Here is an 85,119-nt window from a genome sequence, read left to right on the forward strand (position 1 = left end):
TCATGCCCGAGGGCCTGATCGGCAAGTCCATGCCCGCCCAGCACCTGCGCCAGATGATCGCCAAGCTGGCGGCGGCCAACAGCCGTGTGCTGATCGCCGGCCCGCCGGGTTCGGGCAAGGAGACCGTGGCGCGGCTGATCCATTCCGGCAGTCCGCGGGCCAAGGGCGAGTTCGTGGCCATCAGCGCGGCGGGCATGACGCCCGAACGCATGGATGTGGAGCTCTTCGGCGTGGAGGGCGAGGCGGGCCGTCCGGGCAAGATCGGGGTCTTCGAGCGCGCCCATGCCGGCACCCTCTATCTCGACGAGGTGGCCGACATGCCCCGGGAGACGCAGAGTCGCATTCTGCGGGTGCTGGTCGAACAGCGCTTCCGCCGGGTGAACGGCGACACCGATGTGCAGGTCGATGTGCGGGTGATCTCGTCGACCTCGCGCAACCTGCGCGAGGAGATCGCCGAAGGGCGGTTCCGTGAGGACCTGTTCCACCGACTGAATGTGGTGCCCGTGGCCGTGCCTGGCGTCTCGGAACGTCGCGAGGACATTCCCGAACTGGTGGAGAACTTCATCGAGCGCATCTGCGAGGCCAGCGGCATGCCCCGGCGCATCCTGGCCGAAGACGCCATCGCCTCGCTGCAGGTCCGGCCCTGGCCGGGTAATCTGCGGCAGCTGCGCAATGTGGTGGAGCGGATGCTGATCCTCAGCTCCGGCGATCCGGCCGAGCCGATCACCGCCGACATGGTGCCGTCCGACGCGCCGCCCGGCGACGGCGGCGGCCTGATGGGCGCCGACAAGATCATCGCCCTGCCGCTGCGCGAGGCCCGCGAGACCTTTGAGCGGGAATATCTCAGCGCTCAGATGATGCGGTTCTCCGGCAATATCTCGCGGACCGCGGCCTTCATCGGCATGGAGCGCTCGGCCCTTCACCGCAAACTCAAGTCCCTGGGTCTTTCCGGGGCCCGCGCGCTCGAGGAGGGCGTCGAATAGTCATGGGGCGTATCGCCTATGTGAACGGACGCTATGGCCCCCATTCGGAAGCCGCGGTCCACATCGAGGACCGGGGCTATCAGCTGGCGGACGCGGTCTATGAGGTCTGGTCGGTGTTCGGCGGAAAGCTGGCCGACGCCGAGGGCCATTTCGCCCGGTTGAAGCGCAGCCTGGGCGAGCTGCGGATTCCCGAGCCCATGTCGCGGGCGGCCCTGACCATTGTGCTGCGCGAAGTGCTGCGGCGGAACAAGGTCCGCGAGGGCCTGATCTATCTGCAGATCAGCCGGGGCGTCGCGCCCCGCGACCACGCCTTCCCCGATCATCCCCTGCGCCCGGCCGTGGTCATCACCGCCAAGGCCCTGGACCGGGCGGCGACCGAGGCCAAGGCGGCGCTGGGGGTCTCGGTGATCACCACCCCGGAGAACCGCTGGGGCCGTTGCGACATCAAGACGGTCGGCCTGTTGCCCAACGTCCTGGCTCGCCAAGCGGCCCGCGAACAGGGGGCGGCCGAAGCCCTGTTCGTCGACGAGGCCGGCCTCATCACCGAGGGCGCCTCGGCCAACGCCTGGATCCTCGATCAGGCCGGGATCCTGCGCACCCGCGACACCGGGGCCAACATCCTGCGGGGCGTCACCCGCCACACCCTGCTCGACGTAATCGCCCAGGCGCAGTTGAAGGTCGAAGAGCGCCCGTTTACGCCCCAGGAGATGGCCGAGGCCAGGGAAGCCTTCATCACCGGCGCGGGCTCCCTTGTCCTGCCCGTGGTGAAGATCGATGGCCAACCGATCGGCGATGGCGCCCCGGGGCCGGTGGCGAAGCGCCTGCGGAGCCTCTATATCGAACGGGCGAAGCAGACCGCCCTCTGATGGGCCGACCGTGATTGCACGGCGGCGCCGGGTTGGACTAGCTTGCCTTATGTGTGTGGGGGCGCGTGGCCCCTCGATCGGAGAAAAGGGCGAAAAGCCATGAGCGAAAAAAAGCAGAACCTGCAGGACACCTTCCTCAACAGCGTCCGCAAGGCCAAGACCCCCCTGACCATCTTCCTCGTGAACGGCGTCAAGCTGCAGGGCGTGGTCAGCTGGTTCGACAATTTCTGCGTGCTCCTGCGTCGGGATGGCCAGTCCCAGCTGGTCTACAAACACGCCATCTCCACCATTATGCCGGCCCAGCCCGTCCAGCTGTATGAGCCGGCGGAAGACGAGACCGATTGAGTTCCCCACCCATCGACCATGAGACGCCCGTCCAGGGCGCGCTCATCATCCATCCCGAACGTGAAGGCCGCGGCGGCGCCCGGTCCTCTCAGGCGCGTCTCGACGAGGCCGCAGGCCTGGCGCTTGCCCTGGACCTCGAGATCCGCCGCGGGATGGTCGCGCCCCTGCGCAAACGCATGCCCGCCACCCTGTTCGGCAAGGGCAAGGTGGCCGAGATCGGCGAGCTCTGCGAAGAGCTCGAGATCGACGTGGCCGTCGTCGACGACGCTCTGACGCCGGTGCAGCAGCGGAATCTGGAAAAGGCCTGGAAGGTGAAGGTCATCGACCGCACCGGCCTGATCCTGGAAATCTTCGCCCGGCGGGCTCGCACGCGGGAGGGGCGGCTTCAGGTGGAGCTGGCCAGGCTCTCCTATGAGCGCTCGCGTCTGGTCCGCACCTGGACCCACCTGGAGCGCCAGCGCGGCGGCTTCGGCGTCATGGGCGGTCCCGGCGAAACCCAGATCGAGACCGACCGCCGCCTGCTGGCCGAGAAGATCGGCCGGCTGAAAAAGGAGCTGGTGGAGGTTCGCCGCACCCGCACCCTGCAGCGCTCGGCCCGCAAGCGCCGGCCCTATCCGGTGGTGGCCCTGGTCGGCTACACCAATGCCGGCAAGTCGACCCTGTTCAACCGCCTGACCAATTCCGAGGTCATGGCAGAGGACATGCTGTTCGCCACCCTCGATCCGACCCTGCGGATGCTGAACCTGCCCGATGGCCGGCCGGCGATTCTGTCGGACACGGTGGGCTTCATCTCGGACCTGCCGCACGAACTGGTTGAGGCGTTCCGGGCGACCCTGGAAGAGGTGAAGGAAGCCGACGTCATCCTCCATGTCCGTGACATCGCCAGCCCCGAGAGCGCGGCCGAGGCCGCCGATGTTCGTGAGGTGCTCGAACGTCTCGGCGTCGATATGGACGAACGCCGGGTGCTGGAGGTCTGGAACAAGATCGACCTGACCGACGCCGAAGACCGGCCGATGATCGAGGGCGACGCCAGGCGCGCCCATCCGCCGGCCCTGCTGGTCTCGGCGGTGACGGGGGAGGGGGTTACGCCCCTGTTGCTGGCCGTCGCCGACCTCGTCGATGAGTCCCCGGCGGTCGAGGCCCATCTGCCGGCCGGCGAAGGCGCCGCCATCGCCTGGCTCTATCAGAACGGCCGGGTGATCGATCGACACACCGACGACGACGGCGCTGTGCGGATGGCCGTCCGGCTGACGCCGAAGGCCCTGGGCCAGTTCGAGCAGCTGTTCCCCCGGATCGACCTGGGCGCCGTTTCGCTGGGCGACGACGAGCTCTAGACTCCTAGTCTCGGGACGCGCTCTAGGCCCGCTCGGCCGCCTTGGCGGCGTCCCAGAGGGCGTCCATCTCGGCCAGGTCTGACTCCTCAGGCGTTTGGCCGCGCTCGGCCAGCGCAGCTTCGATGAAATGGAAGCGGCGGGCGAACTTGGCGTTGGTGGCGCGCAGGGCGTCCTCGGGCTCGATGTCCAGCTTGCGGGCCAGGTTGGCCATGACGAACAGCACGTCGCCGATCTCGCCGCGCAGGGCGTCCTGGTCGCCGGCCTCGATCTCGGCTTCCATCTCGCCGATCTCCTCGCGCAGCTTCTCCAGCACGAACGAGACCTCAGGCCAGTCGAAGCCCACCCGGGCGGCGCGCTTGGTCAGTTTTACGGCCCGGGTCATGGCCGGCAGACCGGCGGGCACGTCGTCCAGCAGGCTGCGGTCGCGGCCCTTGCCTGCGCGCTCCTGCGCCTTCATCGCCTCCCAGGCTGCGGTCTGCGCCTCGCCGGTGGCGTAGCGCTCCTCGCCGAAGACGTGGGGATGGCGGCGGATCATCTTGTCGTTGATCGCCCGGGCCACGTCGTCGAAGGCGAAGACGCCCTGTTCTTCGGCGATGCGGGCGTGAAACACCACCTGCAGCAGCAGGTCGCCCAGCTCTTCCTTCAGATCGGCCAGATCGTTCCGCTCGATGGCGTCGGCCACCTCATAGGCCTCCTCCACCGTATAGGGGGCGATGGTGGCGAAGCTCTGCGCCAGGTCCCAGGGGCAGCCGTCCTGAGGGTCGCGCAGCCTAGCCATGATGGCCAGCAGACGTTCCAGGGGCGGCAGGTCACTGGGCGGGGCGGGTGACGGCATGGATCTCCTCGGACGTCTTGGGCTCGGCGCCAAACTCCGGGGCGGCCTCGGCCAGATCGCGGGCCTCCAGGGCTGTGCGGATTTCGGCGTGCCGCTCGGCGTTCAGCGGATAGTTCATGATGATCCACCCCGCCAGCAGCGACAGGGCGGCCGGCGCGGCGAGGAACATCACCTGCAGGCCGAGCAGGCCCGAGGTGGAGCCTGCAGCCCGGGCGTCAAAGCCCACCAGGTCCAGGCCCACATAGGTGACCCCGATGGCGGCGGCCGAGCCGATCTTCACCGTGCCGCTCAGCAGCGCATAGAGCAGGCCAGTGCGGTCGGCGCCGGACTGCAGGCGCTCCTCGTCGCCCACATCGGCCATCATCGCCCGCAGCAGGAAGGGGCCGGCCGAGAAGGGCAGGCCGATCAGGAACATCAGGCCCGCGGCGATCAGCCAGGCGCCTGGGGGGATGACCAGGGCTCCGGCGGTGACGATGGCGTAGAACACGGTCGAGACGGCGAGGGCCCGGTGCTTGCCGAGCTTGTAGGAGAGCCGGGTCCAGATGGGCCCGCCCACCAGGCCGCCGATGAAATAGATCAGCAGCAGGCCGCCGGCCTCGGCCTTGTCGAAGGCCTTGATGCGCTCGAAGTAGAAGAAGAACAGGGCGCCGGTGATCGCCGGTCCCGTCCCGATGGCCAGGTCGGCGGCCAGCAGACGGCGCACGCTGTTGCGCTTGAAGAGGCCGAGATACTCCCTCAGGCCAGAGCGCTGCTGGGGCCGCACGATGAACGGTTCGGGCACCTTCCAGAGCGCCAGGAGGCCGGTCAGCGGCAGGAGCAGGATGATGAACCACCCCATGGCCTCCACCCCCAGGGCGTGGCCGGGCACGCCCAGCAGGCCGAGCAGCGGGGGCAGGGTGAGCACCAGGATCATCCCCACCACATTGCCGCCCTGCCACCAGGAATAGATCCGCGATCGCTCGTCATAGCCGGGGGACAGGACCGAGCCCCAGGACAGGTGAGCCAGGGTGGCTATGGAGAAGCCGCCATAGATGACCAGCAGCCAGAGCCACAGATAGCCGGCGCTGACGCCCGGCTTGGCCATGAACAGCATATAGGCCGCCAGCATCAGGATCGGGATGCCGATGCCGAACCACAGCCGGAAGCGGCCGTAACGGGTCCGGGTCTTGTCCATGACCCCGCCGATGAACGGGTCAAAGGCGATGTCGAGAAGTCGCACCCCCATGAAGGCGGCGCCCACAGCCGAGAGGCTCAGGCCGAGCTCATTGGCGTAGAACTCCGGAAGATAGACCACCAGGGGCAGGCCGAGCCCCGCCAATGGCAGGCAGGGAGCGGCCAGAGCCGCGAGGGTCCAGCTCGAGCGACGCTCAGATGACATGACGGAATATCTCGCGGGGGAACTCTACCAAGCCCTGATCAGACACGCCCTGCCCGCGGAGGCAAGCCTGGATCACCGCAGGGCGTAGAGCTGGCCGCGGCTGAGGCGATGGGCGAAGCGGTCGAAGGTCCAATGGGCGTCGCCCCATACCGCCTGGCGCCGGGCATCGGTGATGTCGCTGGCGTACCAGCTGAAGGTGACCGGCATGACCTTGCCGTCGAAGGTGATCATCTGGCCTTTGATCGCCGCGCCACCTAGGGAAAAGCTGCGGAACGAGAGCCCGGGACGGTCGCCCAGCTCCTTGGGCGTCGGCCGGTTGGGCTTGGCGTCGGTGAGCACCAGCTCCACCCGACCGCCCGCCATCACACCGGTGCGGGCGAGCTCGCGGGCGACCTCGTCCCGCAGGCCGTCGGCCAACCGCTCGATCTCCGTCAGGCCATAGGTCTCGAGGGCCTTCTCGCGGAACTCCGGGGCGATCGAAACACTGACCTGAGGCGGCTGAACGAGGTCGATCTGGTCGGCGATCGCCAGGCTTGGCAGGACAAGGCCCGCCACGGCGAGGGCGACCACGGCGCCGAGCGCGGTCCTGAGCATGGGAACAGCCTCCGATTGAGTCCCGAGTGACGATGCGGCGAAACCGTGGCGCCACTGTGACGGTAGGGAAGGTTGGTCGCTATTCGACCGCGTGCAACCCCTTGGCCTCAAGAACTCGCCAGAGATCCTCAGGCGTATCTGCAAACCCGAACAGGTCCAGATCGGCCGGCGCGATCATGCCATGTTCGACCAAGGCGTCGAAATTTATGACCTTTCGCCAATAGGCCTCGTCGAAGAGGGCGATGGGGATCGGCGGGCTCTTGTGGGTCTGGCGCAGGGTCAGAAGCTCGAAAAATTCGTCCAGGGTGCCGAAGCCGCCGGGGAAGATCACCAGCCCGCTGGCCCGCATGGCCAGATGCATCTTGCGCATGGCGAAGTAGTGGAACCGGAAGGTCAGCTCCGGGGTCGAATAGGGGTTCGGCGCCTGCTCATGGGGCAGGGTGATGTTGAAGCCGATGGATGGCGCGCCGATGTCGGAGGCGCCGCGGTTGGCCGCCTCCATGACGCCGGGGCCTCCGCCGGTGGCGATCACATTGCGTCGGCCCGCAGCGCCATTCAGAAGGGCGCCGCCGCGCTCCGAAGCCAGGCGTCCAAAGTCCCGGGCCGCGGCGTACCAGCCGGGCTCTTCGCCTGGCCCGTCAGGGCGAACCCGGGCGCTGCCGAACACCACGATGGTCGACAGGACGCCCCACTTCCGCAGAGCCTCCTCGGCCTTGGCGTATTCCAGCATGAAGCGGACGCCGCGCATGGAATCCCCCAACAGGAAGTCCTGGTCCAGGGCCGCCAGGCGGTAGGACGGGGAGGCCATCTGGCTGGAATTGCCGTCGGGGAAGGGGGCGTCTTCGCTCATGGGCCGATAGTGCCTGGAGTCGGAGGAACGGGTCGAGGCGCCCAATCCGGGTCCAAAAGGGGCGAATGCAACCTCCCGTTCACCTTACTGAACAAAAAATCCCTTGAATTGTAGGTCTTGGGTCCATTTGCTCAGGTGACACCCGCTCAAGGCCTTGGCAGTGTCCAAGGCCGATTCCCAACCTGGAGCCATCCATGAACACCTCCGACATCATCGATCGCGTCGCCGCGGTCGACGACAAGCTGACCAAGGCGCAAGCCAAGCAGATTGTGGACGGCGTTTTCGCCGCCATCCGCGACGCCGCCATCAGCGGTGAGGAAGTGTCCCTGCCGGGCTTTGGCAAGTTCAAGGTGCAGAACAAGCCGGCGCGCACGGGCCGCAACCCCCAGACCGGCGAAGCCGTCCAGATCGCCGCCTCCAAGAAGGTGTCGTTCCAGCCGGCCAAGGCCCTCAAGGACGCCGTCAACGGCTAAGGCCACGGCGACCCGCGACTCTAGCGGCCCCCAGGCGGGGGCCGCCCGACCGCCGCAAACCTGTGGCGATCAAGGCCGGCGTCTCCGCGACGCCGGCCTTTGTCTTGGGCGACGTAGCGTATGGCGGTGTTCAGTGGTTGCAGCGCAAAAGGCCGGAGCGCTCCAATGCACCCATGGCGTGCGCGCAGCCCCATTGCTAAGCTTCGGCCTCAATCAAACAGGGGCTGTATTTTGCTTATCAAGAAAATCATGGTTGTGGCTGCGTCAGCGGCGATGTTCAGCGTGCTGGCTGCCTGCAACACGACGTCTCCCGTATCTGCCTATACGCCGGCGACCGCGAACATCCTTGCGTTCCAATCTGCCTTGAAGCCCAGCGGTGCTACCGTTCGCGTGGGTGAATTCTCTGCAGCGCCGGGGATTGAGGCGCCGGGTTGCCGAATGGTGGGCTCGCTTGATGTGACCGCCGGAAAAAGTCTCGAGCAATACCTGAAGGACGCACTTCAGACGGACCTATTCACGGCGGGCGTATATAGCGTGGAATCACCCGTGATCATCGATGGCAGGATTGATCAGCTCGAGGTGAATACGTTCGGAACTGGGTCATGGACCTTAGGGATGCAAGTGAGCTCCAATCGGGATCCTGAGGGGTACCATGTAACTGCGGTTCGTAATTTTAAGACCAGCTATGTCGCTGAAGCTGCCTGCACCAACGCCACGAACGCTTTCGCGCCGACCGTTCAAGACCTTATGGCTCAGGTGGTGAATAACCCGGGGTTCCTCAAACTAACCCGCTAGAACCAGATAGATGAAGGCCCGGCAACACCTGCGTCGGGCCTTCACGGGTTTTCCAGCCATGAGATGCGTCATCCTGATGCTCGACCTCACAGGTAAGTTTAAGGAAGGGCGTCATGTCGTTCATTGAAACCATCGCCGATCTGGAGGCCCTCTACGGCTCCGCCAACGCCGCCTCGACGGTGAAGGTCGCCGACCATGTGACGGCGCTCTACCGCCCGTTCGTGGAGGCCTCGCCCTTCGTGGCCCTGGCGACCAGCGGGCCGGAGGGGCTGGATTGCTCCCCGCGGGGCGACCAGCCGGGCTTTGTGCGGATCGAGGCGCCGAACCGGCTGGTGATGCCCGACCGCCGCGGCAACAACCGCTGCGACAGCCTCCGCAACATCGTGCGCGATCCGCGCGCCGCCTTCCTGTTCCTGATCCCCGGTTCCGGAACCTGTCTGAGGGTCAATGGGCGAGCCCGCCTGTCGATTGACGGGGATCTCCTGGCCAGCTTCGCGGTGGAGGGAAAACCGCCGCGATGCGCCATCGTACTGGAAACCCAGGCGGTCTATTTCCAATGCGCCCGGGCCATCGTGCGGTCCCGCCTGTGGGACGCCGCCCACCACGTGGCCCCAGACAGCCTGCCCACCCCGGGCGAGATCCTGGCGTCGATGTCCGACCACCAGGAGGGCGGCGAAGACTACGACCGCCAATGGCCCGCGCGGGCCCAGGCCAGCCTCTGGTAGGCGGTTAGCCCGCTGGAGCCAGGAAGGGCAGGGGCTCCAGGTCGAGAGCCTTGCGGAAGGTGTTGTGATAGTGGTGCAGGGGCGGCTCGTTGCGGCCGAACAGGACCTCGGGCAGCAGGCCTGAGGCCAGGGCGCGCTGGGTGGTTTCGGCGGTGGCGTAGTCCTCGGCGGCGACGACCCGGGTGAAGCCTTCCGAGAAGGCGATGGCGAATTCCGGGTTCTCGGCCAGCACCTCGGGCGCAAAATAGTAGCTGATCTTCGAGACCGACTGGCCGGGGTCGTCGGGGTGGGGATAGACCCGCACCACGGCGATGCGATGGGCGCCCACATTGACCACCACATTCGGGAACAGGAAGTAGACCGGGAAGCCGCCGTCCTCGATGCGCCACTCGGCCTCGGGTTTGTCGCGCAGGGCGTCGATGGCCTTCAGGCACAGGATCATCCTGTGGTTCCGCTCATAGCTTCGATAGGACAGCACATCCCCGTGGAAGGTGTTGGCCAGGGTGTCCTTGTGCAGCCGCTTGAAGTGGTAGGTTTCGCCGAAGGTGTCGGTGGCGAGCTTCCAGTTCAGCTTCATGTCCAGGGTCTGTTCCAGGCCGACGACATAGCGGTCCCAGCCCCAGGATTCGAGGTCCTCGGCCACGCCCTGGAACAGGGCCTCGGTGTCGATGACGCCCTTGGGGGCGGGATGGACCAGCAGGAAGCCCAGGTGCTCGACGCAGGGCAGTTCCACCAGGCCCAGGCAGGCGCGGTCGACGGCGCCGAAATGCGCCTCCATCGGCAGGCCCACCAGCGCGCCGGCGGCGTCATAGGTCCAGGCGTGGAACGGGCAGGTGAACAGCGTCTTCCGGCCCTTGGGCGCCTGTTCGACCATCGAGCCCCGGTGGCGGCAGGCGTTGAGGAAGGCGTGGGCCACGCCGTCCCGGTCGCGGGTCACCAGCACGGGGACGCCGAAGTCCTCGGTGGTCATGAAGCTGCCGGGCTCGGGCAGGTCGCCGCTCATGCCGACCACCTGGGGGTGGCCGCGGAAGAACCGCACCCATTCCTTCTTCGCCAAGTCGGGACAGGTATAGGTCTCGGCCGGCGCGGCGCGGACGCCGCCGGCGTCGGCGTTCACGCCCTCATCGAGCTGCTGCAGGAGTTCGCGGAGGACTTCGATCTGGACGGCGTGTTTCATCGGGACTCACCTGGATCGCAAGGGTCAGAGGGCCGCATCAACGATGCGGAAGGCGGTGTGGATCTGGTTGCGCTGCGTTTCCGGGGGCAGGGCGCGCCGGCTGGAGACGCGCAGGCCCTCCAGGAGCAGCATGAGCACGGCCGAGAGGTCGGCGGCCTTCTGTGGCGAACATCCAGTCTTCAGAAGGCTGGCCTCGAAGGCGGCCTGCACCTGCGCCAGATGGGCGCTGGCCCGTTGACTCAGGGCGTCATCCACCCCGGCCATCTCCAGGCTGGTGTTAACCAGGAGGCAGCCCCAGTGGGACTCGCCGTCGCCCATGCGCCCCAGGCCCATCTCGAAGAACCGCTTCAGGCCGTCCAGCGGCGGGCTCGTCTCCAGGGTCCCGTTCAGGAAGTTCAGGGTCCGCTCGGCGAACAGGTCCAGGCATTCCAGGAACAGGCCGCGCTTGTCGCCGAAGGCCGCGTAGAAGCTGCTCCGGCTGATCTCCATGGCGGCCAGCAGGTCTGAGAGCGAGGCGGCCTGGTAGCCCCGGCGCCAGAACAGGAGCAGGGCGCGATCGCGGGCGAGGGTTCGGTCGAATTCCACGGGACGGGCCATGGGAGATAGTTCTGAACCGATCGGTCCGGAATTTCAATGGTCCATCGTGTGGGTGATGTAATGCGCCTAAGATAGATTATCGGAAATTATAGAGGCCGGTTCCGGGCCATCCTTGACTCTGGCGCTCCCGAAGCTGCAAATAGAACAAATGAGGAACGAGGCTCCAGAGCGCGATCAGATCGCCGCCCTTCGAGCGCAGCTGGCGACCCTGGAGGGTCCTGGCGGCGGTCGGGTGCGGACGGCGTCTGAGACTGGGGTTGAGTTCTCGCCGTTCAGCGCGGATTTTCAAGGGCTTCACGACCTCTATGCCGACAGCGTCGCAGACGCCGTGGCCGTTAACGCCTTCAGCCTGGGCCTGGCTTTGCGGACCGCGGCTGGTCGTCCCATCGTCTGGGGGCTGCACGACCAGATGGCCAACGAGGCCGGCCGGCCCCATGGCCCGGGCCTGCAGGAGATGGGGATCGATCCGGCGGGCCTGCTGCTCGTCCGGGGTCGCGACATGAAGGCCCTGCTGGCCGTGGGCGAAGACGCCCTGCGCAGTCCCGCCGTGGGCGCGGTGCTGCTGAGCGCCTGGGGCGAGGCCAAGGCCCTGAGCCTGACGGCCAGCCGGCGCCTGGCCCTGGCGGCCGAGACCGGCGGCGGGGCGCTGTTCCTGGCGCGGGCAGGCGCGGCTCCGGCGCCCAGCGCAGCCGAGACCCGCTGGGCGATCCGGGCTGTCGCCTCACGGCCCCTGGAGGCCGGCGCGCCGGGGCATCCATCCTTTCTGGCCACGCTGCTGCGGCGGCGCAGCGGCGGCGGTGAAACCAAGACCTGGCCCATGGAGTGGGATCGTGACCACCGATCGTTCCGCCCGCCGGCGCCGCTATCTGGCGATCTGGTTCCCCTGGCTGCCCACAGAACGGCGCCTGCGTCAGGCTCAAGCCCAGCCCCAAGACGGGTCGCCTGAGACCCCGCTGCCCCCTGTCGCCCTGCCGATTGTTCTGGTCGAGAAGGTCAAGGGCGCCCTGCGACTGGCGGCGGTGGACCCGGCCGCAGCGAAGGCCGGCCTGTCGCCGGGCCTGACCCTGGCCGACGCCCGGGCGCGGGTCCCGGCCTTGCGCACCCTGCCCCATCGCCCCGACGCCGACGCCGCCCTGCTCGCCCGGGTGCTGGAGGATTTCGACCGCTTCACCCCGATGATCGCGCTGGATCGGCCCCATGGCCTGGTGCTGGACATCACCGGCTGCGCCCACCTGTTCGGCGGCGAGGCGGGTCTGGTCGAGGCGGTGGAGAGCCGCGCCAAGCGTATCGGCCTGCAGATCCACGCCGCTCTGGCCGATACGCCCCAGGCGGCCCGGGCCCTGGCGCGCTTTGGTCCGGCGCGGATCTTCACCGCCCCGGCGGCCCGCGACAGCCTGCGGCGCCTGCCGGTGGCGGCCCTGGAGATGTCGCAGCCTGAAGAAAGCGCCCTGCGACGGGCGGGCCTGAAGCGGCTGGGCGACCTGGATGACCGCCCCAGGGCGCCCCTGGCCGCCCGGTTCGGCGCAGGCTTTCCCGCCCGGCTGGCGCGCATCCTCGGGGACGAGGACATCCGCATCACCCCGCACCGCGCCGCGGCGCCCATTGTCGTGGACCGGGTCTTCTTCGAGCCGATCTCCAATCCCGACTATGTGGAGCAGGTTCTGGCCGACCTGCTGGACGAGGCGTCCGACCGCCTGGATCAGCTGGGCCATGGGGGCCGGGCCTTTGCCGTCGACTTCTATCGGGTCGATGGCGAGGTGCGCCGGGTCGCGGTGCGCACCGGCCGCCCGACCCGGGACCCGCCGAGCCTGGTCCGACTGTTTCGCGAACGGCTGGGCGCCCTGGCCAATCCCCTCGATCCCGGCTTCGGATTCGACCAGATGCGCCTGTCGGTCCTGGTCACCGAAGTCCTGGCGCCGACCCAGCGGGGCCTGGAAGGCGACCGGCCCACCGACGAGGATTTCAGCCGCCTGATCGACCGGCTGACCGCCAGGCTGGGGCCGCAGGCGGTGCTGCGGTTCGAGGCGGTGGGCTCGCATATTCCCGAACGGGCCGGACGCCTTGTTTCGGCTAGCGCAGGCGCCGGCCAGGCGCCGTGGCCGGAGCGGACGCCCGAGGCCCCGCCCCTGCGGCCCCTGCAGATGTTCCATCCGCCCCAGCCGGTGGAGACCCTGGCCGAGGTGCCGGACGGCTCGCCCCTGCGGTTTCGCTGGCGCCGCGTGCTGCATCAGGTGGTGCGCGCCGAGGGGCCGGAGCGGATCGCCGGCGAATGGTGGCGGGCGCCCGACCAGAAGACCCGGGACTATTACCGGGTGGAGGACAGCGAGGGCCGGCGCTTCTGGCTGTTCCGCCAGGGCCTGTACGGCGAGGCGCCGGAGCCGCGTTGGTTCATTCACGGCCTCTTTCCATGACGCCCGCCTCCTCCGTGGCCTATGCCGAGCTGGCGGCCACCAGCAACTTCTCCTTCCTGCAGGGCGCCTCCCACCCCAAGGACCTGGTCCTGACCGCCCTGCTGCGCGGCCAGGCCGGGCTGGGCCTGGCCGATCGCAATACGGTGGCCGGCGTGGTGCGGGCCTGGAGCGCCCTGAACGACCTGCGCCGTGATGGCCTGGCGCCGCCGGAGAAGCTGCGGGATGGCGGATCCCCGGGCGAGGTGGCCTTCCGCGAAGACCCGCTGAACGATCCCAGCCTGTCAGACGAGATCAAGCGCCGGGCCGCAGACTTTCGCCTGATCCTGGGGGCGCGGCTGGTGTTCAATGACGGAACTCCCGACATCCTGGCCTATCCTGAAAGCCGCGAGGGCTGGGGACGGCTGACGCGGCTGCTGAGTCTGGGAAATCGCCGGGCGCGCAAGGGGGCCTGCGAGATCGCCCTGCCCGACCTGCTGAACCACCTGGACGGCCTGCTGCTGGTCGTCATGCCCCCGGACCGGCTGGCGGATCTGGAGATGGTGCTGCCGCGTCTGGCGCAGGCTTCGCCTGGCGCGCTTTGGCTCTCGGCGGCCATGCTGCGGCGCGGCGATGACCGCCGCCGCCTGGCGCGGCTGCAGGACCTGGCCGCCTGGAGCGGGGTCCCGCTGCTGGCGGTCAATGACGTCCTCTACCACTCGGCCGAAGAGCGGGACCTGCAGGATGTGGTGACCTGTATCCGGCACGGCGTGACCATCGAAGCCGCCGGCCGCCTACTGGCGGCCAACGCCGAGCGCTGGCTGAAGCCGCCCGAGGAGATGGCCCGCCTGTTTCGCGACGCGCCACAGGCCGTGGCCGAAACCCTCAGCCTCCTCGACCGCGTCGCCTTCGACCTCTCGGACCTCCGCTATGAATATCCGGAGGAGCCCATCCCCCCTGGCTGGAGCCCGCAGGGCTGGCTGGAGGAACTGGTGCAGCGGCGCACCGAGATCCGCTATCCCAAGGGGGCGCCGAAGAAGGTTCAGGATCTGCTGACCAAGGAACTGGCCTTCATCGGTGAGCGAAGTCTCGCCCCTTACTTCCTGACAATCCAGGATATTGTCCGGGTGGCTGAGGACAAGGGCATCCTCTGCCAGGGGCGGGGCTCGGCGGCCAATTCGGCGGTCTGCTACGTGCTTGGCATCACCTGCGTCGACCCGGCGACCCACGAATTGCTGTTCGAGCGCTTCCTGTCCTCCAACCGCAACGAGCCCCCCGATATCGATGTCGATTTCGAGCATGAGCGGCGCGAGGAGATCATCCAGCACATCTATGAGCGCTATGGCCGCCACCGGGCGGGCATCGCCGCCACGGTCATCCGCTACCGTCCCAAGAGCGCCATCCGCGAGGTGGGCAAGGCCCTGGGCCTGACCGAGGATGTCACCGCCCGCCTGGCCGCCAGCCAGTGGGGCAGCTGGGGGGCGGAGATCGGCGATCGCCATGTGCAGCAGGCGGGCCTCGACCCCGCAAACCCGATGATCGGCCGTGCGGTGGCCATGGCCACGCGGCTGCTGGGCTTTCCCCGTCACCTCTCCCAACATGTGGGTGGCTTCATCCTGACCCGCGGGCGGCTGGACGACCTGGTCCCCATCGGCAATGCGGCCATGGCCGACCGCACCTTCATCGAGTGGGACAAGGACGATATCGACGAGCTGGGCCTGATGAAGGTCGATGTGCTGGCGCTCGGCATGCTGACCTGCATCCGCAAGGCCTTCGACCTGATCCGCGGCCATTCCGGCGAGGACCGCCAGCTCCACACCATCCCGCAGGAGGATCCGGCGGTCTATGACATGCTGTGCCGGGGCGACTCCATCGGGGTCTTCCAGGTGGAGAGCCGGGCCCAGATCAACATGCTGCCGCGGCTGAAGCCCCGACGCCTCTATGACCTGGTGATCCAGGTGGCCATCGTGCGGCCTGGCCCCATCCAGGGGGACATGGTCCATCCCTATCTGCGTCGCCGAAGCGGTCTGGAAACGGTGGAGTATGCCTCCCCAGCGCCGGAGCATGGCGAGAAGGACGAACTGAAGAACGTCCTCGACCGCACCCTCGGCGTGCCGCTGTTCCAGGAACAGGCCATGAGCGTGGCCATGGTGGCGGCGGAGTTCTCCGAAGCCGAGGCCAACGGCCTGCGCAAGGCCATGGGCACCTTCCGCGGCGACGGGACCCTGCACACCTATGAGGGCCGCATGGTCAACCGGATGATCGCCCGGGGCTATGACCCGGAGTTCGCCCGGCGCTGCTTCGAACAGATCAAGGGGTTCGGCTCCTATGGCTTCCCCGAAAGCCATGCCGCGTCCTTCGCCCAGCTCGTCTATGTCTCCTCCTGGATCAAGCGGCGCCATCCGGCGGCCTTCGCCTGCGCCCTCCTCAACAGCCAGCCCATGGGCTTCTACGCGCCCGCCCAGATCGTCCGCGACGCCCAGGAGCACGGAGTGGAGGTGCGGCCCATCGATGTGGCCTTCAGCGGCTGGGACAATCATCTCGAAGGCCCGGCCGACGCGCCGGCCCTCCGGCTTGGCCTGCGCCAGATCGACGGCTTCCGCGAGGACTGGGCCACCGCCCTGGTGGCGGCCCGCGACGGGCCCCTCCCCGATATCGAGGTCCTGGCCCGGCGGGCCAACCTGCCGGCCGGCGCCATGCGCAAGCTGGCCGACGCCGACGCCTTTCGCTCGGCAGGGCTGGATCGACGCCAGGCCCTGTGGGCGGTGCGCCGCCTGCCCGACGACGATCCCCTGCCCCTGTTCGCCGCGGCCCGGGCGCGGGGGGCGCGAGAACTGGGGGCCGAGCCGGACGCCAACCTTCCGCTCATGCCCCTGGGGGAGCATGTGGCCGCCGACTACCAGACCACGCGGCTTTCCCTGAAGGCGCACCCCATGGGGCTGCTGAGGCCGGTCTTCGCGGGCGAAGGGGTGCTGAGCTGCGCGGAAACGACGGCCAGGCGTAGCGGAGCGCCCGCCCGGGTGGCCGGCGTCGTACTGGTGCGCCAGCGACCAGGTAGCGGCAACGCCATCTTCGTCACCCTCGAAGACGAGACCGGCATCGTCAATGTGGTGCTCTGGGCGCGGATGTTCGAACAGTTCCGCCGCGAGGTCATGGCCGCCCGCCTGATGGAGGTCGAAGGCCTGGTGGAGAAGAGCCCAGAAGGCGTCGTCCACCTGGTCGCCCGGCGGGTCATCGATCGGACGGCCGAACTGTCACGGCTTTCGGAAGACCATGAGACCGATATCCAGCTGGCCCGGGCCGATGTGGCGGCCAACCCGCAGCCGCCCCGCCATCCCTCCCATCGCCATCCCAGGGACGTGAGAATCCTGCCGGGTTCCAGAGACTTCCACTGAAACCTTTGTCTGTTACTGAAAGACGCTGGGCGCCAGGGCCGCGGCGGCGCATCTGGCGCTGGGATACCGCGTCCGGAACGCCGACCTGAAGCTGCTGTTGAACGATCCGTCCGCCGATAACCGCGCGATCTGGGCGGCCTTGCCCGTCTCGACCCCTTGGAACTCCGCCAGCAGCAGGACGGGATCACCCCCTTCGACCCGCCCGATGGCGGCGGCCAGGGTATGGGCGCCATTGGCCGGGGCGGCTGAGGGCGGCGCAAAGCCGATGGGCCAGAAGGCCGCCCCCGGATCCTGTTCGAACGGCAGCCAGCAGCCCAGGGTCTCGAACCGCGTGCGGACGAAATCGCCGATGACGGCGTTGCCTTCCAAGGTCTGCTGGACCATCTCGCCCCCCAGGATCCGCCGGCTCGGATCCAGGATGGTGAGGCTTTCCCCAAACGCCGCCTGGCGGGCGAAGGCCGGCACGGTTTCGGCGCCGTAGGCCGCCACGGTGGCCATCGCCTCAAGGGCGTTGATCATCTGATCCGAGGTCGCCGCCACCCGGGTCGGCGGCGGCTGAATCTCGATGGGCGTGGGGATCGTGATCCTCACCCGGGCCAGTTCGACCGCATCCTCCGCCAGGCAATGGGATTTCACCGCCGGCGCCTTGGCGAAGTCGAGTCCGGGCGGCGTCAGAGTAGGATTGGATTGGGCGACCGCCCACATCACGATGGCGGAATCCACCGCCGACAGGCCCGAGCTTTCCCGCAGCCAGTTGCGCAGGATTGGGCACTGGGCGTCGAAGGCCTCCAGGGTCTGGGCCTTGGTCAGGCCCTCATAGTTTGTCCCGGCCACCTCTCGCAGATAGGCCCGCACGGTCTTCCCCCGCCAGAGCACGTCATCCAGGAGCTGGCTGGCGCTGCGACCGGAGAGATCGGGATAGGTGTGGGCCGTGGTGTCGAAGGCCGAGCCCACCGAGATCAGCCGCACCGACATCCGCGGCTCATTCCCGGTGTCCGGCCGCCAGTCGGCCATGGTTCGCGCAGGCGCGCCCAGATAGACATGGACCACCTTGGCGCCGCCGGTCTGCGGATCAGCCGAGCCGACCTCGAAGGTTTCGCTATGGCCTGTCTGGATGTCAAAGGACACATGCTCGAGGAAAACAGTCTGCGCTTTCTCACCAAAGGTCACGGACGCGATACCGGCTGGAACCCCCGCCAGGACGGAAATGGAGCTGGCGGCAGCGAACATCTCCTTCACTCGTGCCGCCTCAAGGGACTTGGTTTTCCAGCTGATCACCTCGACTGAGGGGCTGGCCCCGCCGGTCACGACCCTCAGCAAGGGCGAGCGAACCGGCGAATTGTTCGATTCCGCGCGGCAGTGGCTGGCGCTGGAATACCGCGTGATCTGCAGCGGCAGGACCTCAATCTTGGGCTGTGTATTAAGTACGCCAGGATAGCTGATCCGGACCCCCGCCCCCCAGGTGGTCTTGCGATCGCTGATGTCGCCCCACAGCTGGTGGAGCCGCTGTCGCCAGCCGCGCTTGTCCTGCCCGCAGGAGGCCGCCGCCTGGACATTGGCGGGCTCGACGACAAGCTGCACATAGCCTGCCTCCCGCGGCTTGTAGTCGGCCGCCTCGATCCGCTCGCTGCTGGGGGACAGCTTGATGCGCTCGCCCAGGAAGGGGTACCAGCCCGAGACCTCCTGAGCGCTTGCCGCGCCTCCCAGGCTGGCCGCCGCCAGCACGCCGAGCCAAGCCCGCGACGCAAAAGGTCCACAACGCATATCCACCTCCCCAGATCGACGGAGAGGATTAAGACCCGCGTTATGCGGGCAGTAAAGCCCTAAGCTGCGCCATGGCTGAACCGCACGCTGAGGTAAGTTTCAGAAGAGGTCGAGATCGCCCTCATCTTCGTCGTGCGCGGTCGCCGGATGACCGGTCGCCGCCGTCTGAATCCGCCGCGCGACCTCTCCAAGTGTGAGACCCCGCAGGGCGGCCGACAGGTCCAGGGCGCCATCGGCCTGGGGTTGTGCGCCCAGATGATGGGCCAGGGCGCCCAGGGCCGCCAGGTGCTGGCTGAGCAGATCCACCGCGTGCAGCTCCTGCATCACCTTCATGCGTTCTTCGGGCGCGACAAGGTGGAGCAGGCCGCCCAGGGCCCCGTCCAGGCGCTGGCAGGCCTCGCCGGCATGACCGAGCTCTCCGGCCAGCACAGCCAGGGCCTGGGCGGGGCTCACCCAGCTACGCTCTTCATTCACGGCGGCCATTGCGGTCATGGATCTCTCCCCAGGGTCAGACCCAGGGTCGCCCAAATCCGCTTAAGGCGTGGTGAACGCGAGGCGGGCCAGGCCTGCGACCATCTGTCCGCCTAGGGTGCGGTCGGCAGGACGATCTCGCCGGCGACGATGGCCTTCAGAGTCTCAAGATAGAAGCTCGGCTCCAGGGCCGTGATGCGCAGGCCCAGGGTTTCGGCAGTGTCGCCGGGCTCTACGGGCACGCTCAGGCGAGCGATGGCCGGGCCATGGTCATAGTCGCCGTCGACCACATGGATCACCGCGCCGCTTTCAACCACCCCGGCGGCGATCACCGCCTCATGGACGCGGGCGCCGTACATCCCCGCCCCGCCGAACTGTGGCAGAGGGCCGGGATGGATGTTGAGGATACGGCCCGGAAAGGCCGCCAGCACCCTGGGTCCCAGCCGCCGCAGATAGCCCGACAGGATGACCAGATCGACACGGGCGTCGGTCAGCGCCTGGGCCAGCTGGTCGTCGGCCGCGTCGGGATCATCCCGGGTGGGGATGCAAAGGCTTGTCAGGCCGGCTGTGCGGGCGGCCTCCAGGGCTGGCGCCTGGCGGTTGTTGCTGACGGCGAGCACCCCCTGGGCGGCCAGTTCGCCGGCTGAGATGGCCGCGAGAATGGCGCGCATGCTGCTGCCGTTGCGAGATGCGAGAAAGGCAAGCCTAAGAGGCTGATCAGTCAAGAGACTATGGCGCCTATTTGATGTTGAAAACGAAGTCCGTCAAAGGCCGGCTCGACGCCCGGCGGCAGCCGCGAGGCCAGATCTTCGAAGTCCAGGTCGATGTGCAGATTGGTCAGGATGGCTCGGCGCGGCGCCAGGCGTTCGATCCACGACAGGGCCAGATCCACATGGGCATGGGTCGGGTGAGGCCGCCAGCGCAGGGCGTCGACGATCCAGACATCCAAGCCCTGCAGCGCTTCGAAAGACGCTTCGGGCAGGTCCACCAGGTCGCTGGAATAGGCCACGTCGCCGAACCGGTAGCCCAGTGAGCGCACTGCCCCATGGTCCTGGTCGAAGGTGGCCACGGGGATCGCGCCGCTGGGGCCATCGATCTCGAAATCCTGCCCGAGCGGCGGCAGCATCACCGGATCGCAGATGGCCGGATAGCCGCCTTCGGGCTCGAAGATATAGCCGAACCGCCTCGCCATGGTCTTCCAGGTGGCGGCGTCCATATGGCAGGGGATCCGCCCTCGCTGGCGGATAAAGAAGGCCCGCACATCGTCGATGCCGTGCACCTGGTCGGCATGGTCATGGGTCAGCAGCACGGCGTCCAGACGGGTCACGCCAGCGCCGGCCGTCTGCAGCCGCAGGTCGGGCGAGGTGTCCACCAGCACGGTGGTCATGGGCGCCTCGGCCGCGGCCCCCACCCGCCGCACCAGCATCGAACAGCGGGAGCGGGCGTTGCGGGGATCTGTGGGGTTGCAGGCGCCCCAGTCGCCATCGGCCCGCGGCACGCCGCCGGACGAGCCGCTGCCCAGGATGGTGAACTCCAGAGTCCCGCTCACGGACGGGGGATCCTGTCGAACAGGGCGAAGAAGGCGTCCTCGGTGCGGGCCTCCGCCTCGACCAGGCTCCAGCCGCGGATCTCCGCCAGCTTGGCAAGCACGTGGGGCAGATAGGCCGGCTCGTTGCGCCGCCCGCGCTGGGGAACCGGCGCCAGATAGGGACAGTCGGTCTCGACGATGATGCGCTCAGCCGGCATGTCGGCGATCACGTCCCGGACGTCCTGGGCGGCCTTGAAGGTGGCGATGCCTGACACCGAGAACCAGGCGCCGAGCGCTGCGGCCCGCCGGGCCAGGTCCGCGCCGCTGGTGTAGCAGTGCATCAGCATGCGGAAGGGGCCGGCGGCGTATTCCTCTTCCAGGATCGCGGCCATGACCTCGTCGGCCTCGCGGGTATGGACCACCAGGGGCAGGCCGGTCTCGCGGGCCGCCGCCACATGGGCGCGGAACACCCGCGCCTGGATGTCCCGGGGGCTGAGGTCGTAGTGGAAGTCGAGGCCCGTCTCGCCGATCCCGACCACCTTGGGGTCGGCCGCCAAGTCGATCAGGGTCTGGGCCGAGAGGTCGGGGTCTTCCTTGGCCTCATGGGGATGGGTGCCGACGGTGCACCAGATGTCGGGCGCCTCGGCCACGGCGCGCACGGCGGCGAAGCCCGAGACCTTGTCGCTGATATTGACCATCAGGGCGACGCCAGCGGCCCGGGCGCGTTCGATCACGTCCGCCCGGTCCTCATCGAACTGGGGGGCGTGCAGATTGACGTGGCTGTCGATGAGCATGGATCAGCGGCGATCGGTCAGGCGCGGGCGGCGATCCGCAGCTCGCGAAGCACCGAGAACAGGGCGTCGGCGCGATCGAGGTTCAGGCCCTCGACCTCGCGCGGGAGGACGGTCAGCCTCTCCCATGCCTGCGCCCAGGGATCAAGGCCGCCCTGGCCCGAACGCGCCCGCTCCCGCACCAGGGTGTGGATGCGCTCGCCCAGGCGATCGAGGAACAGGGTGAAGTTGGCCGCCCCCTCCCCGCCCCGGAACCGGTCGGTGAGCGCGAGCGCCGCGGCCTCGTCCAGGTCCGGCAGGCGGCCCAGGATCTCGCGGGCCGCATCGTCCAGGGCGATGGCGGGTCCGGCGGCGAGCGTCAGCGCCCGGCCCGGCGCCTCGCCGGACATCCGCGCCAACCGCAGGGCCTCTTCCGGATTGGCGCTGGTATGATCGCGCACGAAGGCGGCCGTCGCCTCAAGGCCGAGCGGTCGGAACAGCAGCCGCCGGCACCGAGACCGGATGGTGGGCAGCAGCCTTCCCGGCGAATGGGAGACGATGAAGATCACGCCGCGCGGCGGCGGCTCCTCCAGGGTCTTCAGCACCGCGTTGGCGGCGTTGACGTTCAGGTCGTCGGCCGGATCGATGATCGCCACCCGATGGGGGGCTGAGGCCGGCGACTTGGAGAAGAAGTCCGAGAGCTTGCGCGCCTCGTCCACGGGGATCGACTTGCGCAGCTTGCCGTCCTCGCCCATCCGCTCGATGACCAGCAGGTCGGGATGGGAGCGGGCCGACACCTGGCGGGCGATGGGATGGTCGGGGTCGACCCCCAGCACGCCGTGGCCCTTGGCCGGCGGCGCGCCCAGCAGGCGGCGGGCGGCGCGATAGGCGAAGGTCGCCTTGCCCACGCCTTCCGGGCCGGTCAGCAGCCAGGCGTGGTGCAGTCGGCCTCGGGCGCGGGCGTCCTCGAAGGCGGCTTCCGACGCCTCATGGCCGGTCAGGTCGAAGACGTCCCGGGGATGGGGCGGGGCGGCGTCAGCCACGGACCGATCCCCCCAGGCGTTCTTCCAGGGCCAGCCAGATCGACAGGCTGACGGCGTCCAGGCTCTGGGTGGCGTCGATGACGCAGCAGCGCTCCGGCTCGGCCGCGGCGATGTCCAGGAAGGCCTGACGCAGGCGGCTGTGGAAGGCCTCGCCCTTGGACTCAAACCGCGTCTCGGCGCCGGCGCGGCTGGCGGCCCGGGCCAGGCCCGTCTCCGGCGGCAGGTCGAGGATCAGGGTCAGGTCGGGCTGAACCCCGTCCAGCACATGGGTTTCCAGGGCGGCGATGAGGGCCGGGTCGGTCCCGCCGGCGGCGCCCTGATAGGCGCGGGTGGAATCGGCGAATCGGTCGCACAGCACCCAGGCGCCGCGGGCCAGGGCCGGGCCGATCACCCGCTCCACATGGTCGCGGCGGGCGGCGTACATCAGCAGGGTCTCGGTCATGGCCGACCAGCGATCGGCCTCGCCCCGCACCAGCAGGTCGCGGATGGCCTCGGCGCCCGGCGAGCCGCCGGGTTCGCGGGTGGCCACCACCTCGTGGCCGGCGCCGGACAGGCGCTCGGTCAGGCGGCGCAGCTGGGTGGACTTGCCGCCCCCCTCCCCGCCTTCGAATGTGATGAAACGGCCCTGGCTCACGGGCTCCAAATTGGCCGTTTCGCCGCGTAAGTCCAGGGCCGCCCGTTCAGTAGGGGTGGATGACCCGGGCGTCGGTGAAGCCGGCGCGGGCCGCCTGGTCGCGGATCGCCCAGGCCTGGCCCTCGTCGGGGCCGGCCTCCAGGATCACCCGGTAGAAGCCGCCGCCGGTGGGCTCCACCACGGTCTGGCCGGCATGGGCCAGCAGGCCCGCGGCGCGGTCAGCGTTGGCCCGGTCGCCGAAGGCCGCGGCCTGCACCCGGTAATTGGCGAGCGTCGGCGTGGGCTCAGGCGCGGAATAGACCGGCGCAGAATAGACCGGCTCTGGCGCGATGGGCGGCAGGACCGCCGCAGGGGGCGGCGAGTTCTGGGCCAGCTGCGTATAGGGGATGGGCGCGCGCGGCAGGGCGGGCGCGGGCTCGGCCTGGGCGGTGCGCACCCCCAGATCGCCGCCGCCGCCCAGGGGCGCGCGGCCGACGTAGCGGACCCGCACCTTGGCCAGGCCCTTGGACTCAAACCCCAGCTCGCGGGCTGCGGCGCGGGACAGGTCGATGATCCGGTCGCCGACGAAGGGGCCGCGGTCATTGACCCGCACCGTCACCTTGCGGCCGTTCTCCAGATTGGTGACCTCCACCAGGCTCGGCAGCGGCAGGGTGGTGTGGGCCGCGGTCATGGCGTTCATGTCGAAGGTCTCGCCATTGGCCGTGGCCTTGGCGTGGAACTGCGAGCCGTACCAGGAGGCTGTGCCCACCTTGTTGTAGCCGGGATCTTCCCGGGGCACGTACCAGATCCCGCCCACCTGATAGGGCTTGCCGACCTTGTAGGTCCCTCCGGCGCCGGTGGGCGCGCGGCCGCCTTGCGAGGCGCCGGCCTCGGGAAAGCGGCTGGCGAGCTTCGGCTTGGGCGCCGCGCAGGCCGTGAGCGCCAGGGCGCCTAGGCTGACCGCCACCAGGCCCCGCATGGCGCGGGGGTCCATACCTCGGACCAGACCCATCTTCGCCTCCTTTGCACGGGCGCCTTGGCCAACGTGCTTACCGGAGTGTGAAGGCCGGGCCTTGAGACGAGGTTAAGCCGGCGCCGACGGCGCGTCTGCGCCATGGGTACGCATCAGGCATTGGAAGCCCGCGGCGACGCCTGCTATAGGCCGCCCCTCCGGACGGGTGGCCGAGTGGTTTAAGGCAGCGGTCTTGAAAACCGCCGTGGGTGAAAGCTCACCGTGGGTTCGAATCCCACCCCGTCCGCCAAACACCGACTGCAGTCCACGGGTGCGATGTTGCGCCGCTCACAGCACAATCAGGTCTGCCCGTCCCTTATTTGACGGAATAGAGAACATGGAAGCCAACCGACTGCACCGTGGGCGCTTGATCGATCATATCCAGCTTGTGGTGCGCGACCTGGACGCGAGCGAACGCTTCTACAAGGCCGTCATGTCGGTGTTGGAGATCCCGGTTCTCAGCACCGACAAGGGCTACTTCCTGGCCGATGAGCTGATTGTATCTTCCGCAGAAAGCCCCACAGCCGCGGGCGAATTGACGGGGCGACATCACCTGGCTTTCCAGGCGAAAGATCGCGCAACGGTCGACGCCTTCTATAGCGCGGCCTTGGCCCACGGCGGGCGCGACAACGGCGCGCCGGGCGTGCGGGCCTACCATCCAGGTTACTACGCCGCCTTCGTCCTTGATCCCGATGGGAACAATATCGAGGCCGTGTACCAGGGCGAGGCCAAGCGCAGCACGCCGTCCGTCACGATCGAGTTTTAGCCCAGCCGGCCGCCCGCCTAGTCGCCGAGCACCTTGCGGAGCGAGGCCTCGATCTGGCCGCCGCACCAGGCCTCGCCATAGTCGGCCTTGGCCTGCCGGGCCAAGGCGGCGAGCGGCGGCAGGTCGGCGACCCGGCGCGACAGGGCCGCCGTCATCGGGGCGGCGTCGCGCAGAATGGCGTTCAGGGCGGGAAAGCGGTCGGCCATGGTGGTCCACAGGGTGGCGGTGACCACATCGGCCACGCCCGGCGCCTCGCCACCCAGCAGGAAGCCCGAGGTCTCCGTCAGGCCATGGCGTCGCCCGGTCTCCTCCCAGAACGACATCCATTTGCGCAGGCGAGGCTCGAACGCCGCCCAGCGCTCCTTGGTCCACATCTGGCGGCCGCCATCCAGGGTCAGCTCATCGATGACGTCATTGGCGTCGTGGACCACCTTCATCGTCATGGCCCGGGCCGCAGGCGTCTCGGGCAGCAGGTCCAGGGTCTCCCCCAGATAGAGGAGGATGGCCGGCATCTGGGCGATGGCCACATCCGCCGCCCCATCCACCAGCACCGGCGGCCCCATGAAGGGCACAGGCATGTCGGCCACGGCTGCGCCCATCAGCTCGGAAATCTCATCCGCGCCGGCCTCGGTCCAGTCTTGGCCTGCGAAGGCCAGCACGGCGCGCACGAACTGGCCGCGGAACGGCACGGGCCAGTAGTAGAGTTTGTAGTCGGACATCCTCGCGCTCCCTCTGACGGCGACGCGCCTTCAACGCAGGGCCCGCAGGGGGCGTTCACCGGAAAGGCCCGCAACGTGGGCGCTACCCGCCCGCCGCCCTATGGATCTGCGCCAGCAACCGCTCGGCCACATGGATCGGCCGCGCCCGCCCCAGAGGCCCGCTGAGCGCCCCCCGTTCGCAACGCACATGGACAGTGTCGCCGACCACCCGATAGCGCCCCGTCAGGACCACGTCGCCCAGCTGACAGCTGAACGCCTGCTCGTCCTCTGACCGCCCCCGAAACTTGACGAACGCCAGACACAGCCCGGCGGCGAGCACCCCCAGAGCCGCAAGATCATCGATGCTCATGCTCTGTCCCCCAACGCCGAGATGGTGCCGCAGGTGGAGCCGTTTGGCGAGCGGGGTTTGGGGGGCTCGGATGTCGGGAAAGGGCTGAGGCTGTGTAAAAACGCGGGTTCAGGCGTCGGGCTCGAGCACATACCGCCAGTCTTCGGAACGAGCCTGACGCAACCCGTCCATCTGCATGAATTTCGCGACCGCCTCCTCCGCGAGAGCGGGCGTGGTCGGGCTGGGCTGTAGGTTCTCTTTCACAACGATGACGCCTGCGAATTGCAGTCGGCAGAAGAAAGAAACGGGAATTGTCCTCTGCCCTTTCTCCGTTCTGATCTGCGCTGACGCCGTAACGGCCGCCTCGAACGAGGGTCCGCGGCACCCGCCCAACCGAAGATGTTGTAGTGTCGCGGGGTGATGCTCGCCCACAAGGTATAGGGGCGGTTCGACCATATCGGGCAGCAGGACCTTACCGAGGTCCATGCCATCCAATTCCCGCCAGGTCCGCACCGGCCACGTGAGCCACTCCGCCCCGAAGGAGCAGTCCCACTCCTCGCCTTCGATAGTGACCGGCTCGAGTTCGACGGTCATGTTCCAGAAAAGGTTCCGAGGAACGCCTGTGCGCGGGTTCTCGAAAACATGGGCGTAGATTTCGCCGCTGACCGGCTGAAGAGACAGCGGCAGGACCTTGGGCCCGAAAAGACTACGGAACATGCGCCCCCGCTGCCGACGTGTTTCTTGACTTTAGACGACACGTCCGCGCAGCGGCAATGCCAACGGAAGGGGCTGCGCCAAAGCACAAAGCACCTCACACTCACGGTGTTGCCACGTTGGAGGCGCTGGATGAGCCGCTTCGTCGAGGGTGAGGATCGCCGGCAGCCCGCACTGCTGCCGAGCTGTCTCGAGGACTACGTCAGCGAAGACAATCCGGCGCGGGTGATCGACGTCTTTGTCGACGAGCTCGACCTCGGCGGCCTGGGCTTCGTGGTAGCGCCAGCGGCGACGGGGCGGCCTGCATACCACCCGGCGACGCTGCTGAAGCTCTACATCTACGGGTACCTGAACCGCGTGCAGTCCAGCCGCCGGCTGGAGCGCGAGGCGCAGCGCAACGTCGAGCTGATGTGGCTGACGGGAAAGCTCGCGCCGGACCACAAGACCATCGCCAACTTCCGGAAGGACAACGGTCCGGCGATCCAGGCGGCCAGCGCCCACTTCATCGTGCTGTGCCGCGAGATCGGGCTCTTCACCCAGGCGGTGGCGGCGGTCGACGGCAGCAAATTCAAGGCGGTGAACACCCGTGACAAGAACTTCACCGCCACGAAGCTGAAGAAGCGGATGGAACAGGTGGCCGAGCACATCGCCGGCTACCTGGCTGACCTCGACACCGCCGACCGGCAGGAGGGCGAGGCCGCCGAGGCGCGGGCGGGGAAGCTGAAGGACAAGATCGAAACCCTGCGTGCGCAGATGCAGGCGCTGAAGGCGATGGAGGCCCAGGTGGCGGCGTCGCCGGACGGCCAGGTCTCGCTGACCGATCCGGACGCGCGGTCCATGGCGACCAGCGGCCGGGGCAGCGGGATCGTCGGCTACAACGTCCAGTCCGTCGTCGAGGCCGAGCACCACCTGATCGTCGCCCACGACGTGGTCATGACTGGCAGCGACCGCCAGCAGCTCACCGCTATGAGCGAGAAGGCCAAGGCCGCCATGGGCGTGGACGGCCTGGAGATGCTGGCCGACCGCGGCTACTTCTCGGGCGAGGAGATCGTCGCCTGCGAAGCCCTCGGCGTGATGCCCTATGTGCCGAAGCCGCTGACCTCAGGGGCCAAGGCTGACGGCCGCTTCGGCAAGCAGGACTTTACCTACCTCGCCGACCAGGACGTCTATCGCTGCCCGGCCGGCCGGCATCTGCCGTATCACATGACCACCGTGCAGCGGGGCATGACCCTGCACTCCTACTGGGATCTCGCGAGCTGCCGCGCCTGCGCGCTCAAGCCCCAATGCACGCCCGCCCTCAACCGGCGGATCAACCGCTGGGAGCACGAGGCGGTGATCGACGCCATGCAGCGGCGGATGGACCTCGCGCCGCAGAGCCCGATGAAGCTCCGGCGTCGGATCGTCGAACACCCCTTCGGGACGATCAAAGCCTGGATGGGCCACACCCACTTCCTGATGAAGCGCCTGAACAACGTGAAGACCGAGATCAGCCTCCACATCCTGGCCTACAACCTGAAGCGCGTGATGCAGATCATCGGGACCGGGCCGCTCATCGCCGCCATCCGAGCCTGACGGGGGCGCCGCGTCTCGCGCCGCGCTGGGGCCGCGAGACTATGCTGGCCCTGAGTTTTTACACGGCCTCGGCTGAAAGCAGACACTGGCCCCGTGAGGGCGAAACCTTTGTCAGCCTTCGAGTCCTGGCGGATCGTCTCGCCAAATCTGATCAACGATGAGCTTGGGTTCGGGCGGGGCCGTCCAAAATGACGAGGGTCGCCACTGCTGCGATGTCAGCTCAGCTTGTGGGGCGGTTATTCGGCCGTCGTACTGGCAAAGTATGTTCTTGTCCGGCCGCCACGAAGTTGCGTCGCGTCCGTTCGTCGTTTTCCAGGGTGAACTCGACGCATGTATCGATAGCGCGCTGCAGGGCTGTTTCCGCATCCGGCTCCAGAAACGCAAAGCCTATCAGTGTGCTCATACCGCACAGCGAGCCTTTGATTTCTAGCCAAAGTCCGTCGTCCCTCAGCGTGACCATGGTCGGCAGCATGGCGGAGGCCGCATAGGCTTTAATCGCATCCAGTTCCGGCTCGGTCGGCGGCTCGGTGCGGTGACCGCCCTGGTTAACGAAGACGCCCCCTCCGATCTCAGTGGCGGCCTGTTCGAGCTGCGCCTGAAAGGCGGACAGCATCTCGCCAGCGGCAGCCCCCGGCGGCGGTTCGAACCGCCACGCACGAGGCGTGTCTTCCGTTAGGGGAGAGTAAACATAGCCTACCCCAGCGTTGGGGACGACGGCGCCCATCACCCCGACGCCGTAGTCACGGGGGCCATGCACATTGTAGCGCCATTCCGTCATTCCAGACTGCCGGTCGGCTACTTGCTTGGGGGTAAGGCCGGTTCGAAGATCAATCTCGTCCCAGGCAAAAACGCCAGAGTGGGGAAGATAGCAGTGACCGATCGGAGATGCCTGGAGAAGGATGCCAAACCCACCAACGGTGTCACCGACGGGGATGCTCTCGAACAGCTTTTGCGTCGCGCCACGGAACGCGACTTCTTCATGGGTGCGGTCCGACAGGGGTATCCTCGGAATCTGTAGCGCGAAGGAGTCGATGCGCGCTTCCAACGCTCGATTACCGATAGCAGTCCGCTCCAGATTCGAAGAAACGCGGCCTTCCCATATCCGGTCGAGCGACGGGGCGGCCATGTGGGAAATCAGAATGAACTCAGTGTCGCGGCCAGTGGCGGCCAATAGAGAGGCTCGTACGTCGTCGACTTCACCGCCAGCGTCTAGAATACCCTTTGCAGCTCGCGCTGCCTGCAGGCCAACCTCGGACCACCCAGCATAAGCCATCGACACGCGATTATTTAGAATGATTGCCTTCAGCTGACCGGGAATGACATCTGACTTGCCGGTCTGCTGATCGGTGATCATGGTGTCTGCTGCCATGATGATCCGGTCACCAAATCGACGGGCGATGACAAACGTCATGAAGTCCTCCTGAAGGCACGGGCCAGGGATAACGGGCGATTTCGCTGGCTGGGAGCCAGGGAGTCAAAGGTCCGTTCCAGGCCGGAAGCCAACGTCAGCAATTGGCGCACAACCTCCCCCTACCCCGTATTCCGCAGCCCCGCCGCGATCCCATTGATGGTCAGATGAATGCCGTCGTGGACGGCTTCGGTGTCTTCGCCGCGGCGCAGGCGGCTGAGGAGTTCGATCTGCAGGTGGTTCAGGGGGTCGATATAGGGCAGGCGTGAGCGGATGGTGGCGGCGAGGTCGGGGTTGTGGTCCAGCAGGGCCGACTGGCCGGTGATGGCCAGGACCGCCTCCGTCGTGCGGTCCCACTCGGCGCGGATGTCGCCGAAGACGCTGTCGGCCAGGGCGCGGTCCTCCATCAGGCCTGAGTAGCGGGCGGCGATGGCCATGTCGCCCTTGACCAGCACCATCTCCATATTGGCCGTCATCGAGGAGAAGAAGGGCCAGCTCTCCTGCAGCTCGCGCAGCTGGGCGATGGAGACGCCGGACTTGGCCACCGCCGAGCCGAAGCCGTACCAGCCTGGCAGCATGGCCCGCGACTGGGCCCAGGAAAACACCCACGGAATGGCCCGCAGGCCCTCGATGGTGCGCTTGGCCTGGCGGGAGGTCGGGCGGCTGCCGATGTTCAGGTCGGCGATCTCGCTGATCGGGGTGGCGGCGAAGAAGTAGTCGACGAAGCCCGGCCGCTCGTAAACCAGCGCGCGATAGGCGGCCATGGCTTCGCGGGCCATGGCGTCCATGGCCTGGCCGTGGGGGGCGGCCTGTTCGGAGGGCGCGGGCCTGCGCAGGGAGGCCAGGATGGTGCCGGCGGCCAGGGTCTCCAGGCTCTGGCGGGCGATCTCGGGGTCGGCGTACTTGTTGGCCACCACCTCGCCCTGCTCGGTCACCCTGATGCGGCCGCCGAGGGTGCCCGGCGGCTGGGCCAGCAGGGCCTCGAAGCTGGAGCCCCCGCCCCGGCCCACCGCCCCGCCGCGGCCGTGGAACAGCTGCAGCCGCACCCCGGCCTCGCGGGCCACTTCGGCGAGCGCGATGGAGGCCTGGTTCAGCTCCCAGGTGGAGGTGAGATAGCTGCCGTCCTTGTTGGAGTCCGAATAGCCGATCATCACCTCCTGTACGCCCACCGGCGCCACCAGCTCGGCGATCAGGGGCAGGCCAAGGTAGCGGCGCATGATGTCCGGCGCGGCGCGCAGGTCGGCGATGGTCTCGAACAGGGGCTCGGCGAAGACCTGGGTGTGGGCCGGCCCGTCGCCCGCCGCCGCCGGCGTATAGAGCCCCACCTCCTTGAGCAGCACATAGACCTCCAGCAGGTCGGACACCGACTGGGTGTTGGAGACGATGTGGGCGCGGATGGCGTCGCGGCCATAGCGGCGCTTCAGGTCGGCCGCGGCGGTCAGGATGTCGTATTCGCGCCTGGCCTCCTCGCTGTAGTCGGCGAAGGGGGTGTGCAGCAGCCGGCCATGGGCGAGCTCCGCCAGCAGCAGGTCGCAGCGGGCGTCCTCGTCCAGGGCCTCATAGTCGGGGCAGACGCCGGCCCCCTTCAGCAGTTCGGCCACCACCCGGGCATGGACCGCGGAGTTCTGGCGCAGGTCCAGGCGGGCCAGGTGGAAGCCGAAGATCTCCACCCCGCGGATCAGGTCCGGCAGCGCGCCTTGCGCAAAGGCCTCGCCATAGCTGGCGATCAGGGCGTCCTGCACCGCCTGGAGGTCGGCCTTCAGCTCGTCGGGGCCGTCATAGGGGGCGGCGGGGCCGGCGGCGGGCCTCGCCGGCGCCTCCCCGGTCAGCAGCGGATAGGTGGCCGCCAGCCTTGCATAGATGCCGGTCAGCGCCCGGCGATAGGGCTCGTCGGCCCGCTGGGCTGAGTCGTCCGGCGAGGCCTCGGCCAGGGTCAGCAGGGCCGGCGGGATGGAATCGGGCTCGCCGCTGATGGAGAGCTCGGCGCCGAGCGCATGGATCTGGTCGAGATAGAGCCTAAGGGCCGCGCGGGACTGCCGCGCCATGGCCCGGCGCATCACCGCCTGGGTGACATTGGGATTGCCGTCCCGATCGCCGCCGACCCAGGAGCCGACCCGCAGGAAGGAGGGCAGCCGCTCCGGATGGCCCAGGACATCGAGCCAGTGCTCATAGAGCCTGGGCAGTTCAGTGAGGAAGCTGCGCTCGAAATAGGAGACCGAGGTCTCGATCTCGTCCTCCACCCCCAGCTTGACCCGCCGCAGCAGCCGGGTGCGCCAGAGGATCGACACCTGCCGCAGCAGGTCGCGGTCGAGGATCGGCCGGCCCGGTGCGCTTTTCTCCGTGTCGTCCCCCGTGTCGTCCATGGCGTCGAGGATGTTGGCGATGGCTGCCTGCCGGTCGAGCACGCTCTTGCGGCGCACCTCGCTGGGATGGGCGGTGATCACCGGGGCCACCAGGGCGCCGGCCAAGAGCTCCATCACCTCGTCCACCCCCACGCCCTCGGCCTGGAGGGTGCGCAGGGCGCCGGCCAGGGTGTCGGGACGCGCGTCTCCGTCCCGGCCCCGGCGGCGTTGGATCTGGTCCTCGGCGATATTGGTGATCAGCAGGAAGCAGGCGAAGGAGTGGGCGAAGCGCACCGTCTCGGCGGGGCTGAGCCTGGCCAGCCGCTCGTCCATCAGCCGGCCGGCCTCGGCGGCGCCCTCCCGGTGGAAGGCGACCGAGGCCTGGCGGATGTCCTCGATCTGCCGGAACACCGCCTCCCCGTCCTGGGTGCGGATGGCGTCGCCGAGGACGCGCCCCAGCAGGCGGACATTGGTGCGAAGCTTGGTCGGCAGGGACTGAGTCATGGGGGAGAGGCAAAACCCCCACTGGCCGGAAGTCAAACGGCGTAAGGCATGTTAACCCCGCCCCAGCGCCCATTTGCGGGCGAGGAGCGAGCACGGCCATGGCGATGGGCGCCGCAAAGCTGATGACCGATGCCGACCGCCGGGCCCACCGGCTGGCGCAGGTCCGACGCCTGCGCCGCATCCTGCCGATCGCCGCCATCGCCCTGCTGCTGATCTGCCTGTTGCAGGTGGTGGTCGGCGGGATCTCCCGTTCGGCGCCGGAGGCGGGCGAGGCCGAGGCCGCCAGGATGCTGAGCCCGCGGTTCTCCGGCCGCGCGCCGGACGGTCGCCGCTTCGCCATCACCGGCGAGAGCGGCATACGCAACGAGGCGGACCTGAACCAGATCCAGATCGCCGCCCCGGTCCTCACCCTGCAGGACGGCGAGCGGACCCAGAGGATGACCGCCCTGGCCGGGGTCTATGACGAGGCGGCCCACACCCTGCGTCTGACCGGCGAGGTGAAGATCGACACCGGCGCCCGGACCCAGCTGTCGGCCCAGGAGGCGGTGATCGACACCCGCACCGGCGCCATCAGCGGCCAGAAGGGTCTGCGGGTCCAGGCCGGCCCGCGGCAGGTGGAGGCCGAGTCCTTTTCCACCGACGAGGACGGCGACCGCATCATCCTCAAGGGCGGGGTTCGCGGGCGCCTGGAGGCGCCGCAATGAGCCGGCCCCACGGCCAGGCGGGCCGGACCAGGCCAAGGGCCTAGGCGATGGTTGCCTGCGAACCGCCCACCAAGGTCTGCTTCCTCTATATCGCCCAGACCCACCAGATCCTGCACAGCCTGCCCATCGCCGTGGCCCTGGCGCGCGGCTGGCCGCAGTTCGAGGCGCACCTGGCGGCCACCTCCCAGGCGCAGTTGGACTATATCGAAGACGCCTTGGCCAGGCTCGGCGGCGCGCCGGTCAAGACCGTGCTTCTCGGGCCGGCCTGGCTGCGGAAGATCCGGCTGAGGGGCGCCACGACGCCGCCCAAGGCCGCCATGCTGGTCGCCAATCTCGGCCGCTTCGCCGGCTATGGCGCGGTGGTGACGCCCGAGCGGACCACCGCCCTGATCCGTCGCCTGGGCGTGACCGGTCCCAAGCTCGTCTACACCCAGCACGGCGCCGGCGACCGCGGCGGCCCGTTCGAGCCGCGCCTGCGCCTGTTCGACCTGGTCATGGCCGCCGGCCCCAAGCAGCGCGACCGGATGGTGCAAGGCGGCCTGGTGCGGCCCGAGGCCTGCGCCATGGTCGGCTATCCCAAGTTCGACATGGTCGAGGCCCTGACGCCCCAGCCGCTCAAGCCCTTCGCCGATGACCGGCCGGTGGTGGTCTACAATCCCCATTTCGACCCGCGGCTCAGCTCCTGGCCCCGCTTCGGCCGGCGGGTGCTGGAGCAGTTCGCCGCCAATGACCGCTACAACCTGATCTTCGCCCCCCATATCCGTCTGTTCGACGAGGCCCCGGCCGCCGAGCGCGAGGCGGTCGCCCCCTTCGCCGGCCATCCGGGCATCCACATCGACCTGGGCGGGCCGGCCGCCATCGACATGACCTACACCCGCTGCGCCGACCTCTATCTGGGCGACGTCTCCAGCCAGATCTACGAGTTCCTGCGCGCGCCCCGACCGGCGTTGTTCCTGAACGCTCACGGCGTCGATTGGCGGGGCGACGAAAACTATCTGCACTGGACCTACGGCCCCGTCCTCGACAGCCCCGAAGGCCTGATCGATCAGGTCGACGAGGCCTTCGCCAGCCACGGCGCCTATCTGGTGCAGCAGCAGGCGGGCTTCGCCGCCAGCTTCGACATCCAGTCCCGCCCCTCGTCCGAGCGGGCCGCCGAGGCCATCGCCCGCCTGCTGGATCCGGGGCTGGCGGCGACATGATCGCTGAGCCGCCCCGGGACGGCGTTCTGCGCCGGGTCCTCGCCAATACCGGGGTCCTGCTGGGCGGGCGGGCGGTCAACGCCGTGCTCAGCCTCGGCTATATGGCCCTGGCGGCCCGGTCCCTGGGGATCGGCGCCTTCGGCGTCCTGGTCCTGATCAACACCTTCGCCCAGTTCGTCAGCGACGTGGCCAAGTTCCAGGCCTGGCAGACCATCCTGCATTTCGGCGCCGCCCCCCTGGCCGAGGGTCGCCGCGAGGATTTCCAGCAGGTGGTCCGGTTCGGGTTGGTGCTCGACCTGATCAGCGTCGCCTTCGGGGTCTGCGTCGGGGCGGCGGGCGCCTGGCTGTTCGGGCCCGCCCTCGGCCTGCCGGAAGCGGCCCGGGGGGAAGCGGCGGTCTACGCGCTCAGCGTCGCCGTCCTGGCGCCCACCGCCCAGGTGGGCCTGCTCCGCCTGTTCGATCGCTTCGGCCTGCTCGCCGCCCAAGGCGCCATCAGCTCGGCCGTCCGCCTGGCCGGCGGCGCCCTTGGCATGGCGATCGACGCGCCGCTGGTCTTCTTCCTGGCGACCTGGGCGCTGGGCTCCCTGGCGGCCTTCGCCTATGTGGCGGCGGCGGCCGCTCTGGAGATGCGCCGTCGCGGCCTGTGGACCGGGTTTTCCTGGACCGGCCCCCTCACCGCCGGTCTGCCCAAGGCCTGGCGATTCGCCTGGGCCACCAACGCCTCGAGCAGCGTCGACGTGGCCTTCACCCACGTGGCCACCCTGAGCGTAGGCGCCCTGGCCGGGGCGGCCGACGCCGGCCTCTGGCGCGTCGCCCGGCAGATCGCCGACGCCCTGGCCAAGCCCGCCCGCCTGCTGATCCCGGCCCTCTATCCCGAGCTCGCCAAGCTGCACGCCTCGGGCCGAGCCGGCGCCATGGGACAATTGGCCCTTCGGGTCGGACTTCTGGGCGGCGCAGCCGCGACCCTGCTGTTGCTCGTGGCGGTCTTCGCTGGCGAAGCCCTGCTGGCCCTGGTGCTGGGCGCCGAGTTCGCCGCCGCCCGATCCACCATGATCTGGCAGTTGGGCGCAGCGGTTATCGGAGTCTGGGCCCTGCCGCTGGAGCCGATGCTGGTGTCCCTGGGCCGGCCGGGCGTGGTGGTCTGGGTGCGCCTGACCGCCGCCGTGGCCTTTCTCGCCGTCCTGCCGTTTGCGATTGGGACCTATGGTCTGCCCGGCGCCGGCGCGGCCCTGGTGGGCGCGACCCTGGCCATGGCGGCGGGCATGCTGGTGCGCCTGCGGCAGATTGCAGGCAGTCGCCGTTCCGACATAAAATTTCTATAAGAAATTCTTGCCGACCCCACGGAACCGGGCCAAAGCCAGGGCGATGATCACCCCGACTTCGCCCGGGCGCTCCCTCCGCCGCGCCGATTTTCCCAGCCTGATCGAGGCGTTGGACTACGCCGCCCAGGGCGAGACCGGTCTGAATTTCCACGGCCTGCGCGGGGAGCTGGTGGAAGCCCTACCCTATGGCGACCTTCGCGCCGCAGCGCGCGACCTGGCCGGCCGGCTCCTGGCTACCGGCTTGGCGCCCGGCGACCGGGTGGGCCTGATCGCCGAGACCGATGGCGACTTCGCCCGCGCCTTCTTCGCCTGCCAGTATGCCGGCCTGGTCCCGGCGCCCCTGCCCCTGCCTGCGCCCCTTGGCGGGCGGGCCAACTATATCGAGCAGATGGCGAGGATGCTGGACGCCGCGGCCGCGGACGCCCTGCTCGGACCGCCGGCCATGGCCGCCTGGGTGAGCGACATCGCCGCGGTTCAGCCTCTGAGATTCGCCGGCGCGCTCGCCGATCTGCCGGAGCCCCGCGGCCAAACCCTGCCCGAGATCGGGCCGGACAGTCCCTGCTATCTCCAGTTCTCTTCCGGCAGCACGCGCTTCCCCACCGGCGTCCTGGTCACCCATCGGGCGCTGATGGCCAACGCCCTGGCGATCACCCGGGACGGGCTTCAGGTGCAGGCTGAGGACCGGGCGTTTTCCTGGCTGCCGCTCTATCACGACATGGGCCTGGTCGGCTTCCTGCTGAGCCCGCTCACCGCCCAGATGTCGGCGGATCTGATGCCCACCGGCGCCTTCGTCCGTCGCCCGCTGCTCTGGCTCGATCTGATGGGCAGGAACGGCTCGACCATCTCCTACAGCCCCACCTTCGGCTATGAGCTCTGTGCGCGGCGGGCTGAGAACGCCAGCCTCGAGGCCTATGACCTGTCGCGCTGGCGGATCGCCGGCCTGGGCGGCGACATGGTTCGCACCAAACCCCTGTGGGATTTCGCCGCGCGCTTCTCGGCGGCGGGCTTTGACCCCCGGGCCTTTGTGGCCAGCTATGGCATGGCCGAGGCGACGCTGGCCCTGACCATGGCGCCCCTGGGCAAGGGGCTGGTGACCGAGCGGCTGGATGTGGACCGGCTGGAACGGGAAGGTGTGGCGGTCTCGGGGGCGCCTGCGGCCCGGGCGCGGGCGTTCGCCCGCTGCGGGCCGCCCCTGCCCGGCTACGAACTCCAGGTCCGCGGCGAGCGGGGCGAGGTCCTGCCGGAGCGTCGGGCGGGACGGGTCTTCGCCCGCGGGCCCAGCCTCATGAGCGGCTACTTCCAGGACCCCGAATCCACCGCGCGCGCCCTGGCGGCCGATGGTTGGCTCGACACCGGCGATGTCGGCTATCTGTCGGAGGGCGAGATCGTCCTGACCGGCCGCAGCAAGGACCTGATCATCCTCAACGGCCGCAACATCTGGCCGCAGGACCTGGAATGGACCGCCGAAGCCGAGATCGCCGGCCTGCGCAGCGGCGATGTCGCCGCCTTCTCCGTCCCCGCCGACGGCGAAGAGGCGGTGATCGTCCTGGTCCAGACCCGCAGCAGCGACGGCGAAGCGCGCCAGAAGCTGGCCGTGGAGATCACCGATCTGCTCAGGCGCCGGCACGGCGTTGAGGCGCAGGTGAATCTCGTGGGGGGCCACGCCCTGCCGCAGACCTCGTCAGGCAAGCTCAGTCGTTCCCGGGCCAAGGCTGAGTATCTCGCCGGCCTCGCCGAAGCCGAGCCCGCCTAGGGTGTCGCGGGGCCTCATCACCGTCACCGGCGCGACGGGATTTCTCGGCCGCCACCTCATCCCAGCGCTGGCCGCGGAAGGCTGGCGCATCAGGGTGCTGGCGCGCCGCGATGTGACCCATCCGCTGTGGCGCGCCCTGGAGATCGAGGTCGTTCCCGGCGACCTTGGCGACGACCGGGCCCTCCAACGGGCCTGCGCGGGCGCCGATGTGATCGTTCATGGGGCCGGCCTGATCAAGGCGCGCAGCCGGGAGGCGTTCTTCGCCGTCAATGCGCAGGGCGCCCGCCGGGTGGCCGAGCGCGCGCAGGGCGCCCTGCTGCTGATCTCCAGCCTGGCCGCGCGGGAGCCGGGGCTGTCGGACTACGCCGCCAGCAAGCGGGCCGGTGAGATGGCGGCGCAGGAGGTGCTGGGCGACCGCCTGACCATCGTGCGCCCGCCCGCCCTCTACGGCCCAGGGGACCTCGAGACCCTGCCCCTCTTCCGGATGGCGGCGGGAAGCCCGATCCTGCCGGTTCTCGACCCCAGGGCCCGGATGGCCATGATGCATGTCGAGGACGCCGCGCGGCAGATCGCCGCCCTTGCGAGGACGGCGTGCGGCCGGGTCGTCACCCTGTCCGACCAGCGCCCCGAAGGCTATGGCTGGCGCGAGGTGTTCCAGACGGCGGCCGACGCCTTTGGCCGACGGCCCAGGTATCAGCGCATTCCCAACGGCGCCCTGACACTGGCCGCGGGGCTTGGCGCCCTGGGCGCCCGCCGATCGCCGGCCATGCTGACCTTCGGCAAGCTGCGGGAGATCACGCACCTGGACTGGTCGGTGACGCCCGACGAGCAGATGGCTGACCTTCCCCAGGCCCATTTCAACCTCGCCGACGGGTTCTTACATACGGCTCAGGCCTATGGCGCCGCTGGGGTCAGGTTTCGAAAGCCCCCATTACAGCAGGCGATCAGATGCTGACGCCGGTGTCGTACTGCGCCAAAGATGCGGCGTTAACGGACGATCGTTCTAGGGGGGCGAGTCGGTCTCTATGCAACTTGTGAAAGATCCCACCGTGCTTGAGGTGGGCAAGGCGGCTGAGGCGGTGCTGGAGCGAGAGGTCGTCGTGACGGCGGCGTCGGATATTTCGCGCGATCTCGCCGTGGATTCCCTCGCCCTCATGAACATCGTGATGGAGCTCGAGGACCGCTTCGATATCTCCATCCCCATCGACCGCCTGAGCGAAGTTCAAACCGTCGGCGACCTCGCGGCGCTTATCGACAACATCCGGAACAAGGTTTGAGCATGGCTCTGCTCGATAGGCATGCGGCGTCGAGAGACGCCTACAAGGCGCTTCGTGATACGGCGGCCGATCCGTTCGGGGTCCGTTTCGACGCGGTGGTCTCGCCCACCGAGGGGATCGTGGACGGCCGCCCCACCATCCTCTTGGGAACCAACAACTATCTCGGCCTGACCTTCGATGAGGCCTGCGTCGAGGAGTCCGTTCGTGCGGTGCGCGAACGCGGCACCGGCACGACAGGCTCGCGCATCGCCAACGGCAGCTATGAGGGCCATGTGGCTTTGGAGCGCGCCCTGGAAGGCTTTTACGGCCGCAAGCACGCCATGGTGTTCACCACGGGCTATCAGGCCAATCTGGGCGTGCTCTCGACCCTGGTCGGCCGCGGCGACCACCTGCTTCTGGACGCCGACAGCCACGCCAGCATCTATGACGGCGCGCGCCTGGGCCATGCCGAGGTCACCCGCTTCCGGCACAACGACCCCGAAGACCTCTATAAGCGCCTGCGCCGCCTCCAGGACACGCCCGGAGAGAAGCTCATCGTCGTGGAGGGCATCTATTCCATGGTCGGCGATGTGGCGCCCCTGAGGGAGATCGCGGCGGTGAAGCGCGAGATGGGCGCCTATCTGCTGGTGGACGAGGCCCATTCCATGGGCGTCCTGGGGGCGACCGGTCGCGGGCTGGCCGAAGAGGCCGGGGTGGAGGCCGATGTGGACGTGATCGTCGGCACCTTCTCCAAGAGCCTGGGTTCGGTCGGCGGCTTCTGCGTCTCCGACATGGCGGACTTCGATGTCATGCGCATCGTCTGCCGCCCCTACATGTTCACCGCCTCCCTGCCGCCGGCGGTGATCGCCTCGACCCTGGAGGCTTTGCGCCGTGTCCAGGCGGCGCCGGACCTGCGCCACAAGCTGCACGCCAACGCCCAGCACCTCTATGACGGGCTCACGGCGCTGGGGCTGGCGACGGGCCCGACCTGCAGCCCGATCGTCGCGGTGACCATGCCCGACCAGGAGGTCGCCGCGGCCATGTGGAACCTGTTGCTGCAGAACGGGGTCTATCTCAATCTCGCCCTGCCCCCGGCGACGCCCGACAACCGCCCCCTACTCCGTTCAAGCGTCAGCGCGGCCCACAGCATCGAACAGCTGGATCAGGTCATCGCCGTGATGGCCAAGGTGGCCCGCGAGCTGGGCGTGCTGGACGGCGAACCCAAGCGGGCCGTCGGCTAGAGCCTGACGCACCCTAGCCGCCCCCTGCGGCCTGCGCCCGGCGGGCCTTCCACAGGCGCCAGAACACGCCGGGCGAGGCCAGGATAGGGTGCCTTTCCCGCCACGGCGTCAGCGGCACCCGCAGTCCGGTGTGGCGCTCGATCTTCCAGGCGGCGTAACGGGCGGCGCCCTCGAAGGTGAAGGCCGCCTTGGCGAGACGCGCCAGATTGAGGGGCTTTCCGAGGGTGCGCCGGAGTCGCCAGGCCGCCAGGAGTCGCCCTCTTTCATGCCCGCCCAGCACGAGCCGCACCGTCCCTTGGGCCGTGGCCTCGATCGTCAGGCCCTGCGCCCGCCAGGCGGCGAGCAAAAGCCGCTCATAGCGGTCTGGATCGGCGCCCAGGATGTCATTCTCCCGCCCGCGCGCCTCGACGCGGAACTCCGCCGCATAGGTCTGGCGGAACAGCGCGCGCCAATAGTCGAGCGCCTCGCCCTCCTGCGGACCCAGGGCGGCGGCGAACCGGGTGGCCGTGCCGGCGGCCGTGGCGACAGCCCGAGCGATGTCGGCGGCGGCGTCCGCCCCCGAAGACCAGACCAGGGCCGAAGGCTGGACGAAGCGCGTCCAGATGGTCGTATCGATCCGCCGTCCCGTCACCGCGGAGCGGAATTGAGCCAGGGTCATGGTCGCCACCTTGGCGCGCAGGATGCGTCCGTCGATGACCAGCTCGTGATAGCTCACATCGGGCCAGAGGACGCGGCCCGCCAGGCCCCGCCAGCCGGGGCGCGGCCCATGGGTCAGGACATAGAAGTCCATCACTCCGTCGAGATCGCCCGTGCGCAGCACCGATCCGTAGAACAGCACGCCGGCTGCGCCCTCAAAGCGGCTTGCCAGCGCCCGGCCCATGGCCAGACCGGGCGACGGGGCGGCGCGGGTGAGGTCCTGGGCGACCAGGGTCTGGAGGGCGTCCATCATGGCGCGAGGAATCGCACGGGGGGGCCCAACGCGATCGTGATCTCGCCGCCCGGGAAGACCTCGCCGTCAACCACCACGGGCTGGGGGCTGGAGACGAACAGACCCTCGGCCAGGGTCCGCCGATAGCCATGGCGCCGAAGCCAGGTCTCGGCGCGCCCTAGCAACACCGCCGGCAAGGCCAGGGCCAGCCGCCTGGGGGGGGCCGAGACCTCAAGCACCTTCATCCCCTCCCGTGGGGGACCGAAGGGGCGAAGGCCAAGGGGCAGGCGCTTGAGCGAGGTGGCCAGCACCACGAAACGGGCGGCGACCGTCGCCTCGCCCCCATCGATGGCGAGGCCCGCGCGCACGCCCTGGCGCCAGCCGTCGCCGTCGCGGCCGAACAGCGCGCCGAAGGCCGCGCCGATGACCGTCAAGGCCACGGCCAGGCTGTGGAACGCCCCCATCCGGTGGACCGCGTGCGACATCTGGGTGGCGCGGACAAAGGCGCCCAGGCCGAAGATGAACCCCGACAGGTCGGCCTGCTCGCCGCCCGCCCAGGTCAGCGTCAGGGGGCGCCGGGTCTTCAGGCTCATTGGCTCGCGGGCGGCCCGCTGCAGGGCGGCGTCCAGGGTCCAGCCGGGCCGGACGCCCAGGTCGAGGGCCAGGACATTGGTCTTTCCCGAGGGCAGGACCGCCAGGATGGGCGCGGCGCCGGCGAAGGCGGTCGGCAGGGCGCTCAGGACCTCGCGCAGGGTGCCGTCACCCCCGTCCACCACCACCAGCTCGACCCCGGCCTGGGCGAACCGACGCAGCTCGCTGGCCAGGGCCGCAGGCGTGTCCGGCTCGCCCCAGAGAACCCCATCCGGCGGCGCCCCCGCCTCGCCGCGATTGGCGTGGCTCCGCGGATTGCGGATCACTCCGACCCTCGTCAATTCGAGAGCCACGAGGTGACCTGGCCCCTGGGGGCCAGCAGCCCCTGGACCATCTGGACGAGGTGGACGCCGAGCGACAGGGCCGTCCAGATGGCCACCAGGATCAGACCGATATCGGGTCGACCCAGAAGGGCCGCGGGCGTCAGCAGCAGGAGGTTCGGATTGCGCCGCGCGGTGATCAGCCGGAAGAAGCTGTCGAAGGGTCGCCAGGCGTGCATCTCCACCTTGAACGCGGCGAGGAAGGCGCCCTCCAGCATGCGCTGAACGATATAGCCGACGAAGATCACGGTCAGGACCAGGGTCGGCGCGCCCACCGGCTGGCTGCTGGCCTGCACCCCCACCAGCCAGGCCCACCACCAGAAGGGCGGATGGATCAGGTCGATGCTGTGATCGAAGACATTGCCCCACCGGGATGAGGTCAGCGTCACCCGGGCGAGTTTGCCGTCCACCGTGTCGAGGAAGGTCATCCCCCAGGCGGCCGCCAGGCCCCAGCCGAAATGGCCGGTCCAGAACAGGCCGAAGGCCAGCAGCACGAGCAGGAAGCTGGTGAAGGTGACCTGATTGGGGGTGATCCCGGCCAGGGCGCACCAGCGGGTGACGACCCGGGCCGGCGCCGGCCAGACATATTTGGTCACCAGGTCGGTGACGCCCTTGTACGACCCCTGGAACAGGCGCCGTTCCACGGCGCGCACGTCGCCGGGGGTCAGGCGGCGCAGGATCGGCGGCTCGCGCTTGCGCAGTTCGCTATTATAGGCCGAGCCCAGGTCCTGGGCGGTCATCGCGCGATGGGTGCTGGCGACACCGCTCAGGGGCGCCCCCTGCGCCAGCCGCTCGGCGGCCACGCCCTGGGCGTGGATGGCGGTCGGTGTTCCGTCCTCGTCCACCAGGACCACGCCCGGATGCTGAGCCAGGGCCCGGATGAGGGACTCGTCGAACACATAGCGGGCGTCCGCCGCCACCAGGCCGCCGACGGTAGCCGCCCCTTCGTCCAGGCCAAGACGCCGGAAGGTCCGATGCAGCCGTTCGGCCGCGCTCATGCCCCAGATGCGGGCTTCGCCGTCACCGATCACCCGCGCCGTCGGCCGGGCCTGTTCGTCAGTATTCGTCAATTCCACCAACCGCCTTGCGCCTGTAAGGACGTGATAGCGAGCTTCGCCCCACCCTGACCAGAAACCTTCGCCCGTGCCGCCGTTTCGACTGGCCCATATCTCCGACCCGCACCTGCCGCCGCCTGAGAGATCGCTCGGCCTGAGGGACCTCGTCTCCAAGCGGGCGCTCAGCGCGATGGCCTGGCGCCGAAAGGGTGGTCAGCACGACAAGGCCGTGCTCGACGCCCTGGTGGCCGATATAGGCGCCCGGACGCCGGACCACATCGCCATCACCGGCGACCTGACCAATTTCTCCACAGCCCGGGAAATCGCCGGGGCCCAGGCCTGGCTGAGCGGCCTGGGGGCGCCGGCCCATGTCACGGTCAGTCCCGGCAATCACGACGCCCTGGTCGGCCGCCCCGAGGCGGATGGGTTCGCGCCCTGGCGGCCCTGGCTGGCCGATGATCAGGCGTCGGCCTTTCCCCACGTTCGAATCCGCAGGCATGTGGCCATCATCAATCTCTGCAGCGCGGTCCCGACCGCGCCGTGGCTGGCCACTGGCGAGCTTGGGGAAGCTCAACTGGCGCAGTTGGCCCAGCTGCTGCCTGATCTTGCCGACCGCGGCCTCTTTCGCCTGATCATGCTGCACCATCCGCCGGTTGTGGGGGTGGTTTCCCCCCGCAAGTCCCTGGAGGACGGGGAAGGGTTCCGGGCGATCCTGGCCGCCCACGGCGCTGATCTCATCCTGCATGGCCATGCCCATGAGGCGGCGCTCGGGGGCTTGCCCGGTTCAACGGGTCTTGTGCCGGTCCTGGGCGTCCCGTCAGCCTCGGCCACGCCGGGCGGGCGCCATCCGCCTGCCCGTTGGCATGAGATAGAGATCGGCTCGGACGGCGATGACCGCCAGGTCTGGATCACGGCCAGGGGGCTTTCTGCCTTGACGGGCGCATTCGAAACGCTGGGGCGCTATCGCCTGGTCGCCTAGCGCTGGTATCGCATGGAGATGGGGACCTGCGTGGTCCCTGCCCCGGCGCGGAACCGAACGCTCTCGAACGACGGCAGGCCCACGCGGGTCGGCGCGTTGTTGGAGAACCCGAAGCCTTCCGCCGGCATGCCGACGATGGTTCGGTTGAAATCGTGGTCGACGTTGGCGTCGTGATAGATGGCGATGGCGTAGTAGGCGGGCTCAGGAACCCAGAAGCAGACCTCGGTCACCCGCGGCGTCGCCTTCACCCGCGCCCGCAGCAGCTTGCCCTTTGGGGCCAGGAACCGGCGGGCGTTGTCCGGATAGAGGGTGACCGCCACTTCCCCCTGGATCGGGGCCACCCCGGTGACCACCACCGAGATCTTGTGAGGCCCCTCAGGGCCGACGCACTGATCGGCCGCAAGGCCTGGCCCGGCGATGCCGAGCGCCATGGCGAAGGTGAGGCCCGCAAGGCCGGTTCGGACTTTCATGGGCTTTGACGACCCCCTATGTTGCGCCGACGGCGGATGGCGCCCGATGAGCAGGGTGCTTCATGAGCAATGCGACCGCGGTGAACTTTGGCTATCCCCACTCGATGGTGGGTGAGACTGCCCACTGGCTGGTTCTTGTGCGCCCCAAGCAGCCTACATTTGGGTCTCTCGTCCTTGTGTGCAAGGAGCCCGCCCGGGCGTTTTCCGATCTGAGCGGCCAGGCTTTCCAAGATCTTCAGGTCGCGGTCGGCGGGATTGAGCGTCTTCTGCGCCAGGCGGTGGACTATGCCAAGATAAACTATCTGATGCTCATGATGGTCGATCCCGACGTCCATTTCCATGTGATTCCCCGCTATGAGGGCGCCCGCGAACATGGGGGCGAAACCTTCCGGGACGCCGGTTGGCCGGGCCAGCCCGACCTCGCCGCCGCTGTCGCCTTGAGCCCCGAACACCTCCGCGCGCTCGCCGAGGCCTGGCGGAGCCAGTGGCGCACGGCGTGACCACGGTCCTGACGCCCAAGCCTGCCTTCACCTTTGGTCTGCCCTTGCTGGACCGCTACGTCCTACGGCTGACGGCGGGTCCGATGCTGGGCTGCCTGGCGGTGACCCTGATCGCCCTCCTGCTGGAACGGGCCCTTCGTCTGCTCGACCTGCTGGCCCAGAGCAGTGATCGCTTCGGCTTCGTCGTCCAGCTCACTGGTCAGCTGGTGCCCCACTATTTCGGTCTGGCCCTGCCGGTGGCCTTCTTCGTCGCCCTGTTCATCGTCATCACCCGGCTGAGCGACGGCTCGGAGATCGACGCCCTGCTGGCCAGCGGCGTGTCCCTGCCCCGCCTGGCGACGCCCTTCATCTGTCTGGGCCTGGCGCTCACCTTGGTCAGCCTCATCGTGTTCGGGTACATGCAGCCCTACAGCCGCTACGCCTATCGGGCGGTAATGCACGCTGCGGCCAACGCCGGCTGGAACGGCGAACTGCAGGCCGGCGCCTTTGTCACGGAGGATCGCCTGATCATGACCGCTGACCGGGCCGACCCCCAGGGCCAGCGGCTGGAGGGGCTGTTCATCCGCCGCCTGACGCCCGCGGGCCGCGAGGAGGTGATCACCGCCACCACGGCCGACCTGCAGGTGTCCCAGGACCGACTGAATGTGACCCTCAACCTCCAGAATGGCCGGCGCATCCTAGAGGGGGCCGACGGGGTCTATGACATCCTGGATTTCGACAGCTTCAAAACCACCGCCCCCCTGGCCGGCGCCACCGAGCTGCTGCGCGCCCGCGGCGGCGACGAGCGCGAACTGACTCTCGGCGAGCTGGCCAGCCTGGCGGGGTCCGGCGACAGCGTCCTGCCCCGCAGCACCCTGCTGTCGGAGCTCTATGGCCGGCTGGCCCGGGCCGCCTTCCTGCCCTTCCTGCCGCTGATCGCCTTCCCCCTCGGGCTTGCGACCAAGCGGGGGCGTCGCACGCCGGGCCTGGTCTTCGCCGGTATTCTGCTGCTGGCCTTCCAGCACGCCCTGCAGCTTGGCCAGTCGCTCGCCGAGAGCGGGGTCGTCCCGGCCTTCTTCGGGATCTGGACGCCCTTCACCCTCTTCACCGGCTTTGGCCTCTGGATGTTCATGGGCAGCCGGAACAGGCCGGGCGAGACGCCCATCAGCCGGCTGATCGGGACGGCCGGCGACCGGATCACCCGGGCGATGGCCGCGCGGGACGCGCGGGTTCAGGCCTCGTGAAGCTCTACGGCTACATCCTGTCGATTGTCGGGACGCGCATCCTGGCCGCCGCCGCCATCCTGCTGGGCATCCTGCAGGTGCTGGAGTTGCTCGACGCCACGCCGGAAATCCTTGAACGCGGCCTGGGCCTGGGCGGCGTCGCCTATCATGCCCTGCTGCGCCTCCCGCGGATGCTGGAGCAGGCCGCGCCGCTCGCCGTCCTGGCTGGGGCGCTCTTCGCCTTCGGCCAGCTGGCCCGCGAGCAGGCGGTCACGGCCATGCGCGCCGCCGGGGTCTCGGTTTATCGGTTGCTGGCCGTCTCGGCCGTCGCCGGCCTCGGCGTCCTGGTGGTCGACCTGATGGTGCTGGAGGTCGTCGCGCCGCGCACCGACCTCGCCCTAGCCAACTGGTGGCGGGCCACCGCGGCCGAGGCCGACCGGGCCGAGCCTGGCCTTCAGGCCTTCCGGTCCGGCGACGAGCTGGTGGTGGCCCGGGCCAGCGACGAGCAGGGAAACCGCCTGGACGAGGTGCGCATCTACCGCCGCGATGGCCAAGGCCAGGTCAGCGAGCGGATCGCGGCGCCGATGGCCACCTATGGCGCCGAGGGCTGGCGTCTGGACCAACCCAGCCTCACGCGCTTCACCGAGGGCGAGGCCATGGCCTCCACGGCCGAGGCGCTGATCTGGCCGACCCCCCTTCGGCCCGCCGATGTCCGCGCCCTGCTCTTCAGCGACCAGGCTACCAGCGGCGCCATCGCTCGCCGCGCCCTGGGCGGCGTCGGCTCCGAGCGGCCGGAGAGCTATTACGCCGTCCGGGTCCATCGGACCCTGGCCGAGCCCATGGCCGTGCTGGTGATGCTGCTGCTGGCCGCCCCCGTGGCCTTGGCCAACTTCCGCACGACCCAAGGCGCCGTGCTGTCGGCCGCCGCCCTGGCCGCCGGGTTGACCTTCCTGGTGCTCGACGGCCTGCTGACCGCCTTGGGCGAAGGCGGCGCCCTGGCGCCTGTGCTGGCCGCCTGGACCGCGCCGGCGGTGTTCGCCGCCATGGCCGCCACCGTGCTTCTCAGGATGGAGGGCTGACCGTGAGCGCAGCGTCCGGCGCCGCCACCGCCCCCCTGGTCATCCGGGAGGTGATCACCAAGGCCGACATGCGCCGCTTCATCGCCGTGCCCATGCGCCTCAACGCCCACGACCCGGCCTGGATCGCGCCGCTGGTCAGCGAGCGCCTGGCGGCCTTCAGCCCGGCCGGCAACCCCTTCTTCGAGCACGCCGAGGTCGCCTTCTGGATCGCCTCGCGGGGCGGCCGCGACGTGGGACGCATCAGCGCCCAGATCGATCGCCTGGCGCCCCAGGACCCGGAGCGGCCCGCCGGCCATTTCGGCCTCATCGCCGGGGAGGATGATCCCGAGGTGTTCGAAGGCCTGTTCGCCACGGCCGAGGCCTGGCTGAAGGCGCGCGGCTGCCTGCGCGTGCTGGGCCCGTTCAACCTGTCGGTCAATGAAGAGGTCGGGCTGTTGGTGGGCGGCTTCGACACCCCGCCCATGGTGCTGATGGGCCACGACCAGCCCCATGTCGGGGGTCGGATCGAGGCCCAGGGCTATGGCAAGGCCAAGGATGTCTACGCCTATCTCTGCCAGATGAGCGACGACATCCCGCCGCACATCCTGCGCCGGGTGCGCCGTGGGCCGGCCGCCGGCGTCACCCTGCGGATGCTGGACATGAGCCGCTATGACGCCGAGGTCGCCGCCATGACCGAGGTGCTTAACGACGCCTGGAGCGGCAACTGGGGGTTCACGCCGACGACCGAGGCCGAGACCGCGCAACTGGGCAAATCCCTGCGGGCGGTGATCGAGCCGAAGATGATCTGGTTCGCCGAGATCGACGGCGAGACCGCCGGTTTCGTGGTCCTGCTGCCCAATGTGAACGAAGCCATCGCCGACCTGGACGGCCGCCTGTTCCCCTTCGGCTGGGCCAAGCTGCTCTGGCGGCTCAAGGTCGCCCGGGTGAAGTCGGTCCGCATTCCGCTGATGGGGGTCAAGCGGAAGTTCGCCGACACCTTGCGGGGGCAGATGCTGCCCTTCCAGCTGATGGACGCTGGCGCCACCCAGGCCCGCGCCCTGGGCTACCAGACCTATGAGCTGTCCTGGATCCTGGAAGACAATGCGCCGATGAACCGCATCTGTGTCTCCTTGGGGGGCAAGGTCTACAAGACCTACCGGATCTATCAGAAGGACCTGGGGTGACCGCGTTCCGCGCCCTGGTCCTGGCCGGCTCGCGTCCCGAAATCGATCCCCTGCTGGCCTATGCGGACGTGCCCCACAAGAGCCTGATCACCCTTCAGGGTCAGACCCTGCTGGCCCGGGTGATCGACGCCCTGACGGCCGCCGGAGCGGTTTCCATCGGCGTCTGCACGTCGCACCCGGCCGTTATCGAAGCCGCAGGACAGATCGCCACCTCGGCCAGACTGGAGATCATCCCGGCCGCCGACAGCCCGAGCCTGAGCGTGGCCCAGGGCGCCCAGGCCATGGGGTTTCCCCTGCTGGTGACCACGGCCGATCACGCCATGCTGCGTCCAGAATGGGTGCAGGACTTCCTGGCCGGCGTTCCGGCAGACGCCGATATCGCCGCCCTTTTGGCGCCGGAAGGCGAGGTCAGGGCTGCGGCGCCAGACGGGAGGCGGACCTATCTTGCCTTCCGCGACGGGCGGTATTCCGGCTGCAATCTGTTCTATCTGCACACTGAATCCGCCCTGAGCGCCGTCGCCCTGTGGCGGCAGGTGGAGGCCCGGCGCAAGCAGCCCTGGAAGATCGCCGCCCTGCTGGGGCCTGGCATGCTGCTGGCCTATCTCACAGGCCGGCTGACCCTGGATCAGGCTGTCGCGCGCCTGGGGCGCAAGGCCGGCGTTCGGGCCTGCGCCGTGCGCACCCGACACGGCCTGGCGGCCGTGGACGTGGACAAGCCCGCCGACCTGGATCTGGTGCGGCGCCTGACGGCTAGCGCCTAGACGGCGACCTTGAGCTGGGTCCAGGCCTTGGTGAGGGCGAGGTTGCGCGGCACGTCTTCGGGGAAGTCCATCTCGGCCCAGTCCAGGCCCTCGATGGAGGCCACGGCCACCGCGTCAGGATCAGCCGCCATCTCGTTGATGACGCTGAGATACCAACGCTTCAAACCCTCAGGCGTGCGAAGGGCCGCCTCCACCGTCCGGACAAAGGTTGCCGCTCCCTCGGCCGAGAAGCGGAGGAAGCCGATGGATTCGGCGTCGAAGGCCGGGATGGTCTTGCCGATGGCGCGCAGCTGGCCGCCTTCGGTCAGCACCTTCATGTCGTCGGCGTCATAGGCGCTCTTGCGGTCGATGGTCACGGTCACCGGCGCGGGCGGCGCCGCCAGCAGGCTTTGCGCGATGGCCGGCTCGAACAGGGTGTCGCCGTTCAGCAGCAGGAAGGGGCCGCTCATCTCGCCGCGGGCGAGCCAGCAGGTCGCGAGGTTGTCCGTCACCCCATAGAACGGGTTGAACAGGGTGCGCACCGGCATGCCGGGCAGGTCCAGGCCGGCGATCTCGGCCTCGACCAGATCGGCGCGAAAGCCCGTCACCACCACCACTTCGGTCAGGCCTGCGGCGTGGAGGTGCAGCAGTTGCCAGTGCAGCACGCTGCGTCCGGACAGGTCGATCAGGCACTTGGGCCGATCGTCGGTCAGCGGCGACAGCCGCCGGCCCTGACCTGCGCTGAGCACGATGGCCTTGCGGGTATCCTTCGTCGCCACGATCGCTCGCCCCAAAATAACCCCCCGGCCGATTCCCCCATGTAACAGGCCCGGCGGCGGGGCGCATCAGGGGGGCCAAGGCCAAAATCGCCGTACCATCCCTGGCCGCGCTGCGGCTGGGCAATCATCCGCCGTTGGTGCGAATTTCACGTCCAACCGCGGCGGCCGAGGCCTTGCTTCCGGCATTAATTCGATAATATTGGAAGTATGGAATCCGAATCCGCGATCCTGGCCCTCGCCGCCCTCGCCCAGCCTACGCGGCTGGAGGTCTTCCGCCTGCTGGTGCGGCATGAGCCTGATGGCCGGCCGGCTGGAGAGATCGCCGAGGCGGTAGGCGTGCCGGCCAACACCCTGTCGTCCCACCTCGCGGTCCTGTCCCGCGCCGGCCTGGTGACTGCCGAGCGGCGCAGCCGCTCGATCATCTATCGCGCGGACCTGGAGGGTCTGCGGACCCTGGTCCTGTTTCTGCTGAAAGACTGCTGCGGCGGCCGCGCCGACATCTGCGCGCCGCTTCTGGCCGAACTTGCCCCCTGCTGCGACTGAGGCGCCCATGGACATCGTCATCTATCACAACCCCGAATGCGGGACGTCGCGCAACGTGCTGGAGCTCATCCGCCATGTGGGGATCGAGCCGCATGTGGTGGAATACCTGAAGACTCCGCCGAGCCGGGGGCTTGTCGCTCAACTCGTCGCGCGGATGGGGGTGGGCGTCCGCGAGATCCTGCGAGAGAAGGGCTCGCCCTATGCCGAACTCGGACTCGATGATCCGAACCTGACCGACGACGCCCTGCTCGACGCCATCGAGGCCCATCCGATCCTGATGAACCGCCCGATCGTGGTCAGCCCCGTCGGCGTGAAGCTGTGCCGGCCCTCTGAAACCGTGCTCGACCTGTTGCCGGCCGAGGGGCTGAAGCCCTTCGCCAAGGAGGACGGCGAGGTGGTCGTCGATTCTGACGGCCGGCGGGTGCGCTGATGGCGGATGTCGTTTCGCCAGCGGCGCCGCGGCGCCTGTCCTTCCTCGACCGCTGGCTGACCCTCTGGATCTTCGTCGCCATGGGCCTGGGGGTTCTGCTCGGGACGGTCGTGCCCGGCCTGCCGGCCTGGCTCGACAGGCTGTCGGTGGGCTCGACCAACATCCCCATCGCCATCGGCCTGATCCTGATGATGTATCCACCGCTGGCGCGGGTGAAGTACGAGGAACTGCCCCGGGTCTTCGCCGATAAGCGGGTCCTGGCCCTGTCGCTGTTCCAAAACTGGGTGCTGGGCCCGGTCCTGATGTTCGCCCTGGCCGTCATCTTCCTCCGCGACCAGCCGGAATACATGACCGGCGTCATCCTGATCGGCCTGGCCCGCTGTATCGCCATGGTGCTGGTCTGGAACCAGCTGGCCCGGGGCGACAACCAGTATGTGGCGGCCCTGGTCGCCTTCAACTCGGTCTTCCAGATCCTGTTCTTCAGCCTCTATGCGTGGGTCTTCCTGACGGTGTTGCCGCCCCTCTTCGGCCTGGAGGGCAGCGTGGTGGCGGTCAGCTTCTGGACCATCGCGGGCGCGGTGCTGATCTATCTGGGACTCCCGTTTCTGGCCGGCTTTCTGACCCGGCGTGTGCTCGTCCGCGCCCGCGGCGCCGACTGGTACGAGACCCGCTTCCTGCCCAGGATCGCGCCCCTGACCCTGGCGGCGCTGCTGTTCACCATCCTGGCCATGTTCAGCCTCAAGGGCGGGGATGTGGTCGCCCTGCCCTTCGACGCCCTGCGGATCGCCGTGCCGCTGGCCATCTATTTCTTCGTCATGTTCGTGGTCAGTTTCCTGATGGGGAAGCTGATCGAGGCCGACTATCCCCGCACCACGGCCCTGGCCTTCACCGCGGCCTCCAACAATTTCGAGCTGGCCATCGCCGTGGCCATCGCCGCCTTCGGCCTGAGCTCGCCGGTGGCCTTCGCCGCGGTGATCGGGCCGCTGGTGGAGGTGCCGGTCCTCGTCCTGCTGGTCTCGGTCGCGCTCTGGCTGGGCCGCCGCTATTTCCCGGACACCGCGCCGGGCCGGGAGGACGCCGCGTGAGCCGTCTGCGAGACCTGTCCGACCCCGATCACCTCCCGGCCCTGGACCCCGCCTTCCTGGCCCGACGTCCGGCCTTGGGCCTGGGACCGCAAGACCATCCGCCGCGGATCCTGCTGCTCTACGGCTCCCTCCGCCCCATGGCCTTTTCGCGGCTCTGTGTGGAGGAGGCGGCCCGCCTGCTTCGGTTCATGGGTTGCGAGACGCGTATCTTCGATCCCGCCGATCTCCCCCTCCCCGATCAGGTGGTTGGCGACGATCATCCGGCGGTGGCTGAGCTACGGGCGCACGCCATGTGGTCGGAGGGCATGGTGTGGTGCAGTCCCGAGCGTCACGGCCAGGTGACGGGGATCATGAAGCTGCAGATCGACCACCTGCCGCTGAACATGGGCGGCCTGCGCCCGACCCAGGGACGCACCCTGGCGGTGATGCAGGTGTCGGGCGGCTCGCAGAGCTTCAACGCGGTGAACACCCTGCGCCTCCTGGGGCGCTGGATGCGGATGATCACCATCCCCAACCAGTCCAGCGTCGCCAAGGCCTATGAGGAGTTCGACGCAGCCGGCCGGATGAAGCCTTCGGCCTATTACGACCGGATCGTCGATGTGATGGAGGAGCTGGTTCGCTTCACCATCCTCACCCGTCCCCACGCCCAGGGCCTGGTGGACCGTTACTCCGAGCGTAAGGCGGCCGGCGTTCCCATCGACCCCGCGCGAGACCTGTCGGCCATCGCCGTCCGGCGGCGATAGGACCGATCAGCCGCGCCTGTTCACGCTATTGGTATGCAACGCCCGGCGACGGGAGGGATTTCCTTAGGACCAGGCCGCACCGATCGGTCTTCAATCCAGGAGAACCCATGAGCGCCGCAGAGAAACCCGCCGCCCAGGTGGAAGAAGCCGCCAAGGCGATGAAACTCAAGGACCAGGCTGATCCGCCGCAGCACCCTCAAGCCGGACAGACCGCCGATGAAGGCATGACGCCCAACCCCAATGCGACAATTGCGCCTTCCGGCGCGCTGGATGCGGAGGGGCAAAGGCCTGTGTTGGAACGATCGCGAAAGGCGCGCTGATCTGTCCGACGCCCTTCGAGTTTCTACGCAATTTTGGGAGTATTCCGTGCACGTCCAGGTCAATACGTCGAACAATGTCGAGGGTCGCGACGCCCTCATCGCCAGCGTTGAGCGCGATATCCGCGCTCGCCTGTCGCGGTTCGAATCTCGGCTGACGCGAATTGAGGCTCACCTGGGTGACGAAAACGGACCGCGGACCGAGGGCGCCGACAAGCGCTGCGTGCTGGAGGCTCGTCCCTCAGGTCTGAACCCCATTACGGTCTCGGAGAATGCAGGCTCCATCGACCAAGCGACCGCCGGCGCGCTCAACAAGCTCGCTTCAGCGCTCGATCGGACCTTCGGCAAGCTGACGGACCGGAAGGGGCACTGAGCCGCGCGCGGTCGCCGCCTCAGGCGTCCTCGTCGGTGGCCAGGCGATAGCCGACCCCGGGTTCGGTCAGCAGAACCCGGGGCGCGGCGGGATTCTCCTCAAGCTTCTGACGCAGCTGGGCGACCAGAACCCGGACGAATTGCGCATCTACCGTCGCCTGCGGCCCCCAGACGGCGGCGATCAGCTGCTTGTGGGTGACCACGCGTCCCGCGTGCCGGGCGAGCGCCCGGACGAGATCATATTCCCGTGGCGTTAGGCGGATTTCCTGATCCTGGATGAAGGCGCGCCGCGTGGCGAAATTCACTTCAAGTTCTGCGCTGCGGAAGCTGGCCTGGCCTGACAACCGCCGGTCACGGCCGCGGACAGAGGCGCGGATGCGGGCCAGCAGTTCGCCGACGCCAAAGGGCTTGTTGACGAAATCATCGGCGCCGAGATCGAGGGCGGCGATCTTTTCGGTCTCCAGGTCCCGGGCCGACAGGACCACGATCGGCACGTCCGACCACTCGCGGATGTGGGCGATGACGTCCTTGCCGTCCATGTCGGGCAGGCCAAGATCGAGGATCACGACGTCACACGCCTCGACCGCCAGGTGGGCCAGGGCCGCGGTCCCGCTTTCGGCGGTGGCGACGTCGTAACCGGCCGCGGTGAGCGCGGGCCGTAGCGCCCGCAGAATTTGCGGCTCATCATCGACCAGCAGCAGGCGTCCCTCGGCGCTCATGTCTTGGCCCTCGGCAGCATCAGAGACACGACCAGGCCACTACGGTCACCACGGTCGCGGGCGGTCACCACGCCGCCCATGGCCTCGATCAGGCCCTTGACGATCGACAGGCCAAGGCCAGCGCCCTGGAGGTTTTCATTGGCTGATTTCGACCGGTAGAACTTCTCGAATATGCGGGACAGTTCATCGCTCTGAACCCCTGGCCCTGCGTCGGCCACCTCGACAACCAGCATCTCGTCCAATCGGCGCAGGCTGACTTCGACGGCCCCCTGCTCCGGGCTGAACCTCAGGGCGTTCTCCAGCACGTTGCTCAAGGCCTGTTCGAAGAGAATCGGATCTCCCAGGGCCACGAGGCGATCCCCCTCGACGCTGAACTCGATGGCCCGGCCACCCCGTCGTCGTTCAAAACGGCCGACCAGGCGATCCAGGCTCTCGGCCATCTCGAACGGCGTCCCCTGGATCGCCAGCGCGCCAGCCTCCAGCTTGGTCATGTTCAGCAGATTGCCGACAAAGGCGTTCAGGCGTTCGGCCTCTTCCTGGATCGTATCGAGGAGATCATTGCGCACCTCGGCGTCAAAGGCGTCGCCGAACGCCCGCAGGCTGCTGGCCGAGGCCAGGATGGAGGCGAGCGGCGTACGCAGGTCGTGCGAGATCGAGGACAGGAGGGCGTTGCGAAGTGACTGCGTGCGGTCGGTGGCTTCGATCTCGGCCCAGGCGCGGCTCAGCCGGGCCCTCGCCATTGCGGTCGCGCCCATGTCCAGAAGGACATGGATCAACGGAACCTCATCCAGGTCGCCGGCCGAGCCGGGACTGCGCCACGCCGCTGCGCCGAGCCGGCGATCCTCGGCCCAGAGGGTGCGCAGTCGCCAGTCCCCCTCCTGCGCCGAGGTGGCGCCCGGAGCATCGAAGACGGCCAGGATATCGGCCAGGCCTGATGGCAGGGCGGCGTGCGCCGCTCCGTAGATTTGGCCATCGATCAGCACCACCGCCGGCCCCTGAGCCGCCTCGGCGAGGCCGGCCGCCAGACGTTCGGCTATGGCCGCCTCCTCGCCCATGCCGGCGAAGTCCCGCCCGGCCTGGAAAAGTACGGCGCTGGTTCGGGCCCGCTCCCGCGCACGGATGGCTTCGTCGCGCACCCGCCCGGCCAGGCCGCCGGTCATCATGGCGACGGCCAGGAAAACGATGAGGATGATGATGTCCTCGGACTCCACGCCGAAGGTGAAGCGCGGCTCGACGAGGTAAAAATTATAGCTGACGAACCCAAGGACGGCCGCCAGATAGGCTGGGCCCGAGCCGAACACGACGGCCACCACCAGCACGCCGCCCAGGAAGATCATCGAGACGCGGGCATAGCCCAGCGCCTGGTCGGCGATCAGCGCCAGGAGGTTGGCGAACAGCACGATGAGAATGGCCGCGACATAGCCCACCAGCCTTGGGCGGCGGCGGAGCCAACTCGAAATCATGTGTGACATGCAGGCCCCTGAACGCCCCGAGGCCGAAATCCCAAGGGTCCGCCGGCCCAGCCGACAACGCCCAGGGGGTGAGGCACGGCGAAGCCGACGAACCAGGTCGGTAGCGGCCGACCGAGCGGCAACCTGCAAGAGCCCATACGCACCGTCAATTATGACGAGGTTATAGACGGGCTTATAAGCTTCTTATGCTTGCCACATGAAGCTGCGCCCGGCCTCTTCCGCGTCTCGCACGACGGAAGTCACAGATGGCCCCCCGCACACCTCATTCCGCCTACGGGCGAGCCTAGGCCGCCACATGCTGCGTCCTGGACAGCCTGCCCCGTGGTTTGTCACGCCCTCACCGGTCAATCCCGAGTTCGCCTTCGGCAGTCTCGGCGGGCGCTTCATGCTCATGGTCTTCCTGCCCGAGCCTGGTGAGGCGCGGGAGATCGCGCTCGCTCACCTGCGGGCCAACAGCGCCCTGTTTGACGACACCAAGGTCTACGCCTTTGCCGTGGCGCGGGACGACGCCACCATCGCCAGGGCCCAGAACACCCGCGCCCTGCGGTGGTTCTTCGATCCCCAGGGACAGGTCTCCCGCCGCTACCACGCCCTTAGCCCCGAGGGGGCGCCTCAGCCGCACTGGGTGATCATCGATCCTTCCATGCGGATCTACGCCGTCGCGCCCATCGAGGCCGGGGCGAAGATCATGAGCTTGGTGGAGCGCCTGCCGCAGCCTGACGATCATGCAGGGACGCCAATCCATGCCCCGGTGCTGGTCGTGCCCCGCATCCTTGAGCTTGATGTCTGTCGTCAGCTCATCGACTTCTACGACAGCCATGGCGGACGCCCGTCCGGGGTCATGCGCGAAATCAACGGCCGCGTGGCGCCGGTGATGGACCACACCAAGCGCCGCCGGGACGCCATGGTCGAGGACGAGGGGTTGCGGGCCATGCTCCGCCAGAAACTCGCCGCGCGGCTATTGCCCGAGATCGCCAAGGCCTTCCAGTTCCAAGTGACCCGGGTCGAACGCTATCTGGTGGCCTGCTACGATTCCGAGGGCGGCGGCTTTTTCCAGCCCCATCGGGACAATACGACCAAGGCGACCGCCCATCGCCAGTTCGCCTGCTCCATCAACCTCAATGCCGAGGACCATGAAGGCGGCGATCTTCGCTTTCCGGAGTTCGGTTCGAAAATCTATCGGCCGCCGACCGGGGGGGCCGTGGTGTTTTCCTGTTCACTGATGCACGAGGCGACGCCGGTCACCTCTGGCAGGCGCTATTGCTTCCTGCCCTTCTTCTACAATGAACCGGCGGCGCAGATCCGCGAGCGCTACCTGGCCGAGGAAGCCGCTGCCGAGGCTGCGAAAGCCGCCGAGCCCGAGGCGCAGACGGCCTAGACCTGCTCGGCGGCCACCAGCCGATCGACCTGATCCACATAGGCTTCTGCGTCGAAGCTCTTGAAGGTGTTCGGGCCCATGGAGCGGACGGTTCCGTACACCGGCTGGGGCGGCCAGGGCCGGTCGTGCAGACCGAAGATCCAGCCGACATTTGTGTAGGAATTAGCGTCGCGGCCATCGAGGAGATAGCGGTTGTTGAGCCGCAGGATGGTGTCGAACGCCACCCTCGGGCTCGCCGACCACTGCAGGATCTTCTTGCCCCAGTACATCCGCAGCCGGTTGTGCATATAGCCGGTCGCGACCATCTCGCGCTGGGCGGCGTTCCAATAGAGATCGTGGGTTTCGCCCGCCTCCAACTGCGCTTCGGCATAATGGTGGGGCCGCGGATCGGCCTCATGAGCGTCCAGCGTCAGCCGCGCCCATTCCGGTAGCCGATCATAGCTGTCGTAGTCGGCGGGCGCCCACCAGGCGTGATTGATGGCGAGTTCCCGCCGCACGATCAGTTCCTCGAGATAGACACGCTTGGTCTCGCTGTCGGCCCCCTCGGCGTCGCGGACCGCCAGTGCGATCTCCACCGGCGAGATCTGGCCATAGTGCAGATAGGGGCTGAGATAGGAGACCGCCTCGGTCTCCGGCTTGCCACGCTCGTCGCCATAGCGGGCGAGGCCGCCATTGACGAAGGCCTGCAACCTGTGGCGCGCCTCGACCTCCCCGCCCCTGAAGCGTCGAACCGGCGCCACGCCGTGGTCGATGTCCAGGGCTGCGACCGCCCTCGGGACATCGCTCAGATCGATCTCCCAGGCCGGGGCGTGCGCCATCCTGTGGCGCACCTCGCGGCGGCGCAAGGGCGCCAGATAGTCCTGCCAAAGCTTGTGGATTTTCGGGCGGATCGTGCGGGCCGCATATTCGGCCTTGTTGGACACCTGCAGGATCGGCACGACCACGTCGCCCTCGATCCGGACGAGCCGCCGGTCCATGGCCTCGGCAAGATCGCGCCGCCATTGCCGCTGCAGGCGAAGATAACCCGCGTCACAGACGACCAGAGCCGCCTGCCGCGACAGGTCCAGGGCGACCTTGTCCGGCTCACCCTTGCGGATGACGAAGCCAACCCCGCGCGCCGCAAGCGCCTTCGCCACATCCGCCAGGCCTTGCAGCATGAAGGCGTAGTGGCGGGCGCTGGCCTCGGGATAGGCCTCGGTCAGGCCAAAGCCAACCAGCACGGGCAGGCCGCGATGGTTGGCCTCTTCGATCGCATATTCCAGGGCGGGGTTGAATTCCGCGCGCTGGGACGACTGCATCCAATAGAGGACGTAGCGGGCGTCGCGGCCCTCGGGGGCGTCCTTCAGCGCGCGGATACGCGTGGACTGGATCGCCATGAGGGCCGCTAAGCGATGCTACTTCTGGCGCCAGGCGCCGTCCGCGCTCTGGTAGTACTCCCCGGGCCGAAGCCGGGAGGTGACCACCTCGGTGAAAGCCGCCGCGCCAGCCGCCGCGACGGAGACCCCGTTGCGGGCTGCGGCCTGGCGATAGAGGGCCGCCCGGCCAGCATTGATCTCGTTGACCGCCGCCTGCAGAGCAGCGTCGCCCGAGCCGCTGACAAAGCCGAGATAGCCGTCGTTCTTCTCGCCGACCGTGCCTTGCGCCTTGGCGGCGTCCACCAGAGCCTTAGCCTGGGCGCTCTGGGCGAAGGCCGGACCGGCGACGGCGCCGACGGTGACGACCCCAGCGGCGCCCAGAATGGCGGCGGCGAGGGCCAGGTATTTCATGCGGGTCATGAGCATCCCCTAGAACAGGTTCGGGTTCTGCTGGATCAACGCCCGGACATCTTCGTCCAGGCGCACGCGCACATCGGCGTCCAGCTTTGCATAGATATTGATGGGGTCGACCTGGACCCGCACCGTCGGCGTGCAGGCGCCGAGCGCGGCCCCCAGGGCCGAGGCGCCCATCAGCACCCCGATCATATGTCTCTTTGTCGTCGTCAAGATCACGGCTCCCTCGGGTGTGCGAGTTTCAGCGTTCGAGTTCATTCTGGCGCAGGCGGCTGAACCGCGCCTGAACCGTCAACGTCCTGAGCCGCCGCATAGTCGGCCAACAGCTCATTCAGGTTGAGCGAGGTGTCCAGTGTCAAATCCACCTTCGTGCCCGACGGCAGGGGCAATTCTCTGTTGAGGAAGCTGCGGCTGATCAGCTCCCCCAGGGTCAGACGAATCTCCTGCCGTTGCGGCGGACTATGCTCGCCCCGGATCTTGAATAGCACCCCCAGTCGTCCGCCAGGCAGGCTGTTGACCTCGGCGTCGAGCAGATCGAAGGCCAGATCCTCCATGGCCTGATAGGCGAAATCGACCGCGGCGTTGGCCTGGTCCGCCTGGGCGACGGGCACGGCCTGATCGCCAAGCCCCTCCGCCGTCGCCGTCGCCGCCCCCCCGGTGGCGTCCACCTGGGTCAGGGCTTCCCGACGGATCGACAGGCGCCCCGGGGCGATGGCTGTGAGCTTGCCCTGGATGAAGGTGATCCCCTCGGGTCCGATCACAAAGGGTAAGCGCCCGCTGACCACGGCGTCCAGATCGACCCGGTCGGCGAAGGGGGTGGCCTCCACGAACTCAGAGAGTTGGACCGCCTCGATCACCAGCTCGCCGCGCCAGGACTGGGTCTGGTCGAGCGGAATGGACATGGGCGCGATGCGTACCACCCCGCCCCCCACCTCGAATGCGCCCTCTGAGAGGGTCAGCTCATCGGGCAGCAATTGGAAGATCACCTTCGAGCCGGTGAGCGGCGCCAGGGCTTGGACCACATCGGCGGTCAGGGTCTGATCCGGCGCCGTCTGCAGGGGAACCAGGCTGGTGAAATCGATCTGGCCGCTCAACCCCTGCACGGCGCCGGCAGGACTCTTGAAGTCGAGACTGGGCACATCGAGGCGTCCGTGGCTCTGGACACCTTCGGCGTTCCAATCGATGGCGCCCGTGAACAGGACGGTTCCCTCGACGGGTTCGCCGATCACTTCGGCCAGGGGCGACAGCGCGGCGGGCTGCAGGCCTTCGGCCGTGAAGGCCAGGGTTCCGGTGTCGATGCTCACGCCGCCGGTCCCGCTGACGCCGTTGTGCCGCAGGGCCACCTCGGCCACCTGATAGCCGCCGGACGCGAGGTCCAGCGCGCCGGTCCAGGCGTCGGCCTGCAGGCCGGCCACGCCGGTCAGGTCGAGGGGATGGAAGCGGGGCTCGGGGCTGGTGTCGGAGACCGTGGCGCGATCCACCTTCGCCTCGACAAACAGACCGCCCCGGTTGGCGCCCAACCGAAGATCGGCCGCAGCTTCGCTGGCGCGGGCCTGGAGGAAGGGGATGTCTGCGCTGGCGGCCCTGGCCGCAGCGTCCAGAACCCACTGCCCGCCCTGGACGACGACCAGAGGCTGATCGGTAGGACAAAGCTGGGCTTCGATGTCGATGACGCTGGTGTCGCCGGTCTCCAGCCTGGCCATCTCGAAGGGCGCGCAGGCGCTGGCGAGGAAGGCTGTCCGGCCATTGGTGACGTTCAGGCGCCCCTGGGTCTCGCCCTTCATGCCTCGCAAGGGACCAAGGTCGGTCTCGAAGGCCAGACGCGTGGTGGCGTTGAGCGTCCCGCCGTTGAGGTTGTAGCCGGCGACCTGAGCCTCGATGCGCGGCAACCCGCCCCCGGAGGTCGAGATATTCAGGGCGCCGCCCTGCGCGCCATAGAGCGGGGCGTCTGGTCGTGGGCTAACCCGGACCAGGGCCCCTGAACCCGTTCGCACTGTGGCCGACTGGGCCAGGCCAACCTGCAAGCCATTGTTCCCAAGGCCGATCCTGACGCCTGCGGCTGCGAGGCTGAAGTCGGCCGCCGCGCGCTTTATCGCGGCAAGTTCAGGGAAGTCATCCGCGGCCACCCTGCCCAGGCCGCCCCAGCCGCCGGCCGCCGCCACGGGTCCCGACAGGTCCAGGGTGAAGCCCTCGGCGTCATAGGCCGCCGCCCCGTCGAGATTGGCGCTGGCGCGGTCCAAGGCGAGGTCGCCGGACGTCACGTCTTCGGCCTGCAGGCTGGTCCGCACGGCGCCGGTTACGCCGCCGCCCTCCCCCCGCCGCCAGGCCAGGTCATCGGAGGCTGCGGACATTTCGATCGCGCCGAGGCTGGCGCCTGCCGTCGACAGGCCCTCGCCGCTGGCGGTGAGGGAGGTCCGGCCCCGCAGGCTCAACCGGTCCAGGGCGCCCTGCGCCTCGCCGCGGAAACTGCCATTGAGGCGCAGGCGTTCGCCCTTGATCTCGCCGTGCGACACTTCGGCGGCGTTGAGATCGGCGACAAGAACCACAGGCCCGTCGATGGCCTGGGCCTCCAGATCGGGATAGGCGGCGGCCGCCGCCAGGTTCAGGGCGCCGGCGCCGAAGGTGGCCTCGCCCAGGCGTCCGGACTTGAGCGCGCCGACGAAGCTCAGGCTGGTCCGCGAATCCCGCGTCACCAGACCAACGCGGGCGTCGGCGATGTCCAGCATCAGGGCGGCGGTTTCGAACCGCGTCGGCTCCATGCGCCCTGAAAGGCTGACGAGGACTCCTTGAGACATATGGGCGTCGGCATGGATGACCGCCTGTCCGGAGGCATGCGTGACCCGCAACACCCCGTCCTCGACCACGATCTCCGGCGCGGGGCCGTCGGCCCGCGCCGGGCGGGCGCGGAAGTCGGCGATCAGGGGATCAAGTTGGCCAAGGCTGACGCCACGCTCCGTCAGCTGTATCCGGATGTCCGGCCGCTCCAGCCGGATACGGGCGATTTCCACCCCAAAGGCCTCGCCCCGCCAGGGTCCGGTCAGGCGGTAGCTCACCTCCGCTCGGGCCGCGGTGATGATGGGCGACTCGGCCGGGCCGATCCGGAGTTCGCCGACCAGGCCGCGGGGGCCCAGGGCCTCGAAGCTGGCGTCGGCCTCGATGCCACGCCCCTGCAGCCAGCCCACCAGGGCCTCCCGCGCCAGGTGCCGGCGGGCCGCGTAGGCGATGGCCAGGGCGATCAGCAGCACGGCCACCACCCCAAGCACGAGCCATCGCGCCTTGGGGCGGCGTGTTGGGGCGGCCACTGGGCCGGTCGCGGAGGGAGAATCTGATGAACGTGTCACGAAGGTCCGGCGATAATGCGCAGGCTTGGCCATTGGCTCCAAGCTTCCACAGAAACAGGGGAAAGCGCCCGCGCCGCCCAGCCTAGGGCAGGGCCTGTGGCGCGATCATGGCGCGCGTCCCGCCGCGACGTCAGGGAACGTCATCGGGCGCCTGCGACAGGGGCGGCGCCACCTCCTCCAAGGGCCGACGTTCGGCCGCCACGCCCAGCTTCATCTCCACAAGCGCCGCCATCACCATAAGCCCGCCGCCCAGCAGATAGCCCCAGAGGATCTGGCTGCGTTCCCCGGTGTCGATCAGCGCGCCGAACAGGACCGGGCCCCCGACCCCGCCGATCAGGGTGCCAAAGGCGTAGAACATGGAGATGGTCACCGCCCGGATCTCCAGGGGGAAGCTCTCGCCGATGGTGAGATAGGCTGCGCTGGCGCCGGCCGACGCGAAGAAGAAGATCACGGTCCAGGCGGCCGTCTGGGCCGGCGCCGACAGCAGGCCCGCGCTGAACATCCAGCCGGTGATGCACATCAGCACGCCGGCCACGCCGTAGGTCAGGCTGATCATCGGCTTGCGACCCCAGGAATCGAAGAACCGCCCGAGCAGCAGCGGCCCCATGAAGTTGCCGATCGCAAAGGGCAGCATGAACCAGCCGATACTGGCCGGGGCAATCCCATAGAACCGCGTGAGAATCAGGGCGTAGGTGAAGAAGATCGCGTTGTAGCAAAAGGCCTGGGTGGCCATCAGCACCACGCCCAGCACCGTCCGGTGGGGATACCGTCGCACCAGGGTGTTGGCGATCTCAAGCCAGCTGGTCGTCGTGCGCCGGATCAGGCGCAGGCTCTGCAGGCTCTCATGCGGCGGCAGCTTCTGGCCGGTGGACCGTTCCACCCGCGCCTCGATCTCGGCGATGATGGCCTCGGCCTCGGCCTCGCGGCCGTGGGTCATCAGCCACCTCGGACTCTCGGGCATGAAGCGCCGGATCCAGATGATGATCAGGGCCAGCAGGCCGCCGATGATGAAGGCCAGCCGCCAGCCCAGCTCCTGGTCGATGAAGGTCGCATTGAGCAGGAAGATCGAGGCCAGTGCCCCAATGGCGGCCCCGACCCAGAAGCTGCCGTTGATGACCAGGTCGGTGAAGCCCCGCCGCCGGGCGGGAATCAGTTCCTGGATGGCGGAATTCACCGCACCGTATTCGCCGCCAATGCCAGCGCCGGTGAGGAAGCGGAAGACCATGAAGGACCAGAAATCCCACGAGAACCCCGTGGCGATCGTGGCGATCATGTAGACGAAGACGGTGGCGGTGAAGAGCTTCTTGCGCCCGAACCGATCGGTCAGCCGACCGAAAAGCAAGGCCCCCACCACCGCGCCGAGAATATAGGCGCTGCCGGTCAGGCCGACCTGGGTGGCGGTGAGGTTCAGGCCGTCCGAGCCGGCGATGGCCGGCGAGAGGGAGCCGACCAGGGTCACCTCCAGGCCGTCGAGAATCCAGGTGACCCCCAGGGCCGCCACCACCAGCCAGTGGAACCGGCTCCAGGGCAGGCGATCGAGCCGGGCGGGGACATTGGTGACGAAGACGTCGGGGCGGGCCATGGACTTGCCTCTCCTCTCGCGAGCCGCCGGCCTAACGCGCAAAACGTCAGGCCGGACGCAAAGCCGCAGCAGGAAATCAGGCGCGGGTGCTTTCGTCCCGCGAGCCACAGCGTTAAGGGGGCGGCATGTCAGCCCCCGAAATCCTCGTCGACGCCCGGGGTCACCGGTGCCCGGTGCCCACCCTGCGCCTCAGGCGCGCCCTCGAGGCTGCGCCGCCGGGCGCGCGGGTGCGGTTGCTGGCCGACGACCCCCTGGCCCGTATCGATGTGCCCCACTTCGCCGCTGCGGTCGGCGCCGTGGTGATCGCCCAGGAGGCGCGTGACGGCGCGCTCAGCTTCCTGGTCGAGAAGTCAGTCTCGGGCTCTGGGGGCGAAGGTCCCGCAGGAGGCTGAGGCGGCGGTGCTCGTCCAGCCGGATCTCGATCTCCGTGGCCAGGGCGCCCCCGAAAAAGACCGCGTTGACGCTCCAGGACAGCCAGATCAGGAACACCACAACGGCGGTGACCGAGCCATAGGTCGCGCCGAGATGGGCGATCTGCTCCACATAGAAGGCGCTGGCCCAGGAGGCGAACAGGCAGAGCATGGCCGCCGAGAACCCACCGCAGACCGAGGCCCGCCACGCCACCGTGCGGCGCGACATCGCGTAGCGATAGATGAGGCTCATCCCCAGCGTCAGGCCGGCGCTGGCCCAGGTCCATTCGCTGTAGAGCCAGGAGACGCCGGCCAGGGGCCTCAGGTCCATGGTCGCCGCCGCCACACGCAGCCCTAGGAACAGGGACGAAACCAGTCCCATCATGGCGGCCGCCGCCAGCAGGACCATCAGGGCCATCAGGTTGAAACCGACGAACCCCCGGGGATCGGGCTCGTCATGGATGAAGGACAGACCCGCCAGCAGGGCCTTGAAGCCGCGATGGGCGGCATAGGCGCCGATGACCAGCGCCACACCGCTCTGGGCCGAGATGGCGTCCCGCGGCGCATGGGCCAGACGCTCCAGCTCAGCCTGGAACAGGTCCCGGGCGCCAGTGGGCATCAGCCGCGCCAGGGCTTCGGCCTGGAACTCGGCCTGGGCCGGATCGGCCAGCAGACTGTAGGCCCCGATCAGCAGAGCCACGGCGGGGAAGATGGCGAGCATGATGAAGAAGGACGTGCCGCCCACATAGAGCATCACGTCTCGACCCCACAGTCGGGTCAGGGAGCGCCCGAGCGTGGATAGCCCCAGGCGCCCCGCATGAATCGGGTCCCAGCCACGCAAGCTCAAGCGGTCCAGCTCCTGGTGGATCGACATGGGCGCAGGTTGATCAAGGAATGGGAGACGGCGCAAGCATCCCGTCAAAGGTGAGGACGCGCCCCCGGCCAAGCCGGAGGCGCGCCATCGATGGGCGTGTCAGCCATCGGGTCGGCGCCGCTTCGAGGGACGGGAGAGCGCGGCGTTCAACCTGGGGACACTATTGAGCCCGCCGGCTGAACCGCATCTGAACGGAGTTAAGCCTTCCCGTTCATGGACTTACGCCGGCTCAGCCATGGCGCCGGCATGGCGCAGAGCTGCAAGCTCGGCGGTCGAGAATCCCCAGTCCGCAAGCGCCGTTTCGTCATGGGCGCCGATGGCTGGCGGCGGCCCCTGAATGGCGCCGGGTGTGGCGGAGAACCGCGGCGCAGGCGCCGGCTGCACGACTCCGGACACTTCGACAAAGGTCTGCCGGGCCTGGTTGTGGGGGTGACTCGGCGCCTCATCCATATCGAGGACCGGGGCGAAGCACACATCGGTGCCGCCCATGATCTCAGTCCATTCGTCCCGGGTCCTGCGCGAAATGACCTCGGCCAGCTTGACCCGCAGGCCCTCCCATTCCCCGCGGTCCATCTGTTTCTGGAACGCCGGGTCGGTGATTCCGGTCTTCTCCAGCAGAAGCGCGTAGAACTGCGGCTCGATCGATCCGATCGAGACCCATTTGCCGTCGCTGCATTGATAGGTGTCGTAGAAGTGGGCGCCGCCATCGAGCATGTTGTTGCGCCGCCCCGGCGACCACATGCCCGAGGCCTTGAAGCCGTAGAACATGGCCATCAACGAGGCGGCCCCGTCGCTCATGGCGCAGTCGATCACCTGGCCCTGGCCGCTTTCCCGGGCGTGGATCACCCCGGCCAGCAGGCCGAACGCCAGATAGAGGGCGCCGCCTCCGAAATCTCCCACCAGGTTCAGGGGCGGCACCGGCTTGTCCTGCGTGCCGATGGCGTCCAGGGCGCCGGTGATGGCGATGTAGTTCATGTCGTGCCCGGCGGCGTGAGCATAGGGGCCGGTCTGGCCCCAGCCGGTCATCCGGCCATAGACCAGCTTGCGATTGCGCTTCAGCGCGACGTCGGGGCCGAGGCCCAGCCGCTCCATGACGCCCGGCCGGAAGCCTTCGAACACCGCATCGGCGCCCTCCATCAGCTTCAGGCAGGCCTCGATGGCCTCAGGCGACTTCAGGTTCATCCCCACCGAGCGGCGGCCCCGGGCGGTGACGTCGGCCGGCGAGGCGCGGCCCTTGCCCATGCGGTCGATCCGCACGACGTCGGCCCCCAGGTCCGACAGCAGCATGCCCGCGAAGGGACCCGGCCCGATCCCGGCGAACTCGATGACCTTCAGCCCCGATAGCGGTCCCTGGCCCATGTGCGATCTCCCGTCACTGATTTTGCGGACAGTCTAGAGCCCGTGACGCGCCGTCAGCCAAGCCGCTCAGGGCAGCGACTGGCCATCGTCGATGGTGACGAGCGTCCCGGTGATCGCCCGCGCGGCGGGGCCGGCCAGCATCAGCAGGGCGGCGTCGAGGTCGTCGGCCTCCATCAGCCGGCGGCGCGGAAAGCCCTTGATCTGGCGCTGACCGGCCTCGGTGGCGAACCACGCGCCATTGATGTCGGTCTCCACATAGCCGGGACACAGCGCATTGACGGCGATGCCGTGCCGCGCCCATTCGCGGGCCAGGGACTTGGTCAGCATGGCGACGGCCGCCTTGGACGCGCAGTAGGCCGGCAGGCCCGGCAACACGGTGTGGCTGGCGATGGAGGCGATGTTGACGATCCGCGCGCCCCCCTCCTCCGCCACGCCGCGCTCGATCATCTGCCGGGCGGCGGCCTGCGCGCAGAAGAAGACGCCGCGCACATTGACGTCGAAGGCTTGGTCCCAGGCCTCCGGGGTGATGTCCAGCGCTCGGCCCTCCCCGCCCACGCCGGCATTGTTGACGAGGATGGCGACGGGTCCGATCTCGGCGGCCACGGCGTCGAACAGCGGCCCGATCTCGCCGACATGGGCCACGTCCAGGGCCCGCGCATGGGCGCGCCCTCCAGCCGCATTGATGGCCCCGGCCTCCGCATCCACGCGGTCCAGACGCCGCGCGGTCAGCACCACCTCGGCGCCGGCGCGGGCCAGGACGCGGGCGAAATGGGCGCCCAGGCCTCCGGAGGCTCCGGTGACCAACGCCACCTTGCCCTGCAACGATTGATCCGCGACCATTGGCCCCTCCTCCAGATGCGAGGCTTGCGGCCTCGTCCCTCGCCCACGCCTCTGCGGCGGGATATCGTCTCGAACTCCGATTCTGCCGCCCGGGCGGACAGAAGCCGGGGAGTTGTTTGCGTCAAAGGTGCAGAGAATGTCCGCAGGCGTCCAGGCGCGTGTCCTGATCATCGCGCGAGACGATGGACTGGCCGGTCCGTTGGCCGAGGGGCTTGACCGCCTCGGCTGGCGCACGATCACTGCCCGGGGACCCTATGCGGGCATCGCGGCCCTGGCCGATCTGCAGATTGAGGCCGCCATCGTCGATCTGCACAGCGGCGGGCCCGAGGCGCGCACCCTGGCGCGACGGCTGAAGGCCGCCTGCGCCCCGCGCCGCCTGCCTGTGGTGGCCATCGGCGCGCCGGACGACGAGGACCTGGATTTCGACCTGATCCTGGCCCCGCCGCTGCATCCGGCCCAGGCCGTCCTGCGCCTTGAGAACCTGGTGCGGATGGCGGTGGCCGAGGAGGAGTACGAGCTCCGCCAGGAGACCTTCGCTGCAAAGAACCGCGCCCTTGAGCCCGCCGACATCGACCCGGCGCCGTTCCGCGTGCTGGCGATCGGCGAGCCGGCGCCGCAGTTCCTCGCCCTGTCCAACGCCCTGACCCGCAGCGGCGCCGAGGTGGTGGGGGCCTTCACCGCCTATACGGCGTTTGACTATCTGCACGAGCGGCCATTCGACACGGTAGTACTGTGGGCTGGCGACAATCCCAACGAGGCCCTGTCCATCGCCGCAGGCATGCGGCGGAACACGCGCCTCTACCACGTGCCCGCCCTGCTCTATATGCGTGAGGAGTCCTACCTCACCATGTCGGAGGCCTTCCATCGGGGCGTCTCCGACGTGGCCTCGCCCGGCACGGCCGAGAGCGAGACCGCTGGCCGGGTGATGGAGCTGGCCCGCTCCTATCGCCGCCAGACCGCCACCCGCAAGGCCCTGGAGCACGCCCGCAGCTCGGGCCTGATGGACCCGGCCACCGGCCTGTTCACCCGGGACCTCTTCGCCGCTCACCTGGGCCGCCTGGCCCAGGCCTCGCGCATTCGCAACCGGCCCCTGTCGGTCTGCGTGCTGAAGGTGTCCGAGCGCGCCGAGGTGGCCGAGGCCCGCGCCCAGGGCTGGCTCGATCGCGCGGTGCCGCAGATCGGCGCCATGATCGGCCGGCTGGTGCGGGTGGAAGACACCGCGGCACGGCTGAGCCACGAGGTGTTCGCCCTGGCCCTGCCCGCCACGCCGGCGGCCGCCGCCCGGGCGGCCGGCGAGCGCATCGCCGCAGTGATCGGCTGCACGGCCTTCGAGGCCGGCGACGGCAAGCCGCCCTTCGTGGTGGAGTTCGATATCGGCGTGGCCGAGGTCAGCCCCACCCAGGGCGCCGGCCGCGCCCTGGAAGAGGCCGCCCGCAAGGCCATGGCCACCTAGGCTGCGAGCGCCAGCCTGGAAAGTTCGGTGAGGATGCGCTCGGCGGCGTTCAGGCGCTGCTCGGGGCTCTCCCACTCGCCCTTGACCACGGCCTTGTTGTCCGGCCGCAGACGCCAACCCATCTGGTTGCGGTGGACGAACTCGATCAGGCCGCCAGGGTTTGGGAAGGCGTCGTTGCGGAAGGTGACGACCGCGCCCTTGGGACCCACGTCGATTTTCGAGACATTGGCCTGACGGCACATGCCCTTGATGGCCACGACCTTGAGCAGCTGGTCGGTCTCTGGCGGCAGCGGGCCGAAGCGGTCGATGAGCTCGGCCGCCAGGGCCTCCCGGTCGGCGGCCTGCTCGGCGTCCGACAGGCGGCGATAGAGCGACAGGCGCACATTCAGGTCCGGCACATAGGCCTCGGGGATCAGCACGGCGGCGCCAGTGTTGATCTGCGGCGACCAGCCACGGTCGACCACCCCTTCGGCGCCGACCAGCTCCTTCAGCTCGTTGACCGCGTCCTCCAGCATCTGCTGGTAAAGCTCGACGCCGATCTCGCGGATATGGCCCGACTGCTCCTCGCCCAGCAGGTTGCCGCCGCCGCGGATGTCCAGGTCGTGGCTGGCCAGCTGGAAGCCGGCGCCCAGGCTGTCGAGGGACTGCAGCACCCGCAGCCGCTTCTCGGCCGACAGGGTGATCGGCTTGTCCTCCGGCGTGGTCATATAGGCATATGCCCGGGCCTTGGCCCGGCCGACCCGGCCGCGGATCTGATAGAGCTGCGAGAGGCCGAACATGTCGGCCCGGTGGATGATCAGAGTGTTGGCGGTGGGCACGTCCAGGCCCGACTCCACGATGGTGGTGGAGAGCAGCACATCATACTGGCCGTCATAGAAGGCCGACATGACCTCCTCGAGCTGAGTCGGCGCCATCTGGCCGTGGCCGACCACGAAGCGCACCTCGGGCACCTGCTCGCGCAGGAACCGCTCCAGGTTCGGCAGGTCGGCGATCCGGGGCGTGACGAAATAGGCCTGGCCGCCGCGGTACTTCTCCCGAAGCAGGGCTTCGCGCACCGTGACCGGATCCCACGGGGTGACGTAGGTGCGCACCGCCAGGCGATCCACCGGCGGAGTGGCGATGATCGACATCTCCCGAATGCCCGACAGGGACATCTGCAGGGTGCGCGGGATCGGCGTGGCGGTCAGGGTCAGCATGTGCACGTCGGCCCGCAGCGCCTTGAGCTGCTCCTTGTGCTTGACCCCGAAGTGCTGCTCCTCGTCGACGATCACCAGGCCCAGGTCCTTGAACCCGACCTGCTTGGACAGCACCGCATGGGTGCCGACGACGATCTCGATCTCGCCGGTCTTGAGCCCTTCGCGGGTTTCGGCCGCCTCCTTGGGCGGGACCAGGCGCGACAGGCGCCGCACCTTGACCGGCCAGCCCTGGAAGCGGGCCTCGAAGGTCTTGAAATGCTGCCGCGCCAGCAGTGTGGTGGGACAGACCACGGCGACCTGCTGGCCGCTCATGGCCGCGACGAAGGCGGCGCGCAGGGCGACCTCGGTCTTGCCGAAGCCTACATCGCCGCAGATCAGGCGGTCCATCGGCCGGCCAGACGCCAGGTCCGTCAGCACATCGCCGATGGCGTTGAGCTGATCCTCGGTCTCCTCATAGGGGAAGCGGGCGCAGAATTCGTCGAATACCCCATGCGGCGGATCGATACCTGGCGTGACCTTCATCGCCCGCTCGGCGGCGATGCGGATCAGGCCGCCGGCCATCTCGCGCAGCCGCTCCTTGGCGCGGGCCTTGCGGGCCTGCCAGGCCGCGCCGCCCAGGCGGTCGAGGACCACGCCCTCGGACTCAGCGCCATAGCGGCTCAGGAGGTCGATGTTCTCGACCGGCAGATAGAGCTTGGCCTCGCCGCCATATTGCAGTTCCAGGCAGTCGTGCGGGGCGCCCTGGATGTCGAGGGTCTTCAGGCCCTCATAGCGGCCGATGCCGTGTTCGATATGGACGACCAGATCGCCCGGCGTCAGGGCGGAGGCCTCGGCCAGGAAGTTGGCCGCCCGTCGGCGCTTGCGCGGCCGCGCCAGGCGGTCGCCCAGGATGTCGGTCTCGGAAATGACCGCCAGCTTGTCGGTTTCGAAGCCGGCCTCCAGCGGCAGGACCACCCGCTGCGGCGTCTTCGGGTCGGCCGCCTTGGCCGCCTGCCAGTAGGGCGCGAGCGAGATCTTTGACAGCCCGTGGTCGGCCAGCATCCCGCCGAGCCGCTCCGACGCGCCCTCGCTCCAGGAGGCGAACAGCACGCGCTTGCCCGCCGCGGTCAGGGCCTTGGCGTGATCCACCGTGGCCTCGAACAGGTTGACGCTGTCGCGCTGTCGTTCGGGTGCGAAGCTGCGGCCCGCCCGGGCGCCAAGGTCGATGACCTGCTCGCCCTCGACGGCGTTGAAGGCCGAGAATCGGCGGTTCGGCCGCACGGCCACGGCCTGCTCCCACTCGCCGGCGTCAAGATAGAGGCGCTCGGGCGGCAGGGGACGATAGTTGGACTTCCGGCCCGCCTCGGCCCGGGCCGAATAGGCGTCGTGGACCATGGACAGGCGCTCGTCGCGGGCCTCGGCCGCCAGGTGATCGACCCCGATCAGGGTCCCGGCCGGCAGATAGTCGAACACGGTCTCAAGGGCGGGGTAGTAGAGGGGCAGCCAGTGCTCCATCCCGGCCCGCCGGCCGCCTTCGCTGACCGTCGCATAGAGGGGATCATCGCCCGCGGCGCCGAAGGCCTCGATATAGCCCCGACGGAACCGGGACACCGCCTCGGCGTCCAGCAGGGCCTCGCTCACCGCCAGCAGGCGGATCTCGGTCAGCTGACGGGTGGAGCGCTGGGTTTCCGGATCGAAGGCGCGGATCGACTCCAGGATGTCGCCGAACATGTCCAGGCGCACCGGCTCGTCGGCGGACGGCGGAAAGACATCGATGACCCCGCCGCGGATGGCGAACTCGCCGCGCTCCGACACGGTGGAGGCCCGCTGATAGCCGTTGACCGCGAAGTAGCGCTCCAGGTCGGCGATCAGCACCTGGCGGCCCACATGGGCGCTGAACGAGGCGGCGTCGACCGCAGCCCGGGGCGGAACTCGCTGGATCATGGCCGGGACGGCCGCCACGAGCAGGGCCGGCTTTTTCGCCTCGAACCCGCCCGCGGCGAGTCGGGCCAAGGTGGTCATCCGCTGGGCGGCGACGGCAGGCGACGGCCCAATGCGGTCATAGGGCAGGCAGTCCCAGGAAGGGAGGCGCATGACCTCCACATCCGGGGCGAAAAAGGCGAAGGCCTCGGCGAATGCGCTCATCCGCGCGGTATCTCGGGCGATGAAGACGCTCAAACCGCCGCGGGCGCGGAGGATGTCGGCCATCACCAGGGCGTCGAAGCCCTCCGGCGCGCCGACCAGATCGATGCGCTCGGGGTCGGTGTTGATGCGCTTGAGTTGGGTGGCGCTCGGCCCTGCGCCGTCAGCCGCCATGGGGCGCGCCAAGCGACTTATGAGCAACATCCCGGAAGGCTTTGATCATATTCATGATCTCGCCGTCGAATTCAGCTGGCGTGGGAACTCGTTCGACGATCCAGGCATAGATGTCGTGGTCGGGCTGATCCAGCAGGCGCTCGAGCTCATCAAGCTGACCCTCGGTCAGATCGCGGGCATGGTTGTCCACGAACGGCCCCAGGATGAGGTCGGCTTCGACAAAGCCCCGATGCCAGGCTCGGAACTTCAGGCGCTTCAGTCGGATGGCGTGTGCGTCAGACATTGAGGCCGCGGATATAGAGCGCCGGCCTTCTCGGCGCCAGCACCCATGGCGGTCAATCGCCGCCAAACCAGAAGAAGGACAGGGTCTCCAGCCGCTCCGGCCCGATTTGCGCCGCGATGCGGAGCAGCGGCGCTGCCTCTCCGCCGCTCGGGCCGGCCGCCTGAGCCTGTCGCAACAGGTCGAGATCGAGCTGGCCGTCCAGTCGGACTTCGCCGATTTCAGGAGCCGAGCCGACAAAACGCAGGTCGCCCTCGCCCACCCTGTAGGCGCTGGGCAGGACTCGAACCTGCCGGCTATGGGCTTCCTGGCCCAGTTCGTTGGTCACAAGCGGGCTGGAGACGTCGGAGAACTGCAGCATGACCGGCCCATAGGTCTCCATCCGCTCGCCCTGCTCCCAGGCGACGAACTCCATCTCGCTGCCGATGTGGAGGTGATCGAGGCGCAGATCGCCAATGCGGACCTCCTGGGTTGGCAGGTAATACCCAAACAGGTTCTCATCCTGCACGTGGCTGAACCCGGTGAACGCGGCTGAGGGGGCCGGCGTCTCAACCGCCGCCGCGGGCGGGGGCGTGGCCGGGGCCGCCGGCGCCTGCGCGTCATCTGCGGGGTTGCATCCGCCCAGCACGACCGCCAGGGCCAAGCCCGCCATCTTTCGTCTCATGCCGCTTCCCAGCCCTCGTGCGCGTCGCTGCGAGATCAGCACAGCCCAGAGGCAGCGTCCACCGCGCGCCGGACGCACGGTCGCGCTATGTTCCTGCCCATGCGCCCGGAGATTCTCTATCCGCTATTCGCCCCGATCGACACGCTCAAGGGCGTGGGGCCGAGGGTGGCCCCCCTGCTGGAGAAGCTGGCGGGGCCGATCGTCCGGGATGTGGCCTTCCTTTCGCCCCACAGTCTCATTCATCGCCATCCCGCCCGGGTGGACGCCGCCCTTGAGGGGGCTGTCCAGACCTTCGCCGTGACCATCGAGGCCTACCAGCCGCCGCGGAACCCGTCCCAGCCCTGGCGGGTGCGCGCCTTCGACGGCACGGGCTTTCTGACCCTGGTCTATTTCGGCGGCCTGGGGGGCCGTATCGAGGGCCAGCACCCGGTCGGCGCCCAGCGGCTGGTGAGCGGCAAGGTCGAGCGGTTCGGGTCGGAGATCCAGATCGCCCATCCGGACTATCTGGTGCCGGTGGAGAAGGCCGACCAGATTCCCGAGGTTGAGGCGGTCTATCCCGCCACCGCCGGCCTGCCCGCCCGAACGGTGCGTCGCCTCGCTATGGACGCCCTGGCGCGGTGTCCTGAGCTTCCCGAGTGGCAGGATCCCGCCTGGCTGGCCCGCCAGGGCTGGAGCACATGGCGCGAGAGCCTGGCCCGCCTGCACGCGCCGGAGAGCGAGGCCGACCTCACCGCCCAGGCGCCCCATCGCCAGCGCCTGGCCTTCGATGAACTGCTGGCCCACCAGCTCGCCATGGGCCAGCGGAAGGCCGAGCGCCGCGCCGAGCCGGCCCCGCCGATCGCCGCCGGCCGCCTGGCCGAGGCCCTGGCCGCGTCCCTGCCCTTCCGGCTGACCGGGGCGCAAGCCCGCGCCCTGGCCGACATCCGCGCCGACCTGGCCTGCGGCGAGCGCATGTCGCGCCTGCTGCAAGGCGATGTGGGCTCGGGCAAGACGGTCGTGGCCATGCTGGCCATGGCCGATGTGGCCGAGGCCGGCGGCCAGAGCGCCCTGATGGCCCCCACGGAGATCCTCGCCCGCCAGCACTTCGAGACCCTGGCCGCCCCGCTGGAAGCCCAGGGCCTGGCCGCTGTGCTGCTGACCGGCCGGGACAAGGGCGGCGCCCGGGCCGAGAAGCTGCGGGCGCTCGCCAGCGGCGCGGTGCAGGTCGCCGTCGGCACCCACGCGCTTTTTCAGAACGATGTCGTCTTCCACGACCTGCGGCTCACGGTCATCGACGAGCAGCACCGGTTCGGCGTCGCTGAGCGCCAGCGCCTGCAGGCCAAGGGCCAGGCCACCCACCTGCTGGCCATGTCGGCCACGCCCATCCCCCGCACCCTGGAACTGACCGTCTTCGGCGACCTGGATGTCTCCCGGATCGACGAAAAGCCGCCGGGGCGGACCCCGGTCGCCACCCGGGCCATCCCCATGGGGCGAATGGCCGAGGTGGAGGCCCGCCTGAAGGCCGTGGTCGCCGCCGGGGCCCAGGCCTTCTGGATCTGCCCGCTGGTGTCGGAGTCGGAAAAGACCGACCTGGCCGCCGCAGAGCGCCGGGCGGGCGAGCTTCGCCAACGGATCGGCCCCAGCGTCGGCCTCGTCCACGGCAAGATGCCCGGACCGGAAAAGGACGCCGTCATGGCCCGCTTCGCCCAGGGCGAGCTCTCCGTGCTGGTGGCCACCACCGTCGTCGAGGTGGGCGTGAATGTGCCCAACGCCACCATCATGGTCATCGAACAGGCCGAGCGCTTCGGCCTGGCCCAGCTCCACCAGCTCCGCGGCCGGGTGGGTCGGGGGAAGGCCGAGAGCGCCTGCGTGCTGCTCTATGATCCGCCCCTGTCCGAAACCGGTCAGAAGCGCCTCGACATCCTGCGGCGCACTGACGACGGCTTCCTCATCGCCGAACGGGACCTGGAGCTGCGCGGCGGCGGCGATCCCCTTGGGCTGCGGCAGAGCGGCTTTCCCGCCTATGTGTTCGCCGATCCCATCGCCCATCGGGATCTGATCGCCGCGGCCGGCGACGATTCGCGCTTGATCCTCGCCCGGGACCCCGGCCTGACCACCGAGCGCGGCAAGGCTCTGCGGACGCTGCAGGCCCTGTTCGACTGGCAGGCCCAATCCACCCTGCAGGACGCCGGCTGAGGCCCTTCAGTCGATGCGGTGGACCGGGGCGACGCTCACCTCGGCGCCCGCAGGGATCGGGCGGGCGGCGTGGGCGAAGTCTGGATCGGCCATCAGGGTATTCAGCCGGGCTTCGGCATTGGCTTCAAGATCGCCGTAAAAGAGATTGTATCCCGGCATTTTTCGCCGATCCGCCCAGGAGCCGGTGGACCGGAAGGCCGCCGATCGCGGCCTGGAAACCCGCAGGACGCTATGGTCACAGCCGGCGCTGACCTGGCGCGTCTGCAGGGCTGGCCTCGCCCCCCACTCCAGGCCCGTCGCATTGGTCGCGCCGCGCGCCAGACGAGCCGGGGCGGACTCATCGCTCACCTGGCCGAGGATCGGATTGTAGCAGGCCGCCGGCCCCGAGAGGTTGGTCAGCTCTCCGTCCCGGGTCCAGACCAGCGACCGGTCGCGAAGCTGCTGCGCCTGCTCGCGATCGCCCTCATAGGCCGCCATCCAGGCCGCCAGACAGCCAGGCTCGGTGGGGCTCGTGCAGAGCGGTATCGGGGGCGCGTCAACCGGCACGGCGGTCTGGATCAGATAGGCGGCCACCAGCCGGCCGCGGAGACCAGCGTCCCCGGCGACCTCCTCGGCCAGCAGGCGCGAGGCCAGGGTCCCGCCCTGCTCGACGCCGACGATCAGGAAGGGACGACCATGGTTGTAGTCGGCCATGTACTGCCGGAAGGCCCGGCGCACGTCGCCATAGGCGAACCGCCGCGCTTCTCGGGCGTCGTCGCGCAGGGTGAGCATGGAATAGAGGCTGGCCTGCCGGTAGCGAGGCGCAAAGATCCGGCCCACCCGTACGAACGGGCCCACATAGTTCGGACCGATGGTCCGGCTGAAGAAGGCCTCGGACCGCTCCTCGCCGATGGGCGCGTTCCAGTGGACGCCGCCGTCATAGATGGTCGGACCTACGAAGAAGACATCAGCTACGGGGTCAGTGTCCGCCCAGGTCTGCGGTTCTGACGGCAGAAGGCTCCAGGAGTCTCGACGCGCATAGTCCGGCGCGGGCGGCGGATTGTAGGTCTGGAAAGGCTCCTTCGGGTCGAGGCCCGTGCGCAGGATGTCGTCGCGCCAGACCATCGCCCCGGCGGCCAGCATGCCGACGACCACGACCGCAAGCGCGGCGAACAGGATCCTGGTGCGACGGGAGGTCTCGGCCATGTCCAGGCCTTATCTCACAGTCTCAGCCCGGGGCGAAAGCACCTCACCGATAAGGGTCTGCCTTGGCCAGATAGGCTTGGACGTAGTCGTCGATCCCCGCCTCCAGGCTGGTGAAGGGCGCCTCGTAGCCGGCCTGGCGAAGACGGCCCATCTGCGCCTGGGTGAAGTACTGATAGCGTTCGCGGATCGCCTCGGGCATCGGGATATAGGCGATGTCGGGCGCCTGGCCGGCCGAGGCGAATACGGCCTGCGCCATCTCGGCGAACGACCGCGCCTCGCCGGAGCCCAGATTGAACACCCCGTTCACCTGCGGATTAGCCGCCAGCCAGACCACCACATCGGCCACGTCGCGGACATAGACGAAGTCCCGCAACTGCCCGCCGTGCGCCACGTCGGGCCGATGGGACTGGAACAGCTGGACCGTCTCGCCGGCGCTGACCTTGGGCCAGATCTGGGCGGCCACCGACTTCATGCCGTGCTTGTGGCCCTCATTGGGGCCGTAGACGTTGAAGAACTTCAGGCCCACCCATTGGGGCGGCGCGACGCCGCGGGCCGCCTGCCGCACCGCGTGCAGATCGAACAGGGCCTTGGACCAGCCATAGGTGTTCAGGGGCCGCAGGGCCGCCAGGGCCTCGAAGCTGTCGTCATCGTCGAAGCCCAGCGCGCCATCGCCATAGGTGGCCGCTGACGAGGCATAGATCAGTCGCCGCTGACGTTCGGCGCACCAGGCGAACAGGTCCCGCGACAGGGTGAAGTTGGAATGGATGATCCTGTCGGCGTCCGGCTCCGTCGTCGAGGACACCGCTCCCATATGGACCACCAGCTCCACATCGCTCCAGTGGGCCTCCAGCCAGTCGAACATGGCTTCCGGCGCGACGAAGTCGGCGATGGGATGCTTGGCGATGTTGCGCCACTTGCCAAGCTCGGCCTCCCGCAGCCGGTCACAGACCACCACCTCCAGGCCGCGGTCTTCGGTCAGCCGGGCCACGATGTTCGAGCCGATGAAGCCGGCGCCGCCGGTGACGAAGATGATCCGGCGGCTCATGGCTTGTCCTGCATGCGGGAGATCGCGGCCGTGGTGGAGAATCCCTGGACGATCTGGGCGAGCTTCACCTCGCCGCCCCAGGCGCGCACCTGCGCAGCGCCGACCACCTGGTCCTCGGAATAGTCGGCGCCCTTGACCAGGACGTCGGGGCGGGCCGCCTCGATCAGCTTCATGGGCGTGTCCTCCTCGAAGGGCACCACCAGGTCCACCGACCCGAGTCCCGCCAGGACGATGGCGCGGCTTTCCAGGTCGTTGACCGGCCGGCCCTCGCCCTTCAGGCGCATGACCGAGGCGTCGTCATTGACGCCGACGATCAGCCGGTCGCACCAGCCCCTGGCCTGATCCAGATAGGCCACATGGCCCTTGTGGAGGATGTCGAAGCAGCCGTTGGTGAAGCCGACCCGGAGCCCCTTGGCCTTCCAGCGGGCGACCTCCTCGGCCATGCGCAGGGGCGTGGCGACCTTGGCCTCGGCCGGCGCCATGTGGGCCGCCAGGGTGGCCTCCATCAGCTCGGCCGGGGTGACCACGGCGGTGCCGGCCTTGCCGACGGCGACGCCGGACGCCAGCATGGCGAAGGCCACCGCATCCTCCATGGAGGCCTGGGCCGCGAGGGCCAGGCCCAGGGCGGCCAGGGTCGTGTCGCCGGCGCCAGAGGCGTCAAACACCTCCTTGGGCGCGCCGGGAAAATGCCGCACCGCCTCGCCGCGCACCGCCAGGGAGATGCCCTTGGCCGAGCGGGTCACCAGGATGGCCTGGGCCTCGCAGAGACTGAGCGCATGAGCCAGGGCCGCAGCGATCTCCTCGTCGGTGTCCGTGGCCATGTCGGTGGCGTGGGCCAGTTCGGCGGCGTTGGGCTTGATGATGTCCACCGCGCCGTAGCGGGCGAAGGACCTTGCCTTGGAGTCGACGATCACCCGAGCGCCGGCGGCGCGGCAGGCGGCGATCACCGCGGGCGTCACCACGCCCTTGCCGTAGTCCGACAGCAGGATCAGCCCCACATCGGCGGCGACATCGCGGATCGTGCGGACCAGACGGTCCTCGACCTCGCCCTCGGCCGGCGTCGCCACCTCATTGTCCACCCGAAGCAACTGCTGGCCGCCCGACACGAAACGGGTCTTGAGCGTCGTGGGGCGGGCCGGGTCGCTGATGATGAAGCCCTCGACGCCGGCCTCGGACGAGACCAGGCGCAGGGCCTCGTGCCCCTCGCCGTCACCGCCCACCAGGCCCACCAGGCAGACATGTCCGCCGAGCGCGGCGACGTTGCGGGCGACATTGCCGGCCGCCCCCAGCATCACCAGTTCGCGCCTGCGGGCCAGGACCGGGATCGGCGCCTCGGGCGACACCCGGCTGACGTCGCCATAGACGAAGCGGTCGACCATCAGGTCGCCGACACAGGCCACCCTGACGCCGGGAATGGCCGAAAGCAGGTGCTGGAGCGCGGCGAGATCCACGATCTAGGCCTGGATCGCGGCGCGCAGGGCGGCCAGCGTGCGCAGCAGTGGCTCGGCCTGGCTGAGCGGCAGACAGCTGGGGCCATCGCAGAGCGCGCGGTCGGGATCGTGGTGGAATTCCAGGAACACCCCGTCGGCGCCAGCGGCGACGGCGGCCTTGGCGATGATCGGCACCCCTTCGCGACGCCCGCCTGTGGAGGCGCCGTTAGACTTGGGATTGGCGCCGGGCAGTTGGACCGCGTGGGTGGCGTCGATGGTCACTGGCGCCCCCAGGGCCTGCATCTCGGCGATGCCCAGCATGTCCACCACGAGGTTGTTGTACCCGAAGCTGACGCCGCGCTCGCACAGGATGGTCATGTCGGCGCCGACCGCCTCCTTGATCTTGTCGAGGATGTTGCGGCAGTCCCAGGGCGCCAGAAACTGCCCCTTCTTCACGTGCAGCAGCCCGCCGGCCGCCCGGGTCGCCTCGGCCGTGGCCACCACCAGATCGGTCTGACGGCAGAGGAAGGCCGGGATCTGCACCAGATCGGCGACGGCCGCCACCGGCTGCGCCTGGCTGATCTCATGCAGGTCGGTGCAGATCGGAACGTCGAACTCATCCTTGATCTGGCGGAGGATTTTCAGGCCCTCCTCAAGGCCAGGCCCGCGATAGCTGCGGATGGAGGAGCGGTTGGCCTTGTCGAAGCTCGCCTTGAACACATAGGGCAGGCCAAGATCGGCGCAGACGGCCTTCAAATGCCGTGCGGCGTCCCGGGCGAGGTCCAGGTCCTCCAGCACATTGAGGCCGGCGATCACCACCAGGGGCTGATCAGCGCCGATGGCGAGGTTCCACCTCTTGAGCTCGAGCGCGGCCATGCGGTCCTCCTGGGGTCTGCGGATCGGGCCTAAGTGGCGCCCGCCCGGCGGCTTCACAAGCCTGAATTCCGACGCCGCCGCCGCGGCCTTGCGTCCGTGGGCCGGGCTCAGCCGTAGACTCGCCTCAAGCTTGGAGTCGCCCGTCGGTGTTTGCATGTTATGGTACGAAGGACACGAGGGGTAAGCGAAGATGACTATCGCCCACGACTCGTCATCCCTGGCCGATCTGGCCCACACGCCGGGCGCCCTGCGCCGCGCGCCGGAGTTGTCCGGCTCGACCGCCGCCTTCCGAAGCGCTCTTGGCCTCCTGGCCCGAAACTGGACGGTGGGCAAGCTCACCTTCGTCCTGCCGAACGACAAGGAACTCACCATTGTCGGGCCCGAGCCGGGACCCAGCGCGCGTCTCGTCGTGCGCGACTACGCCTTCATGAACCGGGTGCTGTCGGCTGGTGATATCGGGTTCGCCGAGGGCTTCATGGCGCAGGAGTGGGATACGCCGGACATGGCCGCCCTGCTCTGCGCCTTCAGTCTGAACTTCGACAAGATCGAGCGCCTGGCCTTAGGCGCGCCGCTGATGTGGGTGCTCAACCGCATCCTGCACGTCTTCCGCGACAACAGCCGCGCCGGCGCAAAGAAGAACATCCACGCCCACTACGACCTGGGCAACGCCTTCTATTCCCGGTGGCTGGACGCCACCATGACCTACTCGGCGGCCAGGTTCGACCACGAGGGCCAGGATCTGGCGCAGGCGCAGCAGAACAAGTACCGGCTGCTGACCCAGCAGATGGCCCTGGAGCCGAAGCATCATGTGCTGGAGATCGGCTGCGGCTGGGGTGGCTTCGCCGAATATGCGGCCAAGACGGTCGGCGCCAAGGTGACCGCCATCACCATCTCCAAGGAGCAGTGCGACTTCGCCGCCAAGCGTATGTTCGACCAGGGCCTGTCCGAGCGGGCCGAGATTCGCCTGGTGGACTATCGCGATGTGGACGGGACCTATGACCGCGTCGCCTCCATCGAGATGTTCGAGGCGGTCGGCGAGAAATACTGGCCGAGCTATTTCAGCAAGATCGCCGAGGTGCTGAAGCCCGGCGGACAGGCCGGCCTGCAGATCATCACCATCCAGGACGAGTTCTTCGAGGCCTATCGTCGTCGCGCGGACTTCATCCAGCGCTACATCTTCCCCGGCGGCATGCTGATCAGCGAGGCGCGCCTGCGCCAGGAGACGACGGCCGCCGGCCTCGCCTGGCGCGACATCAGCCGCTTTGGCCAGGACTATGCCGACACGCTGGCGGAATGGACCCGCCGGTTCGAGGCGGCCTGGCCGGAAATCCGCCAGAATGGCTTTGACGAGCGGTTCCGGCGGCTCTGGCGCTTCTATCTGGCCTATTGCGAGGCCGGTTTCCGCACCGAGCGGACAGATGTGGTCCAGCTCAGCCTGTCGAAAAGCTGAAGGACCGCGCCGCTTGCCCCTGTTCCTGGGCCTGTGGCGCGCTTAAGTAGCGGCCCATGACCGTCGCAAACAGCGTTCTCGACACCATCGGCGACACGCCGCTCATCCGCCTCAACCGGGCCAGCGAACTGACCGGCTGCGAAATCCTCGGCAAGGCGGAGTTCATGAATCCCGGCCAGTCGGTCAAGGACCGGGCGGCGCTCTATATCGTGCGCGAGGCCCAGGCCAAGGGCCTGCTGCGGCCTGGCGGGCGGATCGTGGAAGGCACCGCGGGCAATACCGGCATCGGCCTGGCCATGGTCGCCAAGGCCCTGGGCTACCGCGCCACCATCGTCATCCCCCGGACCCAGAGCCAGGAAAAGAAGGACGCCATCCGCCTGTTCGGCGCCGAGCTGGTCGAGGTGGACGCCGTCCCCTACTCCAACCCCGACAACTATGTGCGCTATTCCGGCCGCCTGGCCGAGGAGCTGGCGGCCCGCGAACCCAATGGGGCGATCTGGGCCAACCAGTTCGACAATGTCGCCAATCGCCAGGCCCACGCCGAGACCACAGGACCGGAGATCTGGGCTCAGACCGATGGCAAGGTCGACGGCTTCATCTGCGCCGTAGGCTCCGGCGGCACCCTGGCCGGGGTCGCCCAGGCTCTGCGGACGCACCGGCCGGACGTGAAGATCGGCCTCGCCGACCCCTATGGCGCAGCGCTCTATTCCTACTACACGACCGGCGAACTCAAGTCGGAGGGCGGCTCGATCAGCGAAGGCATCGGCCAGGGCCGGATCACCGCCAATCTCGAGGGCCTGACGGTCGACCACGCCTATCGCATCGCCGACGACGAGATGCTGGGGGTGATCTACGATCTGGTGGAGCACGAGGGCCTGGTGATGGGCGGCTCCACCGGCGTCAATGTGGCCGGCGCCATCCGCATGGCCAAGGACCTGGGGCCTGGCCACACCATCGTGACCATCCTGTGCGACCAGGGCGCGCGTTATCAGAGCAAGATCTTCAACAGGGCGTTCCTCACGGAAAAGGGCCTGCCCGTTCCGACCTGGCTCTGACCATGGAGACCGGCCCCCTCGTCTCCGTCGACTGGCTGGCCCAACGTCTGGGTGATCCGGACCTCAAGGTGGTGGACGCCACCTGGTACATGCCGGCCGAACAGCGCCCGGGGCTGGAGGAGTTCCGCAAGGGGCATGTTCCCGGCGCGGTCTTCTTCGACATAGACCTGATCTCCGATCCGGAGACCGACCTCCCGCACATGCTGCCGCCTCCGGCCGTCTTCGCCGCGGCCGCGTCTCGCCTGGGCCTCAACCCGTCGCATCGGATCGTCGTCTATGACGGCCAGGGCATCTTCTCCAGCCCGCGGGTCTGGTGGACGCTGCGGGTCATGGGGTTCGAGAAGGTGGCCGTGCTGGACGGCGGCCTGAAGGCCTGGCGCGCGGCCGGCCAGCCGGTGGAGGCCGGTGATCCCGAACCCAGCGAAGTCGAGAGCACAGCGCAGCTGCGGCCCCATCTGGTGCGCAGCCTGGACGAGGTGCGCCAGGCCCTGGACGATCCAGAGGTCCAGCTGCTCGACGCCCGGCCGTCCGGGCGCTTCCTGGGTGAGGTTCCAGAGCCGCGCCCCGGTCTGCGGGGCGGTCACATGCCCGGCGCCTGCAACCTGCCCTGGAACGCCGTAGTCGCCCCGGACGGGACCCTGCGGTCGCCGGACGAACTGCGGGGCGCCTTCGCCGTGGCCGGCGTCAACCTGGAGCGCCCGATCATCGCCACCTGTGGGTCAGGGGTGAGCGCCGCGGTCCTGGCGCTGGCCTTGGCGCGGCTGGGGGTGGAGCAGGTCCCGATCTATGACGGCTCCTGGAGCGAATGGGGCGGCCGCACCGACACGCCGGTGACTGTCGGGCCGTGAGCCAGATGATCGTCCGCCCAGCCCGCCCCGACGATCTCCCCCTGCTGCCGGAGATCGAGCTGTCGGCCGCCAGCCTCTTTCGGGATGAGGGCGTGGTCATTATCGCCGGCGAGGCCGACGACGCCCCCCTCGACTTCACCCCCGCCGAGGTCTGGGCGCCCATCGCGGCGGCCGGCCTCTTGTGGGTCATGGCCGAGGGCGACGGGCCACCCGGCGCCTTCCTGGCCGCTCGGATTGAGGAGAACCGCCTCCATATCCTGGAATTCGACGTGCACCGCCGTCATCAGGGCCAGGGCCTGGGCCGCCGTCTCCTGGCCTTCGCCATCGATGAGGCGCGCAGCCGTGGACTGGAGGGGCTTAGCCTCACCACCTTCCGCGACGCCCCCTGGAATGCGCCCTTCTATGCCTCGGCCGGATTTCAGATCATCGGGCGGGACACAGCCCCCGCCAACCTGCGGGCCTATCTCGACAGCGAGGCGGCCCGCGGCCTGGATCCGGCCCGCCGCTGCGCCATGATCCTGCGGCTCTAACGGACGGGCGGGGCGTACATCAGTCCTGGCTCAGGCGCGCTCCAGAGCGCATTCAGACCTCGCTCCAGCCTGAGGCCGGAATCGGCGCCGAGATTGCGCCGAAAGACCTCGTTGTAGGCGCCGACCTGGGCGATGGCCTGATAGGCCCAGTCGTCCTCCAGGCCGAGCAGGGCGCCCAACTCGCCGTCGACCCCCAGGAGGCGCCGGGTCTCAGGGTCGGACGCGGTCTCGCGCGAACCTTCTACCGTGGTTGAGTTCACGCCCAGTTCTTCGGCGATGATCAGGGCGTTGACGGTCCATCTGACGATATCGGTCCAGGCCGGATCGTCCTGGCGCACCACAGGTCCCAGCGGCTCCTTCGAGATCACCGTCGGCAGGATCACGTGTGCGTTGGGATTGTTCATGATCGACCGGGCCGAGGCCAGGGCCGAGACGTCGGCGGTGAAGACGTCGCATTCCTCGCCCTCATAGGCGGTGCGCGCATCGGCCTCGTTGTCGAACACCACGGGGGTGAATTCGAGGCCGCGGGCGCGGAAATAGTCGCCGAGATTGCCTTCGGTCACCGTGCCGGACTGCACGCAGATCCGCGCGCCATTGAGTTCGTCGGCGCTGGTCAGGTTGAGCGACCGCGGCGCCAGGAAGCCCTGGCCGTCATAATAGGTGACGCCTGCGAAATCGAGACCGAGGCCGGCGTCCCGCGACAGGGTCCAGGAGGTGTTGCGCGACAGGATGTCCACCTGCCCCTCCTGCAACTCGGCGAATCGGTTCTGGGCCGAAACCGACTGGTAGCGGACGGCGCCGGCGTCTCCGAGGACGGCCGCGGCCACCGCCCGGCAGATATCCACATCGAACCCCCGCCAGACTCCGCGGACGTCCTGCACCGCAAAGCCCGCCAGTCCCGCATGGACCCCGCACCGCACATGGCCTCGGCGGCGAACGGCCTCCAGGGTCGGGCTGGGGGTCGCGGCGAAGTCCCGGGCCACGGCCGTCGTCTTGGGCGCAGGCGCAGGTTCAGGTTCCGGGGACTCCGTCTCCCGGCCGCATCCGGCCAGGACCAGCGACAGGACAGCGGACGCCGCGAGGCGTCGGATCATGGGGGGCTCCTTGATCGGACAGGACGGGAAAGGTCTAGTACAGGGAGTTTCGCCCCTGATGCCTCACGAACGTCAACCCGCATGACCGAAGAAACCCGCCTGATCCACTCGGGTCTGGCAGAAACGCCCCTTGCGCGCACCGTCGGCCCGCCGATCCAGCGTGGCTCCACCGTTCTGCTGCCCAATGCGGCGGCGCTCTATGACGACGGCGCCTATCTGACCTATGGCCGCCAGGGCCTGGCGGCGCAGAGCGCGCTGATGGCCGCCCTGGCCGAGCTGGAGCATGCCGAGGCGGTCACCCTCTATCCTTCGGGCCTGGCGGCCCTCACCGGCGCCATGCTGGCCGTGCTGAAGGCCGGCGACGAGGTGCTGGTGGTCGACGCCATCTACAAGCCCACCCGCCGCTTCTGCGATGCGGTGCTGGTCCGCTACGGGGTCAAGGTGACCTATTACGCCCCTGGCCTTGGGGCCGCGGAGCTCATGGCCCTCTGCAGCGCGGCCACCCGCCTGATCGTGCTGGAGTCCCCGGGCTCGCTCAGCTTCGAGATGCAGGACGCGCCTGGCATCGCCGCCGCGGCCCGCGGGCGCGACATCCTCACCCTGATCGACAACACCTGGGCCGCAGGTCTGCTGTTCAAGCCGCTCGACCATGGGGTCGATATCAGCGTCCAGGCCCTGAC

The 85,119-nt window shown here is 68.8% G+C and carries 82 protein-coding genes and 1 tRNA gene; 41 read left to right on the top strand and 42 right to left on the bottom strand.

Annotated elements, in window-relative coordinates:
• The 4 genes from Q7S93_RS16770 to hflX form a co-directional block, all read left to right on the top strand.
• The coding region (locus tag Q7S93_RS16770; RefSeq protein ID WP_304715358.1) for a sigma-54-dependent transcriptional regulator at nt 1-983 on the top strand (983 nt) is incomplete at its 5' end.
• A gap of 2 nt (nt 984-985) precedes the next feature.
• Complete coding sequence (locus Q7S93_RS16775) at nt 986-1,849, top strand: D-amino-acid transaminase (protein ID WP_304715360.1); 864 nt, start codon at nt 986-988, stop codon at nt 1,847-1,849.
• A 99-nt stretch (nt 1,850-1,948) separates the two neighbouring features.
• Nucleotides 1,949-2,194 (top strand): RNA chaperone Hfq, encoded by a 246-nt coding sequence (gene hfq / locus Q7S93_RS16780; protein ID WP_293318910.1) that lies wholly within the window; start codon nt 1,949-1,951, stop codon nt 2,192-2,194.
• Complete coding sequence (hflX, locus tag Q7S93_RS16785; protein ID WP_304715365.1) at nt 2,191-3,528, top strand: GTPase HflX; 1,338 nt, start codon at nt 2,191-2,193, stop codon at nt 3,526-3,528. Before hfq ends, hflX begins: the two co-directional genes overlap by 4 nt.
• A gap of 22 nt (nt 3,529-3,550) precedes the next feature.
• Here hflX and mazG read toward each other — a convergent pair whose 3' ends face one another.
• The 4 genes from mazG to Q7S93_RS16805 all read right to left on the bottom strand — a co-directional run bounded on the left by mazG (nt 3,551) and on the right by Q7S93_RS16805 (nt 7,185).
• Nucleotides 3,551-4,363 (bottom strand): nucleoside triphosphate pyrophosphohydrolase, encoded by an 813-nt coding sequence (mazG, locus tag Q7S93_RS16790; protein WP_304715367.1) that lies wholly within the window; start codon nt 4,361-4,363, stop codon nt 3,551-3,553.
• Complete coding sequence (locus Q7S93_RS16795) at nt 4,338-5,741, bottom strand: MFS transporter (protein ID WP_304715368.1); 1,404 nt, start codon at nt 5,739-5,741, stop codon at nt 4,338-4,340. Before Q7S93_RS16795 ends, mazG begins: the two co-directional genes overlap by 26 nt.
• A gap of 72 nt (nt 5,742-5,813) precedes the next feature.
• Nucleotides 5,814-6,335, bottom strand: a complete 522-nt coding sequence (locus Q7S93_RS16800) for a hypothetical protein (protein ID WP_304715371.1) — start codon at nt 6,333-6,335, stop codon at nt 5,814-5,816.
• Nucleotides 6,336-6,414: 79 nt separating this feature from the next.
• Nucleotides 6,415-7,185, bottom strand: coding sequence for an LOG family protein (locus Q7S93_RS16805; RefSeq protein WP_304715372.1), 771 nt, complete (start codon nt 7,183-7,185; stop codon nt 6,415-6,417).
• A gap of 194 nt (nt 7,186-7,379) precedes the next feature.
• On the opposite strand from Q7S93_RS16805, the gene Q7S93_RS16810 reads away from it, so the two are divergent.
• From Q7S93_RS16810 to Q7S93_RS16820, 3 genes are all read left to right on the top strand, one after another.
• Complete coding sequence (locus Q7S93_RS16810) at nt 7,380-7,658, top strand: HU family DNA-binding protein (RefSeq protein ID WP_304715376.1); 279 nt, start codon at nt 7,380-7,382, stop codon at nt 7,656-7,658.
• 231 nt (nt 7,659-7,889) lie between these two features.
• Complete coding sequence (locus tag Q7S93_RS16815) at nt 7,890-8,453, top strand: hypothetical protein (RefSeq protein WP_304715377.1); 564 nt, start codon at nt 7,890-7,892, stop codon at nt 8,451-8,453.
• A gap of 113 nt (nt 8,454-8,566) precedes the next feature.
• Entirely contained in the window at nt 8,567-9,178 is a 612-nt protein-coding gene (locus Q7S93_RS16820) for a pyridoxamine 5'-phosphate oxidase family protein (RefSeq protein ID WP_304715378.1), read from the top strand.
• Nucleotides 9,179-9,182: 4 nt separating this feature from the next.
• Here the strand turns inward: Q7S93_RS16820 and Q7S93_RS16825 are convergent, their stop codons facing one another.
• On the bottom strand, nt 9,183-10,355 hold the full coding sequence (locus Q7S93_RS16825) for an aromatic ring-hydroxylating oxygenase subunit alpha (protein ID WP_304715381.1): 1,173 nt from the start codon (nt 10,353-10,355) through the stop codon (nt 9,183-9,185).
• 24 nt (nt 10,356-10,379) lie between these two features.
• Complete coding sequence (locus tag Q7S93_RS16830) at nt 10,380-10,952, bottom strand: TetR/AcrR family transcriptional regulator (RefSeq protein ID WP_304715382.1); 573 nt, start codon at nt 10,950-10,952, stop codon at nt 10,380-10,382.
• 148 nt (nt 10,953-11,100) lie between these two features.
• Here Q7S93_RS16830 and Q7S93_RS16835 point away from each other — a divergent pair, with 148 nt between their 5' ends.
• The 3 genes from Q7S93_RS16835 to Q7S93_RS16845 are packed head-to-tail and all read left to right on the top strand — an operon-like array spanning nt 11,101 to nt 16,734.
• Complete coding sequence (locus Q7S93_RS16835) at nt 11,101-11,898, top strand: ImuA family protein (RefSeq protein ID WP_304715383.1); 798 nt, start codon at nt 11,101-11,103, stop codon at nt 11,896-11,898.
• Complete coding sequence (locus Q7S93_RS16840; protein ID WP_304715384.1) at nt 11,783-13,363, top strand: Y-family DNA polymerase; 1,581 nt, start codon at nt 11,783-11,785, stop codon at nt 13,361-13,363. The genes Q7S93_RS16835 and Q7S93_RS16840 overlap by 116 nt, the downstream gene beginning before the upstream one ends.
• Nucleotides 13,360-16,734: an error-prone DNA polymerase gene (locus Q7S93_RS16845; protein ID WP_304715387.1), complete on the top strand. Its 3,375-nt coding sequence runs from the start codon at nt 13,360-13,362 to the stop codon at nt 16,732-16,734. Before Q7S93_RS16840 ends, Q7S93_RS16845 begins: the two co-directional genes overlap by 4 nt.
• A 12-nt stretch (nt 16,735-16,746) precedes the next feature.
• On the opposite strand, the gene Q7S93_RS16850 is transcribed toward Q7S93_RS16845, so the two are convergent.
• The 8 genes from Q7S93_RS16850 to Q7S93_RS16885 form a co-directional block, all read right to left on the bottom strand.
• Nucleotides 16,747-18,498, bottom strand: coding sequence for a hypothetical protein (locus tag Q7S93_RS16850; protein WP_304715391.1), 1,752 nt, complete (start codon nt 18,496-18,498; stop codon nt 16,747-16,749).
• Between the two features lie 99 nt (nt 18,499-18,597).
• Entirely contained in the window at nt 18,598-18,990 is a 393-nt protein-coding gene (locus Q7S93_RS16855; protein WP_304715397.1) for a hypothetical protein, read from the bottom strand.
• Between the two features lie 92 nt (nt 18,991-19,082).
• Nucleotides 19,083-19,694 carry a phosphoribosylglycinamide formyltransferase gene (gene purN / locus Q7S93_RS16860; protein ID WP_304715399.1) on the bottom strand — a complete coding sequence of 204 codons (612 nt, stop codon included), beginning with the start codon at nt 19,692-19,694 and terminating at the stop codon, nt 19,083-19,085.
• On the bottom strand, nt 19,691-20,518 hold the full coding sequence (locus Q7S93_RS16865; RefSeq protein WP_304715400.1) for an MBL fold metallo-hydrolase: 828 nt from the start codon (nt 20,516-20,518) through the stop codon (nt 19,691-19,693). Before Q7S93_RS16865 ends, purN begins: the two co-directional genes overlap by 4 nt.
• On the bottom strand, nt 20,515-21,291 hold the full coding sequence (locus Q7S93_RS16870; RefSeq protein WP_304715403.1) for a TatD family hydrolase: 777 nt from the start codon (nt 21,289-21,291) through the stop codon (nt 20,515-20,517). The genes Q7S93_RS16865 and Q7S93_RS16870 overlap by 4 nt, the downstream gene beginning before the upstream one ends.
• A gap of 17 nt (nt 21,292-21,308) precedes the next feature.
• Nucleotides 21,309-22,310 carry a DNA polymerase III subunit delta' gene (locus Q7S93_RS16875; RefSeq protein ID WP_304715406.1) on the bottom strand — a complete coding sequence of 334 codons (1,002 nt, stop codon included), beginning with the start codon at nt 22,308-22,310 and terminating at the stop codon, nt 21,309-21,311.
• The gene (tmk, locus tag Q7S93_RS16880; RefSeq protein WP_304715407.1) at nt 22,303-22,944 is read right to left on the bottom strand and encodes a dTMP kinase; all 642 of its coding nucleotides are present in this window, start codon (nt 22,942-22,944) and stop codon (nt 22,303-22,305) included. Before tmk ends, Q7S93_RS16875 begins: the two co-directional genes overlap by 8 nt.
• Before the next feature lie 46 nt (nt 22,945-22,990).
• Nucleotides 22,991-23,935: a septal ring lytic transglycosylase RlpA family protein gene (locus Q7S93_RS16885; RefSeq protein ID WP_304715408.1), complete on the bottom strand. Its 945-nt coding sequence runs from the start codon at nt 23,933-23,935 to the stop codon at nt 22,991-22,993.
• A gap of 160 nt (nt 23,936-24,095) precedes the next feature.
• Here Q7S93_RS16885 and Q7S93_RS16890 point away from each other — a divergent pair.
• Both Q7S93_RS16890 and Q7S93_RS16895 read left to right on the top strand, forming a co-directional pair.
• Nucleotides 24,096-24,185 (top strand) — tRNA-Ser (locus Q7S93_RS16890).
• 87 nt (nt 24,186-24,272) lie between these two features.
• On the top strand, nt 24,273-24,701 hold the full coding sequence (locus Q7S93_RS16895; RefSeq protein WP_304715409.1) for a VOC family protein: 429 nt from the start codon (nt 24,273-24,275) through the stop codon (nt 24,699-24,701).
• A 17-nt stretch (nt 24,702-24,718) separates the two neighbouring features.
• Here the strand turns inward: Q7S93_RS16895 and Q7S93_RS16900 are convergent, their stop codons facing one another.
• From Q7S93_RS16900 to Q7S93_RS16910, 3 genes are all read right to left on the bottom strand, one after another.
• Entirely contained in the window at nt 24,719-25,420 is a 702-nt protein-coding gene (locus Q7S93_RS16900; protein ID WP_304715411.1) for a glutathione S-transferase, read from the bottom strand.
• A gap of 82 nt (nt 25,421-25,502) precedes the next feature.
• Nucleotides 25,503-25,769, bottom strand: a complete 267-nt coding sequence (locus tag Q7S93_RS16905) for a hypothetical protein (RefSeq protein ID WP_304715417.1) — start codon at nt 25,767-25,769, stop codon at nt 25,503-25,505.
• A gap of 108 nt (nt 25,770-25,877) precedes the next feature.
• Entirely contained in the window at nt 25,878-26,465 is a 588-nt protein-coding gene (locus Q7S93_RS16910) for a hypothetical protein (protein WP_304715419.1), read from the bottom strand.
• A gap of 129 nt (nt 26,466-26,594) precedes the next feature.
• Between Q7S93_RS16910 and Q7S93_RS16915 the strand changes: the two genes are divergently transcribed.
• On the top strand, nt 26,595-28,034 hold the full coding sequence (locus tag Q7S93_RS16915) for an IS1182 family transposase (RefSeq protein WP_304715420.1): 1,440 nt from the start codon (nt 26,595-26,597) through the stop codon (nt 28,032-28,034).
• A gap of 220 nt (nt 28,035-28,254) precedes the next feature.
• Here Q7S93_RS16915 and Q7S93_RS16920 read toward each other — a convergent pair whose 3' ends face one another.
• Nucleotides 28,255-29,445, bottom strand: a complete 1,191-nt coding sequence (locus Q7S93_RS16920) for a hypothetical protein (RefSeq protein WP_304715422.1) — start codon at nt 29,443-29,445, stop codon at nt 28,255-28,257.
• Between the two features lie 119 nt (nt 29,446-29,564).
• A complete protein-coding gene (gene ppc, locus Q7S93_RS16925; protein ID WP_304715425.1) occupies nt 29,565-32,288 on the bottom strand; it encodes a phosphoenolpyruvate carboxylase in 2,724 nt (907 codons plus the stop codon).
• A 98-nt stretch (nt 32,289-32,386) separates the two neighbouring features.
• Between ppc and lptC the strand changes: the two genes are divergently transcribed.
• From lptC to spt, 7 genes are all read left to right on the top strand, one after another.
• The gene (gene lptC / locus Q7S93_RS16930) at nt 32,387-32,992 is read left to right on the top strand and encodes an LPS export ABC transporter periplasmic protein LptC (RefSeq protein ID WP_304715427.1); all 606 of its coding nucleotides are present in this window, start codon (nt 32,387-32,389) and stop codon (nt 32,990-32,992) included.
• Between the two features lie 47 nt (nt 32,993-33,039).
• Nucleotides 33,040-34,191, top strand: a complete 1,152-nt coding sequence (locus Q7S93_RS16935; RefSeq protein WP_304715431.1) for a glycerophosphotransferase — start codon at nt 33,040-33,042, stop codon at nt 34,189-34,191.
• A complete protein-coding gene (locus Q7S93_RS16940; protein WP_304715433.1) occupies nt 34,188-35,513 on the top strand; it encodes a lipopolysaccharide biosynthesis protein in 1,326 nt (441 codons plus the stop codon). The genes Q7S93_RS16935 and Q7S93_RS16940 overlap by 4 nt, the downstream gene beginning before the upstream one ends.
• 43 nt (nt 35,514-35,556) lie before the next feature.
• Nucleotides 35,557-37,266, top strand: coding sequence for a fatty acyl-AMP ligase (locus tag Q7S93_RS16945; RefSeq protein ID WP_304715434.1), 1,710 nt, complete (start codon nt 35,557-35,559; stop codon nt 37,264-37,266).
• A 1-nt stretch (nt 37,267) separates the two neighbouring features.
• Nucleotides 37,268-38,221 carry an NAD-dependent epimerase/dehydratase family protein gene (locus Q7S93_RS16950; RefSeq protein ID WP_304715436.1) on the top strand — a complete coding sequence of 318 codons (954 nt, stop codon included), beginning with the start codon at nt 37,268-37,270 and terminating at the stop codon, nt 38,219-38,221.
• A gap of 70 nt (nt 38,222-38,291) precedes the next feature.
• Entirely contained in the window at nt 38,292-38,543 is a 252-nt protein-coding gene (locus Q7S93_RS16955) for an acyl carrier protein (RefSeq protein WP_304715437.1), read from the top strand.
• Nucleotides 38,544-38,545: 2 nt separating this feature from the next.
• Nucleotides 38,546-39,763 (top strand): serine palmitoyltransferase, encoded by a 1,218-nt coding sequence (spt, locus tag Q7S93_RS16960; RefSeq protein ID WP_304715438.1) that lies wholly within the window; start codon nt 38,546-38,548, stop codon nt 39,761-39,763.
• Nucleotides 39,764-39,776: 13 nt separating this feature from the next.
• On the opposite strand, the gene Q7S93_RS16965 is transcribed toward spt, so the two are convergent.
• Genes Q7S93_RS16965 through Q7S93_RS16975 form a run of 3 tightly spaced genes read right to left on the bottom strand, consistent with a single transcriptional unit; the run spans nt 39,777 to nt 42,732 of the window.
• Complete coding sequence (locus tag Q7S93_RS16965; protein ID WP_304715439.1) at nt 39,777-40,712, bottom strand: hypothetical protein; 936 nt, start codon at nt 40,710-40,712, stop codon at nt 39,777-39,779.
• Nucleotides 40,709-41,608 (bottom strand): diacylglycerol/lipid kinase family protein, encoded by a 900-nt coding sequence (locus Q7S93_RS16970; protein ID WP_304715440.1) that lies wholly within the window; start codon nt 41,606-41,608, stop codon nt 40,709-40,711. The genes Q7S93_RS16965 and Q7S93_RS16970 overlap by 4 nt, the downstream gene beginning before the upstream one ends.
• Before the next feature lie 11 nt (nt 41,609-41,619).
• On the bottom strand, nt 41,620-42,732 hold the full coding sequence (locus tag Q7S93_RS16975; protein ID WP_304715442.1) for a CDP-alcohol phosphatidyltransferase family protein: 1,113 nt from the start codon (nt 42,730-42,732) through the stop codon (nt 41,620-41,622).
• Nucleotides 42,733-42,805: 73 nt separating this feature from the next.
• Here Q7S93_RS16975 and Q7S93_RS16980 point away from each other — a divergent pair, with 73 nt between their 5' ends.
• Nucleotides 42,806-43,696 (top strand): metallophosphoesterase family protein, encoded by an 891-nt coding sequence (locus Q7S93_RS16980; RefSeq protein WP_304715444.1) that lies wholly within the window; start codon nt 42,806-42,808, stop codon nt 43,694-43,696.
• Here the strand turns inward: Q7S93_RS16980 and Q7S93_RS16985 are convergent.
• Nucleotides 43,693-44,166: a DUF2141 domain-containing protein gene (locus Q7S93_RS16985; protein WP_304715449.1), complete on the bottom strand. Its 474-nt coding sequence runs from the start codon at nt 44,164-44,166 to the stop codon at nt 43,693-43,695. The genes Q7S93_RS16980 and Q7S93_RS16985 overlap by 4 nt on opposite strands.
• A gap of 62 nt (nt 44,167-44,228) precedes the next feature.
• On the opposite strand from Q7S93_RS16985, the gene Q7S93_RS16990 reads away from it, so the two are divergent.
• From Q7S93_RS16990 to Q7S93_RS17010, 5 genes are all read left to right on the top strand, one after another.
• On the top strand, nt 44,229-44,666 hold the full coding sequence (locus Q7S93_RS16990) for an HIT family protein (RefSeq protein ID WP_304715451.1): 438 nt from the start codon (nt 44,229-44,231) through the stop codon (nt 44,664-44,666).
• Nucleotides 44,667-44,674: 8 nt separating this feature from the next.
• The gene (locus Q7S93_RS16995; RefSeq protein WP_370652199.1) at nt 44,675-45,889 is read left to right on the top strand and encodes an LptF/LptG family permease; all 1,215 of its coding nucleotides are present in this window, start codon (nt 44,675-44,677) and stop codon (nt 45,887-45,889) included.
• Nucleotides 45,886-46,947, top strand: a complete 1,062-nt coding sequence (locus Q7S93_RS17000) for an LptF/LptG family permease (protein WP_304715457.1) — start codon at nt 45,886-45,888, stop codon at nt 46,945-46,947. The genes Q7S93_RS16995 and Q7S93_RS17000 overlap by 4 nt, the downstream gene beginning before the upstream one ends.
• A gap of 68 nt (nt 46,948-47,015) precedes the next feature.
• Nucleotides 47,016-48,110 (top strand): dATP pyrophosphohydrolase, encoded by a 1,095-nt coding sequence (locus tag Q7S93_RS17005; RefSeq protein WP_304715610.1) that lies wholly within the window; start codon nt 47,016-47,018, stop codon nt 48,108-48,110.
• The gene (locus Q7S93_RS17010; protein ID WP_304715459.1) at nt 48,107-48,871 is read left to right on the top strand and encodes an NTP transferase domain-containing protein; all 765 of its coding nucleotides are present in this window, start codon (nt 48,107-48,109) and stop codon (nt 48,869-48,871) included. Before Q7S93_RS17005 ends, Q7S93_RS17010 begins: the two co-directional genes overlap by 4 nt.
• On the opposite strand, the gene Q7S93_RS17015 is transcribed toward Q7S93_RS17010, so the two are convergent.
• A complete protein-coding gene (locus Q7S93_RS17015) occupies nt 48,868-49,629 on the bottom strand; it encodes a phosphocholine cytidylyltransferase family protein (RefSeq protein WP_370652197.1) in 762 nt (253 codons plus the stop codon). The genes Q7S93_RS17010 and Q7S93_RS17015 overlap by 4 nt on opposite strands.
• A 207-nt stretch (nt 49,630-49,836) precedes the next feature.
• Between Q7S93_RS17015 and Q7S93_RS17020 the strand changes: the two genes are divergently transcribed.
• The 6 genes from Q7S93_RS17020 to Q7S93_RS17045 all read left to right on the top strand — a co-directional run bounded on the left by Q7S93_RS17020 (nt 49,837) and on the right by Q7S93_RS17045 (nt 53,120).
• Complete coding sequence (locus Q7S93_RS17020) at nt 49,837-50,172, top strand: ArsR/SmtB family transcription factor (RefSeq protein WP_304715460.1); 336 nt, start codon at nt 49,837-49,839, stop codon at nt 50,170-50,172.
• Nucleotides 50,173-50,179: 7 nt separating this feature from the next.
• Complete coding sequence (arsC, locus tag Q7S93_RS17025) at nt 50,180-50,602, top strand: arsenate reductase (glutaredoxin) (protein ID WP_304715461.1); 423 nt, start codon at nt 50,180-50,182, stop codon at nt 50,600-50,602.
• Nucleotides 50,602-51,687: an ACR3 family arsenite efflux transporter gene (gene arsB / locus Q7S93_RS17030; RefSeq protein ID WP_304715462.1), complete on the top strand. Its 1,086-nt coding sequence runs from the start codon at nt 50,602-50,604 to the stop codon at nt 51,685-51,687. Before arsC ends, arsB begins: the two co-directional genes overlap by 1 nt.
• Nucleotides 51,684-52,430 carry an arsenical resistance protein ArsH gene (gene arsH / locus Q7S93_RS17035; protein WP_304715465.1) on the top strand — a complete coding sequence of 249 codons (747 nt, stop codon included), beginning with the start codon at nt 51,684-51,686 and terminating at the stop codon, nt 52,428-52,430. Before arsB ends, arsH begins: the two co-directional genes overlap by 4 nt.
• Nucleotides 52,431-52,537: 107 nt before the next feature.
• Nucleotides 52,538-52,750 carry a hypothetical protein gene (locus Q7S93_RS17040; RefSeq protein ID WP_304715467.1) on the top strand — a complete coding sequence of 71 codons (213 nt, stop codon included), beginning with the start codon at nt 52,538-52,540 and terminating at the stop codon, nt 52,748-52,750.
• Nucleotides 52,751-52,796: 46 nt separating this feature from the next.
• Nucleotides 52,797-53,120: an HPF/RaiA family ribosome-associated protein gene (locus Q7S93_RS17045; protein ID WP_304715469.1), complete on the top strand. Its 324-nt coding sequence runs from the start codon at nt 52,797-52,799 to the stop codon at nt 53,118-53,120.
• 19 nt (nt 53,121-53,139) lie between these two features.
• Here Q7S93_RS17045 and Q7S93_RS17050 read toward each other — a convergent pair whose 3' ends face one another.
• Together Q7S93_RS17050 and Q7S93_RS17055 are read right to left on the bottom strand one after the other, a co-directional pair.
• Nucleotides 53,140-53,838, bottom strand: coding sequence for a response regulator (locus Q7S93_RS17050; protein ID WP_304715472.1), 699 nt, complete (start codon nt 53,836-53,838; stop codon nt 53,140-53,142).
• A complete protein-coding gene (locus tag Q7S93_RS17055; RefSeq protein WP_304715476.1) occupies nt 53,835-55,310 on the bottom strand; it encodes an ATP-binding protein in 1,476 nt (491 codons plus the stop codon). Before Q7S93_RS17055 ends, Q7S93_RS17050 begins: the two co-directional genes overlap by 4 nt.
• Nucleotides 55,311-55,605: 295 nt before the next feature.
• Here Q7S93_RS17055 and Q7S93_RS17060 point away from each other — a divergent pair, with 295 nt between their 5' ends.
• Nucleotides 55,606-56,688, top strand: coding sequence for a 2OG-Fe(II) oxygenase family protein (locus Q7S93_RS17060; protein WP_304715478.1), 1,083 nt, complete (start codon nt 55,606-55,608; stop codon nt 56,686-56,688).
• Here Q7S93_RS17060 and Q7S93_RS17065 read toward each other — a convergent pair.
• The 5 genes from Q7S93_RS17065 to Q7S93_RS17085 all read right to left on the bottom strand — a co-directional run bounded on the left by Q7S93_RS17065 (nt 56,685) and on the right by Q7S93_RS17085 (nt 63,380).
• Complete coding sequence (locus tag Q7S93_RS17065; RefSeq protein ID WP_304715481.1) at nt 56,685-58,064, bottom strand: deoxyribodipyrimidine photo-lyase; 1,380 nt, start codon at nt 58,062-58,064, stop codon at nt 56,685-56,687. The two genes, Q7S93_RS17060 and Q7S93_RS17065, sit on opposite strands and share 4 nt — an antisense overlap.
• Before the next feature lie 18 nt (nt 58,065-58,082).
• Nucleotides 58,083-58,463: a YdbL family protein gene (locus Q7S93_RS17070; RefSeq protein WP_370652198.1), complete on the bottom strand. Its 381-nt coding sequence runs from the start codon at nt 58,461-58,463 to the stop codon at nt 58,083-58,085.
• Between the two features lie 9 nt (nt 58,464-58,472).
• Nucleotides 58,473-58,649, bottom strand: a complete 177-nt coding sequence (locus tag Q7S93_RS17075) for a YnbE family lipoprotein (protein WP_335650192.1) — start codon at nt 58,647-58,649, stop codon at nt 58,473-58,475.
• 62 nt (nt 58,650-58,711) lie between these two features.
• Complete coding sequence (locus Q7S93_RS17080) at nt 58,712-61,720, bottom strand: intermembrane phospholipid transport protein YdbH family protein (protein WP_304715495.1); 3,009 nt, start codon at nt 61,718-61,720, stop codon at nt 58,712-58,714.
• 208 nt (nt 61,721-61,928) lie between these two features.
• Nucleotides 61,929-63,380 (bottom strand): MFS transporter, encoded by a 1,452-nt coding sequence (locus Q7S93_RS17085; protein WP_304715497.1) that lies wholly within the window; start codon nt 63,378-63,380, stop codon nt 61,929-61,931.
• 125 nt (nt 63,381-63,505) lie between these two features.
• Here Q7S93_RS17085 and Q7S93_RS17090 point away from each other — a divergent pair, with 125 nt between their 5' ends.
• Complete coding sequence (locus tag Q7S93_RS17090) at nt 63,506-63,772, top strand: sulfurtransferase TusA family protein (protein ID WP_304715500.1); 267 nt, start codon at nt 63,506-63,508, stop codon at nt 63,770-63,772.
• On the opposite strand, the gene Q7S93_RS17095 is transcribed toward Q7S93_RS17090, so the two are convergent.
• The 3 genes from Q7S93_RS17095 to Q7S93_RS17105 form a co-directional block, all read right to left on the bottom strand.
• Entirely contained in the window at nt 63,711-64,637 is a 927-nt protein-coding gene (locus Q7S93_RS17095; RefSeq protein ID WP_304715505.1) for a YihY/virulence factor BrkB family protein, read from the bottom strand. The genes Q7S93_RS17090 and Q7S93_RS17095 overlap by 62 nt on opposite strands.
• A 246-nt stretch (nt 64,638-64,883) precedes the next feature.
• Nucleotides 64,884-66,023, bottom strand: coding sequence for a CaiB/BaiF CoA transferase family protein (locus Q7S93_RS17100; protein WP_304715510.1), 1,140 nt, complete (start codon nt 66,021-66,023; stop codon nt 64,884-64,886).
• A 66-nt stretch (nt 66,024-66,089) separates the two neighbouring features.
• Complete coding sequence (locus tag Q7S93_RS17105; RefSeq protein ID WP_304715513.1) at nt 66,090-66,863, bottom strand: SDR family NAD(P)-dependent oxidoreductase; 774 nt, start codon at nt 66,861-66,863, stop codon at nt 66,090-66,092.
• Nucleotides 66,864-66,999: 136 nt separating this feature from the next.
• Here Q7S93_RS17105 and Q7S93_RS17110 point away from each other — a divergent pair, with 136 nt between their 5' ends.
• Complete coding sequence (locus Q7S93_RS17110) at nt 67,000-68,316, top strand: diguanylate cyclase domain-containing protein (RefSeq protein WP_304715523.1); 1,317 nt, start codon at nt 67,000-67,002, stop codon at nt 68,314-68,316.
• On the opposite strand, the gene mfd is transcribed toward Q7S93_RS17110, so the two are convergent.
• The 3 genes from mfd to Q7S93_RS17125 are packed head-to-tail and all read right to left on the bottom strand — an operon-like array spanning nt 68,313 to nt 72,751.
• The gene (mfd, locus tag Q7S93_RS17115; RefSeq protein WP_304715535.1) at nt 68,313-71,807 is read right to left on the bottom strand and encodes a transcription-repair coupling factor; all 3,495 of its coding nucleotides are present in this window, start codon (nt 71,805-71,807) and stop codon (nt 68,313-68,315) included. The genes Q7S93_RS17110 and mfd overlap by 4 nt on opposite strands.
• On the bottom strand, nt 71,797-72,090 hold the full coding sequence (locus tag Q7S93_RS17120) for an FAD assembly factor SdhE (protein WP_304715542.1): 294 nt from the start codon (nt 72,088-72,090) through the stop codon (nt 71,797-71,799). The genes mfd and Q7S93_RS17120 overlap by 11 nt, the downstream gene beginning before the upstream one ends.
• Nucleotides 72,091-72,142: 52 nt before the next feature.
• Entirely contained in the window at nt 72,143-72,751 is a 609-nt protein-coding gene (locus Q7S93_RS17125; protein WP_304715547.1) for a hypothetical protein, read from the bottom strand.
• 99 nt (nt 72,752-72,850) lie between these two features.
• Between Q7S93_RS17125 and recG the strand changes: the two genes are divergently transcribed.
• Nucleotides 72,851-74,926: an ATP-dependent DNA helicase RecG gene (gene recG, locus Q7S93_RS17130; protein ID WP_304715552.1), complete on the top strand. Its 2,076-nt coding sequence runs from the start codon at nt 72,851-72,853 to the stop codon at nt 74,924-74,926.
• Nucleotides 74,927-74,932: 6 nt separating this feature from the next.
• Here recG and Q7S93_RS17135 read toward each other — a convergent pair whose 3' ends face one another.
• From Q7S93_RS17135 to kdsA, 4 genes are read right to left on the bottom strand one after another with little or no spacing between them, the layout of a single operon-like run.
• A complete protein-coding gene (locus Q7S93_RS17135) occupies nt 74,933-76,111 on the bottom strand; it encodes a DUF3089 domain-containing protein (RefSeq protein ID WP_304715559.1) in 1,179 nt (392 codons plus the stop codon).
• Nucleotides 76,112-76,154: 43 nt separating this feature from the next.
• Nucleotides 76,155-77,156 carry an ADP-glyceromanno-heptose 6-epimerase gene (rfaD, locus tag Q7S93_RS17140; protein ID WP_304715566.1) on the bottom strand — a complete coding sequence of 334 codons (1,002 nt, stop codon included), beginning with the start codon at nt 77,154-77,156 and terminating at the stop codon, nt 76,155-76,157.
• Nucleotides 77,153-78,607 (bottom strand): D-glycero-beta-D-manno-heptose 1-phosphate adenylyltransferase, encoded by a 1,455-nt coding sequence (rfaE2, locus tag Q7S93_RS17145; protein WP_304715570.1) that lies wholly within the window; start codon nt 78,605-78,607, stop codon nt 77,153-77,155. Before rfaE2 ends, rfaD begins: the two co-directional genes overlap by 4 nt.
• 3 nt (nt 78,608-78,610) lie before the next feature.
• A complete protein-coding gene (gene kdsA / locus Q7S93_RS17150) occupies nt 78,611-79,462 on the bottom strand; it encodes a 3-deoxy-8-phosphooctulonate synthase (RefSeq protein WP_304715573.1) in 852 nt (283 codons plus the stop codon).
• A gap of 190 nt (nt 79,463-79,652) precedes the next feature.
• Between kdsA and Q7S93_RS17155 the strand changes: the two genes are divergently transcribed.
• From Q7S93_RS17155 to Q7S93_RS17170, 4 genes are read left to right on the top strand one after another with little or no spacing between them, the layout of a single operon-like run.
• Nucleotides 79,653-80,912 carry an SAM-dependent methyltransferase gene (locus Q7S93_RS17155; protein WP_304715583.1) on the top strand — a complete coding sequence of 420 codons (1,260 nt, stop codon included), beginning with the start codon at nt 79,653-79,655 and terminating at the stop codon, nt 80,910-80,912.
• Between the two features lie 56 nt (nt 80,913-80,968).
• Nucleotides 80,969-81,967, top strand: a complete 999-nt coding sequence (locus tag Q7S93_RS17160; protein ID WP_304715587.1) for a cysteine synthase A — start codon at nt 80,969-80,971, stop codon at nt 81,965-81,967.
• Nucleotides 81,968-81,969: 2 nt separating this feature from the next.
• Entirely contained in the window at nt 81,970-82,815 is an 846-nt protein-coding gene (sseA, locus tag Q7S93_RS17165; RefSeq protein WP_304715591.1) for a 3-mercaptopyruvate sulfurtransferase, read from the top strand.
• A gap of 5 nt (nt 82,816-82,820) precedes the next feature.
• Nucleotides 82,821-83,345 (top strand): GNAT family N-acetyltransferase, encoded by a 525-nt coding sequence (locus Q7S93_RS17170; RefSeq protein ID WP_304715623.1) that lies wholly within the window; start codon nt 82,821-82,823, stop codon nt 83,343-83,345.
• On the opposite strand, the gene Q7S93_RS17175 is transcribed toward Q7S93_RS17170, so the two are convergent.
• On the bottom strand, nt 83,342-84,439 hold the full coding sequence (locus tag Q7S93_RS17175) for an amino acid ABC transporter substrate-binding protein (RefSeq protein WP_304715594.1): 1,098 nt from the start codon (nt 84,437-84,439) through the stop codon (nt 83,342-83,344). The two genes, Q7S93_RS17170 and Q7S93_RS17175, sit on opposite strands and share 4 nt — an antisense overlap.
• A gap of 81 nt (nt 84,440-84,520) precedes the next feature.
• Here Q7S93_RS17175 and Q7S93_RS17180 point away from each other — a divergent pair.
• The coding region (locus Q7S93_RS17180; protein ID WP_304715603.1) for a PLP-dependent transferase at nt 84,521-85,119 on the top strand (599 nt) is incomplete at its 3' end.

Source organism: Phenylobacterium sp. (assembly GCF_030646615.1).
In the GTDB taxonomy this organism is placed as follows: Bacteria; Pseudomonadota; Alphaproteobacteria; order Caulobacterales; family Caulobacteraceae; genus Phenylobacterium.

Excerpts from the sequence above, each read along its gene's own strand:
- Q7S93_RS16920 (WP_304715422.1), bottom strand. The coding sequence starts at position 29,445 with ATGACGTTTGTCATCGCCCGTCGATTTGGTGACCGGATCATCATGGCA.
- Q7S93_RS17085 (WP_304715497.1), bottom strand. The coding sequence starts at position 63,380 with ATGGCCCGCCCCGACGTCTTCGTCACCAATGTCCCCGCCCGGCTCGAT.
- Q7S93_RS16940 (WP_304715433.1), top strand. The coding sequence starts at position 34,188 with ATGATCGCTGAGCCGCCCCGGGACGGCGTTCTGCGCCGGGTCCTCGCC.
- Q7S93_RS16805 (WP_304715372.1), bottom strand. The coding sequence starts at position 7,185 with ATGAGCGAAGACGCCCCCTTCCCCGACGGCAATTCCAGCCAGATGGCC.
- Q7S93_RS17055 (WP_304715476.1), bottom strand. The coding sequence starts at position 55,310 with ATGTCACACATGATTTCGAGTTGGCTCCGCCGCCGCCCAAGGCTGGTG.
- Q7S93_RS17040 (WP_304715467.1), top strand. The coding sequence starts at position 52,538 with ATGAGCGCCGCAGAGAAACCCGCCGCCCAGGTGGAAGAAGCCGCCAAG.
- Q7S93_RS17090 (WP_304715500.1), top strand. The coding sequence starts at position 63,506 with ATGTCAGCCCCCGAAATCCTCGTCGACGCCCGGGGTCACCGGTGCCCG.
- hfq (WP_293318910.1), top strand. The coding sequence starts at position 1,949 with ATGAGCGAAAAAAAGCAGAACCTGCAGGACACCTTCCTCAACAGCGTC.
- Q7S93_RS16800 (WP_304715371.1), bottom strand. The coding sequence starts at position 6,335 with ATGCTCAGGACCGCGCTCGGCGCCGTGGTCGCCCTCGCCGTGGCGGGC.
- Q7S93_RS16830 (WP_304715382.1), bottom strand. The coding sequence starts at position 10,952 with ATGGCCCGTCCCGTGGAATTCGACCGAACCCTCGCCCGCGATCGCGCC.
- Q7S93_RS16945 (WP_304715434.1), top strand. The coding sequence starts at position 35,557 with ATGATCACCCCGACTTCGCCCGGGCGCTCCCTCCGCCGCGCCGATTTT.
- Q7S93_RS16990 (WP_304715451.1), top strand. The coding sequence starts at position 44,229 with ATGAGCAATGCGACCGCGGTGAACTTTGGCTATCCCCACTCGATGGTG.
- mfd (WP_304715535.1), bottom strand. The coding sequence starts at position 71,807 with ATGGCGGCTGACGGCGCAGGGCCGAGCGCCACCCAACTCAAGCGCATC.
- Q7S93_RS17005 (WP_304715610.1), top strand. The coding sequence starts at position 47,016 with ATGCGCCGCTTCATCGCCGTGCCCATGCGCCTCAACGCCCACGACCCG.
- Q7S93_RS16895 (WP_304715409.1), top strand. The coding sequence starts at position 24,273 with ATGGAAGCCAACCGACTGCACCGTGGGCGCTTGATCGATCATATCCAG.
- Q7S93_RS16775 (WP_304715360.1), top strand. The coding sequence starts at position 986 with ATGGGGCGTATCGCCTATGTGAACGGACGCTATGGCCCCCATTCGGAA.
- Q7S93_RS17135 (WP_304715559.1), bottom strand. The coding sequence starts at position 76,111 with ATGGCCGAGACCTCCCGTCGCACCAGGATCCTGTTCGCCGCGCTTGCG.
- Q7S93_RS17075 (WP_335650192.1), bottom strand. The coding sequence starts at position 58,649 with ATGATCGGGGTGCTGATGGGCGCCTCGGCCCTGGGGGCCGCGCTCGGC.
- Q7S93_RS17070 (WP_370652198.1), bottom strand. The coding sequence starts at position 58,463 with ATGACCCGCATGAAATACCTGGCCCTCGCCGCCGCCATTCTGGGCGCC.
- Q7S93_RS16835 (WP_304715383.1), top strand. The coding sequence starts at position 11,101 with ATGAGGAACGAGGCTCCAGAGCGCGATCAGATCGCCGCCCTTCGAGCG.
- Q7S93_RS16820 (WP_304715378.1), top strand. The coding sequence starts at position 8,567 with ATGTCGTTCATTGAAACCATCGCCGATCTGGAGGCCCTCTACGGCTCC.
- mazG (WP_304715367.1), bottom strand. The coding sequence starts at position 4,363 with ATGCCGTCACCCGCCCCGCCCAGTGACCTGCCGCCCCTGGAACGTCTG.
- Q7S93_RS17175 (WP_304715594.1), bottom strand. The coding sequence starts at position 84,439 with ATGATCCGACGCCTCGCGGCGTCCGCTGTCCTGTCGCTGGTCCTGGCC.
- Q7S93_RS16855 (WP_304715397.1), bottom strand. The coding sequence starts at position 18,990 with ATGACCGCAATGGCCGCCGTGAATGAAGAGCGTAGCTGGGTGAGCCCC.
- Q7S93_RS17160 (WP_304715587.1), top strand. The coding sequence starts at position 80,969 with ATGACCGTCGCAAACAGCGTTCTCGACACCATCGGCGACACGCCGCTC.
- Q7S93_RS16905 (WP_304715417.1), bottom strand. The coding sequence starts at position 25,769 with ATGAGCATCGATGATCTTGCGGCTCTGGGGGTGCTCGCCGCCGGGCTG.
- recG (WP_304715552.1), top strand. The coding sequence starts at position 72,851 with ATGCGCCCGGAGATTCTCTATCCGCTATTCGCCCCGATCGACACGCTC.
- Q7S93_RS17125 (WP_304715547.1), bottom strand. The coding sequence starts at position 72,751 with ATGAGACGAAAGATGGCGGGCTTGGCCCTGGCGGTCGTGCTGGGCGGA.
- kdsA (WP_304715573.1), bottom strand. The coding sequence starts at position 79,462 with ATGGCCGCGCTCGAGCTCAAGAGGTGGAACCTCGCCATCGGCGCTGAT.
- Q7S93_RS17060 (WP_304715478.1), top strand. The coding sequence starts at position 55,606 with ATGCTGCGTCCTGGACAGCCTGCCCCGTGGTTTGTCACGCCCTCACCG.
- Q7S93_RS16825 (WP_304715381.1), bottom strand. The coding sequence starts at position 10,355 with ATGAAACACGCCGTCCAGATCGAAGTCCTCCGCGAACTCCTGCAGCAG.
- Q7S93_RS17120 (WP_304715542.1), bottom strand. The coding sequence starts at position 72,090 with ATGTCTGACGCACACGCCATCCGACTGAAGCGCCTGAAGTTCCGAGCC.
- spt (WP_304715438.1), top strand. The coding sequence starts at position 38,546 with ATGGCTCTGCTCGATAGGCATGCGGCGTCGAGAGACGCCTACAAGGCG.
- lptC (WP_304715427.1), top strand. The coding sequence starts at position 32,387 with ATGGCGATGGGCGCCGCAAAGCTGATGACCGATGCCGACCGCCGGGCC.
- Q7S93_RS16885 (WP_304715408.1), bottom strand. The coding sequence starts at position 23,935 with ATGGGTCTGGTCCGAGGTATGGACCCCCGCGCCATGCGGGGCCTGGTG.
- Q7S93_RS17100 (WP_304715510.1), bottom strand. The coding sequence starts at position 66,023 with ATGGGCCAGGGACCGCTATCGGGGCTGAAGGTCATCGAGTTCGCCGGG.
- Q7S93_RS17110 (WP_304715523.1), top strand. The coding sequence starts at position 67,000 with ATGTCCGCAGGCGTCCAGGCGCGTGTCCTGATCATCGCGCGAGACGAT.
- ppc (WP_304715425.1), bottom strand. The coding sequence starts at position 32,288 with ATGACTCAGTCCCTGCCGACCAAGCTTCGCACCAATGTCCGCCTGCTG.
- Q7S93_RS16915 (WP_304715420.1), top strand. The coding sequence starts at position 26,595 with ATGAGCCGCTTCGTCGAGGGTGAGGATCGCCGGCAGCCCGCACTGCTG.
- sseA (WP_304715591.1), top strand. The coding sequence starts at position 81,970 with ATGGAGACCGGCCCCCTCGTCTCCGTCGACTGGCTGGCCCAACGTCTG.
- Q7S93_RS16910 (WP_304715419.1), bottom strand. The coding sequence starts at position 26,465 with ATGTTCCGTAGTCTTTTCGGGCCCAAGGTCCTGCCGCTGTCTCTTCAG.
- Q7S93_RS16965 (WP_304715439.1), bottom strand. The coding sequence starts at position 40,712 with ATGATGGACGCCCTCCAGACCCTGGTCGCCCAGGACCTCACCCGCGCC.
- Q7S93_RS17020 (WP_304715460.1), top strand. The coding sequence starts at position 49,837 with ATGGAATCCGAATCCGCGATCCTGGCCCTCGCCGCCCTCGCCCAGCCT.
- Q7S93_RS16900 (WP_304715411.1), bottom strand. The coding sequence starts at position 25,420 with ATGTCCGACTACAAACTCTACTACTGGCCCGTGCCGTTCCGCGGCCAG.
- Q7S93_RS16850 (WP_304715391.1), bottom strand. The coding sequence starts at position 18,498 with ATGCGTTGTGGACCTTTTGCGTCGCGGGCTTGGCTCGGCGTGCTGGCG.
- Q7S93_RS17105 (WP_304715513.1), bottom strand. The coding sequence starts at position 66,863 with ATGGTCGCGGATCAATCGTTGCAGGGCAAGGTGGCGTTGGTCACCGGA.
- Q7S93_RS16845 (WP_304715387.1), top strand. The coding sequence starts at position 13,360 with ATGACGCCCGCCTCCTCCGTGGCCTATGCCGAGCTGGCGGCCACCAGC.
- Q7S93_RS16810 (WP_304715376.1), top strand. The coding sequence starts at position 7,380 with ATGAACACCTCCGACATCATCGATCGCGTCGCCGCGGTCGACGACAAG.
- Q7S93_RS16870 (WP_304715403.1), bottom strand. The coding sequence starts at position 21,291 with ATGCTCATCGACAGCCACGTCAATCTGCACGCCCCCCAGTTCGATGAG.
- arsB (WP_304715462.1), top strand. The coding sequence starts at position 50,602 with ATGGCGGATGTCGTTTCGCCAGCGGCGCCGCGGCGCCTGTCCTTCCTC.
- Q7S93_RS16795 (WP_304715368.1), bottom strand. The coding sequence starts at position 5,741 with ATGTCATCTGAGCGTCGCTCGAGCTGGACCCTCGCGGCTCTGGCCGCT.
- arsC (WP_304715461.1), top strand. The coding sequence starts at position 50,180 with ATGGACATCGTCATCTATCACAACCCCGAATGCGGGACGTCGCGCAAC.
- Q7S93_RS16935 (WP_304715431.1), top strand. The coding sequence starts at position 33,040 with ATGGTTGCCTGCGAACCGCCCACCAAGGTCTGCTTCCTCTATATCGCC.
- Q7S93_RS17065 (WP_304715481.1), bottom strand. The coding sequence starts at position 58,064 with ATGGCGATCCAGTCCACGCGTATCCGCGCGCTGAAGGACGCCCCCGAG.
- rfaD (WP_304715566.1), bottom strand. The coding sequence starts at position 77,156 with ATGAGCCGCCGGATCATCTTCGTCACCGGCGGCGCCGGCTTCATCGGC.
- Q7S93_RS16985 (WP_304715449.1), bottom strand. The coding sequence starts at position 44,166 with ATGAAAGTCCGAACCGGCCTTGCGGGCCTCACCTTCGCCATGGCGCTC.
- Q7S93_RS17170 (WP_304715623.1), top strand. The coding sequence starts at position 82,821 with ATGATCGTCCGCCCAGCCCGCCCCGACGATCTCCCCCTGCTGCCGGAG.
- Q7S93_RS16955 (WP_304715437.1), top strand. The coding sequence starts at position 38,292 with ATGCAACTTGTGAAAGATCCCACCGTGCTTGAGGTGGGCAAGGCGGCT.
- Q7S93_RS17050 (WP_304715472.1), bottom strand. The coding sequence starts at position 53,838 with ATGAGCGCCGAGGGACGCCTGCTGCTGGTCGATGATGAGCCGCAAATT.
- Q7S93_RS17155 (WP_304715583.1), top strand. The coding sequence starts at position 79,653 with ATGACTATCGCCCACGACTCGTCATCCCTGGCCGATCTGGCCCACACG.